The 115,343-nt window shown below is 45.8% G+C and carries 106 protein-coding genes and 1 tRNA gene (1 of these 107 only partly in view); 31 read left to right on the top strand and 76 right to left on the bottom strand.

Annotated features, from left to right (window positions below; translation table 11 throughout):
* Window positions 1–1,945, bottom strand: partial view of a transposase domain-containing protein gene (locus MN210_RS02660; protein WP_338412499.1) — the 5' portion only. 62 nt of this gene lie to the left of the window's left edge; the window shows 1,945 of its 2,007 coding nt (coding positions 1–1,945); its start codon is at window positions 1,943–1,945; its stop codon lies beyond the left edge, outside the window.
* Window positions 1,946–1,972: 27 nt separating this feature from the next.
* A complete protein-coding gene (locus MN210_RS02655; RefSeq protein ID WP_338412498.1) occupies window positions 1,973–2,281 on the bottom strand; it encodes a helix-turn-helix domain-containing protein in 309 nt (102 codons plus the stop codon).
* Window positions 2,282–2,505: 224 nt separating this feature from the next.
* On the opposite strand from MN210_RS02655, the gene MN210_RS02650 reads away from it, so the two are divergent.
* Window positions 2,506–3,195: an XRE family transcriptional regulator gene (locus MN210_RS02650; protein ID WP_241879109.1), complete on the top strand. Its 690-nt coding sequence runs from the start codon at window positions 2,506–2,508 to the stop codon at window positions 3,193–3,195.
* A gap of 234 nt (window positions 3,196–3,429) precedes the next feature.
* Here MN210_RS02650 and MN210_RS02645 read toward each other — a convergent pair whose 3' ends face one another.
* Window positions 3,430–3,690, bottom strand: a complete 261-nt coding sequence (locus tag MN210_RS02645; RefSeq protein WP_338412497.1) for a YraN family protein — start codon at window positions 3,688–3,690, stop codon at window positions 3,430–3,432.
* Between the two features lie 106 nt (window positions 3,691–3,796).
* On the opposite strand from MN210_RS02645, the gene rsmI reads away from it, so the two are divergent.
* Window positions 3,797–4,726: a 16S rRNA (cytidine(1402)-2'-O)-methyltransferase gene (rsmI, locus tag MN210_RS02640; RefSeq protein ID WP_201545517.1), complete on the top strand. Its 930-nt coding sequence runs from the start codon at window positions 3,797–3,799 to the stop codon at window positions 4,724–4,726.
* Between the two features lie 29 nt (window positions 4,727–4,755).
* Here the strand turns inward: rsmI and MN210_RS02635 are convergent, their stop codons facing one another.
* The 4 genes from MN210_RS02635 to coaBC form a co-directional block, all read right to left on the bottom strand.
* Window positions 4,756–5,451, bottom strand: a complete 696-nt coding sequence (locus MN210_RS02635; protein ID WP_241879107.1) for a DNA-3-methyladenine glycosylase family protein — start codon at window positions 5,449–5,451, stop codon at window positions 4,756–4,758.
* A gap of 115 nt (window positions 5,452–5,566) precedes the next feature.
* Window positions 5,567–6,331 (bottom strand): TSUP family transporter, encoded by a 765-nt coding sequence (locus MN210_RS02630; RefSeq protein ID WP_241879106.1) that lies wholly within the window; start codon window positions 6,329–6,331, stop codon window positions 5,567–5,569.
* A gap of 58 nt (window positions 6,332–6,389) precedes the next feature.
* Entirely contained in the window at window positions 6,390–7,199 is an 810-nt protein-coding gene (gene nfsA, locus MN210_RS02625; protein WP_338412496.1) for an oxygen-insensitive NADPH nitroreductase, read from the bottom strand.
* Window positions 7,200–7,313: 114 nt separating this feature from the next.
* Entirely contained in the window at window positions 7,314–8,564 is a 1,251-nt protein-coding gene (gene coaBC, locus MN210_RS02620; RefSeq protein WP_338412495.1) for a bifunctional phosphopantothenoylcysteine decarboxylase/phosphopantothenate--cysteine ligase CoaBC, read from the bottom strand.
* A gap of 372 nt (window positions 8,565–8,936) precedes the next feature.
* On the opposite strand from coaBC, the gene radC reads away from it, so the two are divergent.
* The 3 genes from radC (at window position 8,937) to MN210_RS02605 (ending at window position 13,559) form a co-directional block, all read left to right on the top strand.
* Window positions 8,937–9,617 (top strand): RadC family protein, encoded by a 681-nt coding sequence (gene radC, locus MN210_RS02615; RefSeq protein WP_011959773.1) that lies wholly within the window; start codon window positions 8,937–8,939, stop codon window positions 9,615–9,617.
* Between the two features lie 359 nt (window positions 9,618–9,976).
* Window positions 9,977–12,826: an acyl-CoA dehydrogenase gene (locus MN210_RS02610; protein ID WP_338412494.1), complete on the top strand. Its 2,850-nt coding sequence runs from the start codon at window positions 9,977–9,979 to the stop codon at window positions 12,824–12,826.
* A gap of 148 nt (window positions 12,827–12,974) precedes the next feature.
* Complete coding sequence (locus tag MN210_RS02605) at window positions 12,975–13,559, top strand: M23 family metallopeptidase (protein WP_241879104.1); 585 nt, start codon at window positions 12,975–12,977, stop codon at window positions 13,557–13,559.
* 144 nt (window positions 13,560–13,703) lie between these two features.
* Here the strand turns inward: MN210_RS02605 and MN210_RS02600 are convergent, their stop codons facing one another.
* Complete coding sequence (locus MN210_RS02600) at window positions 13,704–14,213, bottom strand: c-type cytochrome (RefSeq protein ID WP_338412493.1); 510 nt, start codon at window positions 14,211–14,213, stop codon at window positions 13,704–13,706.
* 11 nt (window positions 14,214–14,224) lie between these two features.
* Complete coding sequence (epmB, locus tag MN210_RS02595; RefSeq protein ID WP_338412492.1) at window positions 14,225–15,343, bottom strand: EF-P beta-lysylation protein EpmB; 1,119 nt, start codon at window positions 15,341–15,343, stop codon at window positions 14,225–14,227.
* 57 nt (window positions 15,344–15,400) lie between these two features.
* Between epmB and efp the strand changes: the two genes are divergently transcribed.
* The 3 genes from efp to MN210_RS02580 all read left to right on the top strand — a co-directional run bounded on the left by efp (window position 15,401) and on the right by MN210_RS02580 (window position 17,490).
* Window positions 15,401–15,976, top strand: a complete 576-nt coding sequence (gene efp, locus MN210_RS02590) for an elongation factor P (RefSeq protein ID WP_011959768.1) — start codon at window positions 15,401–15,403, stop codon at window positions 15,974–15,976.
* A gap of 231 nt (window positions 15,977–16,207) precedes the next feature.
* Window positions 16,208–16,633 (top strand): secondary thiamine-phosphate synthase enzyme YjbQ, encoded by a 426-nt coding sequence (locus tag MN210_RS02585; protein WP_338412491.1) that lies wholly within the window; start codon window positions 16,208–16,210, stop codon window positions 16,631–16,633.
* Window positions 16,634–16,815: 182 nt separating this feature from the next.
* Entirely contained in the window at window positions 16,816–17,490 is a 675-nt protein-coding gene (locus MN210_RS02580) for a hypothetical protein (RefSeq protein WP_110816123.1), read from the top strand.
* Here the strand turns inward: MN210_RS02580 and MN210_RS02575 are convergent.
* The 4 genes from MN210_RS02575 to MN210_RS02560 form a co-directional block, all read right to left on the bottom strand.
* A complete protein-coding gene (locus MN210_RS02575; protein WP_011959765.1) occupies window positions 17,485–18,123 on the bottom strand; it encodes a DUF4112 domain-containing protein in 639 nt (212 codons plus the stop codon). The two genes, MN210_RS02580 and MN210_RS02575, sit on opposite strands and share 6 nt — an antisense overlap.
* Before the next feature lie 24 nt (window positions 18,124–18,147).
* Entirely contained in the window at window positions 18,148–19,095 is a 948-nt protein-coding gene (gene ubiA, locus MN210_RS02570; RefSeq protein WP_110816121.1) for a 4-hydroxybenzoate octaprenyltransferase, read from the bottom strand.
* 109 nt (window positions 19,096–19,204) lie between these two features.
* A complete protein-coding gene (locus tag MN210_RS02565; protein WP_011959763.1) occupies window positions 19,205–19,900 on the bottom strand; it encodes an HAD-IA family hydrolase in 696 nt (231 codons plus the stop codon).
* A gap of 27 nt (window positions 19,901–19,927) precedes the next feature.
* Window positions 19,928–21,022, bottom strand: coding sequence for an RluA family pseudouridine synthase (locus tag MN210_RS02560; RefSeq protein WP_011959762.1), 1,095 nt, complete (start codon window positions 21,020–21,022; stop codon window positions 19,928–19,930).
* A gap of 1,284 nt (window positions 21,023–22,306) precedes the next feature.
* On the opposite strand from MN210_RS02560, the gene MN210_RS02555 reads away from it, so the two are divergent.
* Window positions 22,307–26,413 (top strand): Rne/Rng family ribonuclease, encoded by a 4,107-nt coding sequence (locus MN210_RS02555; protein ID WP_338412490.1) that lies wholly within the window; start codon window positions 22,307–22,309, stop codon window positions 26,411–26,413.
* A gap of 136 nt (window positions 26,414–26,549) precedes the next feature.
* Here the strand turns inward: MN210_RS02555 and MN210_RS02550 are convergent, their stop codons facing one another.
* Entirely contained in the window at window positions 26,550–27,467 is a 918-nt protein-coding gene (locus tag MN210_RS02550; protein ID WP_011959760.1) for a DUF808 domain-containing protein, read from the bottom strand.
* 389 nt (window positions 27,468–27,856) lie between these two features.
* On the opposite strand from MN210_RS02550, the gene MN210_RS02545 reads away from it, so the two are divergent.
* A complete protein-coding gene (locus MN210_RS02545) occupies window positions 27,857–29,572 on the top strand; it encodes a vWA domain-containing protein (RefSeq protein ID WP_338412489.1) in 1,716 nt (571 codons plus the stop codon).
* A gap of 108 nt (window positions 29,573–29,680) precedes the next feature.
* Window positions 29,681–30,340: a hypothetical protein gene (locus MN210_RS02540; protein ID WP_241879094.1), complete on the top strand. Its 660-nt coding sequence runs from the start codon at window positions 29,681–29,683 to the stop codon at window positions 30,338–30,340.
* Window positions 30,341–30,511: 171 nt separating this feature from the next.
* Here MN210_RS02540 and MN210_RS02535 read toward each other — a convergent pair whose 3' ends face one another.
* The 3 genes from MN210_RS02535 to ligA all read right to left on the bottom strand — a co-directional run bounded on the left by MN210_RS02535 (window position 30,512) and on the right by ligA (window position 34,555).
* Window positions 30,512–30,850 carry a RidA family protein gene (locus tag MN210_RS02535; protein ID WP_011959757.1) on the bottom strand — a complete coding sequence of 113 codons (339 nt, stop codon included), beginning with the start codon at window positions 30,848–30,850 and terminating at the stop codon, window positions 30,512–30,514.
* 170 nt (window positions 30,851–31,020) lie between these two features.
* Window positions 31,021–32,286 carry an NAD(P)/FAD-dependent oxidoreductase gene (locus tag MN210_RS02530; RefSeq protein ID WP_241879093.1) on the bottom strand — a complete coding sequence of 422 codons (1,266 nt, stop codon included), beginning with the start codon at window positions 32,284–32,286 and terminating at the stop codon, window positions 31,021–31,023.
* Between the two features lie 208 nt (window positions 32,287–32,494).
* Window positions 32,495–34,555: an NAD-dependent DNA ligase LigA gene (ligA, locus tag MN210_RS02525; RefSeq protein ID WP_110816114.1), complete on the bottom strand. Its 2,061-nt coding sequence runs from the start codon at window positions 34,553–34,555 to the stop codon at window positions 32,495–32,497.
* 327 nt (window positions 34,556–34,882) lie between these two features.
* On the opposite strand from ligA, the gene MN210_RS02520 reads away from it, so the two are divergent.
* The 4 genes from MN210_RS02520 to MN210_RS02505 all read left to right on the top strand — a co-directional run bounded on the left by MN210_RS02520 (window position 34,883) and on the right by MN210_RS02505 (window position 39,229).
* Entirely contained in the window at window positions 34,883–36,127 is a 1,245-nt protein-coding gene (locus MN210_RS02520; protein WP_110816113.1) for an acyl-CoA dehydrogenase family protein, read from the top strand.
* A gap of 150 nt (window positions 36,128–36,277) precedes the next feature.
* A complete protein-coding gene (locus MN210_RS02515; RefSeq protein WP_241879092.1) occupies window positions 36,278–37,489 on the top strand; it encodes a phosphotransferase family protein in 1,212 nt (403 codons plus the stop codon).
* Between the two features lie 60 nt (window positions 37,490–37,549).
* Complete coding sequence (locus MN210_RS02510) at window positions 37,550–38,284, top strand: histidine phosphatase family protein (RefSeq protein ID WP_241879091.1); 735 nt, start codon at window positions 37,550–37,552, stop codon at window positions 38,282–38,284.
* A 66-nt stretch (window positions 38,285–38,350) separates the two neighbouring features.
* Window positions 38,351–39,229 carry an SDR family oxidoreductase gene (locus tag MN210_RS02505; protein ID WP_425605628.1) on the top strand — a complete coding sequence of 293 codons (879 nt, stop codon included), beginning with the start codon at window positions 38,351–38,353 and terminating at the stop codon, window positions 39,227–39,229.
* A gap of 152 nt (window positions 39,230–39,381) precedes the next feature.
* Here MN210_RS02505 and MN210_RS02500 read toward each other — a convergent pair whose 3' ends face one another.
* The 3 genes from MN210_RS02500 to MN210_RS02490 form a co-directional block, all read right to left on the bottom strand.
* Entirely contained in the window at window positions 39,382–40,407 is a 1,026-nt protein-coding gene (locus tag MN210_RS02500) for a cell division protein ZipA C-terminal FtsZ-binding domain-containing protein (RefSeq protein ID WP_110816110.1), read from the bottom strand.
* A gap of 183 nt (window positions 40,408–40,590) precedes the next feature.
* Window positions 40,591–44,433, bottom strand: a complete 3,843-nt coding sequence (locus MN210_RS02495) for an AAA family ATPase (protein WP_338412488.1) — start codon at window positions 44,431–44,433, stop codon at window positions 40,591–40,593.
* Window positions 44,434–44,551: 118 nt separating this feature from the next.
* Entirely contained in the window at window positions 44,552–45,364 is an 813-nt protein-coding gene (locus tag MN210_RS02490) for a sulfite exporter TauE/SafE family protein (protein ID WP_011959748.1), read from the bottom strand.
* A gap of 265 nt (window positions 45,365–45,629) precedes the next feature.
* Between MN210_RS02490 and MN210_RS02485 the strand changes: the two genes are divergently transcribed.
* The gene (locus MN210_RS02485; RefSeq protein ID WP_338412487.1) at window positions 45,630–46,694 is read left to right on the top strand and encodes a biotin--[acetyl-CoA-carboxylase] ligase; all 1,065 of its coding nucleotides are present in this window, start codon (window positions 45,630–45,632) and stop codon (window positions 46,692–46,694) included.
* A 37-nt stretch (window positions 46,695–46,731) separates the two neighbouring features.
* Here the strand turns inward: MN210_RS02485 and MN210_RS02480 are convergent, their stop codons facing one another.
* On the bottom strand, window positions 46,732–47,715 hold the full coding sequence (locus MN210_RS02480; RefSeq protein WP_338412486.1) for an NUDIX hydrolase: 984 nt from the start codon (window positions 47,713–47,715) through the stop codon (window positions 46,732–46,734).
* A gap of 229 nt (window positions 47,716–47,944) precedes the next feature.
* Here MN210_RS02480 and MN210_RS02475 point away from each other — a divergent pair, with 229 nt between their 5' ends.
* Together MN210_RS02475 and MN210_RS02470 are read left to right on the top strand one after the other, a co-directional pair.
* Complete coding sequence (locus tag MN210_RS02475; protein ID WP_011959745.1) at window positions 47,945–48,508, top strand: NUDIX hydrolase; 564 nt, start codon at window positions 47,945–47,947, stop codon at window positions 48,506–48,508.
* 105 nt (window positions 48,509–48,613) lie between these two features.
* The gene (locus MN210_RS02470; RefSeq protein WP_338412485.1) at window positions 48,614–49,177 is read left to right on the top strand and encodes a hypothetical protein; all 564 of its coding nucleotides are present in this window, start codon (window positions 48,614–48,616) and stop codon (window positions 49,175–49,177) included.
* 71 nt (window positions 49,178–49,248) lie between these two features.
* On the opposite strand, the gene MN210_RS02465 is transcribed toward MN210_RS02470, so the two are convergent.
* Entirely contained in the window at window positions 49,249–50,928 is a 1,680-nt protein-coding gene (locus MN210_RS02465; protein WP_338412484.1) for an NAD(P)H-hydrate dehydratase, read from the bottom strand.
* A 135-nt stretch (window positions 50,929–51,063) separates the two neighbouring features.
* On the opposite strand from MN210_RS02465, the gene queG reads away from it, so the two are divergent.
* Window positions 51,064–52,218, top strand: coding sequence for a tRNA epoxyqueuosine(34) reductase QueG (gene queG / locus MN210_RS02460; RefSeq protein ID WP_041773273.1), 1,155 nt, complete (start codon window positions 51,064–51,066; stop codon window positions 52,216–52,218).
* A gap of 226 nt (window positions 52,219–52,444) precedes the next feature.
* On the opposite strand, the gene lysM is transcribed toward queG, so the two are convergent.
* The 6 genes from lysM to MN210_RS02430 form a co-directional block, all read right to left on the bottom strand.
* The gene (gene lysM / locus MN210_RS02455) at window positions 52,445–52,951 is read right to left on the bottom strand and encodes a peptidoglycan-binding protein LysM (RefSeq protein WP_011959741.1); all 507 of its coding nucleotides are present in this window, start codon (window positions 52,949–52,951) and stop codon (window positions 52,445–52,447) included.
* A gap of 369 nt (window positions 52,952–53,320) precedes the next feature.
* Entirely contained in the window at window positions 53,321–53,563 is a 243-nt protein-coding gene (gene acpP / locus MN210_RS02450; protein ID WP_011959740.1) for an acyl carrier protein, read from the bottom strand.
* A 227-nt stretch (window positions 53,564–53,790) separates the two neighbouring features.
* On the bottom strand, window positions 53,791–54,519 hold the full coding sequence (gene fabG, locus MN210_RS02445; RefSeq protein WP_241879080.1) for a 3-oxoacyl-ACP reductase FabG: 729 nt from the start codon (window positions 54,517–54,519) through the stop codon (window positions 53,791–53,793).
* Window positions 54,519–55,517 carry an ACP S-malonyltransferase gene (gene fabD, locus MN210_RS02440; RefSeq protein ID WP_011959738.1) on the bottom strand — a complete coding sequence of 333 codons (999 nt, stop codon included), beginning with the start codon at window positions 55,515–55,517 and terminating at the stop codon, window positions 54,519–54,521. Before fabD ends, fabG begins: the two co-directional genes overlap by 1 nt.
* Window positions 55,518–55,639: 122 nt before the next feature.
* Window positions 55,640–55,822: a 50S ribosomal protein L32 gene (gene rpmF / locus MN210_RS02435; protein WP_011959737.1), complete on the bottom strand. Its 183-nt coding sequence runs from the start codon at window positions 55,820–55,822 to the stop codon at window positions 55,640–55,642.
* 268 nt (window positions 55,823–56,090) lie between these two features.
* Entirely contained in the window at window positions 56,091–56,705 is a 615-nt protein-coding gene (locus tag MN210_RS02430) for a YceD family protein (protein ID WP_041773272.1), read from the bottom strand.
* Between the two features lie 113 nt (window positions 56,706–56,818).
* On the opposite strand from MN210_RS02430, the gene MN210_RS02425 reads away from it, so the two are divergent.
* Both MN210_RS02425 and MN210_RS02420 read left to right on the top strand, forming a co-directional pair.
* Entirely contained in the window at window positions 56,819–57,490 is a 672-nt protein-coding gene (locus tag MN210_RS02425; RefSeq protein WP_241879076.1) for an elongation factor P hydroxylase, read from the top strand.
* Window positions 57,491–57,661: 171 nt separating this feature from the next.
* Window positions 57,662–58,282 (top strand): L-threonylcarbamoyladenylate synthase, encoded by a 621-nt coding sequence (locus tag MN210_RS02420; RefSeq protein ID WP_110816102.1) that lies wholly within the window; start codon window positions 57,662–57,664, stop codon window positions 58,280–58,282.
* A gap of 273 nt (window positions 58,283–58,555) precedes the next feature.
* On the opposite strand, the gene rplQ is transcribed toward MN210_RS02420, so the two are convergent.
* From rplQ to MN210_RS02255, 33 genes are all read right to left on the bottom strand, one after another.
* Entirely contained in the window at window positions 58,556–58,915 is a 360-nt protein-coding gene (rplQ, locus tag MN210_RS02415; RefSeq protein ID WP_011959733.1) for a 50S ribosomal protein L17, read from the bottom strand.
* Between the two features lie 20 nt (window positions 58,916–58,935).
* On the bottom strand, window positions 58,936–59,943 hold the full coding sequence (locus MN210_RS02410) for a DNA-directed RNA polymerase subunit alpha (RefSeq protein ID WP_011959732.1): 1,008 nt from the start codon (window positions 59,941–59,943) through the stop codon (window positions 58,936–58,938).
* Between the two features lie 39 nt (window positions 59,944–59,982).
* The gene (rpsD, locus tag MN210_RS02405; protein ID WP_011959731.1) at window positions 59,983–60,624 is read right to left on the bottom strand and encodes a 30S ribosomal protein S4; all 642 of its coding nucleotides are present in this window, start codon (window positions 60,622–60,624) and stop codon (window positions 59,983–59,985) included.
* 112 nt (window positions 60,625–60,736) lie between these two features.
* Entirely contained in the window at window positions 60,737–61,129 is a 393-nt protein-coding gene (gene rpsK / locus MN210_RS02400; RefSeq protein WP_007394225.1) for a 30S ribosomal protein S11, read from the bottom strand.
* A 20-nt stretch (window positions 61,130–61,149) separates the two neighbouring features.
* On the bottom strand, window positions 61,150–61,506 hold the full coding sequence (gene rpsM, locus MN210_RS02395; protein ID WP_011959730.1) for a 30S ribosomal protein S13: 357 nt from the start codon (window positions 61,504–61,506) through the stop codon (window positions 61,150–61,152).
* Window positions 61,507–61,746: 240 nt separating this feature from the next.
* A complete protein-coding gene (gene rpmJ, locus MN210_RS02390; protein ID WP_007394227.1) occupies window positions 61,747–61,863 on the bottom strand; it encodes a 50S ribosomal protein L36 in 117 nt (38 codons plus the stop codon).
* Between the two features lie 55 nt (window positions 61,864–61,918).
* Window positions 61,919–63,250, bottom strand: a complete 1,332-nt coding sequence (gene secY, locus MN210_RS02385; protein ID WP_338412483.1) for a preprotein translocase subunit SecY — start codon at window positions 63,248–63,250, stop codon at window positions 61,919–61,921.
* Window positions 63,251–63,255: 5 nt separating this feature from the next.
* Window positions 63,256–63,714, bottom strand: coding sequence for a 50S ribosomal protein L15 (rplO, locus tag MN210_RS02380; protein WP_011959728.1), 459 nt, complete (start codon window positions 63,712–63,714; stop codon window positions 63,256–63,258).
* Window positions 63,714–63,893: a 50S ribosomal protein L30 gene (gene rpmD, locus MN210_RS02375; RefSeq protein WP_011959727.1), complete on the bottom strand. Its 180-nt coding sequence runs from the start codon at window positions 63,891–63,893 to the stop codon at window positions 63,714–63,716. Before rpmD ends, rplO begins: the two co-directional genes overlap by 1 nt.
* 33 nt (window positions 63,894–63,926) lie before the next feature.
* The gene (rpsE, locus tag MN210_RS02370; RefSeq protein ID WP_011959726.1) at window positions 63,927–64,424 is read right to left on the bottom strand and encodes a 30S ribosomal protein S5; all 498 of its coding nucleotides are present in this window, start codon (window positions 64,422–64,424) and stop codon (window positions 63,927–63,929) included.
* Between the two features lie 2 nt (window positions 64,425–64,426).
* On the bottom strand, window positions 64,427–64,777 hold the full coding sequence (rplR, locus tag MN210_RS02365) for a 50S ribosomal protein L18 (protein WP_011959725.1): 351 nt from the start codon (window positions 64,775–64,777) through the stop codon (window positions 64,427–64,429).
* An 11-nt stretch (window positions 64,778–64,788) separates the two neighbouring features.
* The gene (gene rplF / locus MN210_RS02360) at window positions 64,789–65,322 is read right to left on the bottom strand and encodes a 50S ribosomal protein L6 (protein WP_011959724.1); all 534 of its coding nucleotides are present in this window, start codon (window positions 65,320–65,322) and stop codon (window positions 64,789–64,791) included.
* A gap of 194 nt (window positions 65,323–65,516) precedes the next feature.
* Window positions 65,517–65,915, bottom strand: coding sequence for a 30S ribosomal protein S8 (gene rpsH / locus MN210_RS02355; RefSeq protein WP_011959723.1), 399 nt, complete (start codon window positions 65,913–65,915; stop codon window positions 65,517–65,519).
* Between the two features lie 12 nt (window positions 65,916–65,927).
* Window positions 65,928–66,233, bottom strand: coding sequence for a 30S ribosomal protein S14 (rpsN, locus tag MN210_RS02350; protein ID WP_011959722.1), 306 nt, complete (start codon window positions 66,231–66,233; stop codon window positions 65,928–65,930).
* A 12-nt stretch (window positions 66,234–66,245) separates the two neighbouring features.
* The gene (gene rplE, locus MN210_RS02345; protein ID WP_007394236.1) at window positions 66,246–66,782 is read right to left on the bottom strand and encodes a 50S ribosomal protein L5; all 537 of its coding nucleotides are present in this window, start codon (window positions 66,780–66,782) and stop codon (window positions 66,246–66,248) included.
* Window positions 66,783–66,803: 21 nt separating this feature from the next.
* Entirely contained in the window at window positions 66,804–67,121 is a 318-nt protein-coding gene (gene rplX, locus MN210_RS02340) for a 50S ribosomal protein L24 (protein ID WP_011959721.1), read from the bottom strand.
* Between the two features lie 9 nt (window positions 67,122–67,130).
* A complete protein-coding gene (gene rplN, locus MN210_RS02335; protein WP_007394238.1) occupies window positions 67,131–67,499 on the bottom strand; it encodes a 50S ribosomal protein L14 in 369 nt (122 codons plus the stop codon).
* A 148-nt stretch (window positions 67,500–67,647) separates the two neighbouring features.
* Window positions 67,648–67,935, bottom strand: coding sequence for a 30S ribosomal protein S17 (rpsQ, locus tag MN210_RS02330; protein WP_011959720.1), 288 nt, complete (start codon window positions 67,933–67,935; stop codon window positions 67,648–67,650).
* Complete coding sequence (rpmC, locus tag MN210_RS02325) at window positions 67,935–68,129, bottom strand: 50S ribosomal protein L29 (protein ID WP_007394239.1); 195 nt, start codon at window positions 68,127–68,129, stop codon at window positions 67,935–67,937. Before rpmC ends, rpsQ begins: the two co-directional genes overlap by 1 nt.
* Window positions 68,129–68,542 carry a 50S ribosomal protein L16 gene (gene rplP, locus MN210_RS02320; RefSeq protein WP_011959719.1) on the bottom strand — a complete coding sequence of 138 codons (414 nt, stop codon included), beginning with the start codon at window positions 68,540–68,542 and terminating at the stop codon, window positions 68,129–68,131. Before rplP ends, rpmC begins: the two co-directional genes overlap by 1 nt.
* Window positions 68,543–68,545: 3 nt before the next feature.
* Window positions 68,546–69,289: a 30S ribosomal protein S3 gene (rpsC, locus tag MN210_RS02315; protein ID WP_011959718.1), complete on the bottom strand. Its 744-nt coding sequence runs from the start codon at window positions 69,287–69,289 to the stop codon at window positions 68,546–68,548.
* Between the two features lie 3 nt (window positions 69,290–69,292).
* Window positions 69,293–69,622: a 50S ribosomal protein L22 gene (gene rplV / locus MN210_RS02310; RefSeq protein ID WP_011959717.1), complete on the bottom strand. Its 330-nt coding sequence runs from the start codon at window positions 69,620–69,622 to the stop codon at window positions 69,293–69,295.
* Window positions 69,623–69,632: 10 nt separating this feature from the next.
* Window positions 69,633–69,908 (bottom strand): 30S ribosomal protein S19, encoded by a 276-nt coding sequence (gene rpsS, locus MN210_RS02305; protein ID WP_007394243.1) that lies wholly within the window; start codon window positions 69,906–69,908, stop codon window positions 69,633–69,635.
* 11 nt (window positions 69,909–69,919) lie between these two features.
* The gene (gene rplB, locus MN210_RS02300; protein WP_011959716.1) at window positions 69,920–70,750 is read right to left on the bottom strand and encodes a 50S ribosomal protein L2; all 831 of its coding nucleotides are present in this window, start codon (window positions 70,748–70,750) and stop codon (window positions 69,920–69,922) included.
* Window positions 70,751–70,761: 11 nt separating this feature from the next.
* A complete protein-coding gene (gene rplW / locus MN210_RS02295) occupies window positions 70,762–71,112 on the bottom strand; it encodes a 50S ribosomal protein L23 (protein ID WP_011959715.1) in 351 nt (116 codons plus the stop codon).
* The gene (gene rplD / locus MN210_RS02290; RefSeq protein ID WP_011959714.1) at window positions 71,109–71,711 is read right to left on the bottom strand and encodes a 50S ribosomal protein L4; all 603 of its coding nucleotides are present in this window, start codon (window positions 71,709–71,711) and stop codon (window positions 71,109–71,111) included. The genes rplW and rplD overlap by 4 nt, the downstream gene beginning before the upstream one ends.
* Before the next feature lie 14 nt (window positions 71,712–71,725).
* On the bottom strand, window positions 71,726–72,364 hold the full coding sequence (gene rplC, locus MN210_RS02285; protein ID WP_011959713.1) for a 50S ribosomal protein L3: 639 nt from the start codon (window positions 72,362–72,364) through the stop codon (window positions 71,726–71,728).
* A gap of 94 nt (window positions 72,365–72,458) precedes the next feature.
* Window positions 72,459–72,770: a 30S ribosomal protein S10 gene (gene rpsJ, locus MN210_RS02280; protein ID WP_007394248.1), complete on the bottom strand. Its 312-nt coding sequence runs from the start codon at window positions 72,768–72,770 to the stop codon at window positions 72,459–72,461.
* 575 nt (window positions 72,771–73,345) lie between these two features.
* Entirely contained in the window at window positions 73,346–75,187 is a 1,842-nt protein-coding gene (locus MN210_RS02275) for an Rne/Rng family ribonuclease (RefSeq protein WP_338412482.1), read from the bottom strand.
* A 169-nt stretch (window positions 75,188–75,356) separates the two neighbouring features.
* Window positions 75,357–75,995, bottom strand: coding sequence for a Maf family protein (locus tag MN210_RS02270; protein ID WP_110816098.1), 639 nt, complete (start codon window positions 75,993–75,995; stop codon window positions 75,357–75,359).
* 102 nt (window positions 75,996–76,097) lie between these two features.
* Window positions 76,098–76,586, bottom strand: a complete 489-nt coding sequence (gene mreD, locus MN210_RS02265; protein WP_011959710.1) for a rod shape-determining protein MreD — start codon at window positions 76,584–76,586, stop codon at window positions 76,098–76,100.
* A gap of 213 nt (window positions 76,587–76,799) precedes the next feature.
* Window positions 76,800–77,720 (bottom strand): rod shape-determining protein MreC, encoded by a 921-nt coding sequence (gene mreC / locus MN210_RS02260; RefSeq protein WP_011959709.1) that lies wholly within the window; start codon window positions 77,718–77,720, stop codon window positions 76,800–76,802.
* Window positions 77,721–77,742: 22 nt separating this feature from the next.
* The gene (locus MN210_RS02255) at window positions 77,743–78,771 is read right to left on the bottom strand and encodes a rod shape-determining protein (RefSeq protein ID WP_011959708.1); all 1,029 of its coding nucleotides are present in this window, start codon (window positions 78,769–78,771) and stop codon (window positions 77,743–77,745) included.
* Window positions 78,772–79,434: 663 nt separating this feature from the next.
* Between MN210_RS02255 and gatC the strand changes: the two genes are divergently transcribed.
* The 5 genes from gatC (at window position 79,435) to purU (ending at window position 84,980) form a co-directional block, all read left to right on the top strand.
* The gene (gatC, locus tag MN210_RS02250; protein ID WP_011959707.1) at window positions 79,435–79,773 is read left to right on the top strand and encodes an Asp-tRNA(Asn)/Glu-tRNA(Gln) amidotransferase subunit GatC; all 339 of its coding nucleotides are present in this window, start codon (window positions 79,435–79,437) and stop codon (window positions 79,771–79,773) included.
* A gap of 209 nt (window positions 79,774–79,982) precedes the next feature.
* Window positions 79,983–81,482: an Asp-tRNA(Asn)/Glu-tRNA(Gln) amidotransferase subunit GatA gene (gene gatA / locus MN210_RS02245; RefSeq protein ID WP_110816096.1), complete on the top strand. Its 1,500-nt coding sequence runs from the start codon at window positions 79,983–79,985 to the stop codon at window positions 81,480–81,482.
* Window positions 81,482–83,002, top strand: a complete 1,521-nt coding sequence (gene gatB, locus MN210_RS02240; protein ID WP_241879073.1) for an Asp-tRNA(Asn)/Glu-tRNA(Gln) amidotransferase subunit GatB — start codon at window positions 81,482–81,484, stop codon at window positions 83,000–83,002. The genes gatA and gatB overlap by 1 nt, the downstream gene beginning before the upstream one ends.
* A 792-nt stretch (window positions 83,003–83,794) precedes the next feature.
* A tRNA-Pro gene (locus MN210_RS02235) sits at window positions 83,795–83,871 on the top strand.
* 224 nt (window positions 83,872–84,095) lie between these two features.
* The gene (purU, locus tag MN210_RS02230; RefSeq protein WP_155586619.1) at window positions 84,096–84,980 is read left to right on the top strand and encodes a formyltetrahydrofolate deformylase; all 885 of its coding nucleotides are present in this window, start codon (window positions 84,096–84,098) and stop codon (window positions 84,978–84,980) included.
* A gap of 100 nt (window positions 84,981–85,080) precedes the next feature.
* Here purU and MN210_RS02225 read toward each other — a convergent pair whose 3' ends face one another.
* The 3 genes from MN210_RS02225 to dxs form a co-directional block, all read right to left on the bottom strand.
* Complete coding sequence (locus MN210_RS02225) at window positions 85,081–85,728, bottom strand: hypothetical protein (protein WP_241879072.1); 648 nt, start codon at window positions 85,726–85,728, stop codon at window positions 85,081–85,083.
* Window positions 85,729–85,855: 127 nt separating this feature from the next.
* The gene (locus MN210_RS02220; protein ID WP_011959700.1) at window positions 85,856–86,686 is read right to left on the bottom strand and encodes an inositol monophosphatase family protein; all 831 of its coding nucleotides are present in this window, start codon (window positions 86,684–86,686) and stop codon (window positions 85,856–85,858) included.
* 154 nt (window positions 86,687–86,840) lie between these two features.
* On the bottom strand, window positions 86,841–88,973 hold the full coding sequence (gene dxs / locus MN210_RS02215; protein ID WP_425605627.1) for a 1-deoxy-D-xylulose-5-phosphate synthase: 2,133 nt from the start codon (window positions 88,971–88,973) through the stop codon (window positions 86,841–86,843).
* Between the two features lie 636 nt (window positions 88,974–89,609).
* Here dxs and ribA point away from each other — a divergent pair.
* The 3 genes from ribA to MN210_RS02200 all read left to right on the top strand — a co-directional run bounded on the left by ribA (window position 89,610) and on the right by MN210_RS02200 (window position 92,052).
* Window positions 89,610–90,296, top strand: a complete 687-nt coding sequence (ribA, locus tag MN210_RS02210; protein WP_011959698.1) for a GTP cyclohydrolase II — start codon at window positions 89,610–89,612, stop codon at window positions 90,294–90,296.
* Window positions 90,297–90,356: 60 nt separating this feature from the next.
* Window positions 90,357–91,355: an oxygen-dependent coproporphyrinogen oxidase gene (gene hemF / locus MN210_RS02205; protein ID WP_338412481.1), complete on the top strand. Its 999-nt coding sequence runs from the start codon at window positions 90,357–90,359 to the stop codon at window positions 91,353–91,355.
* Window positions 91,356–91,605: 250 nt separating this feature from the next.
* Window positions 91,606–92,052 (top strand): c-type cytochrome, encoded by a 447-nt coding sequence (locus MN210_RS02200; RefSeq protein WP_110816091.1) that lies wholly within the window; start codon window positions 91,606–91,608, stop codon window positions 92,050–92,052.
* A 103-nt stretch (window positions 92,053–92,155) separates the two neighbouring features.
* On the opposite strand, the gene MN210_RS02195 is transcribed toward MN210_RS02200, so the two are convergent.
* The 12 genes from MN210_RS02195 to pilM form a co-directional block, all read right to left on the bottom strand.
* A complete protein-coding gene (locus tag MN210_RS02195) occupies window positions 92,156–93,103 on the bottom strand; it encodes a mechanosensitive ion channel family protein (protein WP_011959695.1) in 948 nt (315 codons plus the stop codon).
* A 546-nt stretch (window positions 93,104–93,649) separates the two neighbouring features.
* Entirely contained in the window at window positions 93,650–94,195 is a 546-nt protein-coding gene (gene gloA / locus MN210_RS02190) for a lactoylglutathione lyase (protein ID WP_155586622.1), read from the bottom strand.
* 120 nt (window positions 94,196–94,315) lie between these two features.
* Window positions 94,316–94,963, bottom strand: coding sequence for a carbonic anhydrase (locus MN210_RS02185; protein ID WP_011959693.1), 648 nt, complete (start codon window positions 94,961–94,963; stop codon window positions 94,316–94,318).
* A 382-nt stretch (window positions 94,964–95,345) separates the two neighbouring features.
* Window positions 95,346–96,764 (bottom strand): glutamate synthase subunit beta, encoded by a 1,419-nt coding sequence (locus tag MN210_RS02180; protein ID WP_338412480.1) that lies wholly within the window; start codon window positions 96,762–96,764, stop codon window positions 95,346–95,348.
* A gap of 216 nt (window positions 96,765–96,980) precedes the next feature.
* Window positions 96,981–101,504 (bottom strand): glutamate synthase large subunit, encoded by a 4,524-nt coding sequence (gltB, locus tag MN210_RS02175; protein WP_338412479.1) that lies wholly within the window; start codon window positions 101,502–101,504, stop codon window positions 96,981–96,983.
* A gap of 807 nt (window positions 101,505–102,311) precedes the next feature.
* Complete coding sequence (locus tag MN210_RS02170; RefSeq protein ID WP_338412478.1) at window positions 102,312–103,361, bottom strand: hypothetical protein; 1,050 nt, start codon at window positions 103,359–103,361, stop codon at window positions 102,312–102,314.
* Between the two features lie 113 nt (window positions 103,362–103,474).
* Window positions 103,475–104,557 (bottom strand): 3-dehydroquinate synthase, encoded by a 1,083-nt coding sequence (aroB, locus tag MN210_RS02165; protein ID WP_193564688.1) that lies wholly within the window; start codon window positions 104,555–104,557, stop codon window positions 103,475–103,477.
* Window positions 104,558–104,667: 110 nt separating this feature from the next.
* Window positions 104,668–105,210 carry a shikimate kinase gene (locus MN210_RS02160; RefSeq protein ID WP_011959688.1) on the bottom strand — a complete coding sequence of 181 codons (543 nt, stop codon included), beginning with the start codon at window positions 105,208–105,210 and terminating at the stop codon, window positions 104,668–104,670.
* A gap of 251 nt (window positions 105,211–105,461) precedes the next feature.
* A complete protein-coding gene (locus tag MN210_RS02155; protein ID WP_338412477.1) occupies window positions 105,462–107,390 on the bottom strand; it encodes a type IV pilus secretin PilQ in 1,929 nt (642 codons plus the stop codon).
* Between the two features lie 67 nt (window positions 107,391–107,457).
* Complete coding sequence (locus MN210_RS02150; protein ID WP_338412476.1) at window positions 107,458–108,867, bottom strand: pilus assembly protein PilP; 1,410 nt, start codon at window positions 108,865–108,867, stop codon at window positions 107,458–107,460.
* Between the two features lie 9 nt (window positions 108,868–108,876).
* The gene (locus MN210_RS02145; protein ID WP_241879065.1) at window positions 108,877–109,458 is read right to left on the bottom strand and encodes a PilN domain-containing protein; all 582 of its coding nucleotides are present in this window, start codon (window positions 109,456–109,458) and stop codon (window positions 108,877–108,879) included.
* Entirely contained in the window at window positions 109,455–110,630 is a 1,176-nt protein-coding gene (gene pilM, locus MN210_RS02140; protein ID WP_338412475.1) for a type IV pilus assembly protein PilM, read from the bottom strand. Before pilM ends, MN210_RS02145 begins: the two co-directional genes overlap by 4 nt.
* A 561-nt stretch (window positions 110,631–111,191) precedes the next feature.
* Between pilM and MN210_RS02135 the strand changes: the two genes are divergently transcribed.
* Window positions 111,192–114,014, top strand: a complete 2,823-nt coding sequence (locus tag MN210_RS02135) for a penicillin-binding protein 1A (protein WP_338412474.1) — start codon at window positions 111,192–111,194, stop codon at window positions 114,012–114,014.
* A gap of 299 nt (window positions 114,015–114,313) precedes the next feature.
* Window positions 114,314–115,327, top strand: a complete 1,014-nt coding sequence (gene trhO / locus MN210_RS02130) for an oxygen-dependent tRNA uridine(34) hydroxylase TrhO (protein WP_155586631.1) — start codon at window positions 114,314–114,316, stop codon at window positions 115,325–115,327.
* Window positions 115,328–115,343: the final 16 nt, after the last annotated feature.

Below are 115,343 nucleotides of genomic sequence, written 5' to 3'. Positions count from 1 at the left end.
CATTTGCACTATCAGCCTCAGCTTCTACTGTCTGCTTACGCATCGTGTTGCCGTCAGCCACCATGATTTCGGTGATACTTGGCATTGGTGCGATATCTTCTTCAGCTTCTGGCATCAGCTCTGCAAGCTCCTTAATGCCCATTGCTTGCTGTGCTTTAGCCATTGCCTTATTAGCTTTGACGTATTGTTTGCGAGCTTTATCATGCTCACGGCCAGTGGCTTTATCACCAAATGCCACTTTCTCAGTACAGATAGCTTCGGCTAAGAAACGACCATCCAAGCTATATACCCATACCGTGTCATGTAAGCGCTGTGGATCAAACTTAACCACTACCTTTTTATGACTGGTACCAATTAAGTCTGTCGCTTCATAGCGGTTCTTCTGACCGAACACCTTGCCACCGCATGACAGACTAAACGTGCCGTTATGTTTCAGCGTTACTGCCTCGCTCATAAGCATTAGCAGACGCATCTGCTCAGTCGTCGCACGGCGGACGGTTGCCTGTGCATAATCACGCTCAAACACTTGGTTAAAGCTATACACACCTTGGCAAATCTCGGTATCACGCTTCTCACGGTTGTTCCAAAGCTCAATACCTTGCTCAAGAGCGGCAATAAAGTCCTCATAGCTCACGCCATCTTTACCGCCGTGATAGTTATCAGGCTTATCTAGTACGTTTGCACCAGCATGATGCCCAGCCAGTAGTGGATGCTTATCCACAGTCTCACCAAGTCCGCCATGCGAGAAGGCACGTTCAATTGGTTTTGCCTGACCATGGCCTTTACCGAATTGCACGCTCGTCCAAAACAGCTCAATACCAAGCAAAGGGATAATGCCCATCGGATCATCTTCTTTAACTTTGAAGCGGTAACGGTTTTTAACGCCGCCAGTCATCCACTTGTTAGCCGCTGCACGGGTGTTATCAATCGTCAGCTTACGGGGGATGCCGTACTTACTGACTACATCCATTAGAGCTAGGCGAATAGTGTCACTGTTCTCACTGAGATCAGTGCGGTAGGCAAGTATCTTACGGGTGCGGACGTCTTGCCACAGCCATGTTTTGGGGCGGACAATCTCGCCGTTATGCCAACGTACGAATACGTTGTGTTGATAGCCGTCGCCATTAATCCATTCAAGAGCCTCAATCGCTTCCACACTACGTACCAATGTCGGATACATATCAGCCAAAGCACGCTCACCTTCTCTTAATAGGACTTGCTGTGTCTTTGGTACTTCACGCTCAAGCTTGCGTTTGATGCTACTTAATGAGGGAACTTCCCAGTTATGTTCTTTAGCAAGCACTAGCAGGCGCTCATAACACGTGCCCATCTGTGGCTTTTCAAGACGTAGATAATCCGCTTTAAACGCCTCCCATGCTTCAGGGGTAAAGTCCGCTTGACGCTTTTTGCTTTTGTGATAGTTGCCGATTAATATTGGTAACCAATCACTACGCTCAAAGTTGCGTACCTTGTAATACCAGCGCTTTAATGAGCCTTTGCTAACACCAGTATCGTCAGCAACTTGTTCAATCGCTTGCACAGTACCCATGCCCGTGTTGATTAAGTCATCAACAGCAAAGCAGTTACCTACCTGCTCAGTAGCTTTCTGTTTTTGCTTAGCCGTGGCATCCTTCCAGCCCTTCCAAAGCACTTCTGGCAAATAGTTTGCCTGTTTAGGTTCATCTGCCTGTTTGGGCTGATTGTCTTTTGCTTCACGAGCTTGTTGCTTTGCTACCTGCTTGGCAACCTTGATATGGATTTCGTTTTGAGCATCCTCAGGCAGGCTTTCAAAGGCGTATTCAAGACCACCACCACGACCTGACCGTTTTCGAGTTACCCAATTACTTTTTTTTGACCGATTAATGACACCTGCTTTTGTATTTGGTAAACTGACCAAGTTAAGGTCTGCTAATTCTTGTGCGTTATACCAGTTTTTAACTTTCATAGTCTGTATCCTGTTAAATTCTGATAATTAAGAATAGCGACTTGGCCAAATATCTTTTGGCTCAAGACCCAAGGCTTTAGCGACAATCTGCTCACCACGTGGATAATGTCCTCGGAAAACATTATTCAATGTTGAACGGTTGTCATAATGCTTTTTTGATAAGGCTGCCATATTAGTACCCGCCTTACGTAAAGCATAAACAACATCATTTCTATCCCAGTCTTTTTTAGTGATAGTAATGCTAGTGGTATCTACACCTGCATCTTGTAAAAACTTTAAGATGTCAGATGGGCGTTGTTCATTCGACGCCTTTTTTTTGGTTGGAAATGAACACATTTGCTGACCTCCTTTGCTTAATGTGTGTGTTCATTATAACCGTAAAGAGTTAAATTGCAAGTTTAAGTAACTACTTTACAGTTAAATATTAAAGAAAAAAGAGTCTTAAAGTGGTAGTTAGTTGATTTTAAACAGCTTTTAAAACTGTATACGAATAAATATAGCCAATAAAAACTTTACCCTTACAGGTATTAAACCGTAAAGAAGATAAGTCGGATTGAATTATGAATAGAACAGAGATTGGTAACCGCTTAAGAGAAATAAGAGAAAGTAAAAATCTATCAAGAGGCGGGGTTGCTACTAAAGTAGGTATTGGAACAACGACGCTTCAACAATGGGAAATAGGAGGTAGAGAGGCAAGTATTGAGACTATTGAAAAACTAGCTAAACTTTATAACGTCAGTCCTCAGTACCTGATATTTGGAGATACAGAGTCTCAACCACCACAGCAGCTAGCACCTGACTCAGAAGCGGTTAATGATGATGAATACGTCCATATACCTGCTTTTGACATCGCTGTCAGTGCAGGGCATGGCATGTTCAATGACGGCACTATTAAGCCCAACAAATACCTAGCGTTTCGCCGCCACTGGGTGCAAGCAAGGGGTTTAACTGTTAAGTGTTTAGCGGTGCTGTTCACAGAAGGTGACTCAATGATTCCTACCATTCCAGAGAATGCAGCTATCGTCATTAATAGAGAGCGTAACCAAGCCCTAGACGGAAAGGTATACGTCATACGCATTGATGACAGGCTATATGTCAAACGCACTCAGTGGATACCGACAGGCGGGCTAAGGCTTATCAGCGATAACAAAGCCTATGACAGCTTCGATATCTCCAAGCAAGACATGCAAGCTAATGATATCGAGATATGCGGTCAAGTCATCCATGCCAGTTACGATCTTCCTGACTAATCTCCGCCCACAAAAAAAGGGCAGCCTAAGCCGCCCTTTTAAAACTCATTTAAACATCTTTTAAAGCCTGTCCACGCTTTCTCATTTTAACTGGCTATATATCCTCACATCGGCCAACGTGTTAAAATGAGAATCTCCAAGCCCTCGGAGTCTTCAAACTCTTCAAACCTTGTTATCATGGGATTCCTAGGGTTTCTCCCACTTAATTCCGTCTTATTTCATTTATTCCCATATTTAGTGATTGGTTACAGTGATACTGGCCAGTGCGTCGCCATAGCCTAAAAGCTTACGCTTACGCACCTCAGCAAATACTAAGACATTCCAAGAGCGGCCGTGTTCAATAAGCACCAAGTCAATCTCACCTACTTTGGGCTGCTGCCAGTTACGGGCAATAAGCCGTAGCCCTTGCTGCTGCAAGAAATCAGCGGCCAATTGCTCATACCCTCCCCCCTGACGCTGTTTTGGCGAAATCAATAATTCGGGGTTAGCTGGCATAATCTGCCCTTTTTTTATAGTGCAATGAAGGGGATATATTAGCACATCATGGTAAACTGATAGCATGGCTCCTTATTTTATATCTCACTTTTACAAAAGGTCTTTTATGTCAGCGCAAGATGACTCTCAGTCTCTCACCCAAACCGCCACCTCAGCACCTGCTACTGCGCCCGTTCGTCATACTCATAATAACGTGGCCAGCGCCTATCTTTATATCGTAGCCACACCCATTGGTAACATGGGCGATATCACCGCTCGCGCCATCGATACCTTAAAGCAGGTAGATATTATTGCCTGTGAGGACACCCGCACGTCAGGCAAACTTTTGGCCAACTTCGGTATCGATACCCAGACTTGGGCTTATCATGAACACAACAGCGAGATTCAAACACCCAAGATTATCGAAATGATCCAGCGCGGTCATTCTGTGGCGTTAATCAGTGATGCCGGCACCCCTTTAATCAGTGATCCAGGCTATCAGTTGGTTCAGGCGGCTCATGCAGCAGGGGTTGGCGTCGTGCCTATCGTAGGGGCTAGCGCTGCCATTGCTGCGTTAAGTGTGGCTGGCCTACCCTCGGACAAGTTTAGCTTTGTCGGTTTTTTACCTGCCAAAACCCATGGCCGTGTCAAGCAGCTTGAGCAGTATATTGAGCGTACCGAAACCCTGATATTCTATGAAGCGCCGCACCGTATCGTGGTGAGCCTTAAAGATATGGCCAGCGTCTTTGGTGATAATCGCCCGGCCACCTTGTGCCGTGAATTAACCAAAACCTTTGAAACCGTCAAAAAATCTACCTTAGGTGAATTGGCTCAGTTTGTAGAGGCTGATAACAATCAACAAAAAGGCGAGATTGTGCTGGTGGTTGGGGGTAATGTGAATAATGACTCAGATGATGACAGTATTCATGATGAACTACTGCTGCGTCTTTTACAGGATTTATCTGTAAAAAAAGCGGCTGCTTTGGCCTCTGAGCTTACCGGCGTTAAGAAAAACACTTTGTATCAGAGGCTGCTTGACTTACAAAAATCTGAATAGTCTCTAGGCTAGTAGCGGTTAAACCATACCTAAACCGGCACTGCCTCTTGGTCTTTTAGCCAGCCATAATGCGCCCATAGCAATAAGCTTGCGGCGCTGCGATGCGGTGACCAGCTTTGGGTTAAGCGTTCTAGCTGCTTTGGCGTGGGTCGCTCATCAAGTCCTAGCACCTCCATGGCACCCACCTTAATAGCCAGATCATCTACCGCCAATATATCGGCGCGCCCCAGACTAAACAATAGATACATCTGCGCCGTCCATTTGCCAATACCAGTGACCGCGGTTAACTCCGAGATGACTGCCTCATCCGGCAAATGAGCCAATGCCTCAAAGTCAATATCATGCTCGACCAAGGAGCGTATATAACGAATTTTTTGTCTAGATAAGCCATGGGAGCGTAGCGTATCATCATCGGCTTTCATTATCGCATCTGGGGTAATCAGTGCCGCATTCTCAAGCTTACTCCATATGCTGCTTGCTGCTGCTACCGACAGCTGTTGACCCACCATCGCTCGCATCAACTCTCTAAAGCCGCCGCGATTACGGCGCAGGCTTGGTACCCCTAGCTGCTGATAAATGGGGGCAAATCGAGGTTCAATGTCAATCAATTGTTTAATATGACCCTCAAGCTCGCTAAGATCATTCATAGTCTGTATCAGGTTACAGGCTGGCTCGCTGGGCAGTTTGAATACAGAGGGCTGACGGTTTAGAGAGGAGTGTTTCATGAGTAGCGACTGTCTCCTTGGCGGACATTATCATCGATTGGATGATTTCATTTAATGAAGATGCTATGGATTGCCTGACTCACCGCAGTCATTCAGGCCCCAAAGTGATATACAGCTATATCAGCCCGATAATTCCCTGCCAGCCTACTCTAATACCCAGCATAGTTAAGATAAGCAGTACCAATTGGCGAAACCGCTGCTGCGAGAGATAACGGCGCAGACGAATACCCACCAATAAAAACGCAATCGACGTGGTGGTCAGCACCGCAATCAGCAGTAAATCGCTTTTGGGCAGGGCCACTATCGACTCTCGAAGCACAATAATCTGAGCCACCTTGCCAAGCAAATAACACATGTTACCCACTTTGGCGATGGTGTTTTTATCATTGGTGCTGCCCAGCAAATACATGAGCAATATGGTGGACATGGCATTGGTCGAGCCACCGATAATGCCCGCTATCAGTCCCGTCACTATTAACACAGGTGTGGTGGCCGGTAGAATAATCTTTTTGCCCAGTGCATTACTGGCCACATAAAAAGCAATCACCGCAGCCAACAACAGTAGAATATAACTGCTATCGACCCACATGAGCAGCTTAACCCCAAGTAAGCTGCCAAGCAGACTCATCAAGGCCAGTAGCCAATAGCGGCTCAGATAAAATGTAAAATTGCCCCAAATACTGCGCTCGCCGCCGATAAGCCAAGTCATCAGATTAAGCGCAAATGAGGGCAAGATGGTAAGAATGATGGCATGTTGCAGAGGATACATACTCGCCAATGAGCCCGTCGTTACTAAGGTGACACCTATACCGGTGATACCATGTAACAACGAGCCCACTGCAAATATAAAGAGCAGTAATAGCTGTTCGAAATCGAACATGTTCTATCCCTATAACATAAGGTTAACAGAACTTGAGTGCGTTCTGTTATTTATAAGATTAGCGTTTGGCGTAACCTTGTTTGTTTAAATATGGCATAACCTGAGGGCGCACTGCCGTCGCAAAGGTTTTGGTCACTTGAGCTTCCCAAGCTTTATGCTCCTGACTACCTCTTTTGTCATAGTAGTCTTTTACCTCTTTATTAAAGGCATCGATTTGCTGCTGAGTGGCCGGTGTATACTGATTTTCAGAGACCAGCATAGACAATGGGAATCGTGGCTTTTGCGTAGCATTAACCGGTGCATCGCTGGGATGACCCAAACACATACCAAATAAGGGCACAACGTGTTTGGGGGCATTAATAACCTCACCCGCTCGCTCGATGTCATTACGCATACTGCCAATATACACGCCACCTAGCCCTAAAGACTCAGCGGCAGCCATTACATTTTGTGCATACAGGCCAACATCGACAGCTGAGATAATGACCACCTCCATCCAGTCCAGCTGCGCCTCAGGCTCAACTAAGTGATGACGGTAGTTATCCATACAAAAAACCAGATACTCCGGGCACTCTAAGATATAAGGATGCGCCAGTTTTTTGCCCGCGCTTTTGGCTTGATTGTACTGCTCTTGTGTCATGCCATTAGAGATTTGGTGAAATTTAATGCGCTGCTCAGGATCTGTAATACGAATGACACTAACAGACTGCATGTAGTTGGACGTTGAGACGGCACGTCCTGCCTGTAAGATGGCTTCAAGCATCTGCTCGCTAATCGGCTCATCGGTAAAGCTGCGAACTGAGCGATGAGATAGCATAGCGTCTAAGGTTGAGTTCATTTTTTTTATATTTTCAGAAACATCGGTCATAGCCAATCCTTACTTGATTGAATTTATAACAGCAGATATAAACTGTCAGATATCAAGGATAAGAGAGCGTCAAGCAAAACCCTCCCCCTCTTAAACTGTATTATAAAGTCAAGATTAAGTTAAAACACTACCTATTAGGTTAACTAAATGTTCAGCTATGTTAGCTTTACTCATTTTTTCTAACTCAACTGGCGGTTTTTGATACTGATTGGCAAAAAATACCAGCATCGCATTTTCATCACTGGCAAAACCTATGTCTTTGCGTGACACATCATTACAAGCAATCATATCTAAGTTCTTTGACTCAAGTTTGCCGCGGGCATATTTTTCTACATCTTGAGTTTCAGCGGCGAAGCCTACCACAAACATATCTGGATAGCTGTGTGAAATGGTGGCCAAAATATCAGGGTTTTTTACCAAATCCAGGGTCATTTCATCCTGAGTTTTTTTGATTTTTTGTGGGGCGGCATCACGGGTACGATAATCGGCCACAGCGGCTGTAGCAATAAAGATATCACAGCCGGCTTCCACAGAGCGGGTCGCCGCTTGTAGCATGTCATTTGCAGAGAGCACATCAATACGCTTAACCTCTAACGGGGTCATTAGGCTCACTTTACCACCTGCAATCAAAGTGACTTCTGCTCCAGCATCTCGGCAAGCTCGCGCCAAAGCAAAACCCATCTTTCCGGTGGAATGATTGGATAAGAATCGTACCGGATCAATCGCCTCTACAGTTGGTCCTGCGGTAATGGTGACCTTTTTACCTGTTAAACACTGCGCTACAGTCAGTCGGGCTTTGAAGTTAATAATTTGGCGCAGTAAGATATCCGGCTCAGGTAATCGTCCTGAGCCCACATCGCCACAAGCTTGCACGCCACTGTCCGGCTCAATGATTTCATACCCCATGTCACTAAGAGTTTGTACATTTAACTGGACGGCAGGATGTGCCCACATTTGCTGATTCATCGCTGGCGCTACCATCACTGGCGCCGCTGTGGCCAGACACACGGTGGTTAGTAAGTCATCAGCCATGCCCATTGCCAAACGCGCCAAAGTATTGGCTGAAGCTGGGGCTATAACAATAAGATCTGCCCACTTTGCCAGCTCAATATGACCCATACCGGCTTCTGCTTTGGTGTCTAATAATTCGCTATGTACCTCGTTACCCGTCAATGCTTGCAACGTCAAAGGGGTAATAAACTGCTGCGCGCCTGCAGTCATGATAACCCGCACTTCAAAGCCTGACTTAATAAGCAGTCGGGCCAGTATCGCAGATTTATAAGCGGCAATACCCCCGGTGATGGCCAGGATAACCTTAGTAATATTAGGGGCGACAGAGGTGACAGGCGTAAAGATTGGGCTCATAAGCAAAAGCTACCTTTTGGAGAGTTATCTGACGATAGATTGAGTTGTTATCAATAAAAATGCGGTTATGGTAACAAGTTTGACTCGGTTTTGGATAGCTTTTATTGGTTAAGCTCACCGCAAGTCACAAAAACGCTGACTGCCTATTTTGCCTTCCTACCATAGGATCACATTACCTACTGACCGCTTGCAGGCCATAGCCATGATTAAAACTTGTATTTTTAAATAGAATAACTTAACTATTTATTGTTATTAATTTCACAATATCTGCCATGGTGGCTTGATAATTTGTTAGACTAAGCGGCGGTTTTACTGCGCCCATCATTGATCTTAATCTTATTTTATTCACTTATCAGACAAAAGAGTAATCCCATGGCAATCAAAGACTGGCACGAAGAGGATAGACCGCGCGAAAAACTATTAAATCTTGGCGCCGAATATCTAACAGATGCTGAAATACTGGCCATATTTTTAAGAACAGGCAGCAAGCAGCAATCAGCCATAGAGCTTGCCCGAAGTCTTATTGATCATTTTGGAGGGATTGCAGAGCTACTGGCAGCACCCAAAGAGGCGGTGCTCGCCTGTCATGGCATTGGCACAGCTAAGTATGCTCAATTACTCGCCAGCCTTGAGATGGGCAAACGCTACCTAAACAGCGAGCTTAAATCAGGTAACAGCTTAAACCGCTCGCAAGTGGTCAAAGACTATATTACCACCCAAATACGCCGCGAAAGTAAAGAGGTATTCGCCGTATTGTGCTTAGATAACGGCTTAAACCTGCTCGATTATAAGGTGCTTTTTGTAGGCGGCCTCTCCTCTTGTTCGGTGTGTGTCAAGCAAGTGCTACGTCATGCCTTAGAGCAAGGCGCCAGTCAGATTATCATCGCTCATAATCATCCCAATCAAGATGCCACCCCTTCTGCTGCAGACATTCATCTGACCCAGACCCTAAAGCTTGCCTGCGAAGCCATCGACTTGCGTCTAACAGATCACATTATTGTTGGGCGCAATCAAACCTTGTCTTTTGCCGAAACAGCCACGGCACCGTTTTGATAATCGTTTGTATCAAAATAGCTCTAAAAAATATCTGTACAAAATTAACCAATTGTAAAGATTATTAGCTTGATTATCTCCTTTTATCTACTTACTCTGTAACATAGCGTCACTATCGGTCTGACTTAGCAGACACCTCAAGTAATCTGGCCCTACTACTTAGTATCAAAAAACAGCTAATTAGTATCAAACAACAGCTAAAATCAAACCGATAAAACTCGGCCAATACTCCCGCCTATTTAAAGTGCCATAAAGCAGTTTATTGATAGGCAAGTTGCAAAGCACATACTATAACTCACAAGCTTTTGGCCAATAGTTGACGGATTTTTTACTTTTTAATTCTTTTTAGGTTGCTAATTATGACCCCTTTAACTTTAGTTGGCTTTTTTATACTCGCCGTCTTATTGCAGCTGTTCGCTCTACTGCTGGTATTTTTGTATGGGCTAAGCCGCACTGTTGGTGCCATTTTTCTTATTGTCATTGCCGTGGTCAGTGCCTTTATCGCACCGTGGTCACTGTTATTGGGCGTGCCAATGATTATCGGTAGCCTGTTGGTTCTTATCGCGCCACTGCGTCAGGCAGTGATTAGTAAGCCGGCTTATAAGATGCTGGCCGGCGCCATGCCTAGTATGAGCGACACCGAACGTGAGGCATTAGATGCAGGTACCAGCTGGTGGGAAAAAGAGCTGTTTATGGGTGCGCCGGACTGGAATAAGTTTGCCAATTATCAGTACCCAACGTTATCTGAAAAAGAACAATCTTTTATTGATAATGAAGTAGAAATACTGTGTAGCATGTTAGATGAATGGCAAATTCATCATCATGATAAAGACCTATCACCTCAAGCATGGCAGTATATTAAAGACAATGGGTTTTTGGGGTTAATTATCCCTGAAAGTTATGGCGGGCGTGAGTTTACCCCTTATGCTCAAAGCCGTATTATGAGTAAGATCGCCTCACGCAGCTTAACGGCTGCCGTTACGTGTATGGTGCCAAACTCATTGGGCCCAGGTGAGCTGTTGATGCACTACGGTACTGAGGCGCAAAAGCAGCGCTGGCTGCCAGGTCTGGCTAAAGGTACTGAAATCCCTTGTTTTGGTCTGACCGGTCCTGAAGCTGGCTCAGATGCAGGTGCCATTCCTGATACCGGCGTAGTGTGCTACGGCATGTATGAAGGCCGTGAGGTACTGGGCCTTAACATGAACTTCTCTAAGCGCTGGATTACCTTAGCCCCTGTGGCTACCGTAGTGGGTCTGGCCTTTAAACTGCATGATCCAGATGGCTTATTGGGTGATAAAAACAAAACTGATTACGGCATTACGTGCGCCTTAGTACCCGCCAATTATGAAGGTGTTCATACCGGCGAGCGTCATAACCCAGGCTCACCATTTATGAATGGTACTGTGGTCGGTAAGGATGTCTTTATTCCGCTAGACTTCATTATTGGGGGAATAGAAAATGCGGGTAGAGGCTGGCGTATGCTGATGGAATGTCTGGCTGTGGGCCGCGGTATCTCGTTGCCTGCCCTATCGACTTCAGCCGGCGAGATGAGCTATTTGACGGTTGGTGCCTTTGCCAAAGTTCGTGAGCAATTCAAAATATCTGTGGGTAAATTTGAGGGCGTACAAGATGCCAGCAGTAACATCGCCAGCAATACCTACATGCTAGAGTCATTCCGTCACTTGGTCACCTGTGGCCTCAATGAAGGCGGCACGCCCTCAGTAATGACTGCGATGGCCAAATACTATGCTACTGAGACCATGCGCAAAATAGTCAATGATGGTATGGACATTGTTGGTGGACGTGCTATTCAGCTTGGCCCCCGTAACTTCTTAGCACTACCATATCAGGCCATACCGGTTTCTATCACTGTCGAGGGTGCCAATATATTGACCCGTTCATTGATGATCTTCGGGCAAGGGGCCATGCGCTGCCATCCTTACTTATTTGAAGAGCTACAACTGCTACAAAGTGAGGACAAACGCTCAGCACAGCATAAATTTGATGACATGTTCTTCAAACATTTAGGCTACACCTTTAACCGCGGTGCCCGCTCATTTGTGGCCGGTTATTTTGGTGGTAGCAGCAAAGCACCGAAATTCGCTGACAGCTTTAGCCGTCCTTATTACAAAAAAATTAACCGTTTAAGTGCCAACTTTGCGCTAACCGCTGATATGGCATTGGGACTTTTGGCTGGTGACTTAAAACGTAAAGAGATGCTGTCTGGCCGCTTAGCAGACATTCATGCCCATCTGTTTATTATGACGGCCATTTTACGTTATTACGCCCATGGCACTCAGTCAAAAGCAGAACAATTGCACGCCCGCTTGGCACTAGACAATGCGTTATATACCATTCAAGAAGCCTTCTTTGAATTATATGCCAACTTCCCAAATCGTATGGCAGCCGGCTTGGTTAAATTTGTCTGCTTCCCAGGCGGCGCTTTTGCCAGTAAGCCAAGTGATGCGCTCAAACGTGAGGTGGGCGAGCTGATGATGTTAGATGGCGAGCAAAACCCTTTCCGCGAGCAATTAAAAAGCTTGGTGTATTACACCACAGATCCGGACAACAATACTGGCCGTATCGAAAACGCATTCCAGATGCTACGCCACATAGAGCCATTATGGCACAGCTTTAAAAAAGCGGAGAACAAAGGCGAATTTGCCGGTTTGACCTTTGAAGATCATGTGTTGACTGCCTTAAAAGATGGGGTTATCACCGAGCATGAGTCTGAACAGCTGATTGAGTATAACGCTGTGCGCTTTGATGCCCTGCTTACAGACGTCTTTGATGAGCACTTAAATCATGCCTTACCCCGCTATAATCCGCATACCTTAGAAAATGCGGCGCAAAATTTAACGCCTTATGTGCTTGAAGCCATTGAAAACCCTGCACAAGCTGCCTCAGAGCAGTCAGATTATATAGAGGACAGTGGCGATCAAAATAGCGCGCACGGCTATCAGCAAGATGGAGAGGTTAAGCCAGTCTCTGAACAAACGCAGTTAGAGGAGCAGGTGGATCAAGCCGACTTTAATGAAGCCGACTTTAATGAAGCAAATGATCCTCGCCTGCGTGATGCTGAATTGACATTAGAGCAGCGCATGGCCAAAAATCATGCTCGTCATCAAGCCAGCCTAGAGCAGGCCAATAAGCAGACAGAGAGCGCTCAAAGCGATAGCTCAGACAATCCGCATCGCCCCAATAAGTAGTGCTTACTACACAGTGCGCTCTACCACACCTCCTGCTGTAAGCGTTAAAAAAGACCGTGTTCAATCACTCTGAGCACGGTTTTTTATTATAGATATTTGGCCTGCTGCCTTGAGCGCTCAAACCAGATAAAAATAACGAGGTCCCTCTATGCCAACTCCCAGTCCAAACCGACCGCCCAGCAACGGTATGGCTCGCTCCATAAAGTCTTTGATCAAGCTTGCCATTATTAGTGCCTTAGGATATATGGCCTATATTTATACTGGCGATTATCAGCAGCAACTACGTCATTATATAAGTGATCGCATCAAATATACTGAACTTATCCAGCAAAGCGCTCCACAGATGGGTAGCCTACCTAATCCCATTGAAGGGGCAAGTTTGGTAGATACTTGGGGCGCAGCACGCAGTGAAGGCCGTACTCATGAGGGTATAGATATTTTTGCCAAGCGCAGCACCCCTATTCACAGTACGACTATAGGCGTGGTTCGTAAGGTGGGTCTGGATAGACTCGGCGGTAATGTGGTGTCTATTATTGGCCCAGGAGGTGTGATGCATTATTACGCGCACATGCAGCAGTTTGCTGATATTGAGGTTGGGGACTGGGTTGAGGCCGGTGAGATCATAGGATATGTCGGTGACAGCGGCAATGCCAAAGGCACCCCGCCCCACCTACATTATGGTATCTATACCCGCTCCGGTGCCGTCAACCCTTATCCATTATTAGCTAAATAGTTGCTGGCTAAATAGTTGTTGGCTAAATAAGCTGCTGGGCCAAATAATGAATGAGCCAACCACAAGAGCGGGATTCATTGGGTTGACCACGTACATGATCTGGCGTGGCAGTGTTTAGATTTGGAGTTTAGATTTGGATAAACGCTACTTTTTTTCCTCGGGCACTGGCGGCGCATCATGACCTAGTGTCGATAGATAAGCGATAATATCCTGTCGATCTTGGGTATTTGGCATGGGGTCAGACAGCATACGTGTGTCTGGCAGCACTGCCTCTGGATCGGCAATATATTTGTCCAAGGTTTTGGCATCCCATACCCAATTGGCATGGCTCATCGCTTCACTGTATTTATAGTCTTTTAGCTGAGCTGATGGCGCCATATACACCCCCAATAACTGAGGCCCTTTTTTATTGCTTCCTGGGCGGATGGTGTGGCACTGAGTACAGTTATCCTCGTATAGCTTCTCGCCTTTTTGGGCATCCCCGCCTTGATAAGCGGGCGCAGTAACTTGCGGCCTGTAATCCGGCGGGGTCGGCGTACAGCCACTCCCTAAGGCCACAAAGCCAGCCATCGCCAATAAAGCCACTGATTTTTTAATACCAAAAGCACTCGCTAGGCGCTTAACACCCGCTGATGAATGAACACATAAAGACATGAAAAGCTCTCTTAAAATAGATGGGCAGAGTCACTGTGATATAAGTCCACAGGGGTTTTAAAGGGCTTGTGTGGTAGCTCTTGTACCAATTTGGGTACCAGATAACCTGGCAAATGAGCCAGCATTTGCCAATATAGGTCAATGGCCTGCTTTTGGGCGATATCAAAATGCGCAGCGCCAGCCACTTTATCCAACAGGTGTAGATAATAAGGCAGCACGCCAGCCTCAAATAATCGCTCACTTAAAGCCACTTGCTGCTTAAGCCCATCATTAACCCCAGCCAATAGTACAGTTTGGTTGAGTAGCGTAATCCCTTTTTGGCGGGCGTGCTGTAGCAATTTTGCTGTATGATTGTCAATTTCGTTGGCATGGTTGGTATGTACCACCATCACGATACGGCAGCGGCTGTGCTCGAGTCGATCAAGCAGCTCATTATCTAGCCGATCTGGAATGACTATCGGCAGCCGAGTGTGCAGACGTATGGTATTAATCTGCGGCAAATCCTCTAAAGCTTGTAGCCACAAAAACAGGCGTCGATTGGTCACGCTTAACGGATCACCGCCACTTAATATAACCTCATTAATCTCAGGATGCTGCCTGATATAGTCTTGTATTAAGCGTAACTGATCTGATTTTGGCAAATTGGATTGATAATCAAAATGCTGGCGAAAGCAGTAGCGGCAGTGAATGGCGCAGGCCCCAGTGACGGTCACCAATACCCGAGAGCGGTATTTATGTAACAATCCTTTAATTGGATTATGCGCATTCTCGGCCAGTGGATCACTGACATAACCGGTAACCTGTGTCTGCTCTTGCTTATTGGGCAATACCTGTAGCAATAACGGGTCATTTGCATCGCCTTTTTTCATCTTTGCCACAAACGCCTTAGGCACCCGCAAACCAAAGCCCTGCGGTACATACAGCTCATCTTTAATATGGCTTAATTCCAAAATAGCTAGCAACTGATCGATATCTGTAATAACATCTGCAACCTGTGTTTGCCAGTTGATAGCCTCATTACTATCTTCAATAACCTGCAACGACTCACCCGCCTTTGGTGCACAGGTACCAACAGCGACTGAGGTAATAGGGATTTGCTTGTTTTTTTGTTGGGGTAAATGGTTTATCATGGGACTCATTATGTGTGATTTTTTGTCATTAATTTGAAAAGTATCAGGAGCAATATTGTGGCAAGTTTTTCAACTAACGAATTTAAAGCCGGTCTTAAAGTTATGTATGATGGCAACCCTTGCGCCATCATTGATAACGAGTTTGTGAAGCCAGGCAAAGGCCAAGCTTTTAACCGTGTCAAACTACGTAATTTGCGTACTGGTAAAGTGTTAGAACAAACCTTCAAATCAGGTGAGAGCCTAGAAGGCGCAGATGTGGTTGATACCGAAATGAACTACCTATATAACGATGGTGAGTTTTGGCATTTTATGCATCCAGAAACCTTCGAGCAATTGCAAGCCGATGCTAATGCAATGGCTGATGCGAAGCAATGGTTAAAAGAAAACGGTAACGATTTATGTACCATCACTTTGTTCAACGGTGTTCCTTTATCAGTCACTGCGCCTAACTTTGTTGAGTTAGAGATTGTAGAAACTGATCCAGGTGTACGCGGTGATACGTCAGGTGGTGGTGGTAAACCTGCCCGCCTTGAAACTGGCGCTGTGGTTCGTGTACCTTTATTCGTACAACAAAATGAAGTCGTTCGTGTGGACACCCGTACTGGTGACTATCAAACTCGCGTTAGCCAGTAACTCATAAGTTAGTCGTAGCAGGGGCGCCTTTATTTGGCGCCTCTGTCAAGTAGCCAGTCTCAATCGTTTTGCATCAGGCGCCGCAGTGGGTATTATACACCCAGTAACCGCCTATCAAAGCTTTTTGAGCCTGGCTATTTTTTTGGGCCTCAAAGATAATCGTTGCACCGCACCTGTTTGGCTGTATAATTTTTGGCACGCGCCTGTTCAAATGACAAAGAGACTTATGTGATGGCATTTTACCAAACAACGATTAAGCTGCCTGCGCACTCTCGTGGCGTACATTTAATCACCGATTATATTCATCAAGCACTAGAGACGCTGTTGCCGCCAAATGCTGACACCGGTCTGGTGCATCTTTTTTTGCAGCACACCTCGGCCAGCTTAGCAATTAACGAAAATGCTGATCCAGATGTGCGGTTAGATACCGAAGACTGGCTCAATCAAATTGCCCCGGCCAATCAGCCTCAATATAGACACACCTTAGAGGGCGAGGATGATTTACCCGCCCATTTTAAAAGCATGCTGCTTGGAGTGAGCCTAACTGTGCCGTTGACCAACGGTAGATTGGGACTGGGTATGTGGCAGGGTATTTATTTGTGTGAGCATCGCAATTATGGGGGCAGCCGCACCGTTGTACTCACAGCAACTGTTTAAGTATTTTTGTATTTATAAAGTAAAGACAGATACTGCTAACAAATTCATACACAGTGTTAATCATGGTATTTGTTTCTGAATACACAGTGTGATTAAATTTAGCTTTAGTTGGCTGATGACTGTTGCCAATACATCCATATCTATGGCTTTTATCCCCAAAATTATTTGTAAGTGAGATGCTCATGTTATCTTCTTCTGTGCTCGCCCCGACCAAAAAGCTGATTATGGCCACCTGTTTATGCAGTGCCCTTGTTGGTCTTTATGGCTGCCAAAAAACGGATGAAACCACCAAAGACACAGACAGTAACGCTGCCCAAAGCAGTACAGCCTCACAGCCTGCTGATACTGTCCCTAGCACAGAGGTTCAGACGATGGACACCCAGAGCCAAACGGTGGAAGATGTCAATGATGGTGCAGATACCGAGATTATTGATGCACAGGCTATGCAGCAGGAGCAAAGCCAGCAGGCATCGGCTATCAATACCGATCCAGCTAATGCAGATAGCAGCGCTGGGGCCACGGCCTCCACCACCAAAAATGCGGCGCCCACCAGTGAGACCCAAGTTACGGATGTAGAGTATAAAGATGGCCAAGGCCGCAGCGTTTATGTGACCTTTCAGACTTCAGCTACCGCTACGTTACAAGCCAATCTTATGATGCCTTCAGGTAAACGGGTACTGCTAACTGCCCCTACTGGCCAAGGCAACAACCCCACTTATCGCTCCATTGATGGCAGTATTGAGCTGGTGACTCATGGTGGCGGCAATAATATTGATCTGATTTATCAAGGTAAGCCTATTAATTTTACAGCTGTGGATAGTGATACCGAAGTGATTAAGCCGCAAAAATCATCATAACACCCAGCCCATAATCCAACTTAGCATAGCCCACAGTGCCAAGCCCAATAAAATTAGGACGATAAGTCCTAAAATATCAGGCACATGCAAATAAAGCCACGCCACCAAAGGATTGCACCAAAATTTTGCCTGCTGCTGCTTTTTTTGTAGCGCCTGATGCATAAAAGGGCGATCAACATGAGTGGTATCAGTAATCCCATATTCTTGCTGCATGTGCTCACGTACGATCTGTAAGGTTTTGCGGCTGGGACGCAAAAATACATCCATCACCGTGCCGGCTACGGGTACCACCCCGACGACCAAATCTATCAATGCCAATCTAACCGCTGGCGTTAATTTTTTTGCAGGGACACCAAGCTTAATCCCCAGCATAAAGGCGTAACCGGTCAATAATAAACCGGCAACATCACCTGCAATAGGCACAGTAGATAAGGCGGCATCTGCACCCACCCCTTGATTGGTAAAGGGGATGCGCACCACAGAATCCATGGTGTTGGCGAATTTGGCCAGTTTGCGCTCCATCTCTACCACTTGCTGCTTAGTCAGGCCCTGTTTTAGCAGATTTTGTTCAAACCGCTGATGCGCTGCTAGTTTAGCGTCAAGGCTTAAATCACTTTTAAAGGGTTTTGCCATGAGTCTCTCTTGGGTGTAAAAAAGTTAAGTGAGGCCATTAAACTGGATGTAAAGGCTGCTCAAAAGCACCACTAAAAACACATATCGTCCCACCCAAACATTGGCTAAAAACGCCTGAAAACAGGCCATAGGCTCACGAGTTGCACAGGCCCTATTTTGCTGAGCAAACAAAATGGCAACCAGTCCCAAGGCATAAACAGGAATTAACCCAAGGCTTGTGGGTGCAAAATAATGATAAAAAACCACACCCATTATTGCCAAAAAGGCCACTTGTAGTAACGAGATGATGACCACATCATAGCGGCCAAATAATATCGCCGTGGACTTCACCCCAATTTTTAAATCATCATCACGATCTGCCATAGCGTACTGAGTATCATAGGCTACCGTCCAGCACATGTAAGCAATAAATAACAGCCAGCACCACACATCCGGCTGCCCTTGTATGGCCACATAAGCCATGGGAATGGCCCAGCCAAATGCGGCCGCTAAGAACACCTGCGGCAAATGGGTGAACCGCTTCATAAAGGGATAAATAAACGCCAATATAAGGGCGCCGATTGACCAGTAAAACACCGCAATGGGCAGCCAAAACAATAAACTGGCACTGATAAGCGACAAGACTAAAAATGCCCCTACCGCCTCGCGTCCGGTCAATCTGCCATCGGCTAAAGGACGCCCTTTGGTGCGTGTTACCGAACCATCCACTTTACGATCGGCAAAATCATTAATCGCGCAGCCTGCAGCGCGCATCAATATCGCACCAAGCGCGAAAATCAATAGTACCGACCAAGCCGGCAGCACACTTGGTGATGCTGTTACACTTGAGGGGGTCTGAGCGATGGCCTGGCCAAAAGCTGCCAATAATACTGCCCAGAGCGTGGGCCACAGCAGCAGCTCAATTCCGACAGGCTTATCAAAGCGGGTTAAGTGAATATAGGCTTGAAGTTTATTTTTAAAATTGGTAGTCATAGCAAGTCAGCAAAGCTAAATCAGTTACACCGAAGCGGTTGGGGGGTTAAATAAATTCAAGAGCGGCGACAATCAGCAGCGCTTTAAAAACCATTAAATTAAATCAAGCTTAGCCTGCCGTTAACAACTCAATGAGCTGTGAGGGAGTGCTTACCTGATACGTCGGGTGTTCAGCGGCTAGCACTTGCGCGCTTGCTGCACCATAATTGACCGCAATCGAGGTCATTCCCAGCGCATTGGCCATTTGGATATCATGAATGCTGTCACCAATAAAGACCGCATCTGCCACGGCGTACCCTGTCTCTTGCAAAATATCAAGCAGCATCTGCGGACTGGGTTTAGAGCCGGACTCATTAGCACAGCGGCTGCTGACAAAATAATGACGGCTATTGGCATAATCCATGACTCTATCTAAGCCAGCACGCTTTTTGCCAGTGGCCACAGCCAGTTTTTTACCCTGTGCCAGCAGTTGCTTGAACATGGCCTCGATGCCTTCAAAAAACTCAGAGTGCGGCTGATTGGGTAAGGTGCTGGCGTGAATATAGTAATCGGCGTAGCTTTGCTGAATGGCTAAGTGCTGCTCAGCGCTCGCTTGCGGATATAAGAGCTCAATACCGCGCATTAAGCTTAACCCAATGATAGACTTAACCGCTTCATCTGTGGTGCTAAAGCCATGCGCCTCTGCTGCGACATGCATGGCTTTTACAATCAGGCCGATTGAATCCATTAAGGTGCCATCCCAATCAAAAATAATCAGCGATTTTTGACTCAAGTCATGCTCAGTGTTAGTGACCACCTCATTCATAGCAATTTAACCCTCTGATAACCCAGCTTAATCTAATTTAAAATCTGCAGGCAATAACGACTGCATATCCTCAGGCAGCGGCGCTTTAATCACCTCATACTCAGGCACATCTAGCTGCCAAGCATGTAGGCATAAGCGTCGAACTCCTGAGGTATCTTTGATGTTGTATTTGTCATCGCCTAAGATAGGGTGACCCAGATACGCCAAATGCACTCGGATTTGATGGGTACGTCCAGTGTGAGGCATGGCCTCTATTAAGCTCACCGGCTCACCGTTCATCTTAAAGCGGGCCAACACCTTGCAGGTTGTCTGACTAAGCTTAGCTTCAGGATTAGCTTTATCTACTTTTACGCGGCGCTCACCATTGGCCACCGTGTAACGTAATAACGGCGCATCAATCTCAAACTCATTAAGTGCCGGCTGCCCTTTTACCAAGCACAGATAGTGCTTTTGAATGGTTTTTTCACGCAAATACTCTTGCAATACTTTAAGCGTTGAGCGCTTTTTGGCAATCATCAGTAAGCCTGACGTATCTTTATCAATGCGGTGCACCAGCTCCAAATATTTTTTGCTAGTGGCATCACGCATGGCTTCAATGACCCCAAAATCTAGGCCGCTGCCACCATGTACCGCCATGCCTGAAGGCTTATTTAGCACAATAAGCCCTTCATCTTCATAGACCACACGCTCAAGTAAGCTTTTAGCGAAGCCTTCGCTGATCACTGGTTTTTCACGAGTCGCCAGTTTCACAGGAGCAATACGCACCACATCGCCACGCTCCAGATTGTCATAAGGCTTACAGCGCTTGTTATTAATACGCACCTCATCTGAGCGAATCATCTTATAAATGTGCGCGCGCGGCATACCTTTAAGTCTGGCTAACAAAAAATTATCAATGCGTTGGCCATGTTGATTACGGGTAACCTCTAGGTGGTTCACCTGTCCAAAATCCTTGATATCTTCATCGGCACTTTGTGGGCGAGCCTTGGTAGAATGGCGTCTAACTTGGGTTGGCTCAGCACCAACGCTGGCCATTAGACCTTCTAAATCTTGCTCTATCTTGCTATTTTGACTGTTCATTTTATCTACATTTTTCTCAGGTTTTCGGTTGGATTTTGACATATTTTGTTAGGTGTTTGGCAAAAGATTTGGTATAGTCTAACACGTTGACTTTGTGTCTCGTGCATTGTTCTGTCTAAAAGCTCATTTTTATGATCACTTTGACACGCTAGCGCGGTTTCACAACAAAAACTGACTCCTTTACCGGCAGTATCCCTGTTTAGGCACTGTGGACAGTTTGTATTAGGGTGGTTATAAGCCCTGTTGTTTTTTGGATATTAAAGTCAGCCCACAACGTTATTTTCATAAACAATGATTTTGGGTGAGTGGTTTTTTTGTAGCTTACAACTACCTATTGCCGACTTGGCACCGCCGCCCCCATTTAAATTTAACATGAACACAATGCTGTAATATTTTTAGAAATTTGAGGTTTTTGGCCACAAGCCCAAACCCTCTGACTTTAAGCGCCAGATGGACATAAAGTAGCCCCTAGCCAATTGCTGCAACCTTACACCTTGCACCGATTTACCCTCTAAGCTACCGCTTATGTTATGTGGTAATAAGCATGGATATAAAAGACCAAACTGTGCTAATTTGGCGGTCAAATAACCGTAAGCAAACGCTCAATAAATCTTGCGATTGTCGATAATTAAAAGCCGTTATTTGCCAAGTACGCCCCGTCAAAATTAGCTCTAAATTGATAACGAGATAAGACTTTAGACTCAAAACCCTTTAACTGATTAAGTTTTTATAATTAAGACCGACCCGATTAACAGGTCCCTAACCCTTGACTGCCATACAGTCCAGCGGTCATACCTAAATAATATAAAGAGAACTTACACCCCTCTTTATCAGTTACTACCCAGTAAAACGGATAGGTTTAATTAGCCACTTGCAACACCAGCAGGAACGTAATAAAGCCAGATTGCTTATAACAAAGCAGCTGGAAACCGGCAGCACCCCCTGACGTTATTCGTCAGATAAGTGATATTAACCTTTACGGCCAGCCAAGTTTTATACAACTTAGCGTATCACCCAAAGCTGCACCCTTAATGACAGCAGAGTGCTTAGATTTTTTCTTCGCTTTTTTTCTGCTTGATTTTCTTGCTAAGCAATTGACAGCCACTTAATCACTTAAAAAACACTTGCTTTAAAGTTTAATTTTCAGCCACTCATTATTGGTCTTTTTGCCCAAAATAAGTCGCTTTATTGTTAGCATAATTAGCGCAGTATAATTATCGGCAACAAGCACTTCACAGGCGATATCATTTTTGCCGCCTTCATGCCAAAGCTTATCTTCTAGATACTATCAGCCATTGTGTGTCATGACCTAACTAGGACACAGCAATGAAACGCATACTGATTAACGCCACCCACAACGAAGAAGTTCGTGTCGCCTTATGTAAAGGCAACCATTTATACGACTTCGATCTTGAAAACCGCACCCGCGAACAGAAAAAAGCCAACATCTATAAAGGCCATGTCACCCGCGTAGAGCCGTCATTAGAAGCCGTATTTGTCGAATATGGCTCAAAGCGTCAGGGCTTCTTGCCAGTGCGCGAAATTGCCAGCGAATATCTGTCAGGCAACCCTCGTGAAGAAAACATCCGCAAGCTTATCAAAGAAGGCGATGAGCTTATCGTGCAAGTCGAAAAAGAAGAGCGTGGTAACAAAGGCGCCGCCCTATCTACTTATGTGTCTTTGGCCGGCCGCTATTTGGTATTAATGCCAAACAACCCGAAAGGCGGCGGTATCTCACGTCAAATCTCAGGCAAGCTGCGTGAAGACATGAAGCGTATGCTGGGTAATTTAGATTTGCCAAAAGGGATGAGCGTTATCGTACGTACTGCTGGTATCGGCAAAACCCAAGAAGATTTGCAACACGATTTAAATCACCTGCTTAATATCTGGAACGCCATTCAAGATCAAAACAAAAAATACGCCTCTCCTCGTCTTGTACATCAAGAAGCGGGGGTGGTGACTCGTGCGGTACGCGATTATCTACGTGATGACATCACTGAGATCTGGATTGATAATGAAGAGGCATTCATTGAGGCTGAGACCTTTATAAAAGCAGTTATGCCGACTCAAATTGATAAGCTACGCAAGTACACTGACTTTGAGCCTATGTTCTCAAGCTTCAACGTTGAGCGCCAAATTGAAACCGCTTATCAGCGTGAAGTACGTTTGCCCTCTGGTGGCTCAATTGTTATTGACCAAACCGAAGCCTTGGTCTCTATCGATATCAACTCAGCCAAATCGACCAAAGGTGCGGACGTCGCTGAGACAGCCTATCACACCAACTTAGAGGCAGCCGATGAGATTGCCCGTCAGCTGCGTCTGCGTGATATGGGCGGCCTAATTGTTATCGACTTCATTGATATGAACGACAGCAAACATCAAAAAGAAGTGGAAAAACGTCTGGTTGAAGCCACCAAATACGACCGTGCTCGTGTTCAGTTTGGGGAGATTTCACGCTTTGGTCTGATGGAAATGAGCCGTCAGCGCCTACGTCCTTCTTTAGAAGAGTCCACCGGCTATATCTGCCCTCGCTGTCATGGCAACGGTATGATTCGTGATTTACGTTCGTTATCACTGTCTATCATGCGTCAAATTGAACAAACAGCCTTAAAAGAGCGTCATGGTGAGGTGCAAGCTGAAGTACCTACGGATATAGCAGCATTTTTATTAAATGAAAAGCGTGAAAGCTTGGTGTACCTTGAGCAAGACAGCGGCACCCGCATTACTATCTTGCCACATGCCCACCTTGAGTCGCCAAACTTCAATATCCACTTTAACCACCATGGCTTCGCACCCGCAAGCTATGAGCGTGTGACCGATACTCAGCAGCAAGAAACCAGTGGCCTAGGCTATGAAGTGGACTGGCAAACTGCGGAATCTGAGCGTCCAGAGCAGCAGCCTGTGCGTCAGCCGCGCAAAACGGCACCTCAAGCCAGCGCCGATACCAGCAAGCCTGCCGAGGCCGCTAAAGCCGCTGCTCCTGTGGCCAACACCGCTGCCAAACCACAGCAGCCTGCCGAGGCCCAAGTAGAACAGGCCAAACCTGCTGCCGTGGCTTGGCTATCAAACCTATTTGCCCCAACACCGCAAGCCCAGATGTCAGCCACAGTAAGCAGTGCTGATGCCGCTCAAGCGATTGAAGCCATCGTTAATACCGGTGCGCAAAGCCGAGGCGCTTTTGGTCAAGTAAGCGCCGCGCCAGCCGCTGCCCCTGTGGCTTCCGCTACTGTAGCAGCCAAACCTGCCTCTGCCCCTACCGCTAGCGATCAAGCCAATAGCACAGATGACAGTGAAACCGATAATGACAAAGACCGTCGCCGCAGCCGCAACAACCGCAGCCGTAATAAATATGACAAGCGTAGCAAGCCTGACAACCGTCGCCGCAGCCAAGACAAAGAAGACAAGAAGTCGGCTGATACAGCAGACAAGTCAGACAACCGTCAGGTAGCTGAGCAAGAACCTAACAAAGAGCTGCCTAAGCGTGAGCCTAATAGCAAACGTGAATCACGTGGCGCTATAGAGCGCGGTGACACCAAACAGCCTAACAAGGCCAGCTCAGACAACCGCCCTGATCGTAATCAAAAAACAGACGAAAAGTCACGCAGCGCCGATAAAAATGGCAGCCGCTCAAACTCTGAGCGTCCGGTTGACCCTAATGAGGTGAACCTAAGAGTGACTGAAGCACAGAACACTTTGAAAAAATCCGAAGTGGTGCATATCTGTTTAGATGACGCTAAATCAAGCCAAAAATCTGCACAGGCTCAAAGTAAGCCTGAAGTGCAGCAAGCGAGCCCTAACAATCGCGCCGTAACTCGCCAGCAAAGCACCCAAGCCGAGCCTCAAGCTGACAACTCGAAGGCAGCTAAGTCTGAAGCTTCGCGTGATCATAAGCCAAGCGATGACGCATCTGCAGCTCAGCCTAACACGGCAGCTGTCACAGAGGTGGCCGAACCAGCTTCTAATATGAAAGATGGTGCTGCTCAAGGCGATCAAAAGCAAAAAGCCGATACCAAGACTGAGTCAGTCGTGGCACCCTCAGTAAGCAAAGATGCTGAGCCCAAAGCGGACCAGCCGGCTAAGGTGCAAGCCAGCACAGCCCAGTCTGAACCAGCTGAAGCGGTGATTGATACAGAAGCGACTCCAGCCAAAGCTGCCGCTAGTAACGCTGCTCACGCTGCAAGATCCCCAGAGGAGGCAACTGCACAGCCTGTTGTCGCCTCAGAAGATCAGGCCCCTGAGACGGCAAGCTTAAGCTTTGATGCCAAAGAGCTGTTTGCCAACCGCTACGTGGCGGCGCAAAAATATGGTCAAGCCAGCAATGACCCGCGTGTGATCAAAGCCTCTCTTGAAGCTCAAGCTCAGTCTTTTGCAGCGTCTGAAGCCGATGAGCCAGAGCTCTTAGCACCAGTGGCTACGATTACAGGCTCTGTGGGTCAATTTATCCACACTCACCTAGCCCAGCCACGTATGCGCTTGGCTAAAGATGGGGTAATTGCATGCTTCTTAGCGGCATTAAATGCGCACAAGCAGACGTCAGGCAGTACAACCAAGCCTGCTGCGAAGCGTAAAGCCGCTGCTAATAACAGCACGCAGCACGCCAAGGCCTTTAGCTTCGTAAATTATGGCTATCAGTCTTTATCACCCAGTTATCTAGAGCGCTTTGCCCAGATGACCTCAGCGGTAGCGACCCATACCATTGAGCAAGGTAAGACTGAAGTTGAGCCAAGCCCAATTGGTGCGCGCGCCTCAAATGACCCACGTGGCCAGCATCCGGACTATACTGCCCCCGATGCTGCCTCTGACGCAGTGACACAGCCTTTAGACAATGGCTTAACTGCGGGCGATGTTAGCGATACTGTGGAGGCGACACCGGCTCAAGCGGAGGCAGCGCCACAAGAAGTTAAGGATTTAGCTCAGCTACTTACGCTAAATGTCGGCCACTTTATCCGTGAAATGCTCGGTCAAGAGGGCGTGGACAGCATTGCAGCGGGACACACTGAAGCAGCTTTCTTAAAAGCCTTGCGTCAGCCGCTGCCAGTAGCCCAATCGGCCCAAAGCGCTAATGATACACTCTTAGAGGATACCGACTCAAGCGCTAAGGCAACAGTGCAGCAAGTAGCGGATGAGGCTCATGTTACTGAAACCATAGAGCAGCCGGCCACAGCGTTAGTGAATGAGCCACAAGCCGATGCCATCAGTGATGACAGCACCGAGATGCTACAAGCAGCGCACCATGCTGCTAATACGTCCAATAAAACCAGTATTGAGACTTATAAGAGCATGATTGAAAACATCTCAGAGCAGCTGCTGCCGCAAACAGGACTGTTAAATCTAACCTCGCCAAAAGTGCCCAAAGCACGCTCGCGCAAGGTAAAAGAGGATGCCAAAAAGACCACAGCCACCCCTAAAGGCTCCACCGATAGTGACAGCTAACCGCTTACCTCTATCGATTGGCTGACCTCAAGGGTCATCTTTGATCATCCTAATAACAAAAAGGCCACTTAATAAATTAAGTGGCCTTTTTGTTGAGTCTTGTTTTTGGTTTAGAGCTGGCGTCTTGATGATAATCTTAGTGGGCGTCACCGCGCATTTTTGAGATGGCAGTTAATATAAATAACAGCACCACCCCAATGACAAAACCTATGGCACCATTTAATAGATTGGTAGATAACCCTTCAAATACACCAGATAAGTGTGCAATGTCCTCTACCGCATGGTGTAGATAACCGATACCATGTACGATGATGCCACCACCGACTAAGAACATGGCAATAGTGCCTACGATGGTCAAAAACTTCATAAGCTTGGGAGCCGCTGACAATAAGAATTCACCGATTTTTTGGGTTATCTTACTTGCACCTGGTCTTTGCATCATGTGCAGCCCCAAGTCATCAATCTTAACAATACCTGCCACTAGGCCATAAATACCAATGGTAACCCCAATGGCTAGAACAGACAGCACAATCGCTTTGTCTAATAAATTGGCGGCGCTTAACGTCCCTAAGCCAATCACCACAATTTCAGCCGATAAGATAAAATCAGTTCGAATGGCACCTTTTACTTTCTGCTTCTCGAGCGCAACCAAGTCCACAGTGTCATCTGCATTGGCATGGATGCGCGCCTGCTGCTCTTCATCATGGGGCAACAGCTTTGGCCAAAATTTATGAATAACCTTTTCGGCACCCTCGTAACATAAGAACAAGCCACCCACCATAAGTAAAGGCGTGATAAGCCACGGCACAAAATAGCTGATAAGAAGCGCAGCAGGTACCAAGATAAACTTATTTATCATGGAGCCTTTTGCTACTGCCCAGACCACAGGGAGCTCACGGCTAGGCTTGACCCCGCTTACCTGCTCAGCATTTAGCGCAAGATCATCCCCCAGCACGCCCACGGTCTTTTTGGCCGCCACTTTGGTCATTACCGAGACATCATCCATAATCACGCTAATATCATCGAGCAGCATTAGTAAGCTACCACCTGCCATAAAATCTCCTTAGTTATTACCTATGTTATGATGTATTTAAATCCTTATTGCCTCTACTTACTCAGCCATAAAGCTCATAAAAGCCCCTAACGCGCCTTACAAGCTTTTATCATAAATAACTAAGACACTGATTTAAATACAATATAAAAATTCGTATTGGGTTTATTTCAACATATATTTACTGTTAATGCTTAGTTTATCTCGTAATCTAATGAAAACCATATTGCGATTGTAAGCAGTGCAGGTTAATTTAAGCACTAAGCCGACAATTATTAACATTTTATTCATATCATAGGCTCCAATTATTTATATCATGAGCCACGAACAGGATGAAGAAGGCGCTAAACCCTAATGGCTTTAATGTATTTCGCCTCTAACAAGGACAGTTTATGAACATCTCAACAACTCATATAACCCGCACCGCCAACCCTAATGCTACATCCAAAGTTTGGCCACTCCTAAGTGTACTGTCTTTGTCAGTCATCACAGCCTGTGCTCCACAATCAAAAATCACGCCTGCGTCCGATAAAGCCAGCACCACAACTTTGGAGACAGCAGAGCAAAGCATTCAAGCGGATGCTGCTGCCCCAGTGGTGGTCATGGCCACCCCAGCCATGGCTGAGTCCCGCCAATTGAGCAAAATGACAGCGAATGCAAGCATCATGCCGCCCCCCTCACAAGGTTATATGGCACCAAAGCAACAAGAAAATTATGCTGAAATTGAGCCTAATGCGGTCAATGCCACCTCAGAGCAAGCCTTTGCAACGTTAAGCATCGATACCGACACCGGCAGCTATGCCAATGTACGCCGCTTTTTGAATCAAGGCCAACTGCCCCCTAAAGATGCGGTGCGGGTAGAGGAGCTGATTAATTACTTTAACTACGATTTTACAGCAGCCAAAAAACAGGCCAATGCGCCATTTTTAGTCAGTACAGAAGTGGTCAATTCTCCTTGGCACCCAACCAATCAAATTGTCAAAGTAGGCATTAAAGCCGAAGACCTATTAACCGCTAAACAAAAACAGCCGCCGGCCAACTTGGTATTTTTGGTCGATGTATCAGGCTCAATGGACACTGAAGATAAGCTGCAACTGGCGAAGTCTAGCTTAAAAATGCTCACCAAACAGCTACGTGCCCAAGACAGCATCACCTTAATCACCTACGCCGGTAACACAAAGGTTGTGCTGCCCTCTACCCCAGGCAATCAGACCCAAAAAATCCTAAATGCCATTGACAACCTAACCGCCAGCGGCTCAACCAATGGTGAGGCGGCTATTAAGCTTGCTTATCAACAAGCTACTGAGCACTTTAAAAAAGACGGTATTAACCGCATTTTGATGCTCACTGATGGCGACTTTAATGTGGGGGTATCGAGTGTCAAAGACATGTTGCAAATTATCCGCAGTAATCGGGATAAGGGCATCTCATTATCGACCTTAGGCTTTGGTCAAGGCAATTATAACGATCACATGATGGAGCAAGTGGCGGATAACGGCAATGGCAACTACAGCTATATCGACAGCTTGTCTGAGGCAAAAAAAGTACTTATCGATGAGATGTCTGCTACCTTTAATACCGTGGCCAAAGACGTTAAAATTCAACTTGAATTTAATCCTGCTGCTGTCTCTGAATGGCGCTTGATTGGCTATGAAAACCGAGTATTAGCCAAAGAGGATTTTAATAATGACAATGTCGATGCAGGTGAATTGGGCGCAGGAAAATCTGTGGTGGCGCTATTTGAGGTGACTCCTGTGGGGCAAAAAGGTTTACTAGAACCAAGCCGTTACCAAAACAGCACAGCAGTCAGTGGCAATAACCGTGAACTTGGGTTTTTAAAAATTCGCTACAAGGCACCTCAAGCTGAAAAGTCGCAGCTCTTGTCCTTCCCTATTGCCAATAGAGTAACTGCCGCGTCAGCCGATACCAATTTTGCCTTAGCAGTGGCAGGCTATGGTCAGCTGCTCACTGGCAGTAAATATGTGAATGATTTAAGCTATAGTCAACTACAAAGACTGGCCAAAAGCGGCGCTCAAAGCCCGATCGACAGCAGTGGCAGCCGTACTGAATTTATTAAACTGGTCAGTTTGGCTGAGGCGCTAAACTAATTCCCCATAACACACACTGGCAGGTGCCAGCCTTTGTCTGTGGTTATTGGATCCACCTTATAACCTACAGATAGCTGCATCGCCTGCCCTCTTATTGAGATGTAATTTATGACCCGCTCTTTTAATACCTTACTGCCTTACAGCAGCGCTATATCCCGCTTCAAGCCTGCCCTGCTCTCTATGCTTATCGGTTGCAGCATGGTGGTTGCCGGCTGTAATCAAGCACCCAAGACTAAAGCCGATGCCTCTACGGATAACACTGAATCAAAGACTGAATTAAAAACAGACACCAATACTGATAATAATGAGCAAACCGCGCAGCAGCCACAAAACGACCCTGACGCTCAGCCTATGATGTCCACTCAAGACAAGCCTCTAGAGATTAACTGGCGTGCGCTAGATTCCGGTGAGAAAGCGGTCGACCCCAAAAGCTTTAAGTATCCCTTTGCTTTAGACAGCGATGCGGTTCAGGCTCAAGCCAAATTTTCTGGCATATCTCCTGAACAGGCGCAGCATAGTCTAACTGTGGGCATGGCCAGCAATGAGCCATTAGAAAAACTGCTGGATCAGTTGGCTGACAGCTACGTTTCACACAGCTACTCAGAAAAAGATGCCAAGCTAATTGTGTATACCACCCCCAATGTTACCCCCAGCGAGTACGACTATGTGATTAAGCATCAGTTCGCTCGCGGGCTGATTTTGCCTATTGAGATTATGCCAAGCCCAGAGGGCAAGGCAGATGCTGCCAGTAACACAGCAGCGCATTAAGTCTTGGGCATTAAGTCTTGGGCTGTGCTCAGAGCTTATACGGTATAAAAGGGGCTTCTTATCAAGGTCACTGTGAGCAAACCCCCTCTAAGTCATTGCCCATAATCGCCCATAAAAAAAGACAGCCAATTGGCTGTCTTTTTTTATGGCTATTTGATACCTTCAGTACCTTTAAACGGCAGCAGTGACAATCATCTCGACCAATAGCTCAGGACGGGCTAAAGCCGCTTGGCCACAAGCACGAGCTGGTGGCAACACATCGCTAAACCACTCATCCCATACCGCATTCATCGCCGCAAAGTCAGCCATGTCTTTTAGCCAAACTGTGGTAGATAAGATTTTTGATTTGTCGCTACCCACTTCTTCTAGTAGTGCTTTAATCTTCTCTAAACAGGTTAAGGTTTGTGCAGAGATATCATCCTCAGCGTTACCTACTTGTCCACATAAGTAGATGGTCTCGTTATGAATAACAATTTTGCTCATGCGCTGGTTGCTGTGTAATTTTTGCATAAATAAAGGGTCACCTAGGGTTAATTAATCTATAAAACTTGAACAACATCACTAAAAAAGGGCAATAAGCTGACAAAGAGAGGCTCCCTCTGCCAGCTTATTTATCATGCCTATCAGCTAAAGATCACACCTTAACTAAAATAGATAACATAATACCAGTAAAGTGATGATTAGTTACCAAAACGCTGTGCGCTAAAAGGTGTGGCATCCACGTACAATGGCTTATCGTTGATCATCTCTTGTACCAAACGGCCAGTAGCTGGGCCAAGTGTAAAGCCTTGATGCGCGTGACCAAAGGCAAACCATAGATTAGGATGACGAGCCGCAGGACCAATGACTGGCTTCATATCCGACATACAAGGACGTGAGCCGCACCAAGCTTCTGACTCTACTGCTTCTTCTAACGGCAGGACGTTTTTGGCAATTTTTAATACCGCTTCAAGCTGACCGAAGTTCTTAGGTGCATTGAGCGTGGTCATCTCCGCACCCGTTGTGATGCGAATACCTTGATCCATAGGCCCCATTAAATAGCCTTTTTCGGCATCAAATAAGCTGTGGCCAATACGGTTGGCTTCATCTACCTTAAAGTGCTGATGGTAGCCGCGCATTGGGAACAATGGGAAATCGTAGCCCAAAGGACGTGTCAACTCAGTCGACCAAGGGCCGGCTGCAATCACCACATGGTTACTGGTATACGTGGTCATCTCACCTGAGTTATTTTCAACGGTTACTTGCCAGATACCCTCGTCATTTTGCTCGATGGTCTTCACATTGGCTTGCTTAATCTCACCTTGCATGGCCTCAAAGCTTTTTGCATAAGTTTTTACCAAACGGCTTGGGTTTTTGACCTGCCAAGAGTTTTGCCAGTGGATACCACCAATGAACTCATCAAAGTTAACATTTGGCTCATATGCTTTTAGCTCTTCAGGGGTTAATAGCTTATATTGAACACCTTTGGATGCCGCTCTTTCAGCCAGTTTAATGGCGTAATCGAATTTTTCTTGGGTACGGTAAATTTCAAACCAGCCACCCTTACGCACTAAGTCATCCGCACCTGACGCTTGAATCATCACATCATGCTCACTGGTGCAATGCTCAATTAAAGTGGCCCATTCATCTTCAATCTTGGTCAGTTTGTTGGGCGTTGAGTTGGTCCAATACTGATATAAAGCGCTTTGATAATTAAACAAAGCTGACCAGCGATAACGAATATCCGTTCGAGTATTGGGCAGTACCTTTAAGATTTCACTCATTTGTCTTGGAAAAGCCTTAGGATACACAGCTTCTCGTTGAATAAGACCGGCATTGCCATAAGAGGTCTCTTCACCGGGCGCCTTTTTGTCCAAAACCAGCACTTTAGAATTATTCTTTTGTAGGTGCCAAGCAATTGAAGTGCCTACCATTCCTGAGCCAATCACAATAACATCGTATTGCATAAAACATCCTTTTCCTGGGCCAGTTAAATGAACTGTCAGGTTAACAAGTTGAGAATATTCAATAATAAAAAGCACGTCTGATAATCGTTTATAGAACAGACGTGCACCGCATTATGATACCGCTTTTATGCGCCTAAAGTGCTACTAATTTGATTGAGTTTTTAAATTGATTTCGGCATTTTGTTTTATTAAATGGATGAGTGTGGTGTCATGACGCCCCAATCATCTTTAAGAACTCATCCTCTAACACCACACGCACCCCCAGACTCTGCGCTTTGGTCAACTTAGAGCCTGCCTTTTCACCGGCCAATAATGCCGAGGTTTTGGCCGATACGCTGCCTGAGACCTTTGCACCCAAAGCTTGCAGATGCGCCTTGGCATCATCGCGTGACATACCGCTGGCGACCAAGGTACCTGTTATCACCCACGTTTGGCCCTCAAGGGGCAGATTGTCTAAGGCCTGCTGCTCTACCTTATCCCAATACACGCCAGCTTGCTGCAATGCGTTAATGACTTCGATGTTATGCTCAGCACGGAAGAAATTATAAATAAGCTCAGCGGTGATATGGCCCACGTCAGGTACGGCCTCTAAGGCATCAATGCTGGCACCCATCAATTCAGGCAAATCACCAAAATATTGTGCCAGATTCTGTGCTGTGGTCTCTCCCACACCGCGAATGCCTAGCGCATAGATAAAGCGCGCCAGTGTGGTTTTTTTACTCTCTTCAATGGCGCGCAACATATTGCTAACGGACTTCTCGCCCAATTTTTCTAGAGTAACCAGCTCATCGGCATGCTCATTTAAGTGATAAATATCGGCCACAGTTTTGACGATGCCATGCTCAAAGAAACTGATTAACCAGCGCTCACCGAGCCCATCAATATCCATCGCTTTACGTGATACAAAGTGAATTAGTGCCTCTTGCTGCTGCGCCGGACAAAACAGCTCACCGGTGCAGCGTGCCAAGGCTTCACCCTCTGGCAGTACCACAGGTGAGTCGCACACAGGACAGTGGGTTGGCAGCGTCACCGCCGAGGTACCCTCAGGGCGCAAATCATGCCATACCCGAGTCACTTTAGGTATCACATCGCCCGCTCGGTGGACGCTGACGGTATCACCTGCACGCACATCAAGGCGCTGGATTTCCCCGAAGTTGTGCAAGGTCACGTTACTGACCGTCACACCGCCCACTTGCACTGGCTCAAGCTTGCCCACTGGAGTCAGCTGACCGGTACGCCCCACTTGCCATTCAATACTATTGAGTGTGGTCATCACCGTTTCAGCAGGGAACTTATAGGCGGTGGCCCAGCGCGGTTCACGTGATAACGCGCCCAGTTGACTTTGTAGCGTTAAGTCATCGACCTTAATGACCATCCCATCAATTTCAAAGGCTAAATCTGCCCGTTTTTGTATCATCGACTCATAGTAGTCTTGAACTTGCTGGGCTGTTTTTACCCGTTCAAAGTCACTAACAGTAAAGCCTAACTGCTTAAGCCAGGTCAAAGCCGCCGATTGCAAAGTAATCGCTTCAGGCAAGCCTTGGTTCACCGAATACGCATAAAAAGCCAAAGGACGACTGGCAGCCACGGCTGGGTCTAATTGACGTAGGCTACCTGCTGCTGCGTTACGGGGGTTGGCAAAGGTTTTATCACCATTTTCTTCTGCCAAACGGTTTAAGCGCTTAAAGCCTGCTTTTGGCATCAGTACCTCGCCCCGCACCTCAAGCACATCAATATCTTGCGCCGCTTCTATCACCAGTGGAATGTTATTGATGGTCTTCACGTTTTGGGTAATGTCCTCGCCCATTTGACCATCGCCACGAGTCACGCCGCGCACAAATTGTCCGTTATGATATTTTAATGAAACAGCCAAGCCATCTAATTTCATCTCAATCTCATACTCAGGATTTCGATCAGCATCACTTAGACGGTCATTGACCCGGCGCATAAACTCTTGTAAGTCTTGATAATTAAAAATATTACCCAGCGACAGCATAGCAATGTCATGCTGCACTTGGGAGAATGATGGCAGAGGATTGTCGCCCACGCTAGCCGTCGGACTGTCGGGCTGAGTTAACTCAGGATAACGCTCCTCAAGCTCAATGAGACTTAAGCGCAACTGGTCATATTCATTGTCACTGATGGTTGGCTCATCCATCACATAATAAGCATTGTTGTGTTTACGCACCTGTGCGATCAAGGTACGCATTTTTGCAATGACCTCTTGAGCTTGTGCTGAGGCATGAGTGTCTGCTGTGTTTTGAGTCATAGAGCGGGCCTTATTTTAATTGCATTTTTGCGCTTAATGTTTCATTTGGTTCAAATATTTGAGTGGTCATATGATACCAATTTTGCACCTTTGCTGCCGAGCTAAAAGCCAATAAACACCGCTCAAAGCCAATAAATCTAACCTGCACTTTTCAGGGATATATCGAAAAACATAACGGCAGTCAATCAAATACCCACCGGTCAATAGTGACTCTAAAAAATAGCGCCATTAGTGATAAACTAACCAAGTGGTCAATTATAAAGTATTAAGACTCAAGGCTTTATTTTGTTATCCCCTCCCTATTTTTCACATAAAAAGGATTTTATGATGCCTGACATCAGTGCGCGTGGACAAGACTTTTATAACCGTGTCAAAGAGTTTATCCAAACCCAAATCGAACCTATTGAAGATGAATTCTGGCAGCGTTGTCATAAGCTAAATCCTGGTGGCGACTGGCAAAGCTGGCAGTGGCCTGAGCAGTATCATACTCTGCGCAAACAGGCGAAAGCGGCCGGGCTTTGGAATATGTTTTTACCCGATGACATCTTAGGCGCTGGCCTGTCTGTGACCGAATACGCCCCCATCGCCGAATTGACCGGCCGTAGCCTCATTGCTCCCAATATCTTTAACTGCAACGCCCCTGATAGCGGAAACATGGAGCTGTTATGGCGCTATGGCAATGAGGCACAAAAGCGGCGCTTTTTAATGCCTCTTTTGGAAGGCGAAACCCGTTCTGTATTTTGTATGACTGAGCCTGCCGTAGCCTCAAGTGATGCCACCAATATGCAAGCCACTGCCATTATTGATGGTGATGATATTGTGCTAAATGGCCGCAAATGGTGGTCATCTGGCCTCGGTGATCCTGATGTGGATTTTGTTATTTTTATGGCTCACACCCCTGATGACAGCAAAGACCGCCATCATCAGCATTCTATGGTACTGGTGCCGCTAGACACTGCGGGGGTTAAGATTGAGCGCATGCTACAAGTGTTTGGTGATTATGATGCACCGCACGGCCATGGTGAGGTAGTATTCGATAATGTACGCGTGCCGGTAAGCAATATTATCGGCGGTCCAGGCATGGGTTTTGAGATTGCCCAAGGTCGCCTTGGCCCTGGCCGTATTCACCACTGTATGCGCTGTATTGGCGCCGCTGAGAAGTCACTGGAGCTGGCCATTCATCGTGGCATGAGCCGTACCAGTTTTGGCAAACCCATTTTGCAACTTGGCGGTAATATGGAGCGCATTGCTGAGGCTCGAGTCAGCATTGACCAAGCTCGCCTGCTTACCCTCTATGCCGCACAAAAGATGGATGAAAAAGGGGTAAAAGCGGCCTTAACTGAAATCTCAGCCATCAAAGTGGTGGCACCAACGGTGCTACAAGAAGTGGTCGATATGGCGATGCAAATCCACGGTGGTATGGGCGTCAGCCAAGACACCATGCTCCCAAGATTCTATGCTCAAGCACGCAGCTTACGCTTGGCCGATGGTCCCGATGAGGTGCACAAGACCATGATTGCCAAACTTGAATTAAAGAAATTGGGCTACGGCCGCCCTAAAGCTAAGCCTTAGCTCGGCTAAACCTTATAGCATAAAAAAAATCGCCTTGTTCTTAATCACCTAATATACAGCCAAGCGGCGTCATCTACCGCTTGGGCTAAGTTTTACCGCTGCGTTATCCCAATTAATTTTTTATCTTTGCCATAGACAAAAGGACTTTTTATGAGCACCACAGATGCCACTCCCACCTCCTCAAACTCCCAGTCAACAGCCTCAACAGAAGCCAAGCCCACTGCCCAAAACTCAGTGATTGATCAGGCGGGCAAAGTACGCGCTTCTGAGACCTTAGATGGTAATGCGGTCAGCAATTGGCTACGCACCCAAGGTATTGAGGTAGCAGGTGAGCCGCAGATTACTCAGTTTTCAGGCGGTGCCTCTAACTGGACCTATCGACTGCAATACGCCAACATGGACTTAATTCTACGCCGTCCACCTGCCGGCACTAAGGCTAAGTCGGCACATGACATGGTGCGTGAGTACAAGGTGCAGCAAGCGTTGCAGGATGACTACCCTTACGTGCCAAAAATGATTGCTTTGTGTACCGATGACTCGGTGATTGGCTGCGATTTTTATGTCATGCAGCGCTTAATCGGTATTATTCCACGCGCCAACCTGCCCAAAGCCATCACCTTACAGCCGGCCCAAGTTCGCACGCTATGTACCAATGTCATCGATGCTTTAATCGAGCTGCATCAAATTGACTACAAACAAAATCCTCAGTTAACGGCGCTGGGCAAAGGTGAAGGCTACTGCGAGCGTCAGGTGATCGGCTGGGACAAGCGGTATAAAAAAGCCAAGACCCCCAATGTGCCAAGCTTCTTTGTAGTGCGTCAATGGCTCAAACGCAATCTGCCAAAAGACAGCCGTATTTGTGTGATTCACAATGATTGGCGCTTTGACAATGTGGTGTTAAATCCTGACAACCCCACTGAAGTGATCGGGGTACTAGACTGGGAAATGGCTACCTTGGGCGATCCGCTCATGGACTTAGGCAGTGCGCTGGCCTACTGGGTACAAAAAGATGACAATAGAATCATGCGTCAGTCTCGCCGTCAGCCCACACATCTAGAGGGTATGATGACTCGAGAAGAGGTGGTGACATACTATCTGAACAAGACTGGCATGGCGGATAGCAACTGGGCTTTTTATGAGGTATTCGGTCTGTTCCGTCTGGCTGGTATCGCTCAGCAAATCTACTATCGTTACTATAATAAGCAGACTGATAACCCCGCTTTTAAAGATTTTTGGCTTATTATCCACGCCATTCATGCGCGCGCTTTAAAGCTTATCGCCAAGCACGAGGCCATTCGGGTAATAGACAGTGGCAAGCTGCCTGCGCCCATTCAATCTTTGGCCAAGCAGTGGTTAAAGTAGCCCTGCCTTATCCTTTAAAGCTTGCTCTACATTTATTTTGATTTTGATATATGGGACTTTATGACTACCTTGCTATTTGCCAGACACGGCCAAGCCTCCTTTGGTCAACGAAATTACGATCAGCTCTCTGAGCTTGGCGCCAAACAAGCGGCGTGCTTAGGAAGCCAGTATGCCAAAGCCCAGCGCAAAATTGATGCGATTGTAACGGGGTCCTTATCACGTCAACAAGACTCGGCAACCCATTTCTTAAGCGCTTATCAAGCCGGTTATCCAGATGCTGCACAGCTTCAACCGACCCTGATCGAAGGCTTTAACGAGTTTAATCATACCGATGTGTTTGTTAAGTACAACCCTGAGTTTAGCACTGAAGTCGGTCTACTGACGGCCATTGCCAGTGCCCCTGTGCCCAAAGTGCGCTTGGCGGAGCTGTTTAATGAAGCCATGCTGCGTTGGCATAGTGGCGACCATGATGAGGAGTATTTAGAAAGTTGGCCACAGTTTAATCAGCGGGTGCAGCAGGCTTTGCAGCACGTGGTTGAGCTTACCCAGCACAAGCAAGCAAACACTGCTTTGATTTTTACCTCAGGTGGGGTGATTGCTGCCATTACTGCCCATTTACTCGGTCAAAGCAGTGCCAACGCTTACAGCATTAATCGCAGCCTGATTAACACAGGCGTTACCTCGGTGGTGGTTAAGTCTACTCCATCTGATACACCGCCAAAGCTTAGGTTATTGTCACTCAACGAGCACAGTCATTTGTATCAACAGGGGCAAGATTTGCTGACGTGGCACTAAGCCCTATTTCTTAGCCGCACAAGATAATGATTCGACACACATTGTTAACAAATCACAAGGATAGCTATGAAACACACTTTATTTAGCAGTCTACAACAAGGGATTATGGGCACCTTGCAGCACAAGGCACAACAAACCAAATCCTTATTACAAAACCAAGATTTGGCTGAGTTAACCAAGCAGCAAGTCGGTAAAGATAAGACAATTTTAATCACCGGTGCCAGCTCAGGTATTGGCGCAGGTATGGCCAAAAACTTTGCCAAACTGGGCTATAACTTAGCGCTTTGTGCGCGCCGCACAGATCGTCTTGATGCCTTAAAGGCAGAGATACTAACCAACAGCCCTAGCATCCGTGTTGAGATTAAGTCACTGGATGTGAGCGACTATGAGGCAGTATTTAGCGTATTTGAGGCCTTTCAAGCGCAGTTTGGACAAATTGATAAAGTCATCGTCAATGCCGGTGTCGGTGAAGGCCGCCGAGTAGGTACCGGCCGCTTTCATATTAACCGGCGCACCGCAGAGATTGACTTTATTTCAGCACTGGCTCAGTGTGAAGCGGCGATGCAGATCTTCCGAGCACAAAACCTGGGGCACTTAGTCGCCATATCTAGTATGTCCGCCATGCGTGGTATGCCCAAGCACTTAACGGTTTATGCCGCCAGTAAAGCAGGACTGGCTCACTTAGCAGAAGGTATCCGCGCTGAAATGATTGCCGATAAGCTACCTATCAAAGTGACCACAATCTATCCTGGCTATATTCGCACCGAAATCAATGAAGGGGCACCTAAGCTGCCCTTTGAAGTTGATGAGCAAACCGGCAGCACAGCCTTAGTCGCCGCGATCGAATCAGGTGTTGAAGAAGCTTGCGTACCTGCCCTGCCTTGGATGTTGGTGGGTAAAGCCATGAAGCATTTGCCCCTACATTTAGTCAATAAGCTGGGCTAATAACTTGGTTATTGCGTCACTAGTACCCTGCACTTTCTCAAACTTAACATCCGCAATATAAAAAACCGTGCTCTTGTGAGAACACGGTTTTTTATTTAACCGTTTTTTATTTAACGGCCATCTTAATTTTCTGTCTTTAAAATAGCGATCAATTAACCCTGTTGATACGCAGCTTGATACTCTTGGACCTGAGCACGTAGCTGCTGTCTACGCTCACGGGTTAAGATGTCATTATTCTCATCAAGCACCAAGGTATTTAAGTCATTAGAGATTAAATTGACCACACTCATCATGGTGTCGAAGCCTTGAGTCGCTTTAGGATGGGGCAGCGATAAAAACAACACCAAACCATTAAAACGAGAAGTGGGCAACAAGTTTAAATCAAAGGGCGCAATACCGTCCTGAGTCACCCCCATCATACTAAACCATAAAATACCCGAGCCATCTTTATTCTCATAACGATGGAACATATTCATGGCACCATATTTTAGGCCGTATTGCGATACGATGGATAAAATGGTCTTACCATCAATAGTGTCATAGCTGTTTTTGGGCACTAAAGTGATGTTGATATTTTCTTGTGCGTGATTAAGCGGGCTGTTTTGATCTTGGTCTGCTTCTGCCAACAGATGCTGATCAAGCATGGGGCTGTTGTCCAAGAACTCAGACTCTTGAGCGGTCTCAATAACCGGCATCAGCTTTTCGGTCGCTGAGGCCAAGCTTGAAAACAAGTCATCTTCGCCATCATCGTCTAGCGCGGCTAGATGCGGATTGGTCAATGGGCTGTCAGTGGTATTGGCAAATTGATGGGAGGCGGCAGGCGTATGCGGCATCATATCAGCTGACTGAGTGGTGCGTGCTGTGGGTACAAACTCAGTCTCAGCTGGCTTATCTAAATGATTAGGCTGCGGCTCAGCGGCAGGGGCATTATCGGTAATAACCGGCTGCAAATGCTCGCGATCTGGCACAATAACCGTCTCACCTGCTTCTAGAGCTTCCGGCTCTTCTACCAGCTTGCGCTCATGACGCGGAATAATAGGAATGCCATTTTTATCACGCATAATTGACTGAGCGTGGGCTTTATTTTTGCGAGCAGAAATACCGCGAATAATCATATACAGACCTACCACCATAATAACAACAGCGATGATAATTAAAATATAGTCTACGGTGGTCATGATGTACGTGTCCTAAAATTGAGGTAGAAAAAACGCTATTAGTCTAGCACGCTTAACCCTGCCCGTCATCAACCGCTGCGAGCAATGGGTAACTTTTTATTTGGCTTATGTTTTATTTAATTTTACCCTGAAGTATCTGGTAGTTGCTACTTAGCCAATGTAACTTTCAATGTCTATAAATCGTTAAGCCGAAGGCTCTAAATACTGCTCGGCCTCTTCTAGGCTGACACTCACCAGCGTTGAGATACCCGCTTGCGGCATGGTCACCCCCTTAAGCTCGTCGGCGATTTGCATTGCCAATTTATTGTGGCTGATAAAAATAAACTGCACCTCATCAGCTAAATCAGCAATCAAATTGGTAAAGCGCACCACGTTAGCATCATCAAGCGGTGCGTCCACCTCATCGAGCACACAAAATGGTGCAGGATGCTGCTTAAAGATAGCAAAAATAAGGCTCAGCGCTGTTAATGTCTTCTCCCCACCAGACAATACTGCCAAACGGCTGTTCTTCTTACCTTTAGGCTGCGCCATCAATTCAAGACCTGCTCGCCACTGCTCCCCTACGCCCAATTCATCGTCTTTGAGTAAGGTTAAACTGGCCTGACCACCACCAAACACCTTGGTAAATAGCTGAGTGAGTGACTCATTAACCGAGTCTAAGGTTTGTAAGAACAAGGTTTTGGTTTTGCCATCGATAGAGGCAATGGCTTCACTTAAAGTATCCATACTGGCTGTTATGTCATTAATCTGCTGCTCAAGCGGAAGCAGACGCTCATCTACAGCAGCCAGCTCGGCTGCGGCGGCTAAGTTTACCGGCCCCATGTTATTAAGCTTAGCCGTTAGCTGACTTTCTGCCGCTTGCAGTTTTTCTAGCTTGGCAGCTGACACACTGCGCCCATGGGTAATATAATCGGTCAGTAAAGCCAAGGGGCTAATTTGTGTGTTTAACCCCTTTAATCGCTCACTGGCTTCTTTGATACGCTCATCAGCAATGGCTACTTGAGTGATGCTGTGCGATAACTTATCTTGTATCTGCTGAATGTGCGATTCTAAGTCATCACGGCGGGCTTGATGCGCCTCAACGTCACCTTGTAAACTGCCAATTACCGCTTGGCGCTCATCTAAGGCCACTTGCAGCTCATGGTGCTGCTGGCTGACTGCTTGTTGCTGGGCTTGTAATTGTGGCAGCTTTTGTTGCAGCTTATCTTGCTCTTGGATAAGCTTTTGCTGACTGCGCTCTAACTGCTGCTTGTCCTCAATAAACTGCTGTAACTGCGCCGCACTGTGCTTGGCAGCAATCTGTGCTTGGCTGTATTGCAACTGTAATTGACGTAAGCTGTCATTGTTGTCACGCTCTTGCTGACTGATTTGCTGGCGCTCTAGCTCTAGCTGTTGCTGCTGCTGTTTTGCCGCCTTTAATTCTGGCATCAAGGCTTGTAAGTGCTTGTTATCTGATTCAATTTTTTGGCTTAATGCCAACTGAGCGCTTTGGATTTCTTGCTGTTCAGCATCCAGCTCATCCCGCTGTGCTTGTAAGCGCTGCTGCTCGCTGTCTTGCCGCTCTTGTTTGGCTATCAAGGTAATTCTTTGCTGCTGTAGTTCATGGCGCTTATGCGCTGAGGCAGATAATTGTGCCAACAGCTCTTCAATAACCACAGACAGCTGCTCTTGCTTATGAGCCTGTGCTTTTATGGTGTTAGTAAGCTGCTCAATCTGGGTTTCTGTCTCATTTAAATGCGCCTCAAGTACAGCCAGACGCTGTTGTTGCTGCAAGCGAATGCTTAAAAATGACGGATGTTGTCCACTTTTATCAAGCTTACTGATATGCACTGCGCCGACTCGAGTGATTAGCCATCCTGCTTGCGTTAATATTATTATAGGTGCAGGCATGGTGTGCAGCAGCACTGCGATTTTATCTAAGTCCAGTGCTAGGTCTGTCGCGCCCTCATCTGTCTTATGCTCTTTCACATACAAATAAGTATGCTGCCACAGTCTAAGCTTAGGCGCAGCAATCAGCTCAGTTAAAGGCTTTAAATAGGGCTGTAAATCAGGTGGCAAGTCTTGCTGTTGATGCTCTGATGCAGTACTGCCCTCAAATAACACACTCTGAGGGGGCATTGCAGCACTTTTATCTGTTTTACTTTGAGGCTTATTACTAAGCTTATCAAAGCTGTCATCAGACAGCAGACACTGAATAAATCCTGCATGGCCGTTATCGTTGCCAAAGCCGGTGGCCGGCAGTATCCCCGCATCCAGCCAAAACGCCAACCATTTATCCAAGCTTTGGGCATAAGGCTCGCCAGCGGCGGTCAGCTTAATCTGCTCGTGTAATGCTGAAAGCTGCCCAAGCGTGTGTCCTAAAGAGCGGTTAGCCGTACTGTTATCTGCAGCCATAACGGATTGAGCGCCATCTGTCGGCTGCGCTGAGGGTAACTTGGCCGGCTTTTTGGGGTGAACAATGGCATGCAACGTGTCATATTCTGCCATCAGACTGGCATGCTGCTTTTCTAACTGGGCAAGCTGTGATTGCTGCTGGTGTTGTGTCTGCTTTAATTGATTAAAAATTGGCTGCTTAGTCTCTAACTGCTCTTCAATAACCTCTTGCTGCTTAGCTAAGCCTTTAAGCTGGTTATCGATACCAGCAATCTGCTCATTTAACGGCTGCGAAACTGGGGCTGATGTCACCTCTGCGTCAGTAGCGCTAAGGGTATCACCGCTTGGGCGCACTCCCCATTTTATTGCCTCTTGCTGCCATAGCTTATCTTTGTTGTGCCATTTGGACAAATCCAGCGTGAGCCGAGATTCAGACTGTTTGGCAAGCGCAAGACGCTGCTCAACCTCTCGTTTGTCCGCCTCAATCTTAGCCACTTTGGTATTGCTTGCCTCCCAAGCCAACTGCAGCGGCGTATATTTTTCCTGCGTTTGCTGCTGCTGTACTTGCAGGGCTTCAAGCTCAGGGGCTAACTGGGTCAAGGTCTCATTTTGTGCTTGATTGTCTTGCTCGGTGGCCAACATACTGGCTTGTATTTTTTGCTGCCGATCGGCATTGGCACGTAACTTCCCTTCCAGCTGACTGAGGCTAGAGTGCAGCTCTTTGAGTTGATGCTCAACCTGCTGGCGCTGTAAATCTTGTTGGTGCAGGCTATCACGCGCCTCATCTTTTAGCCACTGCTCCTCAGCCAGACGGGCACTGACTTTGGCCAGCTTTTGTTTCAGCATACTGTCCTGAGCTTGCTGCGCCTCAAGGCTCTTAGTCAGCTGCTCTTGCTCAGCCTTGTGCTGCATTTGTGCCGCTTTGGCCTGATACAATTGCTGCGTGCCCAGCTGCTCTTTGACTTCACTTAGCTGCTGCTGCAACTGCTGATAGTGGGTGGCGCTCTCAGCTTGTTTGGCCAGCTTTTTCTTCTGACGGCTCAGCTCAGCTTCAATGTCTTGCAAGCGCTCTAAATTCTCTCGGGTTCTAAGCAGCTTTTTTTGAGTCTCTTCACGGCGGGCCTGATAGCGTGACACCCCCGCGGCCTCTTCAATAAACTCACGCAACTGTAGCGGGCTTGAGTCGACAATACGTCCTATCATCCCTTGCTGAATCACCGAGTAGCTGCGTGGTCCCAAGCCTGTGCCTAAGAATACATCGACCACATCACGGCGGCGGCATCGGGTACCATTGATAAAATAATCCGACTTACCCTCCCCATTAATCTGGCGGCGCACTGACAGCTCATGATATAAATTGAGCTCATGGCGAATACCGGTCTGCTCATCTTGGGTATGCTCAAAGGTTAGCTCAACACTGGCCAGACTTTTGGCAGCTTTATTCTGAGTACCAGCAAAAATAACATCACTCATTGCCCCACCACGCAGCTGCTTGGCAGAGGACTCGCCCAAAACCCAGCGGATGGCATCAATCACATTAGATTTACCACAGCCATTAGGCCCCACAATGGCAGTAATGCCATGGCGAAAGCTAAAAGTGGTTGGATTGGCAAAAGATTTAAAGCCGGACAATTTAAGAGATTTTAAACGCATGAAGGCCGCATAATAAGTTAAAAGATAAGAAGGAGAAAACGTAGCTGTCTATCAGACAAATGAGCGCGGCTATTTTACCGCAAACGCGGTGATTTTTCAGGTTTTGCGCTGTGCTTATCTAAATAACACCCATGCCTTTTAGGCCTGACCACAACAACTGGCTGCCTGCGATTACCAAGAGTGCACCAAAGCCCTTTTTTAAGGTAGCAGCCGGTAATTGGTGCGCCCATTTTGCGCCCAGTTTAGCGGTGATAAAGCTGGCGATCGAGATACAAATAAATCCGGTGACATGTACAAAGCCAATGGCCCCAGAAGGCAAGCCTACCACGTCCTGACCAAACCAAGCAAAGCCTGCCGCACCCGCCAGGGCAATCGGTAATCCGCAAGCGGCTGATGTGCCTACCGCTTGACGCATCGGTAAGCCTGCCCATGTCAAAAAAGGCACAGTTAAACTGCCACCGCCGATACCGAATATTGCGGATGCCATACCAATACCAGAGCCGGCGCCAATTTGAACCGGTGCTGAAGGTAGAGGACGACCTAAATTTTCTTTGTTGGACAAAAACAGCATCTTAAAGGCCACCAGCAGCGCTGCCACACCAATCAGTGCCTGTAGCATTAAGCCATTCATTTGATCAGCCACTGCTGCACCAAGTAAGCTGCCGACGACCAAACCAATGGCCATATTTTTCCATACTTCCCAGCGCACACCGCCACGCTTGTGGTGTGCGGTCAAAGAGCTGATGGAGGTAACCATAATGGTTGCCAGTGAGGTGCCCACTGCCAAATGCGCAATGATATCGGGTGAATAGCCATAAGCGGTGAACATCCACACCAGTGCTGGCACAATAATCATACCACCGCCCACACCGAATAGACCGGCACACACGCCTGCAAAGGTTCCTGCCAATAAAAACCACAGTATCATCATACTTGTTTCTTCCTGCCTTGTGCGCTTTGCCGATACCTATTCAATACTTAGCAAATCACAGTTAATGAGTCTTAAACTTACCTGCAGGGTCAGTATAACAAAACACCAATTTTGAAAATCAATAAAATAAGCCGAATGCAGCGCAACATATCGGCAAGCTGGGTGGCAGCTGTGCTAATATTCCCCTTATTTGTTCGCCAGTTATCAACCTCTGAAAATCCGATTTCACACATTAGCCCCTTAAATTTATTTTGTAGGCCAAGTTATGCCCTTTGCTTCACAGTCTGTCTTAAATCAAGGCGCCAATCAGCCGTTAATACACCGTCACGTGGCCGTCAGCCCCTCTACCAATAGCGAGCTTATGCAACAACTTGCCAATGGTGACATTGACAAAACTCGCCCCTATCTACTCACTGCCAGTATGCAAACTGCCGGCCGTGGCCAGCGTACCCGAACGTGGCAGTCACCTATTGGCAATATCTATCTATCGCTGTATCACCCCTTACAATCGTCTTTGTCTGGCCTATTATCCTTGGTGGTCGGCTTGCACATCACCCGCCTGCCAGTGCTGCAAAACCTCAATCGTCAGCGCCGCAGTCTAGGCTTGCCTATAGTCGGGGTAAAATGGGCCAATGACATAGGCTATTATGACACTGAGTCTCTCAGCGCTGGTGAGACGCCCACCGCAGCTGATAAAAGCAATACCAGTTTTCATAAATTGGCGGGGATTTTGATTGAGCCTGTGGTGACAGACAATAAGATTACCGGCGTTATTATTGGGGTCGGTATGAATATCGAGGCTGCGCCTGTATTAAGTGACAGCACCAAAGAAGGCATGGATTATCAGGCCATTAGCCTAACTCAGATTATTAAGCAAACCCAAAATTACAAACAAACCCACATAGCTAATAAGGATAATGCTCACAGCGCCCATAACAGCCTGCCTTCAGACGCTCACGGCCACTTACCGCGTGCTGAGGATTTATATATACCTGTGAGTGCCACCTTGCTGCGTGCCGTGGCTCAATTTGAACAGTTTTCACAACAAAGCTACGCCCTGACACAGTTTATTGAAGACTATAGTGCAGTCAATGTGCTGGCTGGCAGACCAATCATTATTGAGCAGCCACCTTTATCTGCTCACACCACTCAAGCGACCAAACCACAAAGCGCCCAAGATAAACACTCAGATACAGTGGTGATTCACGGCGTGGTAACGGGGATAAATACGGATGGCAGCTTAGCCATAAACACCACGCAGCAAGGATACGTAGAGCCGCGTAATATCTACACAGGCACCATCCGTTTAACGGGCAAGGATAAAGGCTAAATATGCAGATTCAGGATGAATATGAGAGTTTGATGGGTTAATCAGAGCCGTCAACCGGCTCATAATACCAAGTCACTTCGCGATCAAAACCGATCTGTAGTAAACCAGCCAGCACCCGACCGGTCAGCCCCCACACCACTTCACCATCTACACGCCAGCTGGGTGTCTTTATATTAAGGGTCTGGCCATTGATGGTATAAGGCAAAATGTGGTCTGTGGTGGGCTGCTCGATTAGTGTCTCAAAGTCAGCCCAAAAAATACGAGCAATCTCGCCCAGCTCAGGCACATAGGTAATGGGCGGCTCCACCAAAGCCACGATAGGACGCACCACCAGTCCCTTTTTGGATACCTGAATTGGTAATTGACCAACAATCTGTGCTTTGCTCGGTGGTAGAGCAGTCTCTTCGCAGGCCTCTCGCAGCGCTGTAACCACATTATTACCGTCACCTGTGTCGTGCTTTCCTCCCGCAAAAGACACCTCTCCGGCATGGCTGCTTAAGTGGGCAGCACGCCGAGTCAGCAGCATTTTAGGATGCGCCTCGTTGGTAATAACCACCAAAACTGCGGCATCTGCATTGTCAGTGGTGACCAGCTTCTCTAAAATCCTTTGGGCTCGACTGATGCCCCCTGATGACAACTCGGTATTTTTAGTGTGTGCGCCACCCTTGACCGTGGCCACCTCCTTTTTGAGTACTGATTGTATGCCATCAACTGCAGCATCAGTTGTTGTAGAGTGAGACGGATTATGCGCAGACTTGCTCTGCTCAGTAGCACGGGCATTATCTTGAGAGTTGCCTTGGAAGTGCGCCGCCAACTGCGCCTGAGTGTGAACCTTGGTGTCCGCTATGTCTTGCTTGAAGGTGGCATGCAATGTGTGCTGTTGTACCCTCTCAACCAGCTGCCTAAGCTTAGGGTGAATGACCTGCTCAGGCAACACCACCGCAAGCTCTTCAAAGCGTGGTGAGTGCTCATTTTGATACAGATTTTGTGGTACAAGTAGCGTTTCAATAGAGGATTTCATAAGGCGCGATAAACAGTAAACCAACAAATAAGAGTGTAGGGTTAGACTAACGTATTATGCTGAAATATGCTATCTTGATGATAAATTGGCCTTAGTAATTATGTATGATAAATGCTATAACGCGTATCAGTAGCCAGCCTGTTTTTTGCTCATTTTTAACAAAGCAAGCGCTAAAAATGCGGCTTAAAATAATAAGTAATCGATTAATTTCAAAAATAAGGACTGCCCTATGGCGTACTGTTTGCAATGCGGCCAGTTAGCGGAGCATAAAATTCCTGCCGGCGACCACAACCCGCGCTTGGTCTGCCCACACTGCCATTATATTCACTATGAAAACCCTAAAGTTATTTGTGGCGCCATTGTCATCTCACAAGATAAGGTGCTGCTATGCCGCCGTGCCATTGAGCCTCGATATGGCTATTGGACTTTGCCAGCAGGGTTTATGGAGATTGGCGAAACCATGGCAGAAGGCGCCGCTCGGGAAACTGTGGAAGAAGCTGACGCTGTGGCAACACACCCGCATTTGTACTGTCTATATGACATTCCTGATATCGGTCAAATCTATGTGCTGTATCTGACCCAGTTGCAAGACGGCAAATATGGCGTCGGGCCTGAAAGCTTAGAGTGTGCCTTATTTGAAGAAAAAGACATTCCTTGGGATGACATCGCCTTTGAAGCGGTAAAACGCACTTTGCATCACTATTTTAATGACCGAAAGTCGGTCACTGAGCACAGCCAGTTTCCTATTCATCAAGAGACCATTTCAAAAGACAAGAGTATCAAGCGCTACTAATCATTTGTCACCCGATGATTTGGTTAAAATTTACATCTTGTTGCTTACTGCGTCCCACTGCTTATTGCCTGCCACTGCTTAGCTTATATAGGATAAACCGTGCTTATGAATTTATTTAAGGCTGTGCCATGGATCCATATGCACGATAGGCTTGCCAAGCCACCGTTAAATCGGACGTTCATATATGGACTAAGTGTGGCGGCACTTGGCCTAGGTGTTGCTCTGCCAGCTTGGGCCATGCCGGTGTATAAAACTACGGGAGAATTTGGTGAGGTAAAATACTCACAATTTGCACCTGACATAGGCACTCAGGTTGAAATCATACAGATGAGAGGTGACGGCCGGCCCAGTAAGCCAGGTCAATTCTCCGCCCCTGTCGCGCCGCCTCAGACCAATACGTCAACCCAGCCTAAGTCGTCTTTTACTGCACCTTTATTGTCATCTTCAGGCAGCACCACTGCAAAAAACAACCAAGCCCCTCCCCCTTCCAAGACTTTGGACCCAACCATTCAGACCCAATGTAAAAAGCTGCAAGTTAATTTAATGCACTTAACCACAGGCGATGAGGTATATACGCTCAATGCTACTGGCCAAAGAGTCTATCTAACCGCCCCTATGATTGAGCTAAAGCGAGAAAATACCGAGCAACTATTGGCACAGTACTGCTAGTTTTTACAAGTCATCCCCTTGCTCTGGCTATGCCAACATATTGGACGATATAAGCGCTTATATTCACAGCGCTACTGAGCTTGGGTTAACTGCTGCATAATCTGTCCTACCACAGGCGGCATGTCACTGGCTTGTAGCGCCCACACTCCTTTTTTGCGCTCAAGTACATCACCAGCCATTGCATGAATCATGACCGCTTGTATGAGGGTGCGAGAAGACTTAGGCAGTACCGATTGCGCCAGTAACCCTGCGGCCAGCCCAGACAATACATCACCCATGCCAGCCGTTGCCATTCCCGCATTGCCCGCTGCACAGACTCGTATTTCACCCTTATGTAGTACCAATGAGCCTGCACCTTTGAGCAGCCAGCTGCCATTGTATTTATTGGCCAATTGCGTGATGGCCGCCAGTCGATCTTTTTCTATCTCATCAGCCGATATATCTAGCAATCGCCCTGCCTCACCACTGTGCGGTGTATACCAGACCTCATGAGTCTTAGCATGCGCAATCAGCTGATCAATAATTTCAGGAGCCTGCTTAGCCAAGCTGGCCAAATGATACAAACCATCGGCATCAATGATCAGGGGAATGGACTGCTGCAAAGCGGTACGCAAGTAGCGCTCAAACAGCGTAAAACTACTCTCATCTCGCCCAAACCCCATACCTATTGCCAAAGTATCGCACTGCGCAATAAGAGACTCTACGCTTGAGGCATCATGCAAGTCTAAACTCATGGCATTAGGCACAGCGCCTATTAGACTGCCATGAAAAGCCTTATGACAAGCCACCGTCAGCTTACCCACACCTGTGGCAAAGGCTGTGCTGGCCGATAAAATAGCGGCACCACCCATACCCTGAGACCCGTCGACCTGATTACCGCCAGCGATAAGTACATGACCAAAGCTGCCCTTATGGGTATTGTGATCACGCGCAGGTAACGGCTGCGCGTGATGTTGTAGCCAAGCTTGTGGCAGCTTACCCAACACTGTGGGTATCAGCGGCAGATCTACCAGCTTTCCGGTATAGTCCATAGCATCTTTTAGGTGCAAGCCTACTTTGCGAGCCACCAAACATAAGGTAATATCTGCCCTCACCGCCTGTTCATCGAAGACCTCACCTGTGCTTGAGACCACGCCACTTGGTACATCCACACTGACCACTTGTAAGCGATGATTGTGCTGCTTGGCTGCATTGATATAGCGAATGGCATCGGCATAAGCAGACTGAGGCGCTCGGTCTAGACCAATACCAAATAAGGCATCCACATAGACATCGGCGCTTAAGTACTCGGATTGTTCACAAACTTTAGCAAAGCTTGTTTGATTCGCTAAATGGCCGATGAATGTCTGCTCTATTACTTGCTTGTTGTTATTTAAGGTCGCTGTAGCCTGCTGCTTGGCCAAAAGCGCATCAGCGGTACTGACCTCTGGCCCCACTTCAATGACAGCGACCTGCGCGCCTAATTGCGTCAAATAATCAGCCACCAGCCAGCCATCACCGCCATTATTACCACGGCCCACCCACACCCCTATCTTTAGCTTATCACCGGCCTTACTATAAGTGCGGTAAATCCAATGAGCAATCTGCCAAGCAGCCTGCTGCATTAGGGCATAGCTGTCATTACCGGCATCAAACCACGCTTTTTCTATGCCATACACCTGCTTAGGGCTGTACAAGGGGACTAGCGCATCATTAGCTTGAATAGACTGAATACTACGGGCAGCGGCGTCACAATGAGATTGCTTTGACATATCAGTAAGACTCCAAGGCAGCTTAGGTTTTATATTTGGGTAGTTATAGCTTATCATACCCCCTTAATTGAGCTTTGAGTATTGTGTCTTATTATGTCCTCCTCGTCGTCTACCCCAGCCTCTGCCACAGCGCCTATGCCAACTGCCAAAAATGCGTCCATACCGACCAATGAGTTTCAAGATGCCATCGATGTCAAGCGGTGGATTCGTGAGCAGGCAATCAAGTTAGGCTTTGCCGACTGCGGCTTTATTAGCGTTGACAATCCGCTGTTTGAAGCACAAATGCAAGGTCTGCGTGACTGGCTGGCGAAAGGACATCACGGACAGCTGACCTTTATGGAGAGCAACCATGATAAGCGCGCCAATCCTGCGCTGTTGGTAGAGGGCTCACGCACCATCATCTCAGTGCGTATGGATTATCTAGAGGCGGCACCCGCACCGCGCCGTATTGAAGATAACCTGCGCCCCAATCATGCCATTATTGCCCGCTACGCCCGAGGACGTGACTATCACAAAACCATGCGCTCGCGTCTAAAAAAACTGGCTCAAAATATTGAAGCCATGCTTCCTCAGTGGCAACACTTGGATATTGGCGTAGATAGCCCTTTTGTGTTTCGTCCCTTTAGTGATTCAGCACCGATATTTGAGCGTCCTTTAGCCGATGCGGCAGGACTGGGCTGGACGGGTAAACACACTTTGTTGATTAATAAAGACTCAGGCTCATTTTTTGTCTTAGGAGAGCTGTTTTTAAGCTTAGCACTGCCAGAGGATACGGCCGTTAGCGCTCACTGCGGTAGCTGTAGTGCCTGTATAGATATTTGTCCCACCCAGGCGATTGTCGCCCCTTATCAGCTTAAAGCCAGTGCCTGCATCTCTTATTTAACCATTGAGCATGATGGCATCATTGACGAGACATACCGTAAGGCGATTGGTAATCGAGTCTTCGGCTGTGATGACTGCCAGCTTATTTGTCCTTGGAATCGTTATGCTCAAATTAGCCCTATTGACGACTTTCATGCCCGCCATAATCTAGATGACAGCTTATTAATTGAGCTGTGGCAGTGGAGCGAGCAGCAGTTCTTAAAAAGCACCGAGGGCAGCCCACTGCGCCGCACCGGTTATGTGAACTTTTTGCGTAATCTGTCTATTGGTATCGGTAATGCACCTTATCATGCCAAGCACATCGAAAAGCTTAACTCTCGTTTAGGCGAGCACGGTGAGGTATTAGATGAGCACATTCACTGGGCCATTAAGGAGCAGCTGGCTAAGCTTCACTCATCAACGTCATAACTGATAAGTCTGTGGCCCAATGTAGGATTTAAAATATCATAAACAATGACAGGTCACTTAAGCGTTTATTTGTGTTTATTTTGAAGCTAAAAAAGCCACCAACTGTTGTTGGTGGCTTTTTGGCTTAAGCGTTTTTACGTTTTCCTGTAGTCTGTTAGCTATAGCACCTTAGATATAGGACCTTAAATATAGGGCCTTAGATAGAGAAGCTTAGCTATTAAACAGATTAAGGCTTAGGAATACGAAGTACTTGGCCTGGGTAGATTTTGTCTGGGCTACTTAGCATAGGCTTGTTAGCTTCAAAAATCTTGTTATATTCATTCGCAGAACCATACACTTCTTGAGCAATCTTAGATAAAGAATCACCAGATTTTACAGTGTACATCGTAGATTCAGGCGCATCTTGCTTGATATCGATGTTATCGATAACTTTAGCAACGTTTTGAACGTTACCAATAGCGATGATCGCTTTTTCACGGTCTGCTTGAGTTTCTGCATTACCACTGATTTCAGCGGTATCTGTGGTGGCGTTATACTTAACTTTTAAATTAGTGATGTTAAGGTTTTGCTGCTGAATACGCTTTAATAGCAAGTTAGCTACTGACTGTGCTGATGGCTCAGTAGAGGCAGCTGGGGTTGCATTAGCATCTGCGTGTGATTCTGTTTCTTTTTTAGCATCATCACGATTAAAAATCTTATCGCCGATATCCTTTGCAAAACTAAAAATTCCCATGAATTTCTCCTAAAAATTATTGATTATATTATTTGCCACATATTATTTTAAATAAAATTATTAGCTCAAGTCTAAGGCACATCTCAGCCAAGTAGCCAGTACCGACTGATAACTACCTTAAGCAGCGCAGCAAACAATGAGTCTTTAATATTGTGTATTTTGGTTTGTGACTTCCACTTTTAAAGTATACCCACTGCCCTTGTGATTTATTACTATTTCAATGTAGCTAATTGTTAAATTTTATTACTTACAAATGGCGTGCCGCCTGAGCACATAAACAATACACCAAAAAAAAAGACCACGTACGTGCGTACATGGTCTTTTATTATCAATGCCTCTATAACCGAGTCATTGACAGCAAATTAAAGCTTAAGACTCTAATTTTGACTTGATATAGTCTACTGCTTTTTGAACGGTGGTTAATTCACTTGAATCATCATCAGGGATAGTGATATCAAAGTCATTTTCAAAGTTCATTACTAGTTCAACTAGGTCTAAAGAGTCAGCACCTAGATCGTTAATGAATGAAGAATCGCTCTTGATGTCTTCAATATTCACGTCTAGCTGTTCGGCTACAGCTGATTTTACTTTTAATTCAATTTCTTCGCTCATAGGAGTCTCCATCCTGATTGGTAATTTAAAATTTTCTAATAATGGCAATGCTTAAACTTTTCACCTGTAGTGGCCGCTCAAGCATTGAACTTTAGCATCGATCTACTAGATAGGGGTCACTATATTATCAATTATTGCGACCACTTTCATCTAAAGTGTACATCTGTTGCCTATAATAGCAAAAGTGTCGGCGTAATTCTAATTAATTAACAATTTACCTGCATATATTACATGTACATGCCACCATTGACAGGAATGACAGCGCCAGTTACATAGCTCGCCTCATCACTGGCTAAGTAAGAGACGGCAGCAGCAACATCTTCAGGCTGGCCCAGACGTCCCACAGGAACCGCATCTAGCATAGAATTAAGTAGGCGCTCATCAAGCTCATCGGTCATATCCGTCTCAATAAGACCTGGTGCCACACAGTTAACGGTCACCTGACGTGAACCAATTTCGCGGGCTAAAGTACGACTAAAGCCTTCTACACCGGCTTTGGTAGCCGCATAGTTGGCTTGACCGGCGTTACCCATCTGGCCCACAACTGAGGTGATATTGATGATACGGCCTTTGCGCCCTTTCATCATACCCCGCATTGCCCGCTTACTCATGCGGTAAATTGAGGTTAAGTTGGTGTCTACCACGTTATCCCAATCTTCATCTTTCATACGAATGAGCAGACCATCTTGGGTGATACCAGCGTTATTGACCAATACTTGCACGCTACCATAAACGCTTTCAATTTCTTCAAATAATTTATCAATACTTTCTTGATTGGTCACATCCAAGCTGCGACCAATACCGCCAGCATCATGTAAGTACTCATCAATCGATTGAGCACCCTCAGCGGTTGTGGCAGTGCCAATCACAAAGTGACCTTCCTTAGCAAAACGCTTGGCAATAGCTTTACCGATACCACGACTGGCACCTGTAACTAAAGTGATTGTACGACTCATTATAGATCCTCATTATTTAACTTATCAAAAAGCTTAGCGAGTCGCTCTGGCTTATCAGTAGGATAAGTGGCAATAGGCGTGTCTTGTCTTTTTGCCAAATTACTCAAAACCGTGCCTGCACCGCACTCAATGATTAAATTGATGTGTTTATCGGCCAGTTTTTGCATGGTTTGAGTCCATAGCACAGGATGGCTAAGCTGCTCAGTTAACGCCTTTTTTATACCGGCGATTGTTTTTTCTTCCATGGCGTTTTTATTTTGAATTACAGGAATGCTTGGCAGCTCAAATTTGCATTCGGCCAGCTTCTCTGCCAAGGCTTCTGTGGCTGGCTGCATCAATGCGCAGTGCGAAGGTACGCTCACCTTGAGCGGCACTATACGCTTGCCCATACATTGGATATGTTGGCTTAAGATATCAACACCTTCAGAGTTACCCGCAACCACGATTTGACCTGGGCTATTGAAGTTGGCAGCGCTCACGATGGTGTCATCATTATTGCTCTCTACTTGCTCACAGATACTAATCACCTGGCTGTTATCTAAGCCAAGTACAGCAGCCATCTTAGTATCAACCCCTACCACAGCTTGCTGCATAAAATGGCCACGCGCGTGAACCAATTTTACAGCATCTGCAAAGCTAATTGAGCCCGCAGCACACAAGGCGCTGTACTCTCCTAAAGAGTGCCCTGCTAAAAATAGAGGTTCAATTTGAGTGTTTTGTTGCAAAATACGCCAAACGGCAATACTGGCGGTTAATAACGCAGGCTGAGTGTTCTCAGTCTTACCTAATTCAGCCTCATCTTGACACACTGCCCACAAATCAAACCCTAATGCTTCACTCGCTTCAGCAAACGTCTCTTTGACGATAGGATACGCTTCGCTCAGCTCATTTAGCATACCGACAGTTTGTGAACCTTGCCCAGGAAAAACAACCGCAATGCGACGAGGCACATCCAGTTGACCTTGTTTTTTAACTGCTTGCGACGCTTTTAGTGACATTATAAGCCTTCTTATCCCTAAATATACTCATAAAAAAAGAGCCAAGCGCCACTAATGATAAAAGGGTCATTAGTAAGGCTTAGCTCTTATATCTAACCATAATCATTTAAAATGATTATGAGTTAGTCTTCCTGACTCGCTTTAAACAATTGGCGGCCACGGTAAAAACCATCTTTAGTCATATGGTGACGACGATGTTTTTCACCAGTGGTAGCATCGATGCTTAGCTCAGCAACTTCCATATGGTGGTGTGAACGACGCATATCACGGCGTGAGCGGCTTTTACGACTTTTTTGAACAGCCATGGGTCTTGCTCCTATTTTAAAATATGCTTTGGCGGTGAGCGCCATATTTTAAATAAAAATTTATCTAAAATACAATAAGCTCACTTAGCAAAATGAGTTCTCTATTGACCTCAATAAGAGCAACTCTTATTAAAAATCAAATAGGTTTAAAATCTGGGAATAATAAACGAGAGATTATACTCGCTTTGTTCCATAAAATAAAGGGGTATTCACTTTGCAAGTTTTACGAGATCTAATCAATCAGATGAGCACGTGCTAGGATCAAGTTTTAAAGCTTACCTTTGAGTGCTTCGAGTGCGGCAAACGGGTTTTCTGCTTCCTCTTCGATAATTTCACCGACCTGCTCTACTGCCATTTCACAATCATCATGTTTGGCAGATAAAGGGACATCTAACAGCAACTCATCCTCGACCAGTTTTTTTAGTGGTAGCAGGCGATCGCCTTTTTTATTCTCAGGCTGATCGGCGAGCAGCTCCTCTAGCAGCAGATAATCATCGGACTCATCCACCAAGCTTTCTTGCTCTTCACGCTGTAATAGTATCAGCTGCGCATCGTGAGTGACATCGATGTTCAGTGGATTAAGACAGCGCTGACACGTCACCCAAATATCGCCTGTGAACTGCATCTCTAAGGTCAATAGCTGACCTTGTTTTTTCAGCTCACATCTTAAGTCAATGGGCTTATCTTGATAGTCTTCAGGGACAATATCTACCAATCGCTTTAGCAGACGTGGGGTAATGCTACCGGACCAAACATAGCCGGCATCTTCCCACTTCTCTAAATTGACGTGATTAGGTAACTGCTGTGCACTTTTTTCAGTATTATTGCTCACGTTCAAATCCGTTAAGTTAGTGGATTTAGTATCCTTGGTGTATTTTGTCATACTTCTCTCTTTTTTAAAAATGATATCGCTCATTGCTAAGCGAGTATAAGGTTGTCAGCGGCAATTAACTTGCTAAAATAGCCGCTTGCCATTTTCTTTGGATCATTAAAGCCATGTCTGTGATTAATTTTTATGACCTACCCATAACCGCTTTGGCCAATACGCTGCTGCAAGAGATGCCAAGTACTATGCCTAAAGCATTATCTCGTTTCAAATCCCAATGGCAACACATTACGCAGCAAACACTTAATTTGGTCAATCTAACAGATGAGCAGATAGAGGCTGTGAAGGTGGACTGGCTTATTGCTGTATTTAATACTTTATTTGCCACTCAAAACGTCACCTTAGTACGCGGCGACTTTGAGCCTGAGTATTTTCCCTCAGTTGATGGACAACCTGCACGTATCGAGTTTGCACATGGCTTTTTTCAAAGCGCTCTACATGAAATCAGTCACTGGAGCTTGGCAGGTGCCCGCAGACGCACGTTGTCCGACTTTGGCTACTGGTATGCCCCCGATGGGCGTACAGAAGCCCAACAGCATGCATTTGAGCAAGTAGAGATTAAGCCGCAAGCCATAGAATGCCTACTTAGCCTAATGTGCCAACGACGTTTTCGGGTCTCACAAGACAACCTACATGCCAACTTTGATACCAGTCAGAGCACTTTTGTTATTGACGTTTATAACCAAGCGCTCAGTTACCTTAACGCCCCACAAACCCTGCCCAAAGATGCAAAAATACTGTTAACAGCTCTAGCCTACTTGTGTCATGATACTATAGCTTAGACACCCAACTAATTAATTGCCCAATTTAACTCATTAGACAATTATAAATAACCTAGTCTAGGGTCATAATGGCTAACTTTTAACTGTGCGATTCTAAAGGCGCTACAATGCAGCCTGTATCGCAAGCTCAAAGCAGCATCAGGATTGACCTTAGTTATCAGGAGGCATCTTATGCAAACTTTATACATTCACCCCGAAAACCCTCAGCCCAGACTTATCAGCCAAACTGTGGATGCATTAAACCGTGATCAGCTGATCGTCTACCCTACTGATACCAGCTATGCTTTTGGCTGCAAAATTGGCTCAAAAGAGGCCATTGAGAAGCTGCGTTTAATTCGTCAACTCGATGATAAGCATCAATTTACACTGTTGTGCCGAGATTTAAGCGAAATTGCCACCTACGCTACCGTAGATAATCAGCAGTTTAAGCTGTTAAAAGCATCCACTCCCGCGCCAATCACTTTTATTCTAGATGCCACCAAAGATGTGCCAAAGAAGTTATCGCATCCCAAGAAAAAAACCATTGGTATTCGTGTGCCCTCTAACCCGATAGCGCAGATGCTGCTAGAGGCTATGGGTGAACCGATTTTGACCAGTTCGCTTATCCTGCCCTCTACCCCATTGGCACTAGATGATCCCTTCGATATTGAAGACAAGCTGGGTAATAATATTGATGTCATGATTAACGCCGGTGTGCTAACCACCAAGCTGACCACCATAGTGGATATGACTGTCTTCCCCCCACAATTAGTGCGCCAAGGTGCTGGTGATGCCAGTCAAATTCTTGAGTAAAATGGTGTAGATCAAAGATGATATAGGGTACAGTTAACGCTAGAATTGAGATAACGGACTACTGAATGGTAGTCCGTTATTTTTTATTTATGTCTTTAGAATTTATGTCTTTAGACTTGGGGTCTACATCGAGTATTTGAAGTCAGTGAGGACAACCTAAGCTTTTTTTAGAACATAAGAAAACCCCAGCTACTTTATAAATTATGTAAAACAGAATTTATAAAGCTACTGAGGTTTTTTGTAGCAGATGGACTGGCCAACAACCAATAAAAATTAGTCGCGGTCTACCAGTTCAACATAAGCCATTGGTGCATTGTCACCATCACGGTTGCCACATTTGATGATACGGATGTATCCACCTGGGCGCGCTTGATAACGTGGTGCTAATGTACCAAATAACTTACCAACCATATTTTTGTTACGCATACGGCTGAATGCTAAACGGCGGTTGGCTACAGAATCTTCTTTTGCCAAAGTAATTAGAGGCTCAGCTACACGGCGAAGCTCTTTAGCTTTAGGTAATGTTGTTTTGATCAGTTCATGCTCAAACAGAGAGTTTGTCATGTTCTGGAACATTGCCTTACGATGGCTGCCGGTGCGACCCAGCTTAACTCCACTCTTACGATGTCGCATGGTCAAATATCCTTAATAGTTTAACGGCTACGGTAAGAAAAACGGTCATCAACACGTAGATCTGCTGGTGGCCAGTTTTCTAGGCGCATATCCAGTTCAAGACCTTTAGACGCTAAAACGTCTTTAATTTCGGTTAATGATTTCTTACCAAGGTTTGGTGTTTTAAGCAGTTCAGTCTCTGAACGCTGAACCAAATCGCCGATATAGTAAATGTTTTCAGCTTTTAAACAGTTGGCTGAGCGAACCGTTAGTTCAAGGTCATCCACTGGACGTAATAGTACAGGGTCAACCTCTTCTTTCTCTTTCACAGGCTCTGGCGCTTCTTCTGCTTCTAAATCTACAAAAATAGAGATTTGTTGCTGCAAAATAGTTGCTGCTTTGCGAATTGCTTCTTCAGGATCGATCGTGCCATTGGTTTCTAGTTCAATGATCAAACGGTCAAGATCCGTACGCTGTTCAACACGAGCATTTTCAACTTGATAAGCCACACGTGAAACTGGGCTAAAGCTAGCATCCAATTTCAAGCGACCAATGGCCTTCGTGTCACCATCTTCACGGCGTAGGTTAGCAGGCTCGTAACCACGACCCATAACCACACGTAAGCGCATTTTTAGATGACCACGGTCACCTAGCGTACCTAGAACCAATTCAGGGTTAACAATATCAACATTGTGTGGCAGTTCGATATCTGCCGCAGTGATAATGCCAGGACCTTTTTTGTCTAGTGTTAAAAACACTTCATTTTGATCGTGCATAGTAATCGCAAGACCTTTTAGATTTAACAATAAATCTAAAACGTCTTCTTGCAGACCTTCAAGAGTTGAATATTCATGATCAACTCCTTCGATTTCTGCTTCAATAACCGCTGCACCAGGCAATGAAGATAAAAGAATGCGACGAAGGGCATTACCTAGGGTATGCCCAAAGCCGCGTTCTAACGGCTCGAGCGTGACTTTTGCATTGGTTTCGTCAACCGCATCCACATTAATGGCATTAGGGGTCAGAAACTCGGTAGCATTTAGCATCATATTGTCACCTCGATTAGTTAATCAAATTATTGTTAGCGATTATTTAGAATACAATTCAACGATTAAGCTTTCGGTGATTTCTGCAGGTAGATCAATACGATCTGGAGCTTGCTTAAATGTACCTTGCATTTTGCTATGATCAACTTCTAACCACTCAGGGATACCACGTTGAGTGGCAAGTTCGATAGCATTCTTAATACGTAACTGTTCTTTCGCTTTTTCATGAATGGCGATAACGTCACCATCTTGAACTTGGATTGATGGAATGTTCACACGAACAAACTCATCGCGACCAGCTTTTTTAATCATAACCGCACGGTGGCTTACTAACTGACGTGCTTCTGCACGAGTTGAGCCAAAGCCCATACGATATACAACGTTGTCTAAACGGCGCTCTAGCATTTGCAATAGGTGTTCACCAGTTGCGCCACGAGCACGTGCAGATTCTTTATAGTAGTTAGCGAACTGACGCTCTAAAACGCCATACATACGCTTAACTTTTTGCTTCTCACGAAGCTGTAACGAGTATTCAGAAGCTTTATTGCGAGTGTTGCCATGTTGGCCAGGTACGCGACCTGCTTTTTTAGTTTTAACGTCATAAGGCTTAACACCTGATTTTAATTGTAAATCAGTACCTTCACGACGCGACAACTTTAATTTTGGACCAATATAACGGGCCATGCTTGTGTCTCCTTGAGTTACGTCTTAATAGTAACTTGTAACGGTAATTTCGTCTTAATACACACACCGTATATCTGCCAATACGTTCGGCACAATATACGGCAACAATAGTTTATACGCGACGCTTTTTAGGCGGACGGCAACCGTTGTGTGGGATTGGGGTTACATCAGATATGCTGTTAATTTTATAACCTAATGCACCTAAAGCTCTTACCGCAGACTCACGACCCGGTCCTGGACCTTTAACCAGAACATCGACATTTTTTACACCATAAGTTTCTTGAGCTGCTTTACCAGCAACTTCAGCTGCAACCTGGGCTGCAAATGGTGTAGATTTACGTGAACCACGGAAGCCTTGTCCACCTGAGGTGGCCCAAGCCAATGCATTACCTTGACGATCAGTAATCGTTACAATGGTGTTATTAAAAGACGCATGAATGTGGGCTACGCCCTCGGATACCGAACGACGTGCCGTTTTTTTACGACCACGGGTGTCTTTTGCCATCTTTTAGCTTCCTAAGTTAATTATCTTTTAATTGAACGAATCGGACCCTTACGAGTACGAGCGTTGTTCTTCGTGTTTTGACCTCTTACAGGTAAGTTACGACGATGGCGGATGCCACGGTAACAACCTAAATCGACCAAACGCTTGATATTCATTGAAACTTCACGACGTAGGTCACCCTCTGTCATGTAGTTACCAACTTCTGCACGGATAGCATCAAGCTGTGCGTCATCTAATTGACTGATTTTGGTAGTAGGAGCAATGCCAACCGTGTCTAAGATTTTCTTAGCGGTAGTACGGCCAATACCAAAAATATAAGTCAATGAAATCACTGCATGCTTGTTATCCGGGATGTTGACGCCGGCAATACGAGCCATTGATTTCTCTCCAGTTATGAAAAATGAGTCTTTATTATATTAAAAATAATCTTGAGACTTATGTTTCAGATTTTGCCATTTACTGTATCTTGTCTTTGGTCAACTGGTTTTAACGCCAAAAGCCAAATAAAAGTTAGTAAACGACGGCAAGTGGCGGATGATAGCTCATCCGCCTTTATTTTTCAAGTTTAATTCGTAAATAGTATTCTAAACGTGTCTAAAATACTCAAAAATTACTGATTAACCTTGACGCTGTTTATGACGTGGTTCTGCTTTGCAGATAACATGTACTTTACCTTTACGGCGAACTACTTTACAGCTACCACAAATTTTCTTAACAGATGCTTGAACTTTCATAATTTTCTCCTATTGAACAAACACTTTTTAGCGATTTTAAGGATAAAGTTAAGACCTATCTAATCAGTGTTTGATCATGATACTGATGTGTCATTAAGTGAGCCTGTAGCTGTGAAATGAAATCCATAACCACGACTACCATAATTAAAAGTGATGTCCCACCTAAGTGGAATGGTATGCCAAATGAAGACTGTAGTAGCATTGGCATTAAACAAATCGCCGTCATATAAATCGCCCCAATGAAGGTTAAGCGGTTTAATACGTGATCTAGATAACGCTGAGTTTGCAGACCGGGTCTAATGCCAGGAATGTATGCCCCACTACGTTTCAAGTTCTCTGCTACTTCACGTGGACTAAATACCAATGCCGTGTAGAAATAACAGAAGAAAATAATCATTGTACCAAATAAAACCAAATATAATGGCTGACCCGGTGCGAGAACTAATGACATGGTTTGTAGAATTTGCTGCCATGTACTAGGATCGGCAGAGTTACCTACCCACTGCCCCAGACTTGCTGGGAACATTAATAAAGCGCTGGCAAAAATCGCTGGGATAACGCCGGCCATATTAATCTTCAGTGGCAAATGCGACTGCTGATCGGCATAAATTTTACGACCTAGTTGCTGTTTTTGCGCATAGTTAACAGGAATGCGGCGCTGTGCTCGTTCAATAAACACAATACCTGCAGTCACTGCAATGCCTAATACCGCAAATATCAGCAGTACAATCAGACTTTGAGGGTCGTTTTTGACCATTTCGAAAGACTGACCTAACATACTAGGCACACTGGATACAATGCTTGCAAAAATAAGCATTGAAATACCATTGCCCACACCGCGTTCTGTAATTTGCTCACCAAGCCACATCAAGAACATGGCGCCTGCTACAAGAGAGCTCACAGCAGGAATATAAAAGGTTAACCCTGAGGATAAAGTCAGGTTTTGACTGATTAATCCGGTACACATAAATATGGCTTGAATAGATGCCAAAAAGAGAGTCCCTTGTCGCGTATACTTGTTCAGCTTACGACGACCGGCCTCTCCTTCTTTTTTCAAAGCTTCAAGCGACGGTAGTACCGCCGACATCATCTGTACGATAATAGAAGCTGAGATGTAAGGCATGATACCCAAAGCCATAATTGACATTCGCTCTAAAGCACCACCTGAGAACATGTTGAACATGCTTAAGATGGTGTTTTCATTGCGAGAGAATAAGTCAGCTAGGCTAACCGGATTAATACCAGGAACTGGGATATGTGAACCTAAACGGTAGACAACCAGCGCCCCTATCAAAAATAACAGACGATTCCATAGCTCATCATATTTACGAATAAAAACGAGCGGGTTCATCGGAATTGCAGAGGTAGGCGCAGATTGCTTAGCCATCTAAATTACTCCTCAGTACCCTCAGTAACTTCAACAGTACCGCCGGCAGCTTCAATAGCAGCTTTAGCACCTTTAGTTACTTTAACACCTTTGAATGTATAAGCTTTAGTAATCTCGCCTGATAGGATGATACGCGCACGTTTCATGTCATGACGGATAATGTTTGCCGCTTTCAAAGTCTCAACGCTTACTACGTCGCCGTCAATCTTGTTCAGTTCAGACAGACGAACTTCAGCAGTAGTTAATGCCATTTGACTTGTGAAACCAAATTTTGGTACACGACGGAATAATGGCATTTGGCCGCCTTCAAATCCACGACGAACGCCTGAACCTGAACGTGATTTTTGACCTTTAACACCACGGCCACCAGTTTTGCCTAGGCCAGAACCGATACCACGACCTTTACGGTGTGCAGTTTTTTTGGCGCCTACGCCTGGTGATAATTCGTTTAATTTAAGTCCCATTACGCTTCCTCCACTTTAACCATGTAATTGATGCGATTCACCATTCCACGGGTTGAAGGCGTGTCTTCAACTTCAACTGTATGTCCAATACGGCGTAAACCAAGGCCCATAAGACAAGCTTTGTGGCTCTTGAGGCGATGGGCACCAGATTTAATTTGAGTAACTTTCATTGTTTTCATCGTAACTCACCTACTTTAATATCTAAATAATGGTTAGCCCAAGATTTCGTCTACAGATTTACCACGTTTTGCAGCCGCCTTTTCAGGTGACGACATATCACGTAAACCATTGAATGTTGCACGTACTACGTTAGTTGGGTTCGTTGAACCATAACATTTAGTTAATACGTTTTCTACACCAGCAGATTCTAGTACAGCACGTACTGCGCCACCGGCGATTACGCCAGTACCTTCGTTAGCTGGCTGCATGTATACTTTACTTGCACCATGACGGGCAATAATAGGATGCTGTAAAGTAGCGCCATCAAGATCAACAGTGATCATGTTGCGTTTTGCAGCTTCAAGTGCTTTTTGGATAGCAGCTGGAACTTCACGAGCTTTACCACGTCCAAAACCAACACGGCCATTACCATCACCAACAACAGTTAATGCTGTGAATGAGAAGATACGACCACCTTTTACAACTTTCGATACACGGTCAACAGAAACTAATTTTTCTACTAAACCGTCGTTTTGTTCTACTTTAGCCATGATTAAAACTCCAATCCATTTTCACGAGCGGCGTCAGCTAATGCTTTAACGCGGCCGTGGTATTTGAAACCACTACGGTCGAAAGCAACTTTAGTGATACCAGCAGATGTTCCACGTTCAGCGATAAGTTTACCTACAGCAGCAGCTGCGTCAACGTTACCAGTAGCGCCAGAGCGTAATGAAGCGTCAAGCGTTGAGGCTTGTGCTAATACTTCTCCGCCAGTTGGAGAAATGATCTGAGCATAGATATGGCGTGGAGTACGGTTAACAACTAACCGATGCACACCCAAATGACGGATGTGGGCACGTGTTTTTTTAGCTCGACGTAAGCGAGCAGCTTTTTTATCAAACATGTCATTTCACCTTATTTTTTCTTAGCTTCTTTACGAACCACATGCTCGTCACTATAGCGAATACCTTTACCTTTATATGGCTCAGGCGGACGATAACCACGGATTTTCGCAGCAGCTTGACCTAGTGCCTGCTTATCATTTGATTTTAAAATGATTTCAGTTTGGCTTGGCGTTTCAGCAGTTACACCTTCAGGAAGGATGTATTCAACTGGATGTGAGTAACCTACGTTTAGGGTGATTTTATTACCCGCAACTTGTGCACGGTAACCAACACCAATCAACTGAAGTTTTCTTTCAAAACCTTCAGAAACACCGATAACGAAGTTATTCAAAGTTGAACGCATAGTACCAGTGTGCATCCAAGCTTCTTTAGAGTCAGAAACAGGTGATAAGATCAGTTGACTATCTTCTTGTTTTAGCTCGACCAAATCATGCAGGTGTAAAGACATAGTACCTTTACTGCCTTTAACTTCAACCTGCTGACCGTTCAAAGTAACACTTACGCCATTAGGCAGTGCTACTGGGGCTTTAGCCACACGAGACATAGGAATATTCCTTAATAACAGATAAATAACGAATGATTATGAAAAAATTAACAGGCACTAGGCCTGTTAATTTAAATAATCAGCTCTATATTACTTAAGCTTTTTATTAGTAATCAAAACTTGGGGCCTAAATAAAGGCGCCCATTATACCTGATTAATAATGTTTTAAAAAGTTAAATAATACAAATTATGATTTAAGCAACAAATGCGATGATTTCACCACCGATGCCAGCAGCACGAGCAGCGCGATCGCTCATGATACCTTTACTGGTAGAAACAATCGCAACGCCTAAACCTTGCTGTACCGATGGGATAGCGTCTTTACCGCGGTATTGACGTAAACCTGGACGGCTGTAGCGTTTGATTACTTCGATAACAGGCTTGCCTTCGAAGTATTTCAATTCGATACTTAGTGTTGCTTTGCCATTGCCTTCGTCAGTTACTTCAGCAGAAGCGATGTAACCTTCTTGAACCAGTAGGTCAGCAATTGACTTACGTAGTTTTGAGCTTGGCATAGCAACAGAAACTTTACGTGCCATTTGTGCGTTACGGATACGGGTTAGCATATCAGCAACTGTATCTTGCATACTCATAGTATTACTCCCTTACCAACTAGCTTTACGAACGCCTGGAACATCACCTTGCATTACGCGTTCGCGTAAAATGTTACGTGATAAACCAAACTTACGGAAGTAACCATGAGGACGGCCAGTTACACCACAACGATTACGTAGTCTTACTGGAGACGAGTTACGTGGAAGAGACTGAAGCTCAAGAATGGCTTCCATTCTTTCTTCGTCACTTGCATTAACATCGCCGATGATTGCCTTAAGCTTTGCACGCTTCTCAGCATACTTAGCAACCATTTTCTCGCGCTTTAATTCGCGATTAATCATGCTCTTTTTTGCCATAATGCTTTATTCCTATTTGAATGGGAAGCCGAATGCTTTAAGCAGTGCGCGACCCTGCTCGTCATCCTGAGCAGATGTCGTGATAGTGATATCAAGCCCACGAAGGCGATCAATTTTATCATAATCAACTTCTGGGAAAACGATTTGCTCTTTAATACCTAACGAGTAGTTACCACGACCGTCGAATGCTTTTGGTGAAAAGCCGCGGAAGTCACGGATACGTGGGATAGCAATAGCAATGAGACGATCTAAAAACTCATACATTTGCTCGCCACGAAGTGTCACTTTACAGCCAATTGGCCATTCTTCACGAATTTTAAAGCCAGCGACAGATTTACGAGCTTTAGTAATTACCGGCTTCTGGCCTGCAATTGCAGTCATGTCCGCTACGGCACCTTCTAAAAGCTTCTTGTCTTGTGAAGCACCGCCAACACCCATATTAAGAGTAATTTTGGTGATTTTTGGTACTTGCATGACGTTTTCCAAGCCTAGTTCATCTTTGATCTGTTGCTTGTACTGGTCATTGTATAGTGATTTTAATCTAGCCATTGCTATTACACCCTTAGTGTTTTACGCAGTCGCCACTACTTCACCGTTTGAGCGATAGACACGTTTTTTGTTGCCTTCATCGTCAAACTGATAAGTAATACGATCAGCTTTTTGGGTTTGCGCATTGAAAATTGCGACGTTTGAAATATGTAAAAATGCTTCTTGCTTAACAATGCCACCTTCAGCACCAGTTGCCGCATTTGGCTTTTGGTGTTTGGTTACAATATTAATGCCTTCAACTTTGATACGGTCATTTTTTACCGCTAGCACAGTGCCTTGTTTGCCTTTATCTTTCCCAGCAATAACAATGACATTGTCGCCTTTACGTAATTTAGCCATGGGTTACCTCTACAGTACTTCTGGTGCTAGTGATACAATCTTCATGAATTGATCACCACGTAGTTCACGAGTTACCGGCCCAAAGATACGAGTGGCAATCGGGGCTTTATTCTGGTTAAGCAATACAGCAGCGTTGTCATCAAAACGAAGTACTGAACCATCTGGACGACGTACACCTTTTTTGGTACGTACAACCACAGCATTCATTACATCGCCTTTCTTAACACGACCACGTGGAATTGCTTCTTTAACAGATACTTTAATGATGTCACCGACAGAGGCATAACGACGATGTGAACCGCCAAGAACCTTAATACACTGTACACGTCGTGCACCACTATTATCTGCAACTTCCAGAATTGTTTCAGTCTGAATCATCGCGTTACTCCAATCATATACAATAGGCAATAACTATACTGGTGAATAACTTCATGCAATTATAAAAATCACATGAAGTACTCACTAATTTGGTAAGTCACCACAAGGGGACGTATTCTACCAGTAATTAATGCCAATTGCAATTTGCTTATATTTTTTCCGCTGTTTCCACAACGTCTACTAATTTCCAAGACTTAGTCTTAGAGATAGGACGGGTTTCAATAATACGAACCACATCACCTTCTTTACAGACGTTATTTTCATCATGGGCTTTAATTTTTGTAGAACGACGGATCTGTTTGCCATATAGTGGGTGACGAACTTTACGCTCAATCAATACTGTAATGGACTTGTCCATCTTGTTACTGACAACCTTACCAGTAACAATACCTACACCTGTGCCCGAAACTTCGGTTTGTTGAATATCGTCACTCATTAGGCGCCTCTTTGTTTTTCATTAATCAAAGTCTTGATCTGAGCGATCGCACGGCGATTGGCTCTGACTTCGTGGGTGCTACCTAGTTGACCGGTGGCTTTTGCCATACGAAGACGGAAAGCATCAAGTTGCTTCTCATCTAGTAATCCAGTCAGCTCTTCTACTGATTTGTCTCGTAATTCACTGATCTTCATTACATTATCGTCCGCTTAACAATGGTAGTTTTGAAGGGAAGCTTAGCTGCTGCAAGCGTGAACGCTTCGCGGGCTAACTCTTCTGAAACCCCTTCGATCTCATAAAGCATTTTACCTGGTTTGATTTCGCATACCCAGTACTCAACAGGACCTTTACCTTTACCCATACGAACTTCTAATGGTTTGTTAGTAATTGGCTTGTCAGGGAATACACGGATCCAGATCTTACCACCACGTTTTACTTTACGAGTGATGGTACGACGTGCCGCTTCAATTTGACGTGCTGTCATACGACCACGACCAACTGATTTTAGGCCAAACTGACCAAATGCAACGGTGCTACCACGATGTGCTAAACCCGTGTTACGCCCTTTATGCATTTTACGAAATTTGGTACGTTTTGGTTGTAACATAGCTTAACCTCTATCTGTGTTTGCTCTGTCTGAATTGCGGCGGTTGCTGTTACTACGGCCGCGACGTTTTGGCGCACGAGTCTTATCTTCTTTAGGAGGATTATAAACGCTATCCATACCATCTAGAATTTCACCACGGAATACCCATACTTTAACACCGATGGTTCCGTAAGTAGTCTCTGCACGAACTGATGCATAATCGATATCAGCACGTAGCGTATGTAAAGGTACACGACCTTCACGATACCACTCAGTACGAGCGATTTCAGCACCACCTAAACGACCAGACAGTTCTACTTTAATACCTTGAGCACCAGAGCGCATGCTGTTTTGAACGGCGCGCTTCATCGCACGACGGAACATAACACGGCGCTCTAGTTGGCTGGCGATACCTTCAGCAACTAGACGAGCATCTAAATCTGGAGAAGTGATTTCTTCGATATTAACCTGAGCAGGTACGCCCATCATTTTGGTTAATTCTTTTTGTAACTTCTCAATATCTTCGCCTTTTTTACCAATAACGATACCAGGACGAGCCGTTGAAATTGTGATCTTAGCTGCGCCAGTAGGACGCTCGATCATAATGTGGCTAATCATAGCATTGTCTAGCTTCTTACGAAGATAGTCACGTACTTGAAGATCGTTAAGTAGGTATTCAGAATACTGTTTTGGGTCTGCATACCAGTTAGCATTGTGTTTTTTTACAACGCCAAGACGAATTCCGATTGGATGTACTTTTTGTCCCATGAGTTATTCTCCTACCTTAACAGTGATGTGACAGGTACGTTTACTGATACGATCAGCACGACCCTTTGCACGTGGTAGGATACGCTTTAGCGTGATGCCTTCATCCACATAGATAGTTGATACTTTAAGCGTATCGATATCTAAACCGTGGTTGTGTTCAGCGTTTGCGATAGCAGACTCAAGACATTTCTTAACGAATACTGCGCCTTTTTTATTGCTGAACGCAAGGATATCCAAAGCACGCTCAATAGACTTACCACGAACTTCATCTGCGACAAGTCGAACTTTCTGTGCCGAAATGGCGGCACCGCGTAATTTTGCAGTTACTTCCATAGTGAGCACCTTATTTTTTTGCTTTCTTGTCAAAGCCATGACCGCGATAAGTGCGAGTCGGGGCAAATTCACCTAGTTTATGGCCAACCATTTGCTCACTAATGATAACCGGTACATGTGTACGGCCGTTGTGAACAGAAATTGTTAGACCAACCATTTGTGGCAGAATCATCGAGCGACGTGACCAAGTTTTAATAGGCTTGCGTGAGTTTGACTCTACAGCTTTTTCTACTTTGGCAAACAGATGCGCATCAATGAATGGACCTTTTTTCAATGAACGAGGCATGAAATTTTCCTTTATTTCTTCTTGGCGCGACGGCGACGGATGATCATACTGTCAGTACGCTTGTTAGAACGCGTTTTAAGACCTTTAGTCTTCTGACCCCATGGCGTTGTTGGATGTTTACCCATTGTACGACCTTCACCACCACCGTGTGGGTGATCTACTGGGTTCATCGCAGTACCACGAACCGTTGGGCGAACACCACGCCAACGAGATGCACCTGCTTTACCAAGTGATTTTAGGTTATTTTCAGTGTTTGAAACTTCACCGATAACGGCACGGCAATTTACGTGTACACGACGAGTCTCGCCTGAACGTAGACGTAGGATTGCGTAAATACCTTCTTTACCTAGTAACTGAACTGAAGCACCAGCTGAGCGAGCCATTTGCGCGCCTTTACCGATTTTTAGTTCAATATTACTGATGGTAGTACCAACAGGAATATTTTTTAGAGGTAAACAGTTACCTGGACGGATTGGTGACGCTTCACCTGACAATACTGTATCGCCAACTTTAAGTTTCTTAGGAGCGATGATATAACGACGCTCACCATCAGCATACTTAAGAAGGGCAATATGTGCAGTACGGTTTGGATCGTATTCGATACGCTCTACCGTTGCTGGGATATTGTCTTTAGTACGTTTGAAGTCGATAATACGATAGTGTTGCTTGTGTCCACCACCAATGTGACGTGATGTAATACGACCATTGTTATTACGACCACCTGATCTACCTTGTGCTTCAACAAGTGGGGCATGCGGACGACCTTTGTAAAGGTGTGGATGCACCACTTTTTCAACAAAACGGCGACCTGGTGATGTTGGCTTTGCTTTTACGATAGGCATGATTTGTATCCTTATTCGTTGTTCGCTGTTTCGCTAGTAGAAGCTGCATTATCTGCAATCTCTTCACCAGCATCAGCCATTTGTACATCTTGACCAGCTTTTAAAGTCACATAGGCTTTTTTATAGTCATTACGACGACCTACAGTGCGACCAAAGCGCTTTGTTTTACCTTTAACATTTAAGGTGTTTACCTTAGTAACTTCCACACCTTCAAACATTAACTCGACTGCTTTTTTGATTTCACGCTTGGTGGCATTGTTATCAACTTTGAAAACTTGAACACCTAACGAGTCACCTAACAGCTGAGATTTCTCTGAGAACACAGGCCCTTTTAAGACCTGATAAAGTCTTGCGTTGTTCATGCTAGTGCTTCCTCAAATTGTTTCGCTGCGTCAACAGACATGATGACTTTATCAAACGCAATCAAGCTAACTGGATCCACTTCGTTAGTACCTAGAACATTCACATGTGGAATGTTGCGGGCAGCTAAGTATAGATTCTCATCAACTTCATTGGTCACGATTAATGCACGTGGTGCATTAAGTTCTGCCAATTTGCTAATTAATTCTTTTGTCTTTGGCGCTGACACAGTGATGCTGTCAACTAAAATTAGACGGTCTTGGCGAACTAATTCAGCTAAGATACACTGCATCGCACCGCGATACATTTTACGGTTCACTTTTTGTGACCAGTCTTGTGGCTTGGCAGCAAACGCTCGACCACCACCAACCCAAATTGGGCTACGAGTAGAACCAGCACGTGCACGGCCAGTACCTTTTTGACGCCATGGTTTTTTACCACCGCCAGAAACTTCAGCACGAGTCTTTTGTGCGCGGGTACCTTGACGTGCGCCTGCTAAATAAGCAGTGACGACTTGGTGAACGAGGGCTTCGTTGAATTCACGACCAAATGCCGTGTCAGACAGCTCAACCGCTGCGCCTGTAACAGTTTTTAAATTCACGTTAATCCCCTTGCTTAGGCTTTGATTGACGGACGTACGATGACATCGCCACCATTGGCACCTGGAATGGCACCTTTAATGACGAGAAGACCTTTTTCAGCGTCTACTGACACGACTTCAAGTCCTTGAACGGTAACACGTTTGTTACCCATTTGCCCTGGCATTTTCTTACCTTTGAAAACTTTACCTGGGCTTTGGTTCTGACCTGTAGAACCCAATACGCGATGCGATACTGAGTTACCGTGTGTAGCATCTTGCATACTAAAGTTATGACGTTTTACGCCACCTTGGAAGCCTTTACCTTTACTTTGACCTGTAACATCAACAAGTTGCCCTGCTTCAAATAGGTCAGCAGCAATTTCGCTACCCGCTTCACGTCCTTCAAGTTCTTCTTCTGTAACACGAAATTCCCACACACCGCGGCCGGCTTTAACGCCTGCTTTAGCAAAGTGACCTTTTTGTGCTGCTGTTACGCGGCTGTCACGACGCTCACCTGTGGTGATCTGGATGGCTTGATAGCCGTCAGTGTCATTCGTTTTGATTTGAGTAATGCGGTTTGCATCGACCTCAACAACCGTTACAGGGATAGAAGCGCCTGTTTCAGTGAAGACACGGGTCATGCCGCATTTCTTACCGACTAAACCGATCGCCATGTTAAACCTCTTTATATCTTCAATTAATATTCTGGGTAATTGTTAGTATGTCGCTCTATATTAATCAGTACGTATTATTATAGAAACGTACTTATTAACCCAATGCGATTTGAACGTCTACACCAGCAGCCAAGTCCAACTTCATCAATGCGTCTACTGTTTTATCAGTAGGTTGCACGATGTCAAGCATACGCTTGTGAGTACGAATCTCGTACTGATCTCGCGCGTCTTTGTTGACGTGTGGCGAGGTTAGGACGTTGAAACGCTCGATGCGAGTAGGCAACGGTACAGGACCACAAACTTGCGCACCAGTGCGCTTTGCGGTATCGACAATCTCTTGTGCCGACTGATCGATCAATCTATGATCAAAAGACTTTAGTCGGATACGGATTCTCTGGTTAGCCATGCCAGCAAGCTCCTAATAAATGGTTTTATCATCAACGATAACCCAAATGGCGAACGTTAAATGACAAATAGCCGTTATATAAATGATTTATTTTTTGGTCAAATCGTGAGATTAATCACATGAGACAATTCAAAAAACAAAATAAGTTTAATCCTTGCCCACCATTTCTATATAAGAAGGTAGCAAAGAAGATTGAAATTAGTGCCAAAAACGATGCTTTGGCTGTATTAACGTCAAGCTTTACAAGTGTTTACTATTCAATACGCTGCCGTATCTGATCACACTTACTTGGAACGCTCATATAAATTCAGTGGGTTGTATTATACATAGCTGACAGCCAATTGCAAGTATATTATTGGTGTTTATCGCCATATATTTGGGGTTATTACGCCCTTTTTACATTTTAATAACATCCCTATTTTAGGTGTCTAATTTGACTATAAATTAACCAAAACTTATCTGATAGTCAGGCGAAAACAGGGCTAAAGTGTCTAAAAAACAACCAGTTTATAACGCTTAGGCTTGTCTTTAAAAAAGCCAGCAACCGCTTAAAATAATCTGCACTTAGCATGCAACTAATCTAAGACGATATCATACTGCTCTTGGGTATATAAATTCTCCACCTCAAACGTGATAACTCGGCCCAAAAGATACTCTAAGTCAGCGACTGTGTCTGCTTCAGATGAGAGTAGCAAGTCAATTACCGAAGCGTGCGCCACCACCGTAAACTTCTTAGGTGAGTTATAAGTTCGGGCACAGCGCATAATTTCACGGAAAATCTCAAAGCAAACGGTTTCTGCTGTCTTGATAAAGCCCTTACCCTCACACGTCTTACATGGCTCGCAAAGCTGCTGCTCTAATGACTCACGTGTGCGCTTGCGGGTCATCTCGACCAGTCCAAGCTCACTGACCTGAGTAATTTTGGTTTTGGCATAGTCTTGTGACAACTGATATTGTAAGTTCTCTAACACATCATCTTTGTGCTGCTGCTCGAGCATATCAATAAAATCAAGGATGATGATGCCGCCTAAATTACGCAGTCTAAGCTGACGGGCAATAGCATGAGTGGCTTCCAAATTAGTTTTATATACCGTGTCCTCAAGCGAGCGGCCACCCACAAAAGAGCCGGTATTGACATCAATGGTAGTCATTGCCTCGGTTTGATCGATAATCAGGTAGCCGCCCGATTTTAAGTCTACTCGGCGCTTTAACGCATCACGCAAATCCTCTTCAACTCGGTGCACATCAAATAAAGGCTGCTCGCCACTGTAAGGCAGGATACGTGGATAGATAAAAGGCACAAACTCTTTGGCAAACTGACGCACCTCATTGTACATACCTTCGTGATCGACAATGACTTTTTCGGTATCTGGATGCACCAAATCTCGGATAGAGCGCAGTGGAAGCGACAATTCTTGATAAATCAGCACCGCACTTTGACCACTACCCGCTGAGGCTTCTTTACGCGCTTGAATGGTGCGCCATAGCTGTACTAGATAGTAGATATCCTCTTCTAGCTTGGCCACTGGTACCCGCTCTGCGGCGGTACGAGCAATAAGCCCGCCGGTAAGATTGACCGTTTGCATCAGTGCGCCAAGCTCAGTCTTTAAACGGTGGCGCTCTTCTTCATTGTCGATGCGCTGCGAGATACCGATGTGCTCACTGGAGGGCAAATATACCAGATAGCGCGATGGCAAGGATATATTGGTGGTAAGACGGGCGCCTTTGGTACCGAGCTGGTCTTTGGTGACCTGTACCAGTATTTTTTGGCCTTCATGCAGCCGATACTGAATTAATTCATGACGTGGCGGCTCGATAATCTGACGCTCTTTGACCGCAGCGGGCTTGGTATCGGCTTTGGTAATGGCGTTACCCACCATATCGGGAGAGTCAATCTCAAGTAGCGCGTTATCGAGCAGATCATTTTTTAGATTGTCGGACTCATCTGCTAAAGCCGATTTTTTTTCGCGTAAGCTGCCCGCCTCAATTTCTGTCTTCGCAGACAACGGGTCAGCCTCCATAGCGGGCCCAGTTTCTGTTATTACAGATGCCATGGTGTCACTTGCCGTCACCACATTTTCAGCAATGTGCTCACAGCGATCTACTGGCATACTGGTTAATACGGTCGGTTCTTGCTTAGCGTTGTGACGTATCTCAGGGGCCTTGTCTGCCGTAGGGGCAGGACGGGCAATACGGCGCATATCATTAACATGCAAAAAGGCGGTACGAGACTGGCCAATTTCAACAAAAGCGGCCTGCATTCCAGGCAAAACACGCACCACAGTACCCAAATAGATATTGCCAACCAGACCCAGCTTATTATGCCGCTCAATATAAACCTCACTAACCACACCGTTATCTAAAACAGCGACTCGAGATTCCATTGGGCTGACATTAATGAGTAGCTCTTCTGACATAGCAGACCTTTTATCTTATTATAAGTTAATGACAATCTATAAATGAATGATACGCTGATAAGTTCAGGACACTCAAAACGTTAGGACTCTCAGTGTACCACTGACTTTGATAAATTGTTATCTTGCACCAAGTTATTGTTAGGCAGCCTACCTTATGAGTGCCTAGATATTATAAGTCAGCCGCTTGTTGCTGCATACGTTTAATAGCAGCTAAGGTTTGCGCCAGCGGCAGACCCACCACATTAGAGTAGCTGCCATTAATGCGCTCCACCCATGCGGCGCCTTTACCTTGAATGGCATACCCACCGGCTTTGTCTGCAGGCTCACCGCTTCGCCAGTAGTCCTCCATCGCCGCCTTATTGAGCGCAATGAATTTTACCGCTGTTTTTTCAAGTAAGTTATCGGTTAATACAACCTGCCCGCACTCATCAATCAAGGTTAACTGTACCGCAGTCCATACGGCATGCTCGGTATCAGACATCTGCTGCCACATCCTAAAGGCATCCTCTTTATCAATGGGCTTCACCAAAATAGAGCGGCCATCAGGCAAGACACCAATGGTATCTGAGGTAATTACCAAAAAAAGCTGACGCTCAGTGCTTGCTGTCTTTACCGGCATCTGTGATACCAAGCTATGACACGCTGCTACAGCCTTCGCCCCCACCATACGCACGATATAATCTTGCGGGCTCTCCCCAGCTTGCACCGTTTCATCTACCTCAGCGCTATGTATCACAAAGTCAAGATCAGCCATAGCCAACAGCTGCTGACGGCGCGGTGAAGTCGAGGCAAGAACAACAGTTATCATAATATCGGCTGGGTTATCCACATTAAATGAATGATTAAAAGTGAGCGCACAAAACAGACAGCACTTGGTATGTTAAAGGTATGACTGGTTATGCACTTAGGGCTATGAATATTTGTTGATAAAACGGTGCAATCCAAAAAATACCAACGGCCAGCTAATGACACTGACCAATAAGCTAAAAATTGCACTGGCATAAAATATGTTCTGGGTCAGGTATTGCACAATCCATAACGTCAGCTGAAACACGATAAGTGCCCCTGTCGCCACCGTCCAAGCAACGGGCAAATTAACTTGCTTGATATACTGCCCAACAAAACGCAGCGAAAACGCCATAATCACTGCCGCAAATCCCTGCTGCCCTAAGCGGGTATCTAACAACAAGTCTGAGATAATACCAATGGCAAAAGCGGTCACCACCCCCACATAGCGCGGTTTATAGATAAGCCAAAAAATAAGCACCATAATAAGTGCCATGGGCCGTAGCTTCGAGGCATCCAAACTAAGCGGGTAGATATTAACGACAGAAGCCGCCACAAAACTTGCAATAACCAACAGCAAAGATTGTAACGGGCTTAAGGGAGACTTGATCATAATTGCGGTAGCGCCTGTTAAGAAACCTAAGTTCAAAATCTTAATTCAAAAATGTAGCAAAATCACCTAGTTTTTGAACCAAAGACACAGGGTTGCTAAACACTAAGCCCACAAACACACTGTGCCATGGGCTTAGTTTAAGATAAACACCAAGTCATCTGGCTTAGTGTTTAACGACGAGCTTGCTGCCTGCCATAGACCAGCTTAGACAGGCTAAGGCTCATCAATAGGACGGCTTGGGGGCACATACGGGGCCTGAGTAAGCTCTAATGACCCGGTAAAGCTGTCATCGGAATAACGCGGAGAGTGCTTGCTGTCTTGCATAATGAGCACATACGAGCTGTTCACAAAATCAGCTGCGGGCGTTACTTCGATATTCATAAAATTATCATTTTGCTCAGGATTAATATATTCAATACGGCCCACACGATATCCAGCTGGAAACCGGCCACCGAGCCCTGATGATATGAGCTCATCACCGACTCGGATATCTGAGGTCTTAAATATATAATCCAGCTTCAAGGAGCTTGGCGTGCCCTCCCCTGAAACAATAGCACGCTGACCGGTACGTCGCACTGTCACTGACACTGACTGCAATTCATCAGTGATTAATAACAAACGGCTGGTATTGGGATACACATTAATAATTTGTCCCAAGATGCCATTTTCATCGATCGCGGTCTGACCGACTTCCACCCCATCATTGCTGCCTTTATTCAGCACCACAATCTGCTTTAGGGGGTTGGTATCTGTGCCGATAACCTGTGCCAAATTCAAATCATATTGATCCGGCTTGGTCGTCGACAAGATGCCTTGCAAGCGGGCGTTTTGGGCCAACACATAATCCTGCTGCTGTAGTTTGGCCTGAGCATGCAACAATTGGGCATGCAGCTGTACGTTTTCGCGACGCAGCGCCTCTTTACTCATCAAAGTGCCATCTGCCCAGTGACTCACAAAACTTGGCAGCACAGACATCTGATAAATAGGCTGCATGGCCGAATGACTGGTATCACGGATTGGTGTGAACCAGTCAGGGTTTTTGCTATCCAGTAACATCAAAATCATAGCGACCAATAACACGGCCGCTGTTTTTCGTAACGATAGACTGTACTGAGCAAAGATGCTTGTTGGCATATTAAATTTATAAACTCATCGGCTACACAAAAATCATATTAAGACTTTTATTATTGATAAATGCTAATGCAGCACCGCCGCCACGGCTCACACACGTTAAGGGGTCTTCTGCAACGGTAACCGGTAGGCCGGTTTCTTTTGACAATAATTTATCAAAGTTACGCAACAAAGCGCCGCCACCGGTTAACACGATACCACGCTCAGCGATGTCTGATGACAATTCAGGTGGCGTCTGTTCTAGGGCCGTTTTTACCGCACTAACAATACCAGTTAATGAGTCGCTTAATGCCTTTTGAACTTCTTCAGAGGTCACCGTTAAGGTCTTAGGCACCCCTTCAGCCATACTACGGCCGCGCACTTCAACTTCAAGCTTGGCATCTTCATCAATGGCCGAGCCTACGCTTTGCTTGATACGCTCAGCTGTGGTTTCACCAATGACGCAGCCATGATTGCGGCGAACGTGCGTGATAATCGCCTCATCAAAGATGTCGCCGCCGATACGGATAGAGTCGGCATAGACGCAGCCTGATAATGAGATGACGGCAATCTCAGTGGTACCACCACCGATATCCACAACCATAGAGCCACTGGCTTCATGCACTGGCAGGTCGGCACCAATGGCAGCTGCCATCGGCTCTTCTAATAAAAAGACTTTGTTGGCGCCAGCAGAAGATACCGCTTCACGAATGGCACGACGCTCAACTAAGGTCGATTTACAAGGCACACAAACCACAACGTTTGGCTGAGCCAAAAAGCGACGCGCTTTTACTTTATTGATGAAGTGTTTTAGCATTTTTTGAGTGACCTCAAAATCTGCAATAACCCCATCTTTTAACGGGCGAATGGCGGTGATATTGTCCGGTGTACGACCCAGCATTTGCTTTGCATCGATGCCGACAGCGGCTACCGTTGGATTTTGAGTGCGATTACTACGCAGAGCCACTACCGTGGGCTCGTCGAGAACCACACCCTTTCCAGGCGCATAAATCAATGTGTTGGCAGTACCAAGGTCAATGGCGATATTGTTAGATAGAAATCCAAACGGGTTCATGTATCGTGTTTCCAGCGTATTGCGAGTTAAAGAGAAGCCGTCATCATCAGCGGTTAATTCGCTAAGATTGGCTCTCAAATAAGTGAGTTTGAGTTACTAAAAAATATTCTAAGATATTGCCGAGCAGATATAAGCACACACTTTAACTAAAGTTAAGTATGACGACAAGGAAAAACCTAAAAAGGTTCGTCAAATATTCAAGTGGTGCAAATTATAGCGCTTAATTGTCGATAAATCATGTCAATCTCTAAATTTTCATCTTTATACAGTACACTAATTTGCAACATCTCATGTCAAACCTGTTGCCAACCGCCTAAGCTTGGGGTATGACCATCGTTTATGACCCTGCTTATTGATAGATGGCTCATGTCATCAGTATCCGCCTTATCTCACTTTAGCGCTTTAGCCACTGGCCATTATCACAAGGTAACCACTGAAAATAACTGCCAGTTGCTTTATAATATCCACCAATTTCATGATTGTAGTGACCCGCAAGCCTGCTTAGGAATAAATACACGGGCAAGCACGCTTTTTTAACTGAGTTTGAGCCTTATATTTATCAGCAGCGTATTTGTCTGCGGTATCTTTAATGCCTTAATGTATTGCCCCATTGATTGTCTTAATTATTTTTATTAACTAATCTAAAAAAGGATGCTTTGTTTCATGACTACCCCAATCCAAAATCCACAAGCGCCCATCGGCGATCTTCGTGATGACAAAATCTGCACAGCCGATATTTTAGAGGTAGCCAAGCTGTCACGTCTGGCCGTCGATGAAGAAACTGCGCAAAACTTCGCAGAAGACATCGACAAAATCCTAGCCATGATGCATACCCTATCGAGCGTCGATACCGAAGGCTTAACACCATTAGCCAACGTTCATGAAGCGGCTCAAGAGCTGCGTGCTGATATCCCCAATCCAGATATCGACCGTGAATTGAATCAATCTATCGCCCCAGCCGTTGAGCAAGGCTTGTATCTAGTACCTCAGGTCATTGAATAGCATTTAGCTTGGCTGCTAGCTTTGTCTGTCTGCTAGGGGTAAAAAATAAAATAGCCCGCTTAGCATAAAAACTCGCCATAGCCGCCTATCAAGCGCTGGCACACGTGACATAAAACAACAACAGCCAGACGCTTAACTGACTTTATGGCTTATGCCCTATTACTCACTTAACCGATTACTTAGTTAATTACTCAATATGGACACCCAATATGTCTGATTTACATCACTTATCCATTGCAAAACTGGTAGATGGCTTACAGAACCAGCACTTTAGCAGTGTCGAATTAACCGATCATTTTTTAAAGCGTATCAATACGTTAGATAAAAAAGTTAACAGCTTTATTACCATCGATGAAGAAGGCGCCCGTCAAGCGGCACAACAAGCCGATGACAGACGCAGCGCAGGCGATAACTCAGTTTTACTGGGTCTGCCTATGGCGCACAAAGATCTGTTCTGTACCAAGGGACTATTGACCACTTCAGGCTCAAAGATACTACACAACTTCGTCTCCCCTTATGACGCCACTATCGTATCAAACATCCGTGAAGCGGGCGCTGTGTGCTTAGGTAAACTCAATATGGACGAGTTTGCGATGGGCTCAGATAACGAAAGCTCATACTATGGTGCCGTGCATAACCCTTGGGACTTAAGCCGTGTGCCTGGTGGCTCATCTGGTGGCTCTGCTGCTGCCGTGGCTGCCGGCTTCGTGCCTTTTGCAACAGGTAGTGATACAGGTGGTTCTATTCGCCAGCCAGCCTCATTTTGTGGTTTAACCGGTATTAAGCCTACCTACGGCCGTGTGTCACGCTTTGGTATGATTGCCTACGCTTCAAGCTTAGATCAGGCCGGTACGTTCGGCCGCTCAGCACAAGACTGCGCGTATTTATTACAGCCCATGGCCGGTCATGATGCCCGTGATGCGACCTCCATCAAGCGTGATGTACCTGATTATGTGGCAGACTTACAATCGGCCGCCGCACAAGCAGACGCTGACAAGCCTTTTGCCGGTCTACGTATCGGTGTGGCCAAAGAATACTTCGGTAAAGGACTAGACGCGGAAGTAGATGCCAACGTTCGCGCCGCCTTAAAGCAATATGAAGAGCTGGGTGCCACCATTGTCGAGGTGAACATCACTGACCCTGAGATTACTCTAGCCACTTACTATATGTTGGCCCCTGCTGAGGCCTCATCGAACCTATCACGCTTTGATGGGGTACGTTTTGGTTACCGCTGTGAGGACCCTAAAGACTTGGCTGACTTATATACCCGCTCACGCTCTGAAGGCTTTGGGGTGGAAGTACAGCGCCGTATCTTGATGGGTACTTATGCACTATCAGCCGGCTATTTTGATGCCTATTACACCAAGGCACAAAAAGTTCGCCGCCTGATTTTACAAGACTTCAAAAACGCCTTTGAGAAGTGTGATGTGATTGCCAGTCCTACTGCGCCTACGGCAGCCTATAAGCTAGATGCCGCCCTAGATCCGGTGACCATGTACCTAGGTGACGTCTACACCATCGGCGTAAACCTTGCCGGTCTACCTGCCATCAGCATGCCAGCGGGCTTCACCGAATCAGGCTTACCTATTGGTCTACAGCTGATTGGTAACCATTGGGATGATAGCAAGCTGTTATCAACGGCACATATCTTCCAACAACACACTGACCATCACACTAAGCTATCTGCTACTGCACAGGAGAGCATCTAATGACTGCTATCACTGAAAGCAACACCACCCATCAGCCCGTTCGCAAAGAGTTATTAATCGATGGCTATGAAGTGGTCATTGGTATCGAGATTCACTGTCAGCTCAATACCGACAGTAAAATCTTCTCAAGCTCGCCCACTAAGTTTGGTAATGAGCCCAACACTCAGGCCAATATCGTTGACTTAGGCTTGCCTGGCGTATTACCAGTATTAAACGAGGGGCTTATCGAGCGTGCCTTGAAATTTGGCATCGGCGTCAACGCTGAGCTGGGTCTGCTCAATACTTTTGATCGTAAAAACTACTTCTACCCTGATCTGCCAAAAGGCTATCAGATTACCCAGATGGAAAATCCCATCGTCGGTAAAGGCTACATTGATGTTATCGTTAATGAAGGCCAGAAGAATGAATATGCCAAACGCATCGGCATCACCCGTGGCCATTTAGAAGAAGATGCCGGTAAATCAGTGCATGATGCGGTACCCGGCATGACTGGTGTGGACTTAAACCGTGCTGGCACGCCGCTTATTGAAATTGTCTCTGAGCCTGACATGCGCTCAGCCAGCGAAGCGGTGGCGTACATTAAAGCCATTCATCAGCTGGTTACTTGGCTTGATATCTCAGATGCCATCATGGCAGAAGGCTCATTCCGCTGCGACTGTAACGTGTCTGTGCGTCAGCCGGGCGAAGAGTTTGGTACCCGTACTGAGCTTAAAAACCTAAACTCATTTCGTAACATCGAAAATGCGATCAAACGTGAAATCGAGCGTCAAATCGACATCATTGAAGATGGCGGAAAAGTCGTCCAAGCTACCATGCTGTATGATCCAGAGGCCGATGAAACACGCATCATGCGTACCAAAGAAGACGCGGACGATTACCGCTACTTCCCAGATCCTGACTTATTGCCAGTACGTATCGAGCAAGAGACCGTAGATGCCATTCGTGCCAGCATGCCAGAGCTGCCTGTGGTGCGCCGTGAGCGCTTTAGCACTGAGCTTGGCTTATCAGAGTATGATGCCCGCATCTTGACCGATAGCCGTGAATTGGCAGACTATTTTGAGAGCGTATTAGCCACAGTGGGTACTGAGCACGCTAAGCTGGCCGCCAACTGGATTATGGGTGACCTACTTGGCGCCTTAAACAAAGATGACAAGACCATTACCGACTCGCCCATTAGCGAAGTACAATTGGCTGGTCTGCTAAAACGTCTTAATGACAACACCCTATCAGGTAAGCTGGCCAAGCAAGTATTTACTGCGCTATATGACGGTGAAGGCGGCAATGAGGCTGATGCAGCAGACAAGATCATCGAGGCCAAAGGCTTAAAGCAAGAGACGGATACTGGCGCTATTAAAGCCATCGTGGAAGAGGTCATTGCTAACAACCAAGCCATGGTTGATGAATATAAAGGCGGTAAAGAGAAAGCCTTTAACGGTCTAGTCGGTCAAGTAATGAAAGCCAGCCGTGGTAAAGCCAATCCACAGCAAGTTAACCAGATTCTAAAAGAGTTGTTGGGTTAATCCAAGCTTAAAGCTTCATTCAGTATCTTTAGAATTTAAAAGGTAGGTCATTGTTAATGGCCTACCTTTTTTCATGTAATATTATAAATAATCTACTGTTAAAAATTTCGAATTTTAGCTTAATATCTACTTATTAAAGATTCTTGATATGGAATTATTATGTCAAAACCAGCAAACAAAAGTAGCGCCCTTTATGTTTTTATGACTTGGCTTGCATCTATTGGTCTAGTGACTATCTTTTATCATTTATTCTGGAGAACGATTGCAGACTCAATTTATATGAAGGGTTTTTTTGACCTCTCTATATACACTACTATCTTTAGTGTCATTACCCTTGTCGTATTACTCATTAATAGTGGCGTGATTTTTATTATTATAAAATTTCCAAAAATAAGAAATGATTTCTTTATCAATCTTTGGCATTTTACTTGCCTACTCACTTACTTTTTTAGCTTAATCTACTTTCACAATTTCTATCTTCAGTTTTTTTTAAGACCCAGCGTTGAAATACGTGAAAGCTTTAATACTTACTCCTATATAAGTGTCTTCATCTTATCTATTTCACTTATTATTTGGTTAATAACATTTAGTCAGCAGACACTTAAGCTCAAAACACCTACTTGGCTAATGATAACTTTAACAATATTAACGATAGGCTTATTTGAGTTTTTTTGGCTGTTTATAGATATTGTTAGCAGTATGTAGTGTATATTTAGTTAGAAATAATGAATCTAAGCCAAATAATCATAACCCCTTGCAAAATTTCTAATATTAAGTAAAATAGCAGTCCATCGGGGCGTAGCGCAGTCTGGTAGCGCACTACACTGGGGGTGTAGTGGTCGCAGGTTCAAATCCTGCCGTTCCGACCATATATTAAAAAGACCTGTCATATTTATATGGCAGGTCTTTTTTTATAGGCGTAACTATTTGATTGATTGACTTATTGTCAATTCACTGCACGCCAGTACCTGCTATAATGGCGCGACCCTTTAATACCTTTAACAACATCAATATCTTCATTACAAACCTTTAGAACAGGCGGTCAGTCAGTGATTGACTGCTTTTTTTCATCTTATTTTTTAGTGAGTTATTCATGTCAAAAAATACACAATCCCTAAATCCTGCCATTGACACCGCCACTCTATTAATCAAATGTAAAGACCAAGCTGGCATCGTCCAAGCCGTCTCTGAATTTATCCATCGTTATGGCGCTAATATCATTACTTTAGACCAATACTCAACCGCACATGAAGGCGGCCAGTATTTTATGCGCCTAGAGTTCGCCTTAGCTGGATTAAGTGAGATTATTGAAAACTTCGAGGCCAGTTTTTCGCACACAGTGGCCAAACGTTATGAGATGCAGTGGCGCTTGCATGACAATGCGATTAAGACCAAAGTAGGCATACTGGTCTCGAAATTTGACCACGCCCTGCTCGACTTATTATGGCGTCATCAGCGTGGCTTATTAGATTGTGATATTACCTGCGTAGTCAGCAACCATAATGATCTACGCCAAGCGGTAGAAAACTTTGGTATTCCTTTTCATCACGTACAAGTCACCAAAGATAATAAAGCCGAGGCTGAAGAACAAATTCATCAGATTATGGCTGGTAATGATTTACTGGTATTGGCGCGTTACATGCAAATTTTGTCTGAAGACTTCGTCAGTCGTTGGCCCATGCAGATTATCAATATCCACCACTCCTTCTTGCCAGCTTTCGTCGGCGCCGACCCCTATCGCCAAGCCTTTGACAAAGGGGTAAAACTAATTGGGGCCACAGCGCACTACGTGACCGCCGATCTGGATCAAGGCCCGATTATCGAGCAGGATGTGCACCGAGTTACTCACCGTCAAGGGGTTGCCGAGCTGCGTGCTATTGGCCGTGACGTGGAGCGTAATGTGCTGGCACGTGCGGTAAACTGGCATGTACAAAACCGAGTGATTGTCAGTGGTAATAAGACCATTGTGTTTAACTGATAGTAATAAAAGAATAGCTAAAAAAGTGGGTGGCGTTTTTACAACACCACCCACTTTTTTATTGTCTAATTTTTTTGCTTATCTTAATTGCTTATCTTTATTACTTACTTATAAAACGACTGCCTTCAGCTGGCTCAATTAACAACCTTACGCCCATCTCAGAGATTTCACAAACATATACTCCTTCTCCAACGACTCCTATGGCCCGTTGGTGGGTCTTTTGCAAAATATAATTAGAGAAAGCGTGATCTAATAACTCTGCCACTTTGGCCTTAGCTTCTGATGGTGATAGCTCGGGATTTAACGCCAACACGGAAGCCGTCACTAACTGTGATAATTTAGCCCCCGATTTTTCTAACTGCTCATTGGAGGGCATGGTGTAAATTAACGCTTCTAGCACTCCAGAATCATTCACCTCGCCGGTAAGGCTTATGTGATGCGGATAATCTATTATAAAGGCATCACCTAAGTCTCCTTCTGCAATCTTGGTCACGGTCATAGCCGCAAATTCAGTATTGGCAAGTAACTCATTTAGCTTATTGCCATAATCTTCAGCTTTAATATCAAAGTTTGGCTTTTTAATCAACTTGGCAGCTTGGCCATGATTCGGGGTCTGAGTATGACCAATAGGGGCCACATCTTCTGTATTAGTTACAGCCGCTTTAGGTTCCGCCTTTTCCGACTCTGCATTACAGCCTGCGATTAAAATTATGCAGGCAGTTAGGGCACTCAGCACTGGCTTTTTCATGGCTTATCCTAATTATCATATTTCATCTATTTAAATAGCTATTTTATCGTTATAAACCAAATTTATTGGTTTAAAAAAGCCCATAAATCATAATGATCTATGGGCTTTAATCAGACTAAATCTTGTCTTAACGAACCGCATCGCCCCAAGTCGGCACAACCATCTTCATTAATGGCTTTAACAGTTTAACGTTACAGGCAAAAATAGAGCCCGTTTCCATCGCTTTGTGAGCGCCATTATGATCCACTACCACGCCGCGCGCTTCGTTGACCAACAGTTCGCCGGCAGCGATATCCCAAGGCTTTAACTTCATTTCAAAGTAACCATCAAAGCGGCCAGCGGCTACATAAGCCAAATCTAGCGCTGCTGAGCCCAGACGGCGAACTTGCCCCCCTTCTTCAGCGATTTTTTGTAACGTAGCAAAATGCTCTTTGGCATAAGAGACCACTTGATCACCGCGTTGACGCTCAAGCGGGTGGCCTGTCGTGAATAAGCCGCCTTCGATGGTTTTGCGCTGGCTGACTTGCAGACGGCGCTGATTTAGACGAGCACCTTTACCACGGCTTGCTGAGAACATCTCATCACGGATAGGATCATAAATAACGCCATGTTCAGTAACGCCGTTATGCTGCACTGCGATAGAAATACAAAAATGAGGAACGCCATGTACGAAATTGTGCGTACCATCTAGTGGGTCGATAATCCAGCACCATTCAGAGTCGCTACCTTGGCCTTCTTGTAAGCCAAACTCTTCTCCCAAAAACGAATGATTGGGATAGTTGTATTTTAAAGTTTCGATAGTCAATTCTTCACTAAATCGGTCAATCTTAGTGACAAGACCTTCAAGGCCTTTAGACTCGGTATCGAATTCAATTTTGTGGCGGTTTTGATGCGCTTTTAATAGCTCAGCACCGACTTTTTCAGCAGCGCGGGCTGCTATTACGACCATTGGTTCCATAATTTTCCTATTTGCTCGACTAAAGCGGTTAAAAACTCAGCTGAAATACTCAGTTGAGTGGTGTTGATTTAAGAAGGAGAAAAAACAGCGGGGCCAAGCGTGGCCCATATTTTGTGATTGAGGTTAAAACCTATTTTTAAGCAGGTCATACCGCTTATTTTACCGCAAGTAGCGCCTGCAGGTGAGCAGTAACGCCAGCCACATCTAAGCCACATTCGGCCAATTGTTGTTCATGGCTACCATGCGCGATAAACTCATCAGCAATACCAATATTTTTTATACGCACGCCTTGCTGAATGCACGCGGTGTGATTGAGTAAATACTCATTAACCGCACTGCCGGCGCCGCCCATGACTGCATGCTCTTCTAAAGTTACCATATGGGTATAGCCTTGCGCCAACAGCTCATCTAACAGCTGGGTGTCCAGTGGCTTAACCCAGCGCATATTTACCACGCTCACAGTAATGGCACCAAGCTCGGTGGCAGCAATTAAGTTTTGCGCCGCCGCTTCAGCGGTAGTGACCATGGGTCCAAAGGCCAGTAGCGCAATCTTTACTTCAGGCTGAGCGCTTGAGTCTGAATGATAAGTCGACTCAATCACCCCTTTACCGACCTCATAGCACTGAGCAGGTTTAACAATAGTAGCACCAGGGCCGGTACCACGAGGGTAACGTACCGCACTTGGGCCTTGATACTCATAGCATGTGTTGAGTAACTGGTAGCACTCATGTTCATCTTTTGGGGTGGCAACGATTAAGTTTGGCACGCAGCGCATATAAGCCAAATCAAACACGCCTGCATGGGTCGCCCCATCTTCCCCGACCAAGCCTGCCCGGTCAATCCCGAAAGTGACATCTAGATTTTGTAAGGCCACATCATGAATCAGCTGATCATAACCACGCTGCAAAAAAGTGGAATAAATCGCGACCACAGGCTTAACGTCTAAAGTGGCCATACCCGCTGCCAAAGTCACGGCATGCTGCTCAGCAATCGCCACATCAAAAAACTGCTTAGGATAACGCTGTGCAAACTCCGTCATACCAGAGCCGGACTCCATAGCCGGTGTAATGGCAATCAGCTTTGGGTCTACTGCCGCTTTATCGCATAAAAAGTCGCCGAAAACATCAGAGTATTTTTTCTTAGTCAGCTGAGTTGGGGCACTTTGGACAGATGCTTGTTTTTCGAAGTTGGCTTGAGAGTCGGCAGCTTTGGGCTCTAGTTTTTCGGGCAATTTGCTAATAGCATGGTATTTTACCGGATCGCCTTCAGCGGGGATAAAGCCTTTACCTTTGGTGGTATAGACATGGACCAGTACCGGCCCTGAGACGTTTTTGGCACGCTCAAGCACCCTTAGTAACTCAGGTAGGTCATGACCATCAAAGGGGCCAAAATAGGTAAAGCCAATGGCTTTAAATAAGTTATCAGCCACTTGGGGAATATCGCGTATGGCGCTGTGACGTGCTCGGCGATCCGCCAAAGGCATCTCAGGACGATGCGTCAGCTTAGGCTTTCCACCTGCCGTAATATCTACCTGATAGCCTGATTCCCAAAGCATGGCCAAGTGGCGCGAAAAGCCCCCAATTGAGCAAGAGATCGACATGTCATTGTCGTTGAGAACCACCAATAAATCAGCGTCTTGTTGCACTGCATCATTTAAAGCTTCAAAAGCCATACCACCGGTCATGGCGCCATCACCAATCACACAAGCGACTTTGGCATCTGACTTGAGGTGACGCAGCGCTAAGCTCATGCCTAAGCCTGCTGAAATCGAGGTAGAAGAATGGCCTACCCCAAAGGTATCATATTCAGACTCTTGACGCTCAGGAAAAGCAGTCAGACCTTGCTTGGCACGAATAGTGGCCAAACGATCTCTACGACCAGTCAACACTTTATGGGCATAGGCCTGATGACCGACGTCCCAGACCAGCTTATCTTTTGGGGTATCTAATAGGTAATGCAAAGCGATGGTTAATTCAATCACCCCCAAGTTTGCACCAAAATGTCCGCCGCTTTGACCGGCAGAATATAGCAAGTATTCACGTAACTCATCTGCTAAAACAAGCAACTGAGCCTGAGATAAGGGTTTTAAATCAGCAGGAGACTCTATACTATCTAATAAAGGGGTCGTAGGACGTGTTGTAGGAATTGCACTAAATAGGCGCATGGCTGCCGGCTTTTTTGCCACAGCATCCGAAATGGCCATATCAACACTGTTATCTTCAGAGGTTGAGTCCATTTGTTGCGAGGGCGCAGGCTTGGGCGTAGTGGAGTTAGAATATTGCTGCATAGACCTTACAAAACCTACTAATCTTAGTATAGACGCTGTCTATCGAATTGAGGTAATTCAACTCAATATTAAAATTGCTTATGCTGGGATATAAAAGTACCACAACCTTAAGCGGAGCATCAGTGTGAGTGAATATGGGTATAAAATAATTATCTGTCTTTTGACACATGTGCACCATTTTGGCGTACATTGATAAGATATCAGACCTATGCATCTTCTGCACAGATTAAAACCCGTTCCAGTAGTCATTATTGCGGCAGTCTGTATTTTAAGACTTGATATTTAGGCATCTGCCGTCATTTACTTCCCTATGATAAGTTATAATGGTATAGCGACACCATACCGTCTTAATCAAAAGAATAATTATAGTGGACCAGCGACTAACCGCTTGGTAGGTCTCTTGTAAGCCAGCCAAGCTTCACTGACGCCAACACTGTATCGGGATTAAGAGTATGGCATAATAGCATTTTTTTTCATTTAGCGCTTTATTCATCGGACTGGCTGTGTGAATTTTCTATGTTTTTAATCGCAGTTTGTTTGACAATGCAGGGTGATTAAGCCCTAAAGCGCTTGGTTTGCCTTGATATATCAACCTAACTCACTCCTCCTTCACGAATATGACTCTTTAGGTCTGTAATGTCTCAACTACCTTCAACAAACGAAACTCACTCTCCTTATAAATTCATCAGTAAAGCCCGTCTCCCAACGGCGCATGGTCAATTTGATATCCACGTGTTTGAGAATGCAGAAGGCCAAGAGCATGTTATGCTCACTTGCGGCTTGCCGACTGATAACACTGATGATGTAGCCAATAAAGAGAAACTGCCACCTTTGGTACGTATCCATTCTGAGTGTCTAACTGGTGATGCTTTTTCCTCTTTAAAATGCGACTGCGGTCCCCAGCTAAATGCAACGATGCAGGCCATACAACAAGAAGGATGTGGCGCTATTTTGTATTTGCGTCAAGAGGGGCGCGGTATTGGACTGACCAATAAAATCCGAGCTTATGCACTACAAGATCAAGGTCACGATACACTCGATGCCAACCTGTTGCTCGGCCTACCCGCTGATGCCAGAACGTATGAAATGTGTAAGCCCATGCTCGATCATGTGGGCATCAGCAAGCTGCGTCTTATGACCAACAATCCAGATAAACTCAGCTATCTAGAAGACTTAGGCTTTGAGGTGGTGGAGCGTATTCCGCTGGTAGTGGGACTTAATCCTTTTAATGTGGATTATTTGGCCACCAAGCGTGAGCGCATGGGTCATCATTTGAACAATGACATCTCCTCTTTAGTATTTAAGCCCATCTCGGAGCAATAATACTTCAGTTACTATTTTTGCGAGCGATATAAATCTACCCCTGACTTAATGGAGCATGGTATGAGCTTAACCAACACTGGCATCAATAATGCCGCCCCAATTGTTGATAATCCTGATAGCCCCACTGCCAAGGACATTCAGCGTGTACGCGATTTTTTGATTCAGTTACAAGCCAATATCTGCCAAGCTCTAGAACAACAAGAAATCGACGGCGGTGGTTCAGCGACTTTTGTGCCCGACGATTGGCAACGCCCTGAGGGCGGCGGTGGTCGCTCTTGCGTTATGGCCGATGGTGCGGTTATCGAAAAAGCGGGGGTTATGTTTAGCCACATTCATATCAGCAATCTGCCTGCCACCGCCACTGCTCGCCATCCTGACATTACTGGCCGTAAAGCTCAGGCCATGGGCGTGTCACTTGTGGTGCATCCGCGCAACCCAAATGTGCCTACCAGCCATGCTAATGTGCGCTTGTTTGTCGCTGAAAAAGAAGGCGAAGATCCGATTTGGTGGTTTGGTGGCGGCTTTGATTTAACCCCTTTTTATCCTGTCCTAGAGGACTGTGTGCATTGGCATCACATATGCCATGAGCTGTGTGCGCCTTTTGGTGAAGAGATTTATCCTGAATTTAAAAAATGGTGTGACGATTATTTTTATCTGCGCCACCGCAATGAGCAGCGCGGCGTGGGTGGTCTGTTCTATGATGACGTCAATACCCAAAGCCGCGGCTGGGACTTTGAGACTTGCTTTAAATTTATGCAAGCGGTCGGCCAAGGTTATCTAGATGGCATAATTCCTATTTTTGAAAAGCGCAAACAATTGCCATACACCGAGCAGCAACGAGAGTTTCAGCTGTATCGCCGTGGCCGCTACGTAGAGTACAACTTGGTTTATGATCGGGGTACTTTATTCGGCTTGCAAAGTAATGGACGCATTGAGTCAATTTTGGTCAGCTTACCACCGCTGACTGGCTGGCAGTATCGTTATGAGCCAGAGGCTGGCACCCCTGAATATGAGCTTACAGATTTTTATCTAAAACCGCGTGATTGGCTGGCCCTATAGACTGTGCGCTGGCGTAAATAGCTAACAAAGATATCTGCGCCTGATAAATAAGCCAACCGTGCCTTGTTAACAATATATCCACATTTGACTTGAGCAATTTAAAAATTCTTTGCTAGTATTAGTCCTATGCAATCTACTTGATACCCCATGACTTTTGAACCGCGCATTTTTAGGTATTGCTTACAAGCATTTTAAAAAGAAATATAAGTAGGGAGCTTTACGTTAAAACAACAACAGCAAGGAGACAGCCATGCCGATTAAATCTTTAATGCTAGCCACTTTATTGCCCTTAAGCTTAGCCCTATCCGCTTGTAACTCAGGCGGCGTAAGCTCAGATGTGAGCGCACGTCAAGACACCATGAAAAACTGGAAAGATACCAAAGACTCAATGGAGAGCATGATCAAATCTCCGCAAAGCTTTGATGCTGCTAAGTTTAAAGAAGATACCCAGTTTTTGGCGGATGATGCCTTGACCCCTTGGCAACATTTCCAAGACAAAGCGGCAGTGGGTGGCGCCAACACGACTGTTTGGTCGAACCCAGAAGGCTTTACAGCCGCAGCAGAAAAATTCAAACAAGCCGCAACCAACCTAAACACTGTGGCGCAAAGTGCGACCACAGCAGATCAAGTTCAGCCCGCCTTTAATGAATTAGGCGAAAGCTGCAAGTCTTGTCACCAAGAGTTCAAAGCCAAGTAAGCTGCCCTTTTATTGCAGCAAGATTGTGCCTAAAAAGCGCCTGTAACCAAATAATGAGCGCCGCCCCATAAGTTAGGTCTAACGTATGGGGCGGCGCTCAAATTCACTTACGGCTGCTTTTATGAGCGCAGCTTTGTGACACCTGTTGGGCGCTTACCATGTTGTCTATTAAAGCTTGGGCTGAGGCATCACTAAAATCCAAGGTGCGAATCGGAAAAGGTATACTGACCCCGGCCGCATCCAAATGTGATTTTGTCTGTACAATCACTTCATGAATAGAGGCCACCTTATTGGCCTGTGTCCCATCATCGATATACCAGCGCACCTTCAAGTCAATGCTTGAGCCACTAAATTCAGTCGCCACCACCGAAGGCTCAGCCAACTTAGAGACGGTCTCAGACTGCTTTAATGCCTCTAGTATCGCCGCTTTCGCCTCATTAATATCATCTTGATAACTAATGCCGACCGTCAGCTCTAACCGGCGACGCTTATACGCCGTATTCACTGTTAATGCACTGGTATACAGCTGAGAATTGGGGATGACCACTTGTCGCCCATCATAGGTGCGAATGGTGGTCGCACGTACCTTAATGTCTTCAACCGTCCCTTCATAGTCTCCTGAGACAATCTGATCTCCGATACGAAACGGCTCAGACAGCAGCAATAAAATACCGGACAACAGATTTTGGAAGATGTCCTTGAAGGCAAAACCGATGGCCACCGAACCAATGCCCAGCGCACCGACCAATTTGGCAGGTGTGAACCCAGGGATGGCAATGACCATGGCCACCATCACTCCCACGAAGATAATGAGTGCGCCACCAATACGCTGAAAAACCCTGATCAAGTTACGGTGGGTGTGCGTCTTTAATAATAGCTTAGTGACAAGCTTTTTGAACAGTATCGACAGCAGCCAAAACAGCAGCAGCACCGATAAGGCCACAATAAAATAAGGCAGCCGTACGATAAAGTCATTCACCATTTGATTGGCAGCAGATGCTATGGTCTGGTATTCGTTAATCTTATCGCTGACACTATCAAGCTGTGGCATAGTACTCCTATTGGGCAATTTAAGCGGCTTTCTTCAATTCTAACGCTTTTTTGAGGCAGTTTTTAGGACTGTTTTTTATTAGTCGGTTAATTTTGAGTTAAAAAAAACCGGTTCTACTGTTAGCAAAACCGGCGTTAATACCTCTTAGTGACCTTTTTGACTTCCTCCCCTCCCTAAAGTGAGGGGATTCCTACAGCTAGACGGTCAAGCCCGACCGCAAATCTTAGAGGTGGCTACCGCCTTGCAATTCACACCTTGCATCTAAGATTCTTATTTCAAACTAACCCTACCGTTAAGATTGTCTGTTGACACGAGCTAGTTTGAGGGTGTGTGTGGAATACCATCTACCAGTCAAGACACTGCGTACTCGCAATTTATACTTGTCTTAGCTGTTTTTTGTAGATGGTTTAACTTAATAGCTGATTGATTGTAGCAACCTTGTCGCCTTATATCCACCCTCTGAAGTGGGTGGTTTTAGGGCGACCGGTGATAAAACGTGTTAAGTTTATAACGCTTTAGAGGCACAGTATTCACTTGTACAATCTATTAACCCATAAGATCAGCCTGTACCACTTCAATCCAGTAACCATCAACATCTTTGATAAACACCACGTTCTTCATTTTCCCCTCTTCTGGGCGTTTTTTGAACTCTACGTTGTTTTTATCAAACCACTCTACGGCGGCAGTTAAGTCAGGGACGCTAAAGCAAATGTGACCAAAACCTTGTGGCTCAGCATTGCCGTCATGATAAATACGTCCTGGCTGGGTCTCGGTGCCATAGTTATGGGTCAACTCTAAAATACCACGTTGACGGAAAGTATAAATCGCTAATTCTTCGTTTTCTGGCAAATTGGCGCGCTCGTCATCGGTTAATTTGGCCAAAAAGTACAAATCAAATGCCATTTCTGGGAATTTTTTTACCGTCAAAAGCGTCATACCCAGCACACCGGTATAAAATTCAAGCGACGCTTTGGGGTCTTTAACCCGTAGCATGGTGTGGTTAAAAGTATAACCTGTGGTTGCCGCAGCAATCGGCTGTACGCCATCTACCACAACGGAGCCTTTGGGTTGGTCAACATAATTAACAGACATTATTACATCCTTTATATCAAATACATCACTGATAAAAACAGTATCTAGTACCACGACCACCTAGCCTAAAAGGCATTTGAATCAAGCCGGTTACCCTATACTGTTTATCGGGGCAAAAACTTACATGGGCAAAAATTCAACTTCACCGGTATCTAAGTTGTATTCGGCACCCACAATGAGCAGCTCACCGGTACGGTTCATGTCTTCAAGTAGGCGTGAGGCATGCTTTAATTGGCTCACAGACATACGCACATTGGCACTGATTGAGCTATCAATAAGTTTTTGTTTATCTACCTCACCACCTTTGGCCGTAGCCAACTCATGTAGGTTATAGACACTGGGCCGAATACGATCAACGATAGATTGCAAGTTGGTGGTATAGTTTTGCTCTGGGTTCATCAAAGCATCCACGCAAGCGGTCACCGCGCCGCAATTTGAATGGCCAAGTACCACAACCAAACGGGTATCAAACTTCTCAACAGCAAATTCGATAGAACCAATTTGGGAAGGTGCGACCACATTACCAGCAACACGAATAACAAACAAGTCACCTAGGCCTTGGTCAAATACAATTTCAACCGGCACACGGGCATCTGAGCAGCCAAGAATAATGGCAAAAGGATCTTGCTCTGAGATCAGCTCATGACGCGTGGCGACCGCATTTCCAGGGTTATTTAAGCTTTTGACATAGCGATCATTACCAACTTTTAACCACTGCAGGGCTTCCTCGCCAGTTTTTGGTCTCTCTCCTGAGTTTCTTGATGGCATAATTATAATCTCATTATAGTTTAAGGTATTAAAAAGGTGCCGTAGCTGACGACATCTGCGCTAATTTTAGCATAGGCACTGGGCATTCTTAGCCCTTAATCTGCTCAGCTTTACAGACACTGCACAATTTCTTTTTAAGCGAAACGGCTTTATTAAGCTACTCTTTATGCTGTCTGTTTGCTGACTTATCTGCTGTTTTTTATCCTATTATTGAGTTTATTTGGCCGGTGCGTTATCGATAAGCCCTACTCGCAGTTAACTCATAACGTCATAGCTAGAGTTAGCGTTAAAGTTAGCTCATAATCGCCAGACAGCATAAAGCCCTAACAAGTAGGGCTTTATTGATAAACAGCTTAAGAGTGAGCTTAGCGCCTTTGCTGGATTACACTTCTAGATAATCCAAGATGCCTTTGGCCGCTTCACGACCTTCCCAAATGGCAGTGACCACTAGGTCCGAGCCTCGCACCATATCACCGCCAGCAAAAATCTTAGGGTTGCTGGTCTGAAACTTAAAGCCTTGCTCTTCAGGCGCCAAAACGCGCCCTGAGTTATCAACCTTAACTGCGCTTTGCTCAAACCAGTCAGCAGGACTTGGGCGGAAGCCAAAGGCCATAATAACCGCATCACATTCAATAATCTCTTCTGAATTGGGAATGGGCTCAGGACGCTGACGACCTCGGTTATCTGGTTTGCCCAGCTGAGTGGTCACCACTTTCACACCGGTCACTTGACCATTTAGCCCCACAATCTGAGTCGGCTGACGGTTAAATAAAAACTCAACCCCCTCCTCTTTGGCATTTTTTACTTCACGTAGCGAGCCTGGCATGTTGGCTTCATCTCGGCGATAGGCACAGACCACACGCTCAGCACCTTGACGGATGGCAGTACGGTTACAATCCATGGCGGTATCGCCGCCGCCTAACACCACAACCTTTTTGTCTTTTAGGTTGATGTACTGGCTTGGATCTTGTTCCCACTCATTGCAGCGATTGACGTTGGCAATTAAGTAATCTAGGGCATCATACACCCCAAATAGCTCTTCGCCTGGATAACCGCCACGCATATAAGTATACGTGCCCATGCCCATGAACACGGCATCGTAGTCTTCTAACAGCTCATCAATGGTCACATCTGTACCAATTTCGGTATTTAAGCGAAACTCAATACCCATGCCTTCAAATACTGTGCGGCGATTGCGCATCACCTGTTTTTCCATCTTAAATTCAGGAATACCAAAGGTTAATAAACCGCCAATTTCAGGGCGTTTATCAAACACAACAGGCTTCACACCCGCGCGCACCAAAATATCGGCACAGCCTAGACCAGCAGGACCGGCACCAATAATGGCCACCTTTTTATCCGTCCACTGTACATCACTCATATCTGGGCGCCAACCTAGGGCGAAGGCCGTATCGTTGATGTATTTTTCAACATTACCAATGGTCACAGCGCCAAAGCCATCATTTAAAGTACAAGCGCCTTCACATAATCTATCTTGGGGGCACACACGGCCACACACTTCAGGTAAAGTGTTGGTGCGGTGGCAAAGCTCAGCCGCTTGGAAAATCTGACCTTCAGTGGCAAGCTTTAACCAGTTAGGAATGTAGTTATGTACCGGACACTTCCATTCACAATAAGGGTTACCGCACTCTAAGCAGCGGTGGGCTTGCTGCGCCGCCTCAGTCGCCTCAAAGGGACTATAAATCTCCACAAATTCGGTAGAGCGGGTGACGATGTCTTTTTTCTCAGGCTCACGACGGGGCACGTCCAAAAACTGAAAATTGTTATTAATACGCTTCATTAGGGTTTTGTCTCCTTAAGTTGGTATTACATTTAGGACAATTATGGCCAAATAAAGGCTGCTGTTAATCATCTACTAAACGCAAAACCTGCCGCACGAGGGGGTGGCTACCCTCAGTTGGACAAAATATACGGGGTAAAAGTCAAGCAATTATCGGTTAAGCGCTGTGGCCTTAATCTATCAAGACCACAGCTTATGGCTTCGCTTAGCGCTGCCTTATTGTGGATCTGCGGTGGTGCTATGCAGCAATGATGCCATATTAGCGGCTTTTGGTTTCACCAAGAAGACTTTGCGCACATAATGCTCAAAGTCAGCCAAAATCTGACGGCCCCAAGCACTGCCTGTCTTCTCCACATGGGTTTCAATAATCTGTTTTAGATAAATGCGGTGCTCTTCGGTCTGCTCGCTTGAGATACGATGCAAGTCAATAAGCTCATGATTACAACGATCAAAGAAGCTGTTATCTAAATCGAGTACAAAGGCAAAACCACCGGTCATACCTGCCCCGAAGTTAAGCCCGGTTTTACCCAGTACCGTGACCACACCACCTGTCATATATTCACAGCAGTGATCACCCACGCCCTCGATAACGGCGTGTGCGCCTGAGTTACGTACCGCAAAGCGCTCACCCGCTGTCCCTGAAGCATATAGCTTACCACCGGTGGCACCATACAAACAGGTGTTACCGATAATGGCGGTTTCTTGTGAGGCAAACGTTGAGCCTTTGGGCGGATAAATAACAATCTCACCGCCTGCCATGCCTTTGCCCACATAGTCATTGGCATCGCCTTCAAGCTCAATATTAAGCCCACCTGCGTTCCACACGCCCAAGCTTTGACCCGCGGTACCCGCCAAGTGCAGCTTGATGGGGCTATCTGACATGCCTAAATTACCCCACACCTGAGCAATTTCACCTGAGATACGTGCCCCAATTGAGCGGTCACAGTTGCCCACTTGATAGCTGTAAGTACCGCCATGACCTTGGCGAATGGCCAAAATCATATCATCGACCATTTTTTCAGCCAGTAAGCCTTTATCAAAGGGCTCATTGCGCTCAACTTGGCAAGTATGTGGCTTGCCCTCTGCGGCAGGATGAGTGCGCAGTAGTGGCGATAAATCTAGGTTACGCTGCTGATCGGTAGTGCCCTCTAACAGCTCTAATAAATCTGTACGGCCTACCAACTCCTCCATAGTACGTACGCCTAAGAAGGCCAGCCATTCACGGGTCTCGGTGGCGACAAACTTAAAGAAGTTAATCAGCATTTCAGCTTCACCGATGAAGTGCTCATCACGCAGACGTGCTTGCTGAGTGGCAACCCCTGTCGGACAGTTGTTTAGATGGCAGATACGTAGGTATTTACAGCCCACCGCAATCATAGGCGTGGTACCAAAGCCGAAGCTTTCTGCCCCCAAAATAGCCGCTTTGACCACATCAAGACCTGTCTTTAAGCCCCCATCGGTTTGCATCCGTACTTTGTCACGCAGACCATTAACACGCAAAGACTGATGCGCTTCGGCCAAGCCAAGCTCCCACGGTGAGCCGGCATGGTGAATAGAGGACAAAGGTGATGCTGCTGTACCGCCGTCATATCCTGAGACGGTAATCAAGTCTGCATACGCTTTTGCCACACCAGTGGCGATGGTGCCTACGCCTGGGCGCGATACCAATTTGACCGACACTAAGGCTTCTGGGTTGACTTGCTTTAAGTCAAAAATAAGCTGTGCCAAATCTTCAATAGAGTAAATATCATGATGTGGTGGGGGTGAAATCAAAGTCACACCCGGCACTGAATAGCGTAGACGAGCGATTAACGAGTTGACCTTACCCCCTGGCAACTGCCCGCCTTCGCCAGGTTTTGCACCCTGAGCCACTTTAATCTGCATCACTTGTGCTGAGCGCAGATAAGCTGGGGTTACCCCAAAGCGACCTGACGCAATCTGTTTGATTTTTGAGTTACGCATGGTGCCATAACGCACAGGGTCTTCACCGCCCTCACCGGAGTTGGAACGGCCGCCGATGGTATTCATCGCCATCGCAATTGCTTCGTGCGCTTCAGGGGATAATGCCCCTAATGACATACCCGCTGAATCAAAGCGTGGCAAGATTGCCTCGATACCCTCAACTTCATCCACGCTAATGGGGTTGTCTGATTTAAGGGCTAACAAATCGCGCAAGGTGGCCACAGGGCGCATATTCACCAAGTTGGCGTATTCACGGTAATTCTCATAATCGCCAGTGCGTACCGCTTTGTGTAAGGTGTTAATCACATCTGGGTTAAATGCGTGATACTCTTTATTAAACACAAACTTGAGCATACCACCTTGGTCTAGTGGGGTGCGGCGACTAAAGGCATTTTTGGCCAATAACGCTTGGTCTTTGGTCAAGTCTTCAAAAGTGGCGCCTTTAATACGGCTTTGCACCCCTTTAAAGCACATCTCAACGATCTCTTCTGATAAGCCAACGGCTTCAAATAATTGCGCGCCGCGATAAGAGACAATGGTTGAGATACCCATTTTAGATAAGATTTTAAGCAGCCCTTTATCCAAGCCTTTGCGGAAATTGGCACGTGCTTGCAGCGGATCGCCCAACAATTCACCTGACGCCACTAAATCTGAGATGACATCGTAGGCCAAGTACGGATACACACACGTGGCACCAAAGCCGATCAAGACTGCCACTTGATGTGAGTCACGCGCCACGCCAGTTTCTACAATTAAGTTGGCATCGGTACGCAGACCTTTTTCGATTAGGTAATGATGCACAGCACCAGTGACCAAAATAGCGTTGGCGGGCAATTTACCTTTCTCAATGCCTTTGTCTGATAAGATAATTAAGGTCTTTTTGGCTAAAACCGCCTGCTCAACTTGTTCACAAATTTGCTTAATTGCCACCTTTAAGCTTAACGACTCATCATAGTTGATGTCGATACGCTGACTTAAAAAGGCGGGGTCCTCCAAGGCTTCAATTTGCTGCATTTTGCTCGGTGACAGCACGGGTGAGGCTAGAATAATACGGTGCGCATCACGAGGGGTTGGGTTAAAGATGTTGGTCTCTGCACCCAAACAGGTTTGCAATGACATCACGATAGACTCACGCAAGGGGTCAATCGGGGGATTGGTGACCTGAGCGAACTGCTGACGGAAGAAGTCGGCTACGTTACGTACTTGCTTAGACAGCACCGCAACAGGGGTATCGTCTCCCATTGAACCCACCGGCTCTTGGCCATTTTCGGCATTGGGACGGATAATCTCAGTGCGCTCTTCATTGGTAATGTTGAACATTTTTTGTAGCGCTTTTAGCGGCTCACCGAGTACACCCTGTTCAAGCAGCTTCTCTTCTATCTGCTCATTATCACGGATGCGGGTGGCTTCTTCACGCAGCCATTTGCGATAAGGGTGCGCTTTTTTTAGGCGATTGCTGATAACTTGATCGTCTAATACTTCACCATTTAAGGTATCGATAACCAGCATTTGGCCAGGCCCAACACGGCCTTTGGCAATCACGTCATTAGGATCATAATCCCAAACCCCAATCTCTGAGGCAACCGTAATGTAGCCATTTTTGGTGGTGACCCAGCGTGACGGGCGCAAACCATTGCGGTCAAGCATACACACCGCATAGCGACCATCTTGGATCACCAGACCTGCCGGTCCATCCCAAGGCTCCATATGCTGCGAGTAGAACTCATAAAAGGCACGCAAGTCCATGTCCATGCTGTCCACGTTCTGCCAAGCGGGTGGCACCAAAATAGACATCGCATGGAATAAGGTCATACCCCCTGAAATAAGCACCTCAAGCATGTTATCAAGGCTTGAAGAGTCAGAGCCGGTACGGTTCACTAACGGGTGTAGCTGAGTAATCTCTGGTAGCTTTGGCGTTTCAAGTTTTGGCGTACGTGCCACAGACCAGTTACGGTTGGCAGTAATGGTATTTAGCTCACCGTTGTGTGCCAAATAACGAAACGGCTGAGCCAATGGCCAACGCGGTAAGGTATTGGTTGAGAAGCGCTGATGGAACACCACAATATGCGAGTGCAGGCGGCTGTCTTGCAAGTCACTATAAAAGGCAGGCAAGTCAGAGGGCATAACAAGGCCCTTATAAATGACTGTCTGGCAATTTAATGAGGTCACATAAAACAGCTCATCATCGGTCAGTGCAAGCTCAGCTTTTTTGCGGGCGACATACAGCTTGCGGTTAAAATCCTCAACGCTTAAATCACTAGGAGCATTCACAAAAATCTGTTTAAACTGCGGCAAAGATTCACGGCCGATCTCACCCACAATGGACAAATCCACAGGCACATCACGCCAGCCGGCAACCGTTAAGCCTTGGGCTGCCACCTCTTTGTCCAATACTTGTTGACTGTGTGCAGCAAGCTTTTCATCTAGATTTAAAAACACCATACCGACAGCGAAGTTTTCATCGAGCTCAAGGCCAAGCTCTGAGGCCACGGTCTGGAAGAAGTCAACTGGCTTGGCCAATAATAAGCCACACCCATCGCCTGTTTTACCATCAGCGGCTACACCACCACGGTGGGTCATACAGCTTAAGCTATGAATGGCAGTTTTTACTAAATGGTGACTGGGTTTGCCTTCGATGTGAGCAACTAGGCCAAAGCCGCAGTTATCGGTGAAATCGTCAGGAGAAGCAAGATAGGTGGGGGTGTCTATAGCGGGGGGTTGTGTATGGTTCTGAGTGTGGTCTAAGGTTGCAGGATTGGCTATAAAATTCTGGGTCATGGCGTGTCCTTTATTTATGTGATGCCAGTTACGCACCACTAAATGAATATTCGAGATAGACACAACTGTCAGGATGGATAGCACAGCTGTGTTAGGAAATGGGCCAAAAAATAGAGAGTAGCAATAATTAACTCACTGTTTATCTATATCTTAATGACTATAACGCTTTGTGGATTCTTATTTAACCAATAATATATTGGCAAAACAGTCACTCCAAACCTAGATGAATACGATGAGATTAGGATAATAGGCAGCACTTCATCACACCCATAAGGCAGTTATCGACCATCGCAAAAACGTTAAAAATAATGGTCTATACCGAGCCTAGCAATCGCTTTATATAGATAAAAATAGTAATACTCACTATCATTAAAATAAATACCTACGATAACCTAGCTAAACGTCGTATAACCCATATTAGAGAAACATAACTATAAAATCCAGTGAAATTTATGGATTGAATTATATTTTTCTTCACATTTTATTTGTAGCCAAACCTTTATTAAGTAATAACTTTTTATTATAAGCACCATTAGAAAAACTTTGGTTAGCTGTCTTATTGTGTGCCTGTACTGTCTAATCAATTAGACAAGTCACAACCTTATCGCCTTATCAATAAAGCTTAGCCACGCACTATAACGCTGTTTTTAGCTGCCCTGTTATGCGCCAAGATTATGGGGGGATTTAATAACTTCTTTGTTAACTGCCTAAGCTTTATTGATAAAAACCAGATAAAAACCAGACAAAAAAAAGGTACTCTATGATTTCAAGAGTACCTTAGATAATGGCTATGTCATCGCCAAAAAACTATTCAGTTTTTTCATCGATGAGCTGCTTAATACTGTCATTACCAGATTTTTGAGTGTTTTTACTGGCCTCGGCAGGCTTAGTAGGTTCTGGCTTTGGTTTTTCTGCTTTTGGTTTTTCAGCCTCTTCTTTGGGTTTGGCATTGTTTTTTGGTGGAGTCGGCTCAACGCTTGGCTGAATATTACCCTCTGATGGGCTGACGACTTTGCGCTCTTCTTGTACCGATAGCGTGTCGTTGGTATTATTCGAGGTTTTAATGTCACTGCTTGGGCGAGCACTGCTGTTATTAGTGCCGCTGCTGTCGCTGCTTTGACTTTGTGCTTGGCTGCTATTATTGCTCGATTGTGGCTCACTAACGATGCGGCGACGTGGCGCAATTTCGCTGCGAGTAGCTTGTAGCTTAACCTGACGGGCACGGTTGCGAGATAGGTCTTTAATAGGCGCCGACAGCTCATAGTTTTCAATGACCGTTAAGTACCCAGAGATCTCTTCGGGGATTACTTGGACGTTAGCCGGTAAATCAAAATCAACGCTACTGGCCGCATTAACAGCCAGTTGTTCAGTTGGCATCACATCATAGGTAAGCAGATAACGCGGCTGATTGTTTGAATCACGATAGCGGAAATAGGCGAATTTTTGACGGTCTTTGCGTGAATTAAGGTAGTCGGTGATAATCTCGTGCTCAGACACATCCATCACCTGAACGGTCCATTTACCCTTAAATTTCTTTAAATACTTGGCATCTTTAAACTCAGGCGGATAATCACGTAAATCTCGCACTAAAGCATCAAATGAGATAGGTTTGACATCGGCATTCAATTCATTAAGCTTATCGATACGAGTTACTTGATCAATTTTTGAGGCGATTGCTTCAGGAGGCACCTCGGTTTCGGCCTTTTTTTCATCATCAAAAACAGGCGCGGCACTGAACATCCATAAAGCTAGGGCGGCTGCACTGACTAATAAAGCCGTAATCAACCACACGCTAGCCACAAGCCGCTTTTTGGTTTTTTGAGGCATATTAGAAGGTGAGCTTTTTGTGATTGCCATAGAGCAAATCCAGTCAATAAAGAGATATTGAAATAGTTAATTAAACTTAAATCATATGAATCAAACGCACACTATTATACTGTGTGAGTCCTTGTGCTGTCATTAACTGCTGTTTAATTAGGTACGCAGCTTGCAAGCACCTCTTCAAGCAGCTTAGGCTCAAAGTCAGCAGTAACGACGGCATCACCCACTGATTTTAACAAAATCAGCCTAACTTGTCCTGACTTAACTTTTTTATCGTGCTGCATTAAGTCAAGGGCAATTTGGGTATCTATGCTAGGCGGCTGTGTGGGCAGCTTGGCCGATATCAACACCGCACAGATACGCTGCAGCTGCGCCTCACTTATCCAGCCCATCTTATGCGACAGCTGAGCGGCCTGCACCATTCCGGCAGCCACTGCCTCGCCGTGCAGCCACTGACCATAGCCCTCATGGGTCTCAATCACATGACCGAAGGTATGACCAAAGTTTAGCAGCGCCCGCTTACCCGCTTCGCGCTCATCTTGTGCCACGATATCGGCCTTGTACTGACAACAGCGCGCCACCGCTTCTGCCAATGCCACTTTATCAAGCCCCATTAAAGCGGCCATATTGTCCTCTAACCAATCTAAAAACGTCTCGTCCATAATCAGCGCGTATTTGATCACCTCAGCCATACCCGCTGACAACTCACGCTGGGGCAAGGTGGTCAAGGTGTGCATATCAGCCAGCACCATTTGTGGCTGCCAAAAGGCGCCAATCATGTTCTTACCCTTTGGATGATTAATACCTGTTTTACCGCCCACACTAGAATCCACTTGAGACAATAAGGTGGTTGGGATTTGGATAAAATTCACCCCGCGCATAAAGCTTGCCGCAGCAAAGCCGGTCATATCGCCAATCACCCCACCGCCTAGGGCCACCAAGGTCACGTCACGGCTGCAGTGGTTGTCCATCAAGGCGTCATAAATGGTATCAATATACTGCTGAGTCTTGTATTGCTCACCGTCTGGTAGCACCACACTCATTACCTCAAAGTCCTCTTCTAGCCCCGCAGCCAAGTCTGCTAGATACAGCTTTTCAACTGTGGTGTTGGTGACTATCATCACTTGTTTGCCCTTGATATAAGGCGCAATTTCTTTGGCCATATCACACTGACTGGTGATAATGATGGGATAATCATGGCTTTGGGTGTGGACGACTAAATTTGCTTTCATAAGACTCTCAACATCCATTTTAGGCTTAATATCAATACGCTGGGCAATCAATACGCTTACTAACTAAAAGACAGACTCGCTTATCGCTTTTCCGCTAAGGGTTTATAGACTTAGGATTTCATGTGCTCAGGATAATGCTGCTTTAACGCTTCTATGATTTTTTTGAGCATATAGCGTGGGTAGCCATCGCCGGTCTCCACCACGATATCTGCCACTTCGCGGTATAACGGGTCACGCACATCGAACAAAGACTGCAGCACCGCTCGAGGATTGGGGGTATTTAATAAAGGACGCGACTTATCTTTGGCGGTTCTTTTAAGCTGTACATCCACATTGGCCCGCAAATAAATGGTAATGCCTTGTTTGGTTAGATTGTCTCTATTTTGTGGCTGCATCACTACCCCGCCACCTGTCGCCAATACCACATTGGGCAAAGCTGTCAGCTCAGCAATAGCACGTGCTTCACGCTCTCGAAACCCCGTCTCACCCTCTTTTTCGAAGATCCACGGAATATCGGCGCCTGTCTGCTCACAAATATAGTGATCACTGTCTATAAAATCTCGGCCCAAATGTTTTGCCAACAGCTTACCAACCGTAGTTTTCCCCGCTCCCATAGGGCCTACAATAAATAATGACGGCAATGTCGATTGCATTATTATCTCTCACATAAATTCACGGATTATACAGGCATTTATAGGTTTAGTCCCAGTTAGCTGTATCCGTTTTAAAAAGTATTATTGCTGTTAATAATAGCAACTCGCCCAAGCCTTGACCACACTTTAAAGCTGCACCGCTACGCTTTGCCCACACAGTCAAAAGCCTTACTGCTTTAACACAGCCAGTTTCATTCAGTTCCTTTATGTTTATGGCGGCCGGTCGATACTAAATCGATACTACATTGATATTAGGGCAGCTGCATCAGCTTAGGGGTGACAAAGATAAGCAGCTCTTGTTGGTCATTACGGCGCAAGTCTTGTTTAAATAAGCGGCCTATATAAGGCAAGTCACCAAAAAAAGGCACCTTTTGGGTATTATTAAAAATCTGATTGCGATAAATACCGCCCAGTACCAGAGTTTGGCCATCACCGACAGTCACTCTGGTGCTTAATCGGTCTGTATCTATCAATATCACCCCATTGCCGACAGGATTGGGCCGGCCATTTTCGATATTTAATTGCAATGATATTTTGTCTTCTGGCGTGATACTAGGCGTGACCTGTAGGCTCAATAAGGCCTCCTCAAACTGAGTGGTGGTACCACCGCCTTCTGACTCACTTTGATAAGGGATTTTGGTTCCAGAAGATACAGTGGCCGTTTGTTTGTCCAAAGTCAGTATCTTAGGGGTAGAGATAACTTCGCCACGGCCTTCAGCTTGCATCGCCGATAATTCCAAATCAATCATCAAATCTGACATGCTAAGTAGACCAAATGCAATACGTCCGGCCGGATTGCTAATCCCTAAGTCGACATTAAGATTGTCTGGGCGAGTAATAGCGTATCCCGCTCGACTTTTATTACGGCCTTTATAAGCAGTATTTGGAGCACTAAAGCTTTTTAAATCAGCCAAAGTTTGATCACTTGCGCCCACTAACAGATCATCATTGTGCGCCACTCCTTTTGATAACAACCCCCATTTAACCCCCATCTCTTTGCTAAAGTTGTCGGTGGCACTAACCATTCTGACCTCAATCATTACCTGACGCACTGGGATATCTATCTGCTTAATCAAAGCGTGAATATTGGACAGGCTATCAGCGGTATCTTTGATAATTAAAGTATTGGTACGCGCATCTACTGCAATCACCCCTCGGCTCGATAGCAAGCGGCTACTGACAGGCAAGTTCAAGCGTGTTACTACAGCGGGTAAAGCTGATGGTGCATTGGCGACAGCCGTTGAAGCCGGTAGATGTTGCATGGCCACAGGGGTAGGTGTAGGGCTGCCACTGGCTTTAATAATCAAGGCTTGTAGGTCTGCTGCCTTGGCATAATTAAGCCGAATATACTCACTGCGCAGTGGCATCAGTGCTTGAGACTGCTGCTCAATGGCTAACTGCTGGGCCCGCTGTTTGGCCATCTGTGCCAGTGGCGCAACCAAAATTACATTACCTTGGATTTGTTTGCCCAGCTGCTGACTGGTAAGGATAATATCTAACGCCTGATCCCAAGGCACATTGACCAAATTGAGCATTAAGCTGCCTGTTACTTGATCAGTGGCGACAATATTGGTATCGGTAAATTGAGATAACAGATGCAGCACGCTGCGCACCTCAACCTGTTGAAAGTCCACCGAAATGGGTTTGCCGCTATATATTTTTGGGGTGACAGTATTTTGTTGAATTGCTCTGACCGGCTGAATCTGGATTTTAATGAGATTATCTAATTGATAGCTTTGATACTCAAAATCTTTGGATACCGTGAAGATAAGCCAAGTGTCTTTACCGCGCTGCTCCGCCTCAATACGTTGTAATAACCCAGTGAGCTTCTGGCCAAGTACAGGCATTGACCCGTGTGCTGATGAGGCTGTCACCCCTTTTAAGCGCACTAGTAATTTATTGCCTTGGCGCTTAATCTCAATCTGGGTGTCCGGATTATCTAATGCAATCTGCAGCATCTCTTGATTTTCAGACAGGCGCTGATAGTCAATCTGATAAGGCGCGGCAAAAGAGTTGAACGCTTTAGCAGTGACAGTATCTGGCTGCTCTTGCACATTGATGAGTGCAGAAGTTGCCGCTGGTGCTTGGCTGCTAAGACTGACAGTCACCGCCAGTGTGAGCGCTTGCACTGCCCTAAATTTGAGCCGTAGCTGATAAACCTCAGGCCTAAAAAACATCATGTGCTGTTCCTAATAAAGGGCATAATAAAAAGTGACGCTCAAAGCAAGATTGTGCTTTTGTATCTAGCTAAAAGGGGGCGATTAGACTGACACTGCGCTTGGTTTTACCGGTCTCTGGGATAAGCACTGTTTCTACCAAGTTAAGATGAGTGGGCGTAATCTCTACCACTCGGCCCTGATGCAGTCCCAGATAATCACCTATTTTTATAGCAGTAATCACCCCATCTGGCCGCTGCACCAGACCTTGTGTAGTGGCAGCTCCCCACCCCATCATCCCGCGATAGGTCAGCTGAGATAGCCCATAATATTCCATCGCTTGGCGTATGCGGCCGCTGCCCTCTCCTGACCACACAGCTGGCGGGATAACTGCATTGGCCAGGTTATCTGCTTTATTTACGTCAAGGTTAGCTGCCGGCTTGCCAGCCTGTACTACCGTCACATCTGGCACAGCGCTGTGTTGAACTAATATGGACTTAAATCCAAAAGGATCACGGTTAGATGCTGTCTGATAGACAGTGGAGGGCAAAGAATTTGTCTGGCTTTTATCGGTATGCGACCTATTTGTACGAGTTGTCTTAGGATTATCTGAGTCTGACAGGCTATTTAAGGCTAAATTGCCAAGCTTAGCTTGAGTCTCAGCACTCAAAACATAGGCGTTAGCTTGTAGCCTCAAAGACAATTGCGGCTGTAAGGTGCTACCGGTCTTTAATCGTGTTAACTCAAAATCATGTGCCACTATCAGCTTAGGTAGCAACGCTAAATCCGCCAAAAAACCTCCTAACTGCTGATATTCGGCCACGGCTAAGAGGGTCATAGGCTGCTCAATAAACAGCTTTTCGGCAGTGGCTGCTGTCCTAACCTGTGGGGAGACATCCTTGTTAGAGCTGGGATTGGCAGCATCTACTGTGTCTGCTGGCATCAGCTGATCCGAGCGGTTATCAGAGTCTTTGTGAGCCACCGACTGCGTAGGCAAGGCTAAGTTTTTGAACACGATATGATTGCTGCGACCCGCTTCAGTGATTTGTTGTAGTAGCGTTGAGGGCGCTGCGCCACTTGCCATCTGACGCTCAGCAAATGATGGCTCTACAGCCTCACCTGTTAAACTCTGTGGTTGTGAATTATCGGAGCTATCAAGCAGACCAAGGCGCTGTATCTGCTCAATAAAGCCTTGCTGTAATGCTTGGATCTGGGCATCATTGTCAGGTAACTGTTTAAGTTTAAGCTGCTTTTCATTGGCGGCGGCCAATAAAACCTGGTGTTGATTTTGCGCCGCCTCAATACGAGCCAACTGCTGACGAATCGGTAGCATATAGCTGATCACAGCTATACTCAGTGTGATAAGCAGAATAATAAAAACTTTAACGAACCTCGGCCAGCTACCATAGTTTTGGGTATCTAGGCTTTGCATTTGATAAATAAGTGGCCAAATTCGCCCTTTAACCTGCCCTGTTTTTTTGACGCGAGCAGCTAGGCTCATAATGCTTCCTTACTTAGTAGACGGACGGTGCTGGCTGCTAATCACAAAATCCATGTTCGCAGCGGGCAATATCTTGATGGTCTCATCTTCTTTAATGGCATCTGCGCCGGCCACCTGAATATGCTGCACTTGTACCTGATGCAGCCAAGTGCTGCGCTCTAAAGCCGCCATCAGATCAGTAACTTGCTGGGCTGTGCTGGCTTTTCCAGTAACGCTCAATAAATTGCCTTGTCTTTTGATACCAGTCAGATATAAGCCTTCAGGTACTGCTTTTGCTATGTCACGCCAGAGCACAGATAATGCCAAGCGCTGACTTTGTCGTTGATTGAGCAGCTCTATCTGAGCGCGTATGGTGTGTTGGTGTTGCTGTAACACCTCACTGCTGGCAATCTGTGCCTCTAACTGAGCATTGCTGAGCACCAGTTGACTATTAAGATGCTGCTGCTTGGCATGTGCTTGATAAAAATGTCCCCACACCAAAATACAGCAGACCACCGCTGCTAAAATGCTTATGACCACCATCTGTCTAAAGCGCTTGTTATGGTGAGCACGCCGCTTGGCACGCCATGGCAATAAATTAATATGGCTCACAGATATGCCTGATTTTGCATCTGACAACGCAGTGCCAGACCACAAGCACTCATTAGTCTAGGCGCCTCGGCATATAACTCATCCCTATCGACTTGATCAGACACTTTCATTTGTCCAAATGGATTGGCCACACTGACCTCACAGCTTAGCTGGTCTTTTAGCATCGCCTCGATATCAGGCAAAAGTGCACTACCGCCGCACAGCATAATATGCTCAGTGACGACTGCCGGTGCTAAAGCAGCATAAGCGTCAAAAGCTTGGGTGATATGCTCCGCTAAATCAGCGACAAACTGCGTATAAACCTTGGTCAAATCTGCATGCTTGTGAGACCGCTTGTGCCGACCACTGCCCTGCTGCTGATGGCAAGTGATGTATGCCGCTAAATCGTGCTTTATTATCACAGCCTGCGACAAGTCTATACCCTGCTGACTGGCAATGGCCTGAGTCAATTGAGCGCCGCCAAACAGCTGCTGGGACTGATAGACCAATTGTCCTGATTGGTGACTATAAAAAGTGGTGCGGCTCTCGCCAATATCAATAAGCGCCACGGTCTGTGGCGTATTAGCTGGCGCAAATGAGTGATTAGGCGCCAAGTTGTTAGGCGTGAAGTTGTTTGGCTTATGAACAGATAAATTATCCCAAGCCAATTGAAAAGCGCATATCTGGGCGTGTGACTCCAAATCAACGACCTTGGGCTGTAACTGTGCAAAGGTAAGGCTATCCGCTTGCTGCTCAACGTGCTCTAAGCGCGCAGCAACCAAAAGTACCTGCTGCATACTGTCATCAGTATCAGCCGGACCTTGAATCTGAAAATCTAGGCAGACTTGTGATAAAGGATAGGGAATGTGCTGATCGGCATCGATATGAATTTGCGCTTCTATCTCATCTTCTGTCAGCTCCGCAGGCATTTCAATTATTTTGGTCAGTGCCAAGCTAGTAGGCAAAGCTATGGCAGCTTGTTTGGATTGACTGCCTATGCGCTGCACCAGATGCGCAATATGGTCACCCATCTGTTCACAGTCTACGATTTGATTGTCTATGACCTCACCTGGTGGTAATGTCTTAATGGCATAGCCTAACAGCTGAGTGTGACCTTTATGATGGCAAATTTCGACCAAAGTTACCGCCGTATTGCTGATTGCCACACCCAGCCAAGCCTGAGGCTTTGCCATAAAAAACCCTAATCGCAAACTGCCTCTCCTTATCGCGCATAGCCTTCTTGGGCTATTAACCCTAATTATTTAAAAGGACTTTGTCAATTTATTTTTAATTTAAATTAACTAAATATTTTAGATTTTTATCAAAATTAGGGCACAAAACCAGCTATCAAAAAGGCATACCCTCTCCTATGCTTATTGCGCTGTATGTTAACAACGTGCCGACAATGGCTACTTTCAATTTAGGCTACACTATTGGGCAAAAATACGCCTCAGCTTTGACCCCTTAATCTCAGTACTGCCATTTAAAGGGCGTGGTATTTATAGCCAAAATACGTCTACAGCCGCTGGTAGAAGCGAGCCGGACTCTGTGTTTTAATGTTAGGTCTATAAGATATCGCTCATTTACTTTATAATTTGCTTTATAATTGTAGCCATAAGCGTAGTCATAAGCTTGCAATTTGCGCCTACTGCCCATTTGATAAACCGATAAATAATCAGTTATATCAATAGGTAAGCTTAATTTTGCGGGGTCTTCTATGTCTAATATTTCAGTTTTTAATTAATAGAGTCACTATGCCTCAATCGTCTGCTAACTCTCGTCTTATCCATTATATTGTGTCCATTTTGTTGGCCATCGTAGCGCTGGCCCTCATTTTGGTTCTGGCATTCCCTATTGGATTTTATGGGATGGCCATGTACATCACGCCTAACTTGCCCAGCATCTCTGAGATGAAAAGCACCAATCTTGAGATGCCTTTGCAGATTTATAGTAAAGATGACAAGTTAATCGGCCAATACGGCAATCGTATGTCATTACCGGTGACCTATGATGACATTCCAAAGAATTTTATTAATGCCTTTTTGGCAGCAGAAGACTCTTCATTCTATGAGCACAGCGGGATTAGTATTAAGGGTTTGGGCCGTGCCATTACTGAAATTATTACAGAAGACGGCGGTCAGACAGGTGGCTCTACCATTACCATGCAGGTAGCTAAGAACTACTTTTTAAGCCCCGAGCGTACTTTTAGCCGTAAGCTAACTGAGTTGTATCTGGCGCGTAGTATCGAAGATCAGCTGAGCAAAGAAGAGATTTTAACCTTATACGTTAATAAGATTTATATGGGTGAAGGCGCCTACGGTATTCGTGCGGCGGCCAAAAAATATTACAGTAAATCGCTCGATAAGCTAACCATCGCTGAGATGGCAACCTTAGCCGGTCTACCTAAAGCACCGTCACAAAACAACCCTGTGTCAAATCCTGAAGAAGCACTTGAGCGACGTAACTGGATTTTGGGCCGCATGTTAGAGCTTGGTTATATCACCCAAGCTCAGCATGACACAGCCGTCAAAGAACCCATCGGCGTGCATTTGTACAAAGAGCAGCTGGATGTGAACATGCCCTATTTGGCAGAGATGACCCGCCGCACCTTGGTAGATCGTTATGGCGAGGATGTGGTCAATGCCGGCTGGCGTGTTAAGCTTACTGTCGATAGTGAAGACCAAAAAGCGGCAGATACCGCCATTAAAAAAGGTCTGATTGGCTATGATCGTCGTCACGGCTGGCGCGGTGTGGAAGCACATGGTGAGCCTTTATCCAAATTCACCACGTATTCTAATATGGTACCGGCCAAGGTAGTAGAGGTCAGCGGCCGCAGCTTTAAGGCTGAGTTAGCAGATGGCGAAGTGGTCACCGTACCTTGGTCAGGCATGAGCTGGGCCAAAGAATACTTAGATGCCAACCGCATCAGACGCTACCCTAACAGTGCCTCAGATCTTGTCAAAAAAGACGATATCGTGCGTTTAATTGCCAACGAAAATAAAACCGCTTGGCGCTTAACTCAAATACCCAAAGTTCAAGGTAGCTTGGTTGCGCTCGACCCTGAGACTGGTGCGGTTGAAGCCTTGGTTGGTGGCTTTGATTTCCGTTATAGTAAATTTAACCGAGCCACTCAAGGTTGGCGTCAGCCCGGCTCAACCATCAAGCCATTAAACTATGCGGCGGCCTTAGAAAAAGGCTATCGTCCCGACAGTATGATTTCAGATGGTCCGCTGCGTATTGGTGATTGGCAGCCCAAAAACTCCGATAACCGCTTTTATGGGGATATGACCATTCGCCGTGGCCTTATTTTGTCACGTAACCTAGTGTCTATTCGCCTATTACAAGCCGTTGGCACCTCAGATGCACGTCAATTATTAGATCAATTTGGTTTGGATAAAGACAAGCTGCCCACCACCTTATCGCTTGCTTTAGGGGCAGGTCAAGCAACGCCTCTACAGATGGCCACTGCGTATTCCGCCTTTGCCAACGGCGGTCACCGCATTCAGCCGTACTTTATTGATCAAATTTATGATTATGACAATAAGCTGTTGTACTTGGCCAACCCACAACGTGCTTGCGCATTATGCTTTAACAATGATCTACAAAAACTCAATGCTAAGCTAAAACAAGACTATGAGAAGCAGGCCGAAGCCGATGCCAAATTACACCAATTGGCGTTAAAAGCGCTAGCAGAAGATCCTAAGCTATTACAAGTCGCGGATAGTACTCAGTCTGAAACTGTAGACTCAGCGGATGACGGCGCAGAGGATGAGGCAGATAACGCCAAGGCCAAACCAAAAAATAGCAAAGCGTCATTACAAGCAGCCATTGATGCCATCCGCTATGATGCTGGCCCACAATCTGATCGCTTGAAGCCTGTGCCGATTACCTATCAAGTGGCTGACCAAGCCCCACGTATCTTAAAGCCAAATGTGGCTTATGAGATGGCGGGCATGCTGCGTGACGTTATTCAAAGAGGAACGGGCACTCGAGCCAAAGCCTTAGGCCGTACAGATGTCGGTGGTAAAACAGGGACGACCAATGAGATGAAGGATGCTTGGTTTGCCGGCTTCCACCCCACTCAAGTCTCTATTGTATGGGTGGGCTTCGATCAACCCTCAACGCTAGGTCGAGGCGAATATGGTGGTGTGGCTGCCCTACCTATTTGGGTAGATTATATGCGCACTGCGTTAAAATCTGTGCCTTATCAGTGGGTTAGTGTCAATAATAAAGCCAAATCAGAAACCGCAAAACAAGAGGTGATTAATTTATCCGATGATAATGACAACACCACGGCCGGTGCTACTGGCAGCGGCAGCGATACTCGCATCACCAATCAAAAGGTCACAGACGGTGTTGTCAGACCACCAAGAGCCTCTTTGATTGAAAGGCAGCCGCCTAAACCGGTTGAACCCCCTAAGCCAGTCAATAGCAACAATAACAGCAACAGTAATAGCAGTACCAATGCCGATACCAGCAGTACCAGAGCAGCGCCAAAACCTGCTCCCAAACCCGCTGAGAAGCCCAAAGCTGAACCTAAGCCTACAGAGAACAAAGCCGCACCGGCCAATGACTAACTCTGTAGCTTAGCCACTTAAATGGCCACAGGTGTTACCAATATTGACCTAAAACCACTGACTAAAAAAATCAGTTAGTCAGCATCAAGAGCGCTATGAAAATAGCGCTTTTATTGTTATAAACTGTCCTCAATTATAGAGTACTGGGTATGACTCACCCTTTTTTATCAGGTCACATGTTTTAAAGCATGTGGCCATGACACTGCTTAATGGTATATAAATTAAGCTTATCACGTCATTGCACAGCGCATTGACTTAATCACGCACTAGGTTTACGACTTAGACGGCAGGAGAAAATTATGACCACATCAGCCACATTGACAGAAACCAACAACATCGTTGTCACTGCTTTATATAAATTTACCCGCTTTAATGACTATGAAAACTACCGTGAGCCTCTGCGCCAACTCATGCTAGATAAAGGCGTGCGTGGCACCTTATTATTGGCCTCTGAAGGCATTAACGGCACTATCTCTGGCGACCGCGCTGGTATTGATGCCGTGCTTGCTTATATTCAAGACATTCCTGCTATCGGCGCTTTAGAGTATAAAGAGTCATTCACTGATACACAGCCATTTTTTCGCACCAAAGTAAAACTCAAAAAAGAAATTGTTACCATGGGTGTAGAAGGCATTGACCCGCTACAATCGGTTGGGCGCTACGTAAAACCTAGCGAATGGAATGACTTAATCAGCGACCCAGATGTATTATTAATCGACACTCGTAATGATTATGAAGTCCAAATCGGTACGTTCAAAAATGCAGTAAATCCAAAAACTGAAACCTTCCGTGAGTTCCCAGAATACGTAAAAAATGAGCTTGACCCAAACAAACATAAAAAAGTAGCGATGTTTTGTACCGGTGGTATTCGCTGCGAAAAGTCTACTGCTTATTTGCGTGAGCAAGGCTTTGATGAGGTATACCATTTAGAAGGTGGTATCTTAAAGTATTTAGAAGAGGTACCGGCTGAGGAGTCGATGTGGGAAGGCGATTGCTTCGTGTTTGATAATCGCGTGGCAGTCAATCACAGCCTACAAAAAAGCGAATACGATCAGTGCTATGCCTGCCGCATGCCCATCACCGAAGCAGACAAGCAGCATCCTGCCTATGTCAAAGGGGAGTCTTGTCCGCACTGCATCGATAAAGCGACTGAAGAACAGCGTGCCCGCTTTCGTGAGCGTCAACGTCAGATCCAATTGGCCAAGCAGCGCGGCGAAGTCCATATTGGTGCAGACGTTAATGACGTGATTGAAGCACGCAAACAACAAAAGCTGCAAGCCCGACTTGAGCAGCAAGAAGACGAGCTTAAATAAGCGGTGCTACCCCTTG

Origin of the sequence: Psychrobacter raelei (assembly GCF_022631235.3) — a bacterium.
GTDB lineage: Bacteria > Pseudomonadota > Gammaproteobacteria > Pseudomonadales > Moraxellaceae > Psychrobacter > Psychrobacter raelei.
This window is presented reverse-complemented; position numbering and strand designations above follow the sequence as displayed.

What these genes read in the sequence shown, in the direction of transcription:
- MN210_RS02655 (WP_338412498.1), bottom strand. Translation starts at nt 2,281, where the DNA reads ATGTGTTCATTTCCAACCAAAAAAAAGGCGTCGAATGAACAACGCCCA.
- MN210_RS02650 (WP_241879109.1), top strand. Translation starts at nt 2,506, where the DNA reads ATGAATAGAACAGAGATTGGTAACCGCTTAAGAGAAATAAGAGAAAGT.
- MN210_RS02645 (WP_338412497.1), bottom strand. Translation starts at nt 3,690, where the DNA reads ATGCCAGCTAACCCCGAATTATTGATTTCGCCAAAACAGCGTCAGGGG.
- rsmI (WP_201545517.1), top strand. Translation starts at nt 3,797, where the DNA reads ATGTCAGCGCAAGATGACTCTCAGTCTCTCACCCAAACCGCCACCTCA.
- MN210_RS02635 (WP_241879107.1), bottom strand. Translation starts at nt 5,451, where the DNA reads ATGAAACACTCCTCTCTAAACCGTCAGCCCTCTGTATTCAAACTGCCC.
- MN210_RS02630 (WP_241879106.1), bottom strand. Translation starts at nt 6,331, where the DNA reads ATGTTCGATTTCGAACAGCTATTACTGCTCTTTATATTTGCAGTGGGC.
- nfsA (WP_338412496.1), bottom strand. Translation starts at nt 7,199, where the DNA reads ATGACCGATGTTTCTGAAAATATAAAAAAAATGAACTCAACCTTAGAC.
- coaBC (WP_338412495.1), bottom strand. Translation starts at nt 8,564, where the DNA reads ATGAGCCCAATCTTTACGCCTGTCACCTCTGTCGCCCCTAATATTACT.
- radC (WP_011959773.1), top strand. Translation starts at nt 8,937, where the DNA reads ATGGCAATCAAAGACTGGCACGAAGAGGATAGACCGCGCGAAAAACTA.
- MN210_RS02610 (WP_338412494.1), top strand. Translation starts at nt 9,977, where the DNA reads ATGACCCCTTTAACTTTAGTTGGCTTTTTTATACTCGCCGTCTTATTG.
- MN210_RS02605 (WP_241879104.1), top strand. Translation starts at nt 12,975, where the DNA reads ATGCCAACTCCCAGTCCAAACCGACCGCCCAGCAACGGTATGGCTCGC.
- MN210_RS02600 (WP_338412493.1), bottom strand. Translation starts at nt 14,213, where the DNA reads ATGTCTTTATGTGTTCATTCATCAGCGGGTGTTAAGCGCCTAGCGAGT.
- epmB (WP_338412492.1), bottom strand. Translation starts at nt 15,343, where the DNA reads ATGATAAACCATTTACCCCAACAAAAAAACAAGCAAATCCCTATTACC.
- MN210_RS02585 (WP_338412491.1), top strand. Translation starts at nt 16,208, where the DNA reads ATGGCATTTTACCAAACAACGATTAAGCTGCCTGCGCACTCTCGTGGC.
- MN210_RS02580 (WP_110816123.1), top strand. Translation starts at nt 16,816, where the DNA reads ATGTTATCTTCTTCTGTGCTCGCCCCGACCAAAAAGCTGATTATGGCC.
- MN210_RS02575 (WP_011959765.1), bottom strand. Translation starts at nt 18,123, where the DNA reads ATGGCAAAACCCTTTAAAAGTGATTTAAGCCTTGACGCTAAACTAGCA.
- ubiA (WP_110816121.1), bottom strand. Translation starts at nt 19,095, where the DNA reads ATGACTACCAATTTTAAAAATAAACTTCAAGCCTATATTCACTTAACC.
- MN210_RS02565 (WP_011959763.1), bottom strand. Translation starts at nt 19,900, where the DNA reads ATGAATGAGGTGGTCACTAACACTGAGCATGACTTGAGTCAAAAATCG.
- MN210_RS02560 (WP_011959762.1), bottom strand. Translation starts at nt 21,022, where the DNA reads ATGTCAAAATCCAACCGAAAACCTGAGAAAAATGTAGATAAAATGAAC.
- MN210_RS02555 (WP_338412490.1), top strand. Translation starts at nt 22,307, where the DNA reads ATGAAACGCATACTGATTAACGCCACCCACAACGAAGAAGTTCGTGTC.
- MN210_RS02550 (WP_011959760.1), bottom strand. Translation starts at nt 27,467, where the DNA reads ATGGCAGGTGGTAGCTTACTAATGCTGCTCGATGATATTAGCGTGATT.
- MN210_RS02545 (WP_338412489.1), top strand. Translation starts at nt 27,857, where the DNA reads ATGAACATCTCAACAACTCATATAACCCGCACCGCCAACCCTAATGCT.
- MN210_RS02540 (WP_241879094.1), top strand. Translation starts at nt 29,681, where the DNA reads ATGACCCGCTCTTTTAATACCTTACTGCCTTACAGCAGCGCTATATCC.
- MN210_RS02535 (WP_011959757.1), bottom strand. Translation starts at nt 30,850, where the DNA reads ATGCAAAAATTACACAGCAACCAGCGCATGAGCAAAATTGTTATTCAT.
- MN210_RS02530 (WP_241879093.1), bottom strand. Translation starts at nt 32,286, where the DNA reads ATGCAATACGATGTTATTGTGATTGGCTCAGGAATGGTAGGCACTTCA.
- ligA (WP_110816114.1), bottom strand. Translation starts at nt 34,555, where the DNA reads ATGACTCAAAACACAGCAGACACTCATGCCTCAGCACAAGCTCAAGAG.
- MN210_RS02520 (WP_110816113.1), top strand. Translation starts at nt 34,883, where the DNA reads ATGCCTGACATCAGTGCGCGTGGACAAGACTTTTATAACCGTGTCAAA.
- MN210_RS02515 (WP_241879092.1), top strand. Translation starts at nt 36,278, where the DNA reads ATGAGCACCACAGATGCCACTCCCACCTCCTCAAACTCCCAGTCAACA.
- MN210_RS02510 (WP_241879091.1), top strand. Translation starts at nt 37,550, where the DNA reads ATGACTACCTTGCTATTTGCCAGACACGGCCAAGCCTCCTTTGGTCAA.
- MN210_RS02505 (WP_425605628.1), top strand. Translation starts at nt 38,351, where the DNA reads ATGAAACACACTTTATTTAGCAGTCTACAACAAGGGATTATGGGCACC.
- MN210_RS02500 (WP_110816110.1), bottom strand. Translation starts at nt 40,407, where the DNA reads ATGACCACCGTAGACTATATTTTAATTATCATCGCTGTTGTTATTATG.
- MN210_RS02495 (WP_338412488.1), bottom strand. Translation starts at nt 44,433, where the DNA reads ATGCGTTTAAAATCTCTTAAATTGTCCGGCTTTAAATCTTTTGCCAAT.
- MN210_RS02490 (WP_011959748.1), bottom strand. Translation starts at nt 45,364, where the DNA reads ATGATGATACTGTGGTTTTTATTGGCAGGAACCTTTGCAGGCGTGTGT.
- MN210_RS02485 (WP_338412487.1), top strand. Translation starts at nt 45,630, where the DNA reads ATGCCCTTTGCTTCACAGTCTGTCTTAAATCAAGGCGCCAATCAGCCG.
- MN210_RS02480 (WP_338412486.1), bottom strand. Translation starts at nt 47,715, where the DNA reads ATGAAATCCTCTATTGAAACGCTACTTGTACCACAAAATCTGTATCAA.
- MN210_RS02475 (WP_011959745.1), top strand. Translation starts at nt 47,945, where the DNA reads ATGGCGTACTGTTTGCAATGCGGCCAGTTAGCGGAGCATAAAATTCCT.
- MN210_RS02470 (WP_338412485.1), top strand. Translation starts at nt 48,614, where the DNA reads ATGAATTTATTTAAGGCTGTGCCATGGATCCATATGCACGATAGGCTT.
- MN210_RS02465 (WP_338412484.1), bottom strand. Translation starts at nt 50,928, where the DNA reads ATGTCAAAGCAATCTCATTGTGACGCCGCTGCCCGTAGTATTCAGTCT.
- queG (WP_041773273.1), top strand. Translation starts at nt 51,064, where the DNA reads ATGCCAACTGCCAAAAATGCGTCCATACCGACCAATGAGTTTCAAGAT.
- lysM (WP_011959741.1), bottom strand. Translation starts at nt 52,951, where the DNA reads ATGGGAATTTTTAGTTTTGCAAAGGATATCGGCGATAAGATTTTTAAT.
- acpP (WP_011959740.1), bottom strand. Translation starts at nt 53,563, where the DNA reads ATGAGCGAAGAAATTGAATTAAAAGTAAAATCAGCTGTAGCCGAACAG.
- fabG (WP_241879080.1), bottom strand. Translation starts at nt 54,519, where the DNA reads ATGAGTCGTACAATCACTTTAGTTACAGGTGCCAGTCGTGGTATCGGT.
- fabD (WP_011959738.1), bottom strand. Translation starts at nt 55,517, where the DNA reads ATGTCACTAAAAGCGTCGCAAGCAGTTAAAAAACAAGGTCAACTGGAT.
- rpmF (WP_011959737.1), bottom strand. Translation starts at nt 55,822, where the DNA reads ATGGCTGTTCAAAAAAGTCGTAAAAGCCGCTCACGCCGTGATATGCGT.
- MN210_RS02430 (WP_041773272.1), bottom strand. Translation starts at nt 56,705, where the DNA reads ATGACAAAATACACCAAGGATACTAAATCCACTAACTTAACGGATTTG.
- MN210_RS02425 (WP_241879076.1), top strand. Translation starts at nt 56,819, where the DNA reads ATGTCTGTGATTAATTTTTATGACCTACCCATAACCGCTTTGGCCAAT.
- MN210_RS02420 (WP_110816102.1), top strand. Translation starts at nt 57,662, where the DNA reads ATGCAAACTTTATACATTCACCCCGAAAACCCTCAGCCCAGACTTATC.
- rplQ (WP_011959733.1), bottom strand. Translation starts at nt 58,915, where the DNA reads ATGCGACATCGTAAGAGTGGAGTTAAGCTGGGTCGCACCGGCAGCCAT.
- MN210_RS02410 (WP_011959732.1), bottom strand. Translation starts at nt 59,943, where the DNA reads ATGATGCTAAATGCTACCGAGTTTCTGACCCCTAATGCCATTAATGTG.
- rpsD (WP_011959731.1), bottom strand. Translation starts at nt 60,624, where the DNA reads ATGGCCCGTTATATTGGTCCAAAATTAAAGTTGTCGCGTCGTGAAGGT.
- rpsK (WP_007394225.1), bottom strand. Translation starts at nt 61,129, where the DNA reads ATGGCAAAAGACACCCGTGGTCGTAAAAAAACGGCACGTCGTTCGGTA.
- rpsM (WP_011959730.1), bottom strand. Translation starts at nt 61,506, where the DNA reads ATGGCTCGTATTGCCGGCGTCAACATCCCGGATAACAAGCATGCAGTG.
- rpmJ (WP_007394227.1), bottom strand. Translation starts at nt 61,863, where the DNA reads ATGAAAGTTCAAGCATCTGTTAAGAAAATTTGTGGTAGCTGTAAAGTA.
- secY (WP_338412483.1), bottom strand. Translation starts at nt 63,250, where the DNA reads ATGGCTAAGCAATCTGCGCCTACCTCTGCAATTCCGATGAACCCGCTC.
- rplO (WP_011959728.1), bottom strand. Translation starts at nt 63,714, where the DNA reads ATGGGACTTAAATTAAACGAATTATCACCAGGCGTAGGCGCCAAAAAA.
- rpmD (WP_011959727.1), bottom strand. Translation starts at nt 63,893, where the DNA reads ATGAAAACAATGAAAGTTACTCAAATTAAATCTGGTGCCCATCGCCTC.
- rpsE (WP_011959726.1), bottom strand. Translation starts at nt 64,424, where the DNA reads ATGGCTAAAGTAGAACAAAACGACGGTTTAGTAGAAAAATTAGTTTCT.
- rplR (WP_011959725.1), bottom strand. Translation starts at nt 64,777, where the DNA reads ATGTTTGATAAAAAAGCTGCTCGCTTACGTCGAGCTAAAAAAACACGT.
- rplF (WP_011959724.1), bottom strand. Translation starts at nt 65,322, where the DNA reads ATGTCTCGTGTGGCTAAAGCCCCAGTAGCACTGCCTAATGGCGTAAGT.
- rpsH (WP_011959723.1), bottom strand. Translation starts at nt 65,915, where the DNA reads ATGAGTATGCAAGATACAGTTGCTGATATGCTAACCCGTATCCGTAAC.
- rpsN (WP_011959722.1), bottom strand. Translation starts at nt 66,233, where the DNA reads ATGGCAAAAAAGAGCATGATTAATCGCGAATTAAAGCGCGAGAAAATG.
- rplE (WP_007394236.1), bottom strand. Translation starts at nt 66,782, where the DNA reads ATGGCTAGATTAAAATCACTATACAATGACCAGTACAAGCAACAGATC.
- rplX (WP_011959721.1), bottom strand. Translation starts at nt 67,121, where the DNA reads ATGGCTAAATTACGTAAAGGCGACAATGTCATTGTTATTGCTGGGAAA.
- rplN (WP_007394238.1), bottom strand. Translation starts at nt 67,499, where the DNA reads ATGATTCAGACTGAAACAATTCTGGAAGTTGCAGATAATAGTGGTGCA.
- rpsQ (WP_011959720.1), bottom strand. Translation starts at nt 67,935, where the DNA reads ATGAGTGACGATATTCAACAAACCGAAGTTTCGGGCACAGGTGTAGGT.
- rpmC (WP_007394239.1), bottom strand. Translation starts at nt 68,129, where the DNA reads ATGAAGATCAGTGAATTACGAGACAAATCAGTAGAAGAGCTGACTGGA.
- rplP (WP_011959719.1), bottom strand. Translation starts at nt 68,542, where the DNA reads ATGTTACAACCAAAACGTACCAAATTTCGTAAAATGCATAAAGGGCGT.
- rpsC (WP_011959718.1), bottom strand. Translation starts at nt 69,289, where the DNA reads ATGGGACAAAAAGTACATCCAATCGGAATTCGTCTTGGCGTTGTAAAA.
- rplV (WP_011959717.1), bottom strand. Translation starts at nt 69,622, where the DNA reads ATGGAAGTAACTGCAAAATTACGCGGTGCCGCCATTTCGGCACAGAAA.
- rpsS (WP_007394243.1), bottom strand. Translation starts at nt 69,908, where the DNA reads ATGCCTCGTTCATTGAAAAAAGGTCCATTCATTGATGCGCATCTGTTT.
- rplB (WP_011959716.1), bottom strand. Translation starts at nt 70,750, where the DNA reads ATGCCTATCGTAAAAGCAAAGCCAACATCACCAGGTCGCCGTTTTGTT.
- rplW (WP_011959715.1), bottom strand. Translation starts at nt 71,112, where the DNA reads ATGAACAACGCAAGACTTTATCAGGTCTTAAAAGGGCCTGTGTTCTCA.
- rplC (WP_011959713.1), bottom strand. Translation starts at nt 72,364, where the DNA reads ATGGCGATCGGTTTAGTCGGTAAGAAATGCGGCATGACCCGTGTCTTC.
- rpsJ (WP_007394248.1), bottom strand. Translation starts at nt 72,770, where the DNA reads ATGGCTAACCAGAGAATCCGTATCCGACTAAAGTCTTTTGATCATAGA.
- MN210_RS02275 (WP_338412482.1), bottom strand. Translation starts at nt 75,187, where the DNA reads ATGTCAGAAGAGCTACTCATTAATGTCAGCCCAATGGAATCTCGAGTC.
- MN210_RS02270 (WP_110816098.1), bottom strand. Translation starts at nt 75,995, where the DNA reads ATGATAACTGTTGTTCTTGCCTCGACTTCACCGCGCCGTCAGCAGCTG.
- mreD (WP_011959710.1), bottom strand. Translation starts at nt 76,586, where the DNA reads ATGATCAAGTCTCCCTTAAGCCCGTTACAATCTTTGCTGTTGGTTATT.
- mreC (WP_011959709.1), bottom strand. Translation starts at nt 77,720, where the DNA reads ATGCCAACAAGCATCTTTGCTCAGTACAGTCTATCGTTACGAAAAACA.
- MN210_RS02255 (WP_011959708.1), bottom strand. Translation starts at nt 78,771, where the DNA reads ATGAACCCGTTTGGATTTCTATCTAACAATATCGCCATTGACCTTGGT.
- gatC (WP_011959707.1), top strand. Translation starts at nt 79,435, where the DNA reads ATGACTACCCCAATCCAAAATCCACAAGCGCCCATCGGCGATCTTCGT.
- gatA (WP_110816096.1), top strand. Translation starts at nt 79,983, where the DNA reads ATGTCTGATTTACATCACTTATCCATTGCAAAACTGGTAGATGGCTTA.
- gatB (WP_241879073.1), top strand. Translation starts at nt 81,482, where the DNA reads ATGACTGCTATCACTGAAAGCAACACCACCCATCAGCCCGTTCGCAAA.
- purU (WP_155586619.1), top strand. Translation starts at nt 84,096, where the DNA reads ATGTCAAAAAATACACAATCCCTAAATCCTGCCATTGACACCGCCACT.
- MN210_RS02225 (WP_241879072.1), bottom strand. Translation starts at nt 85,728, where the DNA reads ATGAAAAAGCCAGTGCTGAGTGCCCTAACTGCCTGCATAATTTTAATC.
- MN210_RS02220 (WP_011959700.1), bottom strand. Translation starts at nt 86,686, where the DNA reads ATGGAACCAATGGTCGTAATAGCAGCCCGCGCTGCTGAAAAAGTCGGT.
- dxs (WP_425605627.1), bottom strand. Translation starts at nt 88,973, where the DNA reads ATGCAGCAATATTCTAACTCCACTACGCCCAAGCCTGCGCCCTCGCAA.
- ribA (WP_011959698.1), top strand. Translation starts at nt 89,610, where the DNA reads ATGTCTCAACTACCTTCAACAAACGAAACTCACTCTCCTTATAAATTC.
- hemF (WP_338412481.1), top strand. Translation starts at nt 90,357, where the DNA reads ATGAGCTTAACCAACACTGGCATCAATAATGCCGCCCCAATTGTTGAT.
- MN210_RS02200 (WP_110816091.1), top strand. Translation starts at nt 91,606, where the DNA reads ATGCCGATTAAATCTTTAATGCTAGCCACTTTATTGCCCTTAAGCTTA.
- MN210_RS02195 (WP_011959695.1), bottom strand. Translation starts at nt 93,103, where the DNA reads ATGCCACAGCTTGATAGTGTCAGCGATAAGATTAACGAATACCAGACC.
- gloA (WP_155586622.1), bottom strand. Translation starts at nt 94,195, where the DNA reads ATGTCTGTTAATTATGTTGACCAACCCAAAGGCTCCGTTGTGGTAGAT.
- MN210_RS02185 (WP_011959693.1), bottom strand. Translation starts at nt 94,963, where the DNA reads ATGCCATCAAGAAACTCAGGAGAGAGACCAAAAACTGGCGAGGAAGCC.
- MN210_RS02180 (WP_338412480.1), bottom strand. Translation starts at nt 96,764, where the DNA reads ATGAAGCGTATTAATAACAATTTTCAGTTTTTGGACGTGCCCCGTCGT.
- gltB (WP_338412479.1), bottom strand. Translation starts at nt 101,504, where the DNA reads ATGACCCAGAATTTTATAGCCAATCCTGCAACCTTAGACCACACTCAG.
- MN210_RS02170 (WP_338412478.1), bottom strand. Translation starts at nt 103,361, where the DNA reads ATGGCAATCACAAAAAGCTCACCTTCTAATATGCCTCAAAAAACCAAA.
- aroB (WP_193564688.1), bottom strand. Translation starts at nt 104,557, where the DNA reads ATGAAAGCAAATTTAGTCGTCCACACCCAAAGCCATGATTATCCCATC.
- MN210_RS02160 (WP_011959688.1), bottom strand. Translation starts at nt 105,210, where the DNA reads ATGCAATCGACATTGCCGTCATTATTTATTGTAGGCCCTATGGGAGCG.
- MN210_RS02155 (WP_338412477.1), bottom strand. Translation starts at nt 107,390, where the DNA reads ATGATGTTTTTTAGGCCTGAGGTTTATCAGCTACGGCTCAAATTTAGG.
- MN210_RS02150 (WP_338412476.1), bottom strand. Translation starts at nt 108,867, where the DNA reads ATGAGCCTAGCTGCTCGCGTCAAAAAAACAGGGCAGGTTAAAGGGCGA.
- pilM (WP_338412475.1), bottom strand. Translation starts at nt 110,630, where the DNA reads ATGGCAAAGCCTCAGGCTTGGCTGGGTGTGGCAATCAGCAATACGGCG.
- MN210_RS02135 (WP_338412474.1), top strand. Translation starts at nt 111,192, where the DNA reads ATGCCTCAATCGTCTGCTAACTCTCGTCTTATCCATTATATTGTGTCC.
- trhO (WP_155586631.1), top strand. Translation starts at nt 114,314, where the DNA reads ATGACCACATCAGCCACATTGACAGAAACCAACAACATCGTTGTCACT.